Genomic DNA, 115343 nt, shown 5'->3' with positions numbered 1-115343 from the left:
TAATAAGTTTCTCAACGGAAAAAGGAGAAGTGGAGATACATCTACCGATCTTGCCGCCCCTTCAGGAGGCGATTGATGCAACACCACATGGTGTCAGCTACATCGGCAAAGAAGACCAAACGCCATACACGAAGGAATCGTTCGGGAATTGGTTTAGGGAGTGCTGCGTTGCAGCTGGAGTACCCGGTCGTGCTCATGGAATGAGAAAAGCCGCTGCAACACTTGCAGCAGAAAACGGAGCTACCGATTCTCAGCTAAAAGCGATCTTTGGCTGGACAACAGATGATATGCCGTCGCTCTATACGCGCAAAGCTAATCGCAAAAAAATGGCAGAGGAAGCCATCAAAACATTGCAACGAAACCCCTAACACCTAACTTGTTAGGGGTTTTTGAGGTAATTTTCTAAGCAATATCAAGATGTTAGAAAAGAGTGGCGATCCCTGCAGGATTCGAACCTGCGACCGTCGGCTTAGAAGGCCGGTGCTCTATCCAGCTGAGCTAAGGGACCGCTTTTGCAAGGGCGAGTGGATCGCCCGTTGCGTGGGATGTTTCATAAGGCCGTTAGAGAATAATCTCAATGCTGAAACTTAATGTGTCCACGGAGATAATCTGTCAAAACGGAAATTATCTGAATAGGATGCGCGGCGGTGCTTGCGTTTGCTCTCTTCATCAACACGGTATGCAACATTGTTGCGTGTTGCGTAGGCAACCGCTTCTTCCTTGGTCGGGAACTTCAGCTTTACCTGCTGCTTCATATCACCTGATGACGTATAGCCCATCAGCGGATCAATGGATTTTGGGGACTGTGGATCGAACTCCAGCACCCAGTTGTTGGTTTTGGCTGTTCCGGACTGCATTGCAGTTTTGGCTGGATTGTAAATGCGAGCTACCATGTAACCTCTCTTTTTCGCATTGGATTCGGAAACACACTCTCCAACGCGATATACCAGTTTTCCTGTTTCTTCTCCAATTATGCCATTGGTGTCAATGCACTTGGTCAAGCTATACCGATTTCTCTTAGTAAATAGCTATAGATGCACTCATTGCGGCCTTAAGTGCAATAATTGCGCTAGCCGGTGCAATAATTGCGGTTTTATTTCCAGTATTACCGGACTTGACGTTGGGCGATTTTTAATTAAGAAATTGCGAAGCTTTCGTGATATTTCTGTGACTAGTTACTTCTCCAAAGTTTATAGGTAATTTTAACTTGAAATATACCGGAGACAAAACTAGTTTGCGCGCGAACTGAGCGTTCACTGGAAATAAAAGCGCTTGAAGGTAACTTTAATACACAAAGTTCCTCGAGTGCTTTTCTGGTGCCCGCTCATTTGAGGGCAACACTGCCACATTCAATGATGTGCGCTCGCCCGCCTTTGTCCTGTGATGAAGGGTGGGTGCAAAATTGTAGTCAGGCGTTATGCTTGCTGCCAGGTGCATGAGAAACTACGCGAAGAAGACGCGGCGAAAAAAGTATACAGCATGTCTAACCTTAGAAAAAAGCCTACTCTAGACAAAGACTTAGATAAGTTTTCCAGGCTAGAGCTGGCCGGCAACGCAATGGCACGTCCATTGGTTGCTCCTGCGGTCGCATTTGTTTTTCTAATGTTCGCTATGGCGATGGCTGGTTTTTATGTCTCTGACCATCCAAACGCTATTATTATTGTTGCTGCTGCAGGTATTGGTGCCTATCTGGCGATCAATATCGGTGCAAATGATGTAGCCAACAATGTGGGCCCATCTGTTGGCTCAAAGGCTCTTACCATTGGCGGCGCCTTGCTGCTTGCTGCCATTTTTGAGAGCGCTGGCGCTTTGATTGCCGGTGGCGACGTCGTGAAGACCGTCTCCAAGGGCATTATCGACGCAACGCAAGTGACAGATTACACAGACTTTGTGAAGCTGATGCTCGCGGCGCTGATCTCTGCGGCTGTCTGGCTGAACCTTGCAACATGGATCGGCGCTCCCGTCTCCACCACCCACTCTATCGTTGGTGGTGTGATGGGCGGCGGTATTGCTGCTGCTGGCTTTGGCTCTGTCAGCTGGGGTACTATGTCCGGCATTGCTGCAAGCTGGGTCATCTCCCCGGTTCTTGGCGGTATTATTGCGGCCTTGTTCCTGGCCTTCATCAAATCCTTCATTATCTACCAGCAAGACAAGATTGCTGCTGCCCGTCGCTGGGTGCCGCTGCTGATCGCGATTATGGCGGCTGCGTTTGCTACTTATCTAGCAATGAAAGGCCTGAAGAAGATCGTAAAGATCGACATTGAGGTTGCTCTGCTGCTTGGCGCAATTGCCTTTGTTGCTGCACTGGCTATTTGTCGTCCGTTAATCCGCAAGCAGTCTGAAGGTATGGAAAACCGGAACCAATCCCTGCGTATCCTGTTCCGCTGGCCTTTGATTTTCTCCGCAGCACTTCTTTCCTTCGCCCACGGTGCGAACGATGTTGCGAATGCGATTGGTCCTCTTGCTGCGATCGTGCACACCGTTCAGGAAGGTGGCATTGCGAAAGCTGTGACAATTCCTCTCTGGGTTATGCTGATCGGTGCGTTTGGTATTTCTTTCGGTCTGATGCTGTTTGGTCCTAAACTGATCCGCATGGTCGGCGAAAAGATCACCAAGCTGAACCCGATGCGCGCTTATTGTGTCTCCCTATCTGCTGCGATAACAGTGATCTTTGCTAGCTGGCTGGGACTTCCGGTGAGCTCTACTCACATTGCAGTTGGCGCAATCTTCGGCGTTGGCTTCTTCCGTGAGTGGTACACAATGAAGTCCAAACGCCGTATTGCTTTCGTGAAAGAAAGCACCGGGATGGAAAGCTATAAGCAAAACACTGTGAAAGAAGACGAAAAGCGCCGCATGCTGGTGCGTCGCTCGCACTTCATGACCATCATTGCGGCTTGGGTAATTACGGTTCCGTTGGCCGCAATCCTGTCAGCCGCTCTGTTCTACGTGCTGGATCTCTTCGTGTTCTAAGTAGGTTTCACAGCTGTACGATTTAAGAAGCCCGGAGGCCCTCGCCTTCGGGCTTTTTCTATGTGCGCATTGGCTGTAGTTTTATTGTAAGGATTGCAGCTTCTCAGTAGAGCATTTTAAAGGGGCCGTAGAGCGCTAGCTTGCACTTAGGGTGACCTATTGTCGAGACTGAATGAGGAGCGCTGCCAGCAACCTTCCCTGCCCGTTTTAATCAAAGAGCGGTGCTGCTGAATGAGACGTGTGACAGTAGATGCAAATGGAGCGCTACTTTGTGCAGATTTGAGGGCACAAAAGCATAAAAGGCAGCGATGCTGACTACTTAAATTATGAAATTTAGGGGAAGAAGAAGGGAAGATGGTCGGAGCAGCAGGATTCGAACCTGCGACCCTCTGGTCCCAAACCAGATGCGCTACCAGGCTGCGCTATGCTCCGAACTAATCTTCGGGTCGATAGATGGTCGGAGCAGCAGGATTCGAACCTGCGACCCTCTGGTCCCAAACCAGATGCGCTACCAGGCTGCGCTATGCTCCGATCTATCTTCGTGTTGATGAATGGTCGGAGCAGCAGGATTCGAACCTGCGACCCTCTGGTCCCAAACCAGATGCGCTACCAGGCTGCGCTATGCTCCGATCTCATCAACGTGACGCCCCGCGGCGTCTTGTTGAGGCAGGTATATAGGCAGAGTTTTAAAGCTTGGCAAGCGTGTTTTATAGTTTTTCCCAAATCATGCGAGAAAATTTCAAAAACTGCATCCTGCTGTTGAAAAGACTGAAATTTCAGAGGCTTAAACAATGTGCGTGAAGACTGTGAAAATTTTAGCTTTTCTGCGACATGCAGGCAAAAAAAGAGGGTGAGCGCAAAAGGCTCACCCCAAGTACATTCCAGAGACCCGCAATCGGGGTCTACAATCGCCAAACAGAGGTCAATAACAAAACTTGAATATTGAACTCATGTTTTAAATCGCAGAAACAACCTGAGTGGTCAAGTCATATTTTAAAAGAAAATCAGAAGAGAGTGGATTAGTTGCTTGAAGCAATCACGTGGCCGCGCTTAACCAGCCATGCATCTGCCCATTCAGCAGAATTGCGACGCTCTTTTTCTGAGGCGAGAGAAAATGCCTTCTCGTGGAGAGAGACGATCCATGCATCATTATCACCGCCAACCACTTGCCGGCGTGCCAGGGTCATCCATTTGAGGCCTGTCATGCGTGCGGTTGTCAGTTCTTCTGTAAAGTACAGCAGTTCACCAAATTTGGCCTGCGCTCCGACATGGCCTTTTACGGCTGCGAGCTTCAACCAGCGGGCAGCCAGACGGCGATCATAATCTGGCAGCTTATCGTTGAGATACATGATGCCGAGATTGTACTGCGCATCCGCATCGCCAAAGTAGGAGGCAGCGTAAGTGAACACCTCACGTGCTTTGTGCGTGTTCTGTTTAACCGGGCTGTCGCCAATACCTGTCAGGAAGTAGCGACCCAGTTCAACAAGAGCGCTTGCGACAAATGGGGCTGAACGTGCTTTGGGGCCATCGGAAGAGTATTCGCGCACGACCTGGGAAAAATACTGGAACGCCTGAAGATCATCTTCCGGCACACCGTCTCCTTCCGCGTACATCCTGCCGAGCTTCCAGGCTGCCATAGCCTGTCCGTTTTCAGCAGCGTAGCGAAGTGGAGAGAGTGCCTTGTCTTTTTCACCGGAGTAGTAAGCGCGGGCCCCTTCCCTCAAGGCTTGCTGAGGAGTGACATTTGCCATCTGATTGACGGCAGCCATTGCACTTGCGCTTTTGTTGGTATCCAGAGCATATGCACTGTTGAGTGCGAGAAGAGTAAGAACCGAGGCGCAGCTCAAGCTTGTTACAAGACGCGTCAACGCATTGTGGTGCGTTCCCATTTCATCTTTAAACAGAGCTTTTATCAAAGTGCCTCACTTGACCACTGCCTACTTGTCAGTGGTTCTGACTTCTTATCTTTTCATACCGTCGTTGCGTGATCAGGCTATGAAAGGAAAAAATGTCAATTTTGTTTCCAAAGGTGACATACCTTCAAATTGTCACAAATGATCTTACAAATGCCTAGCTTTCTATCTGATTGACAAAAATCCTACACAGTTCGACCATCTCTCAAACATGGACAAGGCAAACTATCCAATTTGCTATTCATGAACCAGTGTCAGTTTCCACCATTCGGGTCAGCGCAAAATGCTGTTGCATGCTCGCAACAATCTGCAGCAGATGACGTAACTGCCGTGTGTATGTCCGGTGTAAAGTTTTGATCACAGGCCTTGGGGCAATCACAAATGCCATTTGTATTTTCGCCGCGAATGGCGCATATGGCATCAGATGCCCGCTTTTGGTGGGGTTCGGCACATTCAGGTAAGCGAAAAGGCGTATGTCTGGCGCTTACCCACAAGGAACAAGAGTAGAACTCCGGCAGATCTTTGCCCTTTTCTCTCAGTCCTGCAAGACTGCCGTTTGATTCGAGACTATTTAAGCGCAAGACCAAAGAGGTACGATGAGCACGCCTGATGATCTGTTTGCAGATGTTACCAAAAGCATGGATGAGCTGACATCCTCTTCTGGCAGCACTGAGAAGAAACAAGCACCAGCCGCAAGCGCACCGACCTCACCTGCAAAGCCATCATCCGCAGGCAGGGCCGCTTCTGTCGGCGCTGAGGGTGATTACACCGCAGCTGACATTGAAGTGCTTGAAGGCCTGGAGCCTGTGCGTCGCCGCCCGGGAATGTATATTGGCGGCACGGATGAAAAGGCGCTGCACCACCTGTTCGCTGAAGTGATTGACAACTCCATGGATGAGGCCGTTGCAGGCCACGCTAGCTGGATTGATGTCTCTCTGGGCGATGATGGCTACCTGACCATTACTGATAATGGCCGCGGTATCCCGATTGATCCGCATCCTAAATATAAAGACAAGTCCGCGCTGGAAGTCATTATGACGACCCTGCATGCCGGCGGTAAGTTTGACAGTAAAGTCTATGAGACCTCTGGTGGTCTTCATGGTGTGGGGATTTCCGTTGTCAACGCGCTTTCTGAGGAGCTGGTTGTTGAGGTTGCGCGTAACCGCAAGCTGTATCGCCAGACGTTCCGTCGTGGCCTTGCTGATGGCGGTCTTGAGCTGGTTGGTGATGTTCACAACCGCCGTGGCACCATGGTGCGGTTTAAGCCGGATGCGGAAATATTCGGCAAGACGCTCAAGTTTAAACCTGCCCGTTTGATGAAGATGGCGCGTTCCAAGGCCTACCTGTTTGGCGGTGTGGAGATTCGTTGGCGCTGTGCCAAGGCTCTTGCCGATGAAGCCAATGGAGTGCCTGAGACTGCGACTTTCCATTTCCCTGGCGGCCTGAAGGATTATCTGGAAGAGGCTCTTGGTAAAGAGCGCCGCGTTACTGACGAAGTTTTTGCAGGCCGGACACAGGCGACAGGTAAGCATGGCTCAGTTGAATGGGCTGTTGCCTGGTTTGCTGGCGACGGGTTTGTCAACTCTTACTGTAACACTGTTCCAACACCTGAAGGTGGGACGCATGAAACGGGCCTGCGCTACGCCCTGCTCCGCGGCCTGAAAGCCTATGGCGAGCTGATTGGCAACAAGAAGGCTTCCATTATTACGGGTGACGACGTTTTAACGTCAGCAGCTGGTATGCTTTCTGTGTTCGTGCGCGAGCCTGAGTTTGTTGGTCAGACAAAAGACAAGCTGGCCACGAATGAAGCAACTCGCATCGCTGAAAATGCTGTCCGCGATGCGTTTGACCACTGGCTGACCGCTTCTCCTAATCAGGCAAACAAACTGCTTGAGTGGGTGGTTGATCGTGCTGAAGAGCGCTTGAAGCGTCGCCAGGAGAAGGACGTCGCGCGTAAAACTGCAGTTCGTCGCCTTCGTCTGCCGGGCAAACTTGCAGATTGCTCAACAAGCAAATCTGATGGCACTGAACTGTTTATCGTGGAGGGTGATTCCGCGGGTGGCTCAGCAAAACAAGCTCGTAATCGTGCGACACAAGCTGTTCTGCCCTTGCGCGGCAAGATTCTGAACGTTGCGAACGCTGGTCGGGACAAGCTGGTCGCAAACCAGCTGCTGTCTGATCTCATTCAGGCTCTTGGGTGTGGGACGCGATCCAACTACGATGACAAAGATCTGCGCTATGAGCGTATTGTCATCATGACTGATGCGGACGTTGATGGGGCGCATATCGCAGCCCTTCTCATCACATTCTTCTACAAAGAGATGCCGGATCTGGTCAATAACGGTCACCTCTACCTTGCTGTTCCTCCGCTGTATCGGATCAGTCAGGGTGGTAAGACGCTTTATGCCCGGGATGACGAACATCGTGAGCAGCTTTTGAAAACCAGCTTCAAGAAGAATGGCAAGATCGAAATTGGCCGCTTTAAGGGGCTTGGTGAGATGTTGCCTGCTCAGCTGAAGGAAACCACCATGGATCCGAAACGTCGGACGCTGCTTAAAGTGGTTGTTGGCGAGGATGAAGTGAGTGAAACCCGCAATGCGGTTGAGCAGCTGATGGGCAATAAACCTGAGGCGCGCTTCAACTTTATTCAGGAACGAGCAGAGTTCGCGACTGATCTGGATATTTAAAAGACACTTAATTCTGAATAGTTGCTGAGTTTTGCGTAGGTTATAACTCGGCAACCTTGGCATAACTTGAAGGAATATATCGGTTATACCGCAGAATTTATTGACAACGCTGCTTAGAAATGTAGTGTTCCGCCAAACTGGTTGGAGAAACCTGTAACTCATACGGCTTCCAGCTTCTCTCCTCAATTATCGTAAAGAACATGAAATATGTCGTTTTCCACTCTCGGACTTAGTGAGAAAGTTCTCGCCGCTGTAGAAGCCTCTGGCTATACAGAACCGACTGCCATTCAGGCAGGCGCCATCCCTTACGTTCTCGAACGTAGAGATGTCCTCGGGATTGCTCAAACTGGAACCGGGAAAACGGCGAGCTTTACGCTGCCGATGATTACTCTTCTGGAAAAAGGCCGTGCGCGCGCCCGGATGCCAAGAACTCTTATTCTTGAGCCGACCCGTGAGCTTGCAGCGCAGGTAGAAGACAACTTCAATCGATATGGCGTCAATCACAAGCTGAACGTCGCACTGCTGATCGGCGGCGTTTCCTTTGCTGAGCAGGACCGCAAGCTTGAGCGTGGCGCTGATGTTCTGATCGCAACACCTGGCCGCCTGCTTGATCATTTCGAGCGCGGTAAGCTGCTACTGCAGGGCGTTGATATCCTCGTGATCGATGAAGCCGACCGCATGCTGGACATGGGCTTCATTCCAGACATCGAGCGCATCTGTAAGCTTATCCCGTTTACGCGTCAGACCCTATTCTTCTCAGCAACTATGCCGACTGAGATTCAGCGTTTGACTGACACGTTCTTGCAGAACCCTGCAAAGGTGGAAGTGGCGAAAGCTTCTACAACTGCGGATACTGTAACGCAGCGCATTGCGGCGGCTGATGCGGAAGACTACGAGAAGCGCGCGAAATTGCGCGAGCTGATCGAAGGTGCTGAAGATCTGCAGAATGCGATCGTGTTCTGTAACCGCAAACGCGATGTAGCTACCCTCTTCCGTTCGCTTGTGCGTCATGAGTTTTCTGTTGGTGCACTTCACGGTGACATGGACCAGCGCTCTCGCATGACCATGCTGGACAACTTCAAAAAGGGTCACATCAAGGTTCTGGTGGCCAGTGATGTTGCTGCACGTGGTCTTGACATTCCAACCGTGAGCCACGTCTTTAACTTTGATCTTCCTATTCATGCAGAAGATTACGTCCACCGTATTGGACGTACCGGGCGTGCGGGCCGTGAAGGTACTGCGATTTCCATTGTGACGGGCAAGGACCAGAAAGCATTGCAAGCGATTAACGACGTGATTGGTAAAGAGCTCGAGTGGGTCGGAGAGCCGGTTGATTTCTCCAAGCCTGCCGATGACAAAAAGTCTCGCCGCCGTTCTACCCGCACTCCAAAAGAAAAAAGCCGCTCACGCAAGCCTAAGGCTGAAGTTCAGGAAGCAGCAGTTCAGGAAACCGAATCTGTACCAGCTGGCCTTGAAGAGCAACCTGTGGTTCCAATGCACGCTGAGCGTCGTGCTGCTCCACCTCGTCCAAGAGGCGGTCGCCGCGCTAATCAACCTAAAGATGATGCGATTTTCCGTAATGCAAGCCACGTTCCGGCCTTCCTGCTGCGGGAAACTCGTTCCAAAGTTCAAAGCCGATAGCCCATTTTCCTGAGGTTAACCACTGGTTAGGTATATCCCATTAAATAAGCTAATGTTAAATTAGCTTATTAATTATGGGGTAGCCCTTTCCGTGACGCGGTGATGCAATCATGAGTCAAGAAGACGAGTTCAAGCGTACGATTGTTTATGCAGACAGTGCGCTCGATTACATCAAGACGAATAAGCTTCCAGCGTTTCCACGCAACTATGAGCTGTGGTATTCTTACGCTTCCGGGTTTAACCGGGCCCTGAACCGGACCATCAATAAGATTCTTGCCCGTGATGGCAAAATTTCTCCTGAAGAGACTCAGAAGATCTATAACCGCTTTTTGTCGCCGAACCGTTTGGGTGAGCGCATTGACGAAGTTGGCGACAAGATCTCCGAGGAAGTTCGGGAATTAATTTCTGCGCTTGATAAAGGAACACTCAAAACCACCGAATACGGTGAAGAGCTGGCCCGTACGTTGAGCGCTCTTGAGAACGTCAGTGATCGTTCTCAACTTTCCCAACTTGTCATTCATCTTGCAAAACTGACCACTGAGACCGCTGAGAGCAATCAAGAGCTTCGCGAACAGCTGGTTGATTCTCGCCGTCAGATCGGCGTCTTGCAGGAAGGATTGGAGGCGATCCGTTATGAATCGCTCACCGATGAACTGACCACACTGAACAACCGCAAGCATTTCGATCAGAGTCTTGTGCGTGCGGTTAAAGAGACTGAGGAGAGCCATGCTCCCCTCTCCTTGTTGATTTCAGATATCGACCACTTCAAGCAGTTCAATGACAACTACGGACACCAGACCGGCGACCAGGTTCTTCGACTTGTGGCGCTGGCGGTGAAGCAGAATGTCAAGAACAACGATATTGCGTGTCGTTATGGTGGTGAAGAGTTTGGCATCATTCTGCCAAGAACCACCATTGAAGATGCAAAGGTGATTGCGGAGAAGATCCGTAAGAACGTTGTGGCGAAAGAACTCGTGAAACGTTCCACCGGTGAGAACCTTGGTCGCATAACGATCTCTATTGGCATTTCAACTTTCCGGCCTGGCGACAGTGCAGAAAGCATGGTGTCTCGTGCGGACCTTGCGCTTTATGCTGCCAAGAAAGCAGGCCGCAACCTCGTGAAAGCTGAGGAAGAGAAGAAGATCCCCAGCGTGACACAGGTTGCTTAAGCAGCACTAATTTTTAAAATAGAAACGTATTCGAGACGGCAGATCGTATGATTGCCGTCTTTTTTTGTCGGCTATCCAAGGCCGAAGAGGCTTTCGCACTCTCCTTGGCTTGAGCAAGTTGGCGAATTGCCTTCGCAATCCATCGTGTCAGCTGGACTTCATCCTCGACAATATTCAGCGGAACCGAATAGAAGTTCGTCGGGAAATATTCTCCAAAACACTGATGAATGTAAGGCAGCTGGCCAGTCAGCAAAAAATCAGCCACGTTATTGGATCCCGCTTTGAGATAGAGTGACTTTTCGCGAACAAGGGCAAACATTTTGCCATTTGTATAGTATCCGTGACCACCAAACATGGGGCGGCAACGGATATTCTTCAGGAATACCGGGCGTTTATCAGATAGAAAGAATGAGGATAAAGACATAAGCAATCACCAAAAGATATAAATATATTGAAAGCTTGCAATATTCAGTCGAAGACCGACAAGATTATTGCTTGTTTCATCCACTCACAGAAATGTGATGTGTTCTTTTGAATGATTATAGCTCGAGGCCCATCTGCCAGAAATTGGCCTCAAGTCTAGTGGCCTCTCTAAATATTCTAGACAATTTGGCGTAGCGTGCCTCAGTCGCATAGAGTGCGCCGAGATCATCGATTTCCTTCACCGCATCAGCGGCGAGTTCCTGATACTCATCACTAGAGTATTCTTTGATCCATTCTGCATATGGATTGCTTGGATCTATTGCCCCATCTTGCTTTGCCAGCTCGGCACCGATTTCACCGTAACCAATAGCGCAAGGTGCGAGTGCGACTTTCAAGTCGAGCATATCGCCCTTCATTGCGGTGTCGAGAACATACCGGGTGTATGCAAGATTTGCTGGCTCTTCCGGAGTTGCGACAATCTCGTTTTCAGACAGCCCCCAACTTTCGCAAAGGCGGATGTGAAGGCCCATCTCTACTTCAAGGATGCCTTTTGCGGAGGAAAGACATTTTCGCATCTGAGCAAGGTCAGTGGACTTGTACATGCCAAGCGCATAAGCGCGGGCGAACTCAATCAGGAAGAGATAGTCTTGGACGAGGTACTTCTTAAACGCTGCAATTGGCAGAGTTCCATCGCCAAGGCCCTGGACAAATTCATGTTTGGTGTAGGAATGCCACGTCTCGAGATTATCGTTTTTCAATGAATTAAAAAGAGACACGGCATCCCACCTATTGCCGTAGCTGCTCAGGCTTGAGCGCTACTAGTTTTTCTGAGCGAACTTTGAAAGATCAGCTGGCAGCAGCTCTACGGATTCGCCGCAGCCGCACGCAGAGACTTCATTTGGATTTTTGAACGTAAAACCAGAGCGGAATTTTGTCGTTTCAAAACCCATTTCCGTTCCAAGCAGATAAAGCGTAGCTGCTGGATCAACAAAAACTTTTACGCCTTTATCTTCAACAACATCATCGCCCGACTTTGCTTCTGTCACCAGATCCAGTTCGTATTCCATGCCCGCACAGCCACCAGTTTTTATGGCGACACGCAAACCGAGTGGATCGGCATCACTTGCTTCAAGCAAAGTACGAATATAATCAGCTGCTTCGTCCGTCAGCGATAGTACCTGAAATCCTGAGGCCATTTTGCACCCTCCATGGGCACCTCAACACTGTCGAGGTGCCATACATTGTAAGCGCTATTCGAACCTTAGAAGAAGTTCAACGCAACGCGAGCTTCGTCAGACATGCGGCTTGGATCCCATGGAGGATCAAAGGTCATATCCACTTGCACGGTGCCAACGCCTGGTACAGAGCTTACTGCGTTTTCTACCCAAATTGGCATTTCGCCAGCAACCGGGCAGCCTGGAGCTGTCAAAGTCATGTCGATTTTGACAGCGCGGTCGTCCTCGATATCAACCTTGTAGATCAAGCCAAGCTCGTAGATATCGACCGGAATTTCCGGATCGAATACGGTTTTCATCGCAGCAATGATATCGCCGGTCAAACGCTCCAGCTCTTCCGCAGGGATTGCGGAGCTCTGGTTGATTTCCGGAGTTGTCAAAGGTCCGTCAGAGAACTCGCTTGTTTGTGTGTTGTCTGTCATAGGTCCTAACCAAACATCATCTGCGCTTTACGCAAGGCTTCTACCAGGCGATCGACTTCATCATGGGTGTTGTACAGGCCAAAACTTGCACGGCATGTACTGGTCACGCCGTAACGCGCCAGCAAAGGTTGCGCGCAATGCGTACCGGCCCGAACTGCAACGCCCGCTCTGTCAATCACCATCGAGATATCGTGGGCGTGAACCCCTTCAATCTCAAAGGAGAAGATCGATCCCTTATCCTTGGCATTGCCAAAGATCTTCAGGGAATTGACTTCCTTTAAGCGCTGCTCTGCATAATCACGTAGGGACGCTTCATGCAATGCGATATTTTCGCGTCCCAGACTCTCCATATAGTCAAGGGCGGCCCCTAATCCAATAGCCTGAACGATTGGCGGGGTACCAGCCTCGAAACGATGCGGAGCTTCAGCATAGGTGACAAGACACTCGGTCACGTCCTTGATCATCTCACCACCGCCCTGGAATGGACGCATCTTGTTGAGAATCTCTTTCTTGCCGTAGAGCACGCCGATGCCGCTTGGACCGTAGAGCTTATGCCCGGTGATCGCATAGAAGTCACAGCCAATATCCTGAACGTCGACAGGCATGTGCACTGCACTTTGCGAGCCGTCAATCAGGACTTTTGCACCACGTTCGTGTGCAAGACGCGTGACTTCCTTCACTGGAACCACAGTTCCGGTGACGTTGGACATATGTGTCATCGCGACGATTTTGGTGCGATCTGTCAGGAGTTTTTCAAACTCATCCAGCAGAAACGTACCATCTTCCGCAATGGGTGCCCATTTGATGACAGCGCCTTTGCGTTCCCGCAGGAAGTTCCAAGGCACGATGTTGGAATGGTGTTCCATGATGGAGATGATGATCTCATCGCCTTCCTGGATGTCATCTTCCAATCCATAGGACACCAGATTGATTGCTTCAGTCGTCGACTTTGTAAAAACAATTTCGTCAACGCTTGGAGCATTCAGGAAACGGCGCACGGTTTCGCGTGCCGCCTCAAAGTTTTCGGTGGCTGTGTTCGACAGGTAGTGTAAGCCACGATGCACATTGGCATATTCCTGGGTGTAGGCTTTGGTGATTGCATCAATCACCGCCGTCGGCTTTTGGGCTGACGCACCATTATCCAGGTAGACCAACGGCTTGCCATAGACCTCCGTTGAAAGGATCGGAAAATCTTTCCGAACCTTATCAACGTCGTATGGAGCTGTGAAAGCCGTGTTGTCGACCTTGGTCATTCGCTCACCATATCATCGGCATGAAGCCAACTGCGTGTCATTGCTTCCAGCAATTCTACACACTGTTCCTCTTCAAATTCCTCAATAGCTTCTGAAAGGAATGCGAGAACGAGGATTTTGCGTGCCTGAGCTTCTGGAATACCGCGTGCCATGAGGTAGAACAGCAGGTCTTCATCAATGTCGCCGGTGGTGGATCCGTGGGCGCACTGAACGTCGTCCGCAAAGATTTCCAGCTCAGGTTTGGCATTGATTTCAGCGGTATCGCTCAACAGAAGCGTTTTGATCATCATCTGACCATCAGTCTTCTGAGCAGCTTGTTCCACAATGATCTTGCCCTGGAAAACTGCGCGGGCTTTGTCGTCGACGACAGAGCGGTAGTATTCGCGGCTTTCACATCCTGGAACGGCATGCTTCACAAACAGTGTGATATCAGCATGTTGGTTGTCTTTGAGCAGAGATGTTCCGCGCAGGCCAGCATGGGTGCCCTCGCCCTTGAACTCAAGGAAGAGCTGGGCACGAGAGAGCGATGCGCCTTCATTGTAGATGAAGTGCTGGAAATTGGTTTCCGCACCCAGCTCAATGCTAAGCGTCTCGATATGCTGCGCTTTTGCGCTTTCCACCTGCAGCTTCAGCCAGTGCACATCTGCTTTATCACCAACCTTGACCTCTGTGAGGGCGTTGGACTGGTAAGCAGCGTCGGCATCGCCTTCAAAGCTCTCGATAATGAGCGCCTTTGCGCCCGAACCGATCTCAACCGTGGTGCCTGCATAGGAGCTGACCTGGGAACCGTCGGTGTAACGAACGATTTCAATCGGCAGCTCAATCTTTGCATTTGCATCGATCTTGATGCTGATGCCGCCCTGAACCAGAGCCTGATTGAGGTGCGCCATGGCATCATCGGTGCCGAGCTGTGCTGCCAGGAAGCCGTTGGTCTGAGCGATGCTCAAGCCTGCAACATCCTGATCTGAAGACAGTTCTGGCGCGTAGCGACCGTTGACGATGGCAATGCGATGGGTCTTCAGGTCACCAGCACCCTTCAAAGCCTCAGCTTTGGGAGCGGTTTTTGAAGCCAATGCAAATGCATCGTTCATTTTGGTGCGCAGGTCTGTGTAGTGCCACTCTTCAACGCGGCGATGTGGGATACCTTTCGCTTTGAAAGCATCCCACGCCTGTTTGCGTTGATTTGCGTTTTCCTGCGTTGTTTGCGCGAAAATTGCGTCGAACTGAGCGTTCAGGCTCTGCTCTGCTTTTGTCTCTTTGATATTTGCCGGAGCATTCATCGGTTACCCTCCAGCTCAAGCAGCTTCTTCGCCGACGTAATCAGCGTAACCGTTTTTCTCCAGTTCAAGAGCAAGCTCTTTACCACCGGTTTTCACGATCTTACCTTTGGACAGAACGTGCACGACGTCCGGTACAATGTGGTCCAGCAGACGCTGGTAGTGCGTGATCACGATCATGGAGCGCTCAGGGGAGCGAAGCTGGTTGACGCCTTCAGAAACAACGCGCAGTGCATCGATGTCCAGACCTGAATCTGTTTCATCCAAAACGCACAGAGTTGGTTCCAGCAGAGACATCTGCAGAATCTCAGCGCGCTTCTTTTCACCGCCGGAGAAACCAACGTTGAGTGGACGCTTGAGCATGTCTGGCGTCACTTTCAGCTCTTTGGATTTCTCACGTACAAGCTTCATGAAGTCAGGGGTGGAGATTTCATCTTCACCGCGTGCTTTGCGCTGTGCATTCAACGCAGTCTTCAGGAAGGTCATGGTTGCAACACCCGGAATTTCGATCGGGTACTGGAACGCAAGGAACATGCCGGCAGCTGCGCGCTCATCGGCGCCAAGCTCAGCCCAGTCAACGCCATTGTAGGAGATGGAGCCCTCGGTGATCTCGTAATCGTCTTTGCCTGCCAATACATATGACAGGGTGGACTTACCAGACCCGTTTGGTCCCATGATCGCGTGGACTTCGCCCGGGCGAACGGTCAGGTCGATGCCGCGAAGGATTTTGTTGCCATCAACTTCGGCGTGCAGGTTTTTGATCTCAAGCATCTATCGTTCTCGTCTTTTCAATTCTTCAATAGGTACGAGGCAAACACGGTGGTCCGCGTTTTAGCCCACACTTCCTTCAAGGCTGATCGAAATCAGTTTTTGTGCCTCAACTGCGAATTCCATCGGCAGTTGCTGGATTACGTCCCGGACAAAACCATTCACGATCAATGCGACAGCTTCTTCCTCATCAAGGCCACGGGCCTGACAGTAGAACATCTGATCGTCAGAGATCTTGGAGGTTGTTGCCTCATGCTCGAACACCGCTGAGGAGTTCTTGCTTTCGATGTAAGGGACGGTGTGGGCACCGCACTTATCGCCAATGAGAAGCGAGTCACACTGGGTGAAGTTACGTGCGTTAGATGCCTTGCGATGCGCGGAAACCTGCCCGCGATAGGTGTTTTGAGAGACACCTGCGGAGATACCCTTGGAGATAATCCGGCTGGCTGTGTTTTTGCCCAGATGGATCATCTTGGTGCCGCTGTCGATCTGCTGATGACCATTAGAGATCGCAATGGAGTAGAACTCACCCTGTGAGTTATCTCCGCGCAGAATGCAGCTTGGGTATTTCCAAGTGATGGCAGAACCGGTTTCGACCTGTGTCCAAGAGATTTTGGAGTTCTTTTCGCGGCAGTCGCCACGCTTGGTCACGAAGTTGTAGATACCGCCTTTGCCTTCAGAGTCGCCTGGGTACCAGTTCTGAACGGTAGAGTACTTGATCTGTGCATCTTCCAGAGCAACAAGCTCAACCACAGCAGCGTGCAGCTGGTTTTCATCGCGCTGAGGGGCAGTACACCCTTCCAGATAAGACACATAAGAGCCTTTATCTGCGATGATCAGCGTACGCTCAAACTGGCCTGTGTTCGGCTCGTTGATACGGAAGTAGGTGGACAGTTCCATTGGGCAACGTACGCCTGGCGGAATGTACACAAACGACCCATCAGAGAACACAGCTGAGTTCAATGTTGCGTAGAAGTTGTCGGAGACCGGAACAACAGAACCGAGGTACTTTTGAACCAGCTCTGGATGCTCACGAATTGCTTCGGAGATCGGGCAGAAAATAACGCCTGCCTTGGCCAGTTCTTCCTTAAAGGTTGTTGCTACTGAAACACTATCGAAAACGGCATCAACTGCGACGCGGTTTTCTGGTGCAACACCTGCCAAGATTTCCTGCTCGGACAATGGAATGCCCAGCTTCTTGTAGGTTTCCAGAATCTCTGGATCCACCTCGTCAAGAGACTTGGGTCCCTCACGTTTTTTAGGTGCTGCATAATAATGAAGGTCTTCGAAGTCGATCTTCGGGTAATCAACTCGCGCCCATGTTGGCTCTTCCATCGTCTTCCAACGACGGAACGCTTCCAAGCGCCAATTGAGCATCCATTCCGGTTCGTCTTTTTTAGCCGAAATGTATGCAACGATATCTTCATTGAGCCCTTTGGGAGCAAGCTCACTTTCGATATCGGTTACGAAGCCATATTTATACTGATCAACATCAATTGCTTTGACCTGATCAATTGTTTCCTGGACTGCCGCCATGCTTTGTCTCCATACGCGGTTCAAAGCCGCATTGGGTACGATTATTGGACCCGTTTGCCCTTACTTAACAGATGCTCTGTCGCAACACAGTACATCCCTATTTATACGAGGGTTTGTCCTCGTTTATTTTTATATACGGCATTCACCCCTTCTATGTGGGCTTCATTCGTTTATAAATTTTCGTCCAAGCGCTTAAAAAACGCTCAACATCTTCATGGGTTGTCGCCCAACCGAGACTGACCCGGATTGCGCCACGCGCCAATGATTCCGATACTCCCATTGCAAGAAGCACATGGGATGCGCCTACTTTGCCGGATGAACAAGCAGACCCAGATGAAACAGCGACACCAAACAAGTCAAAGTTGATCAGTGCGGTTTCAGCTGAAATCCCTTCAACTGCGAAACACGTCGTGTTGCCAAGACGCGCGACATCTTTACCGAAGATAATCGCATCTGAAGAGAGTTCATTCAGTCTCTCTTCCATATGGTCTCGCAGGCGCGAAATCCTAGCATGTTCATCAGGATTAGTTGATTGCGCTGCCGCAACCGCAAATCCTGCAATGCCTGCCGTATTCTCTGTTCCCGCTCTTCTCCACGATTCTTGTCCGCCACCCGTCAGCAGTGGAATGGGGCGAAAATCGCCTTTCCCGAGGATAAGAGCACCAACCCCTTGCGGACCTCCGATTTTATGGGAGGAGATCGACATGGAGTTGCAGCCAATCATGGCCATTGAAAGTGGTTCTTTCCCTGCCATCTGGACTGCATCCACATGGTAGAGATGACCTAAATCTTCTGTGAGAACGCCGATTTCCTGCAGGGGCTGCAAAACACCGGTCTCACTATTGGCAGCCATAACAGATACCAACGCGGTTTCATCTTCTCCCAGCTTCTCAAGCAGTCTGCGCAGTTCACTCACTACCACGCGCCCGTCTTCATCAACGGGAATGCTTTGAACATTTTGGGCTGCAAACCGACCACCAGCTATAATGGATGGGTGTTCGATTGCGCTCACAAAAACCTGGGTCAGAATATAGGGCTCGCCATTTTTTAGCCAAGTGGGCGATAATGCTGTGACGTTTGCCTCTGACGCTCCACTCGTAAAAATGATATTCGCCGGGTTGCCATCTACCAGATCTGCAATTTTGTGCCTTGCATCTTCGATGATGGATCGGGCGCGCCGACCGCTGCTGTGAATAGAGGACGCATTGCCAGCTGCTTTGTAGGCTTCCTGAAGAGCTAAAAGAGATTCTTCCCTCAGCGGAGCGCTGGCGTTATAGTCTAAATATGTCAGTTCGCGGTTTGTTGTCATAGTTTAACACAGAAAATGGGGTTCTTTAGTGCCCTAATTGGGTCTCTATGGAAATGGAAACCTTGATATTTTCCACGGTGCTTACGATAAGGGGTAAAGAGTTCCCTTTGAGTTCGTTGAGGTCTATAACGTGCGTGCGCCGAGTTGGATATACCTTTCTCCAATAGAGGCCGATTTTCAGTGTAGCCCTTGAGGTTCATCGTAGAATAATTCTAAACTGGTTCTAATAAACTTGCGTCTCGCAGTCAAGTTTAATCGACAATGATCCGGTATACCAAAAAGCCGGCAGACAGTTGCTGCCGACTAAAACAAGAGGATTTTGCAGTATATGCCTGAGGTGATCTTCAATGGCCCTGCAGGGCGGCTAGAAGGCCGTTTCCATCCAGCAAAAAAACGTAATGCTCCGATTGCACTGGTTCTTCATTTGCACCCGCAGTTTGGCGGCACGATGAACAACCAGATTATCTATCAGACCTATTACATGTTTGCGAAACGCGGCTTCGCAGTTTTGCGTTTCAACTTCCGCGGCGTGGGTCGTTCCCAGGGTCAGTTCGACCATGGTCAAGGTGAGCTTTCAGATGCTGCTGCGGCGTTGGACTGGGTACAAACCATCCATCCGGATGCACGTGCTTGCTGGATTGCGGGCTTCTCATTTGGTGCATGGATTGGCATGCAGCTCTTGATGCGTCGTCCTGAAGTTGAGGGCTTTATCTCTATCGCCCCACCAGCCAACTTGCATGACTTCTCCTTCCTTGCCCCCTGCCCGTCTTCTGGCCTGATCATTCATGGTGAGCAGGACAAAGTGGTTCCACAGAAGGATGTTCAGGCTCTGGTTGATAAGCTGAAAACCCAAAAGGGTATCATTATCGACCATCAGGAAATGCCAGGTGCAAACCACTTCTTTGAAAACCATGTAGATGGTCTGATTGGGAACTGTGCCGGCTATCTCGATCGCCGTCTCGGCCTGATCGGAGAAGACGCTGGTTAATCAGCGATGCTTTACGCATTAAAAAAGCCCGGTCGATTGACCGGGCTTTTTTCGTAACTCGTGTCTGGCTTATTCGCCAGGTGTCCAAGCGTGGTAGTCTCCAGTCACTTCCGGACGTTTTTCCGGGGTCAGGATGGATCCTTTTGGACGATATGCATTTGGTGTGCCTGTCAGGTTTGGAGAGTGAGCGATTTCCCACTCACGCGCGACATAACCACTCTCTGTTGGCGGAGTGTCTGTGCGGTAATGCATCCAACCGTGCCAACCGGCAGGGATCTGGGAGGCTTCAGCAAGGTTTTTATAAATCACCCAACGACGCTTGCCGCCGCGCTCTTTATAATACTTGTTACCAAAGTCATCGGTCCCGACGAACTCACCCTTTCTCCATGTGAAGAAGCGAGTGCCCCACGTGTCACTGTTCCACCATGTGAAGAACGTAAGCAGAAGGTGTTTCATGTGTCTGGCCTTTCCAGATCGGTGGCTTTGTAAATTTTCCCGGAATATGACGAGTGTTTGGGTGCCTGTCCAGTCTTAGAGTACCGTAGTTTCAACTATTCACCGGAAGTCGCTTTAAATATCCTAGGGTCAGTTATTATTTTCACAATTCCGATGACTATTTTGCACGTTACTTCTTGGTACGGCGCGACAAGTACGGGTTTTGACTGAACTTGTCTGCTGGTGAAATATTTCCAACTTCCAGATCCTTGAGTGAGAGAGGCTCATTCTCATCTCTTTTCGTCGATCTGCGTGGTCTTGGTGCCATTTCAGATTCGGGTGATGGTGCGTTCTCGTCCTTCTGGTATTCGCGCGCTTTGTTGAGCGCCGCGAACTTGGCCTGATTCTGTTCCAGCCGCTTTGCCGTACCATCAATAATGAAACCACCGTCGTTGTTGCGAACGAACTGACGGCGATCCTTGCTGATTGATTCTAGCGATTTCTTCAAAACAGAGGATGAAATCGGCGTGACCAGCAGATGATGGGCCCCTGCTTCCAAGGCGCGCGTCACCAAAGCACGGGTGCCATAGGCCGTAATAAAGACGAGCGGAACATTGATGAGCTCGGGGATTCGGCCTGAACGCATAAGCTTTAAGAGCTGGAAACCGCTGACGGGTTTCATCTCCCAACCGGATAACACCAGATCTGGTGGGTCCGAGATGAGCATTGGTAATGCATCTTTGGGACTGTCATAGACACGCACGCGCCCAAGCTTCAGGGTGCCTAAGATACCCCTTAGGATTGCTTGGGTGGGTTTTGACTGTTCCACAAGAACCACATCTAACTGAGAAATGTCCTTGCCGAAGGAGGTGTGATGCATATCTGCTCGCTAATTTAACCTAACCAGATACCGAAGGTAATTGAGAAACTATATATGATCTCTCCATACAACTACTGCGTAAAATTGCGTGGGGTACACAGACTTTTTTACCCGTGAAATTTTCTGATCCACTGAATAATTTTTCCTAAAAATATCCCCCAGAAAAAATGAGCTTGAATTTGCATTTTCGCTTGGCTTTGCGGAAATGGCGGGGTTCTGCTGCCTGTGCCCGATTTGGAACACACCAGAGCCTCCCCACAATCCACACAGATTACAATATTTGGTGTTCCGATCCCTCTTATGCACACAACCAGTGGACAGATCGCGCTTGACGATGCTTTCCGATTCAATCTAATTTGAGGTCGAAATCAAGACGTGTTCAGGATAGTGCGGCCTCGGCCGGGAGTTCACCACATTTAAGTAGCTTCGAGTGCTAGGAGTTGGATTAACATTCACTTCCAGCGGTCGCTTTTTTTTGCCAATTGCAGCCTAAATATTGTGTTAATATATTATCAGCACACTAGATATTGTGATAGCATCGAATTGCGTGCCACTTTACCTGCGTTTACTAGGATAAATGCCAGTTAGCGGATTAATCAAAACCGGCGGCGGACTTTTGGTTGAAATCTTAGCTATCGGCACTCTTAAAACCGAGATGCACCGCGGTGACCGTCACCGGGTGCGATAAGGGGCTAAACATGAGAATTGAGCGGCGATATACTGCGGAAGGACAATCCCCCTACGCAGATATTGAGTTTTGCAACGCAACGAGCGAGATCCGTAACCCAGACGGTTCCGTTGTGTTTCGCTTGGAGAACATTCAGGTTCCTAAGCAATTCTCTCAGGTTGCCTCTGATATTCTGGCACAGAAATACTTCCGCAAAGCTGGCGTTCCGGCCAAGCTGAAAGCGGTAGAAGAAAACACCGTTCCATCCTGGCTATGGCGCAAAGCTCCAGACGACAAAGCTCTTTCCAAGATGGCGAAAGACAAGCGCTTTGGGTCTGAGATCGACAGCCGTCAGGTGTTTGATCGTCTGGCTGGTACATGGACGTACTGGGGCTGGAAAGGCGGATACTTCGACAGCGAAGCTGATGCGCAGGCGTTTTATGACGAACTGCGGTACATGCTCGCGACCCAGAAGGTTGCTCCGAACTCCCCGCAGTGGTTCAACACCGGCCTGCACTGGGCGTATGGCATTGATGGCCCAAGCCAGGGTCACCATTACGTAGACTTTGAAACTGGCGAGCTGACCCGCTCTGCGACTGCTTATGAGCATCCGCAGCCGCACGCTTGCTTCATTCAGTCTGTTGACGATGATCTGGTGAATGAAAACGGCATCATGGACCTGTGGGTTCGTGAAGCACGTCTGTTCAAATACGGCTCTGGCACCGGCACCAACTTCTCCTCTCTGCGCGCAAGCGGCGAGCGTCTGGCAGGCGGTGGTAAGTCCTCTGGCCTCATGAGCTTCCTGAAGATTGGTGACCGTGCAGCTGGTGCAATCAAGTCCGGCGGCACAACACGCCGTGCAGCTAAGATGGTTGTGGTTGATATCGACCATCCGGATATCGAAGAATTCGTGACCTGGAAGGTGCATGAAGAACAGAAGGTTGCGGCCATCGTAACCGGTTCCAAAGTGTGTCAGAAGCATCTTCAGGCTGTGATGAAAGCTTCCGTCAACTGCGAAGGCAGCGGCGACGATTGCTTTGATCCTAAAAAGAACCCTGCCCTGAAGCGCGAAATGCGCGCTGCCAAGAAAGCAATGGTTCCTGATAACTACATTCAGCGTGTGGTTCAGTTTGCACGTCAGGGCTACAAGACCATTGAATTCCCGATCTACAACACTGACTGGGATTCTGAAGCTTATCTGACTGTTTCCGGTCAGAACTCCAACAACTCTGTTCGTGTAACTGACGGCTTCCTGAAAGCTGTCGCTGCAGATGGAGACTGGGATCTGATTGGCCGTATTGACGGTGGCACCCAGAAGACCATCAAAGCAGCTGAGCTTTGGGAACAGATTGGTTACGCGGCCTGGGCGTCTGCTGATCCGGGCCTGCAGTACCACACCACCATCAATGAATGGCACACCTGCCCGCAGGGCGGCGAGATCCGCGCATCCAACCCATGTTCTGAGTACATGTTCCTGGATGACACCGCGTGTAACCTGGCCTCTTTAAACCTGCTGCAATTCCGCAAGGAAGACCAGCAGTTCGACTTTGACAAGTTTGAGCATGCGACGCGCCTCTGGCAGATCGTGCTTGAGATCTCCGTCATGATGGCGCAGTTCCCATCCAAGCAGATTGCAAAACTGTCCTACGAATACCGCACCACTGGTCTGGGCTATGCCAACATTGGCGGCCTGCTGATGATCTCCGGTATTGCTTATGACAGTGATGAAGGCCGTGCGCTTTGTGGTGCGATCACCGCGATCATGACCGGTGTTTGTTACGCTACATCTGCTGAGATGGCTGGTGAGCTTGGCACTTTCCCTCGCTATGAGGAAAACGCCAAGGACATGCTGCGCGTGATCCGCAACCATCGCCGTGCTGCCCACAGCGAGAGCAAGGGTTATGAGAACCTCAGCACCCTGCCCGTTCCTCTGGATGCTTCCAACTGCCCACAGGCTGAGCTTGTTGAGCGTGCCCGTCTTGCATGGGACAAAGCTCTGGAGCTTGGAGAGGCACACGGTTACCGCAACGCCCAGACCACTGTGATTGCACCAACCGGCACCATTGGTCTGGTTATGGATTGTGACACAACCGGTATTGAGCCTGACTTTGCGCTGGTGAAGTTCAAGAAGCTCGCGGGTGGCGGTTACTTCAAGATCATCAACCGTGCTGTTCCTGAAGCGCTGCGTACGCTTGGATACTCAGAAGCTGAAATTGCCGAAATCGAAGCTTATGCGGTTGGTCATGGTTCTATCTCTCAGTCCCCTGCGATCAACAGTGCCAGCCTGACAGCCAAAGGCTTTGATGATGCTGCGCTTGAGAAACTAGCCGGAGCACTTGGGTCTGCGTTCGACATCAAGTTTGTCTTCAACCGCTGGACCCTTGGTGATGAGCTGCTGACCAGTAAGCTTGGCGTTTCTGCAGAGCAGCTGGAAGACATGGACTTTGACCTTCTGAGCCACATGGGCTTCAGCAAGGCAGAGATTGAAGCTGCGAACACCCATGTGTGTGGTGCTATGACTTTGGAAGGTGCACCGCACCTGAAAGAAGAGCATTACCCGGTATTTGACTGTGCGAACCCTTGTGGCCGCATTGGTGAGCGCTTCCTGTCCGTTGACAGTCACATCAAGATGATGGCCGCTGCGCAGCCTTTTATCTCCGGTGCGATTTCCAAGACCATCAACATGGCAAACACTGCCAGTGTTGAGGACTGTAAAGAAGCTTACATGCTCTCCTGGAAGCTGGGTCTGAAAGCAAACGCTCTTTATCGTGATGGCTCCAAGCTGTCTCAGCCGCTGAACGCTCAGCTGCTGGAAGATGAAGACGATGATGCAGAAGACACAGTTGATGACATCCTTGCACAGCCACAGGCAGCTCGCGCTGAAGCTGTTGCAGAGCGTGTTGTTGAACGGATCATCGAGCGTACTGTTCGCAACCGTGAAAAGCTGCCTAACCGCCGCAAAGGTTACACTCAGAAAGCTTCCGTTGGCGGCCACAAAGTGTACCTGACAACCGGTGAATATCAGGATGGCCGTATCGGCGAAATCTTCATCGACATGCACAAAGAAGGCGCTGCCTTCCGCTCATTGATGAACAACTTCGCGATTGCGATCTCTCTTGGTCTGCAATACGGCGTTCCGCTTGAGGAATATGTTGACGCGTTCACGTTCACCCGATTTGAGCCTGCTGGCATGGTGATGGGCAATGACGCAATCAAGAATGCGACATCCATTCTTGACTACATCTTCCGTGAGCTGGCCGTGTCCTATCTCGGTCGTAACGATCTGGCACACGTGCCACCGGAAGCATTGGACAGCACGACGTCTACCTCCCGTTCTTCAGCTGAAGGACAGGATGAAGAGAGCAGCCCTGCGATTGTTTCTCACGGCCTTGTTCGCGGTCAGACCGAAAAGTTCCGTCTGGTCCCAGGTGGCGATCCAGCTGTTCAGCTGGCCGGTGCGATCACAGCTCAGTCTGATGCGATTGCAACAGCCTTCCAGCGCGGTGGTGAAGCGACGGCAACAGCAAGCGTTGGTACTGCAACACCAGCAGCTGCACAGCCATCTGTCGCCAGTCAGGTCGCTCAGGCCCGCATGAAGGGGTATGAGGGTGAAAGCTGCGCAGAATGCGGCAACTTCACCATGGTCCGCAACGGCACCTGCCTAAAATGCGACACCTGCGGCTCCACCAGCGGCTGCAGCTGATTACTGATCAAAAGCTTATAAAAACAGGCCCCAAAGCTCTGCTTTGGGGCCTGTTTTCGTTTGTGGTTAATGAGCGCTTGCTAAGGTCTACTCCAACTGGAGCTTACGTGCCGATAAAAGGCAATTCTTCTTATACACAAATACTGATTTTGGTTGCTTAACCTGAGCTATTCGTATGCAGAAGGACATATAGTTTACACTTCATCTCATATTAATTGCTGTTCACGGACTTCCTGCTCGTTAGCGATTTATTATCTTGACGGAGAACCAACCGCCAAAATGTGTCTCTACGGAAATATCAAACATCAGCATACTGCCTTTACTAATTTCTGATCTCATAGAGAGAATATAAGCCTGAAGTTCTAAAGCCAAGCGTTGACTGAACAGGAGATCCCATGCCTGACTCTCATGCCCCGATGAAAGCTTCTGATCGTCTTGTAGCTGCACTGGAAGCGGAAGGTGTTGAATACGTCTTTGCTGTTCCTGGTGAGGAAAACCTTGACGTTCTTGAATCCCTTCGTACCTCAACAATTGAACTGGTGTTGAACCGACATGAGCAAGGTGCGGCCTTTATGGCTGCCACTTATGGGCGTTTGACTGGCAAAGCGGGCGTCTGCATGGCGACGCTTGGACCGGGCGCGACCAACTTTGCGACCCCGGCGGCCTATGCTTTTCTGGGCGGCATGCCTTTGATCATGATCACCGGGCAAAAGCCGATCAAAAAGTCCAAGCAAGGGCAATTTCAGATCATCGACATTGTCAGTCTGTTTGAGCCGATCTGTAAGATGTCCAAGGCGATTGTCCATGGCAATACCATCCCTGCCCTGATCCGTGAGGCTTTCCGGGTGGCAGAAGAGGAGCGCCCCGGCGCGGTCTTGCTGGAGCTGCCTGAAGATATTGCTGTTGAAGAAACTGATGAAGCTGTCTTGCACCCTCATCCCCGTTACTACGCGGTCGCAGATGATACGGTGCTGAATGAAGCAGCTGAGATGATCCGCAACGCAAAAATGCCGTTGCTGTTGCTTGGAGCTGGAGCAAACCGTAAGGACGCTCATTCCATACTCAAGGCTTTCGCCGAAAAGACCCAGATTCCGTTTTTCAACACTCAGATGGGCAAAGGCGTCATTGATGAGCGCTCAGACCTGTTTCTTGGTACTGCTGCGCTCTCTGATGGAGACTACTTGCACTGCGCAATTGCACGGGCTGATCTGATCATCAATGTGGGTCACGACGTTGTCGAAAAACCGCCGTTCTTCATGGAACATGGCGGCACCAAAGTGATCCATATGAACTACAAGGCTGCGCAGGTTGATCAGGTGTACTTCCCTCAGGTTGAGGTGGTAGGAGATCTTGCCCGCTCCGTTGCACGGCTTGGCGATATCCTGGACGGTCCGCTGGACTTTGATCGCAGTTATTTCCAACGCATCAAAAAAGAGACAGACCTGCACACCTCTGAAGGTGGTGATGTTTCGCGTTTTCCGGTTATCCCACAACGGGTGGTCGCTGATACACGCAGGGTGATGGGCGATTTCGATATTATTGCGCTCGACAACGGGATCTACAAGATCTGGTACGCCCGCAACTACAAGGCTCATCAACCCAATACGGTGCTTTTAGACAACGCATTGGCGACAATGGGCGCTGGCCTGCCTTCGGCTATGATGGCAGCCAAGCTTTATCCAGACCGCCGTGTTATGGCGATCTGCGGTGATGGCGGTTTCATGATGAACAGTCAGGAGCTGGAAACGGCTGTTCGGTTGAAGCTCAATTTGGTGGTCACTGTTTTGGATGATCGCTCTTACGGTATGATCCGCTGGAAGCAGGCTCATGCAGGGTTTGAAGACTGGGGATTGCAGTTTGGCAACCCTAACTTTGTCGAGTATGCAAACAGTTATGGTGCTACTGGCCACAGGATTACCCGCACAGAAGATCTGCTGCCGACCTTTGAAGCGGCCTTTACTGCTGGCGGGGTCCATCTGGTTGATATTCCCGTTGATTACAGCGAAAACCAGCGGGTCTTGATTGACGAGCTTGCAGCCAAGGTGTGCCTGATATGAGCAAGACACTAGATGTCGTCAATCCGTACAGCCTGAAATGCATCGGCAGTGTCGAGACCAGTGAATGGGAGCGGGTCGACGCATTTCTGGAGACTGCACACAATCTCTTTCGTCAACGTGATGAGTGGCTTCCTGCCTTTCAACGAATAGCCATCTTAAAGAAAACAGCTCAGCTCATGGAGGCTCGCATTGACGAGTTGGCGTTCCAGATCGCCAACGAAGGTGGCAAACCACTGGTTGATGCCCGTGTGGAAGTGATGCGCGCCATTGATGGTGTGGAACTTTGCGTACACGAGGTTGGCCAAATGACTGGCCGTGAAATTCCGATGGATTTGACAGAGGCTGGATCAGGTCGCATCGCGTTTACCCAGCGCGAGCCGATCGGCGTGGTCGTTGCTGCGAGCGCTTTCAACCACCCGCTCAACCTGATTGTGCATCAGGTGGCACCGGCGGTGGCCACGGGCTGTCCGGTTATCATCAAACCAGCTCCCGATACACCACTGTCCTGCCTGGCTTTTGTAGGCATGTTACATGAAGCAGGATTGCCAGCGGACTGGTGCCGTGCCGTTGTTTGTAATAACGAAGTGGCTGAGCAAATGATCACTGATCAGCGGGTTGGATTCTTCTCGTTTATCGGTTCTGCACGTGTTGGCTGGATGCTTCGCTCAAAGCTGACACCAGGTGCGCGCTGCGCTTTGGAACATGGTGGAGCAGCGCCCGTAATTGTCAGCGAAGATGCCCATATCGACGACATGATCCCTCTTTTAACCAAGGGGGGCTTTTATCACTCTGGTCAGGTGTGTGTTTCTGTCCAACGTGTATTTGCTCCTCCCTCTAAAGCGCAAGAGATCGCGCAAAAGCTGGCAGAGGCTGCCAAACTGCTGAAAGTGGGTGATGCTACTGATGCGACAACGAATTGCGGTCCTCTGATCCGGCCTGGTGAGGTGGACCGGGTTGAGGAATGGGTGAATGAGGCTATCGATGGAGGTGCCAATTTGCTGGCAGGCGGAAAACGCCTGGGCCCGACAACCTATGCCCCCACCGTGTTGCTGAATCCACCCGCCAATGTCCGCGTTTCGCAACAGGAAATTTTTGGTCCGGTGATTTGCGTCTACAGCATTGATAGTATTGCGGATGCTATCGAGACTGCAAACAGCCTACCCTTTGCGTTCCAGGCCGCTGTTTTCACTCAAAGCTTAGAGACAGCCTTCCAAGCCGTCCGGCGTCTCGATGCCACTGCCGTCATGGTCAACGACCATACCGCCTTTCGTGTGGATTGGATGCCCTTTGCTGGTCGTCGCCAGTCTGGCTACAACACCGGGGGTATCGGCTACACCATGCACGACATGACACAAGACAAAATGGCAGTCATCCGACTTTGATGTTCCCTACAGAGTTGAACTAAGCATTTCAAAGCCCAGTCGCGATCAGATATCTCGTTTTATGCTGTTTTGAGCCGGGCTCTCAGGCGAAACAGTTGAGTTTGACAGCGCTGCTCTACAGCTCAGCACGAGCACTCTTAACTTAAATCTACAAGCCTTTGAAATTAAAAAAGAATACGTACTTTCAGGTGCGACATAAAAGCTATTGCCACTTGGTGAAGGCAGGAGTAAATGCTCGGCCCCAGCTTTGGTCATTCGAAGCATATATATTTGTTTTGCTTAGAACCATCCTGAGTTGGACACATTGTTTTAAGAGGCCGTCTACACAACTGAGATAGCTTTGCTTTGAAAAATGCAGTCCTCGTCACTCGTGCGCCCTTTTTTTGCATTTTTCGGCGCTTGTTGAAGCACGTGATGAGAATAAAGCACAAGTTTAATCCTCCTGTTTTTATCAGCTCCATATCGCTGATTTTTCTGCTCCTAATTACAGCAGTCATCTGGCCGGAAGGCTCTCAGAGGTTTTACAGCAACATTCAGGATTGGATCGAAACTAATACTGGTTGGCTCTATATTCTGGCAGTTGCGATTTTTCTGCTGTTCATCCTTTTCATCATGGTGAGCCGGTTTGGTGATATCAAACTGGGACCTGACCATGCTGAGCCCGATTACGCCTACAAAAGCTGGTTCGCCATGCTGTTTTCAGCAGGTATGGGCATTGGACTGGTTTTCTTCGGTGTCGCAGAGCCGATCATGCATTTCATGTCTCCACCCGACATGGAAGGGCAAACCATTGAGGCTGCTCGTGAGGCAATGAAGATCACCATGTTCCACTGGGGTCTGCATGCCTGGGCAATCTATGGTGTGGTGGCCCTCTCATTGGCGTATTTCACCTACCGCCACCAATTGCCTTTGTTGCCGCGGTCCGCGCTCTATCCTCTGTTTGGAGAGAAGATCTACGGTCCGATCGGCCATGCGGTTGATACATTTGCGGTATTAGGCACTTTGTTCGGTGTATCCACCTCGCTTGGTTATGGTGCTTTTCAGGTGAATGCTGGCCTGAACTATCTGTTTGACGTCCCTGTTTCGACAACCTCACAAATCATTCTGATCGTACTCATCTCCAGCATGGCAACGGCTTCGGTTTTTTCCGGCCTTGATCGAGGTGTGAAGCGTCTTTCTGAAACAAACCTCATTCTGGCTGTTTGCATTATGGTGCTGGTCCTGATTGTTGGGCCAACCGTGACATTGCTGCAGACTGTTGTGCAAAATGCAGGCGCATATATGGGGGACCTGATCCATAAGACCTTCAACCTTTACGCCTATGACCGAAAAGATGACTGGCTGGGCGGTTGGACTCTGCTTTATTGGGGCTGGTGGATCTCGTGGTCACCTTTTGTAGGCACCTTTATCGCACGCGTTTCCCGTGGTCGTTCCATCCGTGAATTCCTCGTTGGTCTGCTGTTTGTGCCAACAGGGTTCAGCCTGATCTGGTTCACGATCTTTGGGAACACAGGTATTGATCTGATCCTCAATGGAGGGGCAGATAGCCTTGCTGAAGCCGTTTCTACTGATGTGTCTCTGGCTCTCTTCAAGTTCTTTGAGTACATGCCATTTTCATCTGTACTCTCCATGCTGGGCGTTGTGTTGGTGGTGGTTTTCTTTGTAACCTCCTCCGACTCCGGGTCTTTGGTTATTGACAGTTTGACCTCTGGCGGCGACATCAACTCCCCTGTCTGGCAGCGTGTATTTTGGGCTGTTCTACAGGGCGTTGTTGCGATTGTGTTGTTATCGGCAGGTGGGCTGGGAGCTTTACAAACTGCGACGATTGCCAGTGCGCTCCCCTTCCTCATTGTTATGCTGCTGATGTGCTTTGGCCTTTACAAAGCCTTGCAGGATGATGCTTTGCGCACCAAAAACCTGCAAATGCACCACACCACAGTGCAGTACACAAAAAGCACCGTGGATTGGAGGCAGCGCATCGGAACATTGACTGAAAACGCGACCTTAAAAGACGCACGACATTTTATGGGTACTATTGGCAAGCCTGCTCTGGAAAAGGTGCAGGCGGAATTTGAGACACGCGGTTTCAAAGCCACACTGACCGGTACCAAGAACTATCGATTGACCATCGAACAGTCTGAAGAAACGGTCTTTGTGTATGGCCTGCGAAAACGGTACTTCACAACCGCTTTGGCAATTGGCCCGGGTCACCTCATTGACGAAGATGAAAATGAGGACGAGACCGAAGAGGAAGGCACCAACTACTACCGCGTCGAGGTGTTCCTTGCCCAAGGCGGCCAGGAGTACGACGTACTCGGCTATACCGAGGAACAGTTGATAGCCGACGTCGTCACACAATACGAACGCTTCATGCAGTATCTGCACTTGTCACAATCCGAGTTGCTTTGATCCCATTGCAGAAGAGTTGCAGAACCTGCTCTTGAAGGGTGTTAGAGGGGAAACTCGCACGTTGACAAAGTTGGACATAAATTGAAGTTAAACACGCGCACTCAATTCTTCATCGCAGCACGCGAGGAAGATAGCATCTTGGAATACTTGATATCGAAGGTGCTTTTGAGGCATCGAAAAGTGTTCAATCGTGCTGGTTTATGTTCTCTTCCAGATATAGTCCATTGCCATGAGTTCGCCGAACATCCACCCACCTATCAAGTGATGGGTGGGCGGATGACTTTTCCTTTTTCGTTGATGACTTGGACGCTGGCCCATTGTTCTACGGAGAATAAGGCTTTCCACTTTTCTTCTATGCGAGCACGGTTTACGTTTGCTTGCGAGAAGTTTGCGTTGGTGAGGTCGGCGTCGTCGAAGACACTGTCAGTTAACAGGCAATAGCTCAGGTCGGGGCCGTGTGCGCTTGATTTCCCAATCAGACCACTACTGTTCTTCATACCCCGGAAATATGCTCCGGTTAGATCCAGCTGAATGCTTCTGTCTTTCTTTCTGAGCAGCCTTTTCAGTTCAGACACCTTTTGGACTGAAGCAATCAACTCCCCGCGGGCACGAGCATGTTCTTTGCCGGCCATCAAATTTGAGCGTTGTGCAGAGCTTGTGCTGCGAATGTGAGCGGCCAGAAGTTGCAGGACGTCCTGAAAGTGTTCATTTGGATTAGACTTTGCGATTTCTGAAAGGATCACAACACCGGCTTCACGCAAAGCGCCATTCCCGGATTCAAGGAGTTCTGCGGCTTTGGTGAACTGCCCCAAAACGTAGTTTCGCCGTGTTGCCTTAACTGCTGCGAAAGCTGAACTGGCGATGTATGCGAGCAATAAAAACGCTGGAATTGCGACAAAAACAGTGAAGAGTGCACTCAGACCAGCTGCAACATTGTAAAATACCGATGTTTGCTCAATTGGGGTGTAAGGCACGCCTTTGGGGATGGGTAACTGACTTCTAAACGTTTCAATCTTACCACCCGCAAGTACGACAAGGTTGCGCACCATGGAATACTCATCAGGAATGAGATTGAGATAGTCGCAAATCAAATAGGCTGGAATTGTCAGAAACCCGAGGGTTACCAGTATCACAGCAATACGGAAACTATGCTTCATTGGAAAAATGCCTGTCTCAAAAAATCAAATTCCTACCAGTGACACGCCTTGCGAAGAGGCGGTAGCATGTCCTGAAGGTTTGCCAAGTCGAATAGGTAGGCACGCGAGCCATCATCTGACACAACATCAAGCTGCACCCGATCTACGTTGGCCCAACGATTAATGTGTGCGATGCTGGTCAATCCACGCGGGCTGATAAGAATGCGTTTGCTTTCCGCGCTCTGCCAGACATCGTTGTCGACACGCTGATCGCGCAGCATAACGCGGATTGGAACCCGGCGTTTAACGTGTGGCTCATTAAGCACCAAGGCAACTGTTGTGATGTCTTCAACACAGGATAGCAGCAAGATCGCAGGCTTTTCCTCGATACCAGCATCAACAGACTGCACAGCTTTCATACTGAGGTAGACATTGGTTTCACCTGGCTGAATGACCGGTTGCTGTCCTTGTTCAGTTTGCAGTGCCTGTGCCTTCTCAGGGATTGCCCCATCACGTTGCTCCAGTGGTTGAGCAGGCATGCTCTCTTCCTGGATCTCATCCCACCTGAATATCGCGGGATGTCCGACAGCCCCAAAGCGAAACTGCCAGGTTAAATCCCCTGAAGATCGCACTCGCTCCATCGTTTTCGCCTGTCGCTCCAAGCGGCCTGCAGGTGCATTCACATTCTCAACGAATTCTGGATTGGGTTCTCCTGCAGATAAGACCTCAAGCGGGGTCTTAAGCAACTGGTCAAAGCACGACAAACGATTAACCCGGCCAATGGTGAGAGTGCATTTTTCAACCACCTGTTTTTCCAAGGTGATCGTTTCTGCATAAGAGGTCGATGATAGAGAAATACTGCTAGGAGCCGCTATCAGGCCGGCCAGCGCTGTTGCAAAAATCGGGTGAGCAAACCTGCTAGTTCTCATGGTCGAATTCCATCGTTGGACAATTGAATTTGCTGAGTTTGTTGGCAAGGGTACGTTTTGGTATTTGTAGGAAATCCGCCATTTTGCTCCGATCCCCTTTGAACTGGGAATACGCGCTCCGTATCAAGTCTAGCTCGAAGTTTGAGACAACCGTGCGAAGTCCTTTTTCTGCCAGTAACAGATCATCGTATCCGTTCTCACCTGCAAAAGAATTACTCTGAGGCCCGGACACAACAGCAGTATCGAGTTGCTCATTCATGGCTTGTTTGAGAATACTTCCTGAAATTTCGTCAGTGTCATAAGCGAGAAAGACGGCCTTGATCATGCAGTTCTGCAGCTCACGGACATTGCCTTTCAGCTCTGCGGTTTCCAGCAGGGAGACGGCTTCTTCACTCAGTGCTTTGGAGGTGTCTGCGTTACTAACAGCAATCTCCTGCAGGAAGTGGCGTGCGAGATGAACTCTATCACCTTCGCGGTTGCGCAATGGTGGTACGTCTATGGTGAGCTGCGTGATACGGTAGAAAAGATCGGCCCGGAACTTTCCGTTCTCAATCGCTTTTTTCAGGTCAACATGGGTGGCACAGATGAGGCGGAAATCGACAGGCTCGTCTTTACTTCCTCCCAGCGGTCGAAGCTTTTTCTCCTGAAGAATACGAAGCAGTTTGACCTGAAGATCAATCGAGAGATCACCAATCTCATCAAGGAACAATGTCCCGCCAGAAGCTCTTTTTACAAGACCGTCTCTGTTTTCAGTTGCCCCGGTGAAAGCACCCTTTTTATAGCCAAACAACTCGCTCTCAATAAGGTTCTCTGGCAGAGCTGCAATATTTTCTGCAATGAAAGGTCCATCAGAAAATTGTGAGAGCCGGTGTAAGGATCGCGCAACGACTTCCTTGCCTGTTCCCGTCTCCCCGTGCACCAAAACCGCGTACTTGTTTTGTGCGTATTGGGCGATTTTCTCTCTAACCTGGGTTATCTGCGGTGAGCGTCCCACGAGGTTATCTGAGAGCATGGAGTCGACCTGCCCTTTTTGGTGCTTCGACTTTTCAACCTGCGTTTCTTCGGTTTTCAGCAGGTTCTCCAGAGAGACAAGCAAAGGGGACAGGTGGAAATATGAGCGCCACAACACATGCAGCGTGTGGTGCTCCTCCTGAAGTCTTGGAGTACTACCCGCTGAAGCGAGCAGGAAAACGTAGACTTGATTGTATGCGTTATGACCTTCTGACGTTTCCAGCAGTATCCGATGGGCAACGAGAGAGCCATGACGACAGAACAGAGCTGAGCTCAGATCTTGTGTCTTCGCAGAAGATGGCGTCTTCCCAAAATAGAATGGCTCAGTCTGCAAGACATCCAGCTCACGGAAGCGCTCGGTGCCGACTTCATTGTCAAGCTGTGGAAGGCGGGCTACCGGTAGCCCGCCATCACATGCAAAAGGTATCAACTTACGACCAGTAATATCTGGCAAGTAAACAGCGATAGCTTGTGCTCTGGTTGACGCCAACACAGTCTTCAACATCATGGCGCGCAGTTCATTTTCTGACCTGCACGTCATCAATGTCATCAGAGCGTCTGTTGTAGAAGATGCCTCCATATCAATACTAATGCGCCTCTTCCAAAGCGAGGTCTTCGGCTGGTTCCTCGTCAGCATCTGCCTCGTAGGCCGCTGCGAAAGTGAAGCCGTCTTCACCTTCCGGGCTGTCAATGGCAATCGCGGAAATCTGTTCACCGCGATGGCCAGCTTCTAACAGCTCAATAGACAACGTAGGCAATAGCTGGCGTTGAATAACCTGATCGACAAGCCGGGCACCATTAGAGGCCACTCGGCACATTTGCGTTACACGCTCATAGGCCTCTTCACTAATGGAAAGCGCAACCTTCTGTGTGTCCTTCAAGAGCTGGATGAGATCAGCAAGACGCATTTGCACAATGTCTGCCAGTACTTCTTCAGATAGTGGCAGGTAAACCAATGGTTCCATCCGCGCGAGGAGTGCGGGTTTAAAGTGCTGCGCAAAGAGCGGTGTAAGAGATTTCAGCATCGAGCCATGGCTTGGAACCTGACCATCTTCGGCACTTGCAACCCAGTTCTCAATCTGGTCTGAACCAAGATTACTGGTCAGGAAAAACACTACATTGCGGCAATCGATGAGGCGCCCTTCCCCATCAGCAAGCTCTCCCTTATCAAATGCCTGATAGAACAAGTTCAGCACGTTCGGGTCGGCTTTTTCCACTTCATCAAGCAGCACGACAGAGTAAGGCTTCTTACGAATGGCCTCTGTCAGCACACCACCCTCTCCATAACCGACGTAACCGGGAGGTGAGCCGATCAACCGGGAAACCGTGTGACGCTCCTGGTACTCAGACATGTTGATGGTGGTAATGAACTCTTCGCCACCGAATAATCGGCGCGAGACCTCAAGGGCTGTCTCTGTTTTTCCGACGCCGGAAGGTCCAGCAAGGAAGAACACACCAAGCGGTTGGCCTTTCTTGTGAAGATCAAGCCGCGATGCGCGCAAGCGAGCTTCAATGGCATCAATGGCGTGGTCCTGACCTTTGATTGCTTTCTTCATAGTTTCAGCAAGGGTCAGTAGACGATGGTAATCATCCTGCACCATGGAGTTGATCGGAATACCTGTCCAATCGCTTATGATTGCAGCAATCTCTGAAGGTCCAACCTCTACCGAAATCAGCGGCTCTGCCCCAGCTTCTGCGATCAGCGCATTCTTGTGGCTTGCAAGATTTGCTCGGACTTCATCCAAGGCGTCTTCGTCGAGTGTTTCAGGTTGCTTCTGAAACAGATCTTCGCGGGCAAAAATGAAGTTTTCAGCTAAGGAAACCTGCGTTTCCAGACGTTGCGAAAGCTCCGCCTTACGTGCTTCAAGCTCATTCAACTGGTCTGCGATGGCTTTGAGACGCTCTAATTGCTCAGGCTCCAATGGGCCTGTGTGCTGGTCGCGCTCCAGGCCTTCTCTTTCCCAGCTCAAGGTTTGGAGGCTTTGCTCAACATCTTGTAGTTCGACAGGAGGCGTATTGGCCCCAGCTCGCACACGCGCACAGGCTGTATCCAGCACATCAATCGCTTTGTCTGGAAGCTGGCGGCCAGTGATGTAACGCGCTGCAAGGCGAACAGAAGCGCCAATCGCTTCTTCGGTGATGTAAACACCGTGCGCATCTTCGTAGGCTTTTTTGAGCCCACGCATGATGATGATCGCTTCATCAATGGTCGGTTCATCCAACTTCACCAATTGGAAGCGACGGGTCAGTGCAGGGTCTTTCTCAAAGTATTTTTTGTACTCAGACCATGTTGTTGCGGCAATTGTTTTCAGCTCGCCTCTGGCCAGAGCAGGCTTCAGCAGGTTCGCAGCATCAGAACCACCTTGATCACCACCGGCTCCAATCAGAGTGTGTGCTTCATCAATAAACAGGATAATCGGTTCAGGACTGGAGCGGACTTCGTCGATAACACCTTTCAGGCGCTTTTCAAATTCACCCTTCATAGATGCGCCAGCTTGCAGCGCTCCGATATCCAGCCCCCAAAGGGAGACGTTGGCGAAATCTGCTGGGACTTCACCATTCGCAATGCGCAGGGCAAGACCTTCGGCCAGTGCGGTTTTACCTACACCAGCTTCACCAACACAAATTGGGTTGTTCTTACGGCGGCGGCACAAGATTTCGATAATCTGGCGGATCTCATTATCGCGGCAGAAGATCGGATCAATCTTTCCATCTTTCGCCAGCTGAGTGAAGTTGGTGCCGTATTTTTGAAGGAAACCGTCTGCCCCCTCTCCTGCACCTGATGCAGCCCCCGGCATGGCACGATGATCTTTTTCGAAAGAGCCAGCCGTCAACGCTTCGAAATCGCGCAGCAAAACATCAGATGAGACGCGTTCGAGCAGCGGATAATAGTCCATCTGCATATAACGGCCACGCTCATTGAGCAGGGCAATGAGAACAGCACCAGAGCGGACGGTTTTCTCACCTTGCTCAACGGAGGCAATCAACCATGCATCCTGCAAGAGATCCTGAAGCAGCGGTGAGAACGTTGGCGTGCGATCAGCTTCAACTCTGCGATATCGGTTGAACGTTGCACGAAGGGCCTCGTTCAACTTGTCTGCATCCACATTCTGGCTTTGTACCAGTAATCTAATATCCACCGCAGGTTGTGAAATAAGAGAAATGAGGAAATGCTCAATTGTCACTTCCTGATGCGAGTTCGAAACGCAAAGGCTGGCAGCTTCTTCAATTGCCTGACGACAGCATGGGTTGAGACGCTCAATCAGCGCCTTGATTTCCAGTCGAGCCATACTCGATCTCCAAAATTAAAGCATTTCACGCAGCTGAGTGACGACCCCATCGGTGTATTGGTCTATCTGCCAATAAAACCCGGCGTAGGTCAGCGCGCATAAAATAAAAAGGCTAATCCAAACAAGAGAAACAGGTGTATGCCAATGAACGACATGCGCTTTCTCAATCACTTTGTTCTCTGATTGACCAAGTTCGAAATTCCCCTCACCCCGCTCCTGCCGGATGACGTGGTGAACATCACGCATGATTTCTTCGAGCTGCAGCTTGCCATTGTGCATCACTCGATACTTGCCTTCGAAACCAAGCCCGAGCAGCAAATACAGGAACTCAATCAACTCAATATAACGAACCGGATCCCTCATCAGACGGCTGAGAACTATAAAAAATTTCTCACCGCCCCAGGTTTCGCTATGAAACAATGCCAGCAAACTGCGCTCGGACCAGTCGGAATTCTGCCCCCAGGGAGAGCACATCACCGCCTCATCAATTGCAGAACACAGGCAATAGCGGTGCGCCAGAATGGTGGCACGATCAAATCCTTCGCGCTGAAGCTCCAGCTCAAGAGATTCAATCTCAGCCCGAACATCTTTGTGCAGGTAGTCTAGCTTGTTGTTCTCAGAGACTTCCGGAATGCGTGAGATCAAAGCAAGTAAGGACTGGCTTGCATCAATGATTTTATTGATGCTGTGCCCACGCATGGGGAAACTGATGTGCTGCACTGGCCTTGGAGAAACATCCTTTAAATTCTGAGGCACTGTTTCAGCACTTGCAATTGGCGCGTCTTCAACAACTTCAGGATCACCAGAGTCAAACAGATTTGCAACTTCACTCATCATGTCGTCCTTTCATTGCGGATAGCCCAGAACTGCAGCTGCAAATCAGCAAATTCACCCGCGATGTGGAAGGCAAAACCACTCGCGTTTTCAATGTATTGCCAACCTGCTGAGTTAGCATCCAGCTGGAAGTAGGAGAACCCTGCATGATATGGCAGTTGCCGTGGCGGAGAAGGAAGCCTTTGAAGCACGACCCCGGGCAAATGCAGATGGATCAACTCGCGAATTCGCTCAATAGACGACACCTTGGTTTGCGCCGGGAACGACTTTGCCAGTTCTTCCAGCTCCATACTGGCTTTCACTGCAACAACAAAAATTGCTGAGTTCAAAAGCGACCGATCACTGAGCGGTGACGTGATGATGCCGTACTTCTGCTTGTTCAGCGGCAGTGCGATTGCGTTTGCTTCAAAGATGGTCGATAGCGACTGGCGTAAAGAGCTAATCACTGGATCGAAGCAAATCTGCGGTTCTTCATGATGGTAGGCTGGCCACGTTGTTGGCATGCGTTGTTCATGCGTAAACGTTGCCAACTCTCCGGCCGCCCCAGAGAACATCTTATAGAGCTCTTTTGGGTGCACGCCTTTGAGGGAGGACATGTGCCGGAATTCCGGCCATAAACGGTTGATCGTTTGCAGCATCAGGAAGTCAGAAACATCCGAGACACCTCGCTGACCCGGTGTACCCATGCGGCTTGAAATGTGAGAGGCACGCTGGCGCAGCAGTCCTACGAGGTCGTCAAGGGTTTTACGCAGGCGGGGTTGAGCATCGATGGTTGAGGCCATTGGCAAAAACTCATCATCCAACACCACACTACCGTCTGAGTTTTTGTTCCGGATACGCGTTAGAGGTAGACACGTGAAGGCAGAACGGTCTTCGCGCTCCAACATCAATCGCAACCGATATTGAGCCACATCGACCAGAAACGCTTCAGAATCTGAACTGGTGTTGTTGCGCACATCCTGAGAGAACGCACGCATTCGAGTCGCATCCTGAGGGTTGAGCGGGTCTTCTACTTCGGGAACACCATTTGAGCGCAATGGCAAAGCCAGATATACCGTCTGCCCGACTACATTTTCACCGCTCACATCCAAAGGCGCAGGCGCCATTGTTTCGCCAGGTACATCAATCGTTGTACCGTCAGGGAAAATTCCCAGCGCATAGTCAACCAGCAACTTACCGTGCAGCAGGCTTTCCTTATTGATCTCCAACCGGCTTACCCCGTGCTGATAAGGATCAATCGCCTCGCTGCGAGAGCGGATAAGATGTTCTAAATATCGTTGTTGCTGCTGAAAATGGTGGGGCTTCAAAAACAGGCCATCCCGCCAAATTACATGGTTTCGCAGTGACATAATCTAAATAAACCTATTTGCTCTCAAACCTACCGATGAAGGTTCGTGATAATTTTTTTTCTGCTGATGACAGCAAGCAGCTTGTAAGTTTCTCCCTTGGGCTTGACCTGCTCAACGACGCGCCAATCGACTTTCTCAGGCTTCGCGTAGCCGCCCACAAGGCCAATGAAGACCGTGTCTTCATCCAACTCAAGCTCACTCACGACCTTGGATTCACCGGGCATGACCTGAACCTCCTTCACATCAATGAAGGTGGTTCCAAGAGCGTTCTCGTAGTCTTCGGTTGCCTCTTCAAAAGAGGACTGCAGCAACTTGCCATCGTCACCCAGTTGGAAGACCCAAACATCAATCGGCACGCTCTCGCCCAGATCATTCTTGTTCGATCCTGGTTCTGAGAAGATGGTCACATCAATCAGTGTCGGCTGGTCCTTAGGCTCTCCAACCGGAATGCCTGGATCCATGACAACCTTGAAAACCTTCTCAGGAATTTTCTGTGCTTCGCATGCACTCAACGCCAGCAGAGCAGCTAGTGCAAAGGCAAGATGAGAGCTCTTTCGCAGGAGCGCGTTTAGTGTCCAACCCCAGTTCATCGTATGCCTACCGCCTCATTCTTCCCAAAGCTGGACACCCTCAAATCTTCGCTAGCCATCAAACGTCACTCAGCTGCATACAGTTGCTGGCTCCGCATTTCACGATCATAGACTTGCCGGAAGACCTCCCAGAACATGCGTGTCAGCCCGCGCTGACGACCGGACCGCATTTCATGGTAGTAGTGCTCGTACATCTGCCAATTCCAGCCATCCAGGTCACCTGTACGAGGCGCATGCCCCTTGTAGCGCGCAAATCGCTTCTTCAGATTTTCTGGAGAAAGGCCCAGGAGAACCGCTTCCAAAGCTTCATCAGCAGCAACACGGCTCGCTTTCTCATGCAGCTCGATCTGCATCAAACTTTCTTCAATGGCAGACGGTGCGTTTAAATGAACTGGGCTCTGAACAAGCAGAAGGTCCTCAATCGCTTGTTCAGGGCTTTGAGCCAGCCGGATCGGATTGTCTTCCACCGGGTGCAGGTGAGTGTCGTTCATTGACGAACGATCTTCCCACTGCTGCGTATGAATGGCCATCAACCCAGCAATTGCCGTTTTCAAGGCTGCGCCAACATCCTGAGTAATGCGGTTCGCCTCAGGCAAACTCATATCGCCAGCTGGCAGTCCCAATGCTGTCAGAAGAGGTCGCAGCACCACATGATCTACCATGCCCTCTTCTCCGGATTCAGAAAGAGCAACGGAACCATGCCAACTTTCGGTCTCCTGAATATCGCTGACCAACATTTCTTGCCCGCCCGAGTTCGTCAGAGACTCAAGATAGCTGTCCATATCCGGATCAACCGGCTCTGTACCTGTATTGGTCATTGTATGGTTTCCTTTTGCTTGGGGCATGATCATCAAACGGTGATGTGCTTGAGGATCATCCACACCCAGTGCCTTACCGCTGTTTTCAGGCTGTAGCCCCAGAGTGCTCAATAAGTCCTCGTCCAACTCTTGTTGGTCGGGCTTGCTGTCATGATTTAATTGAGAGAGCGGATCTTGATTGCCTGGCAGGCCTTCATCATCCTGCTGGTCAAGAACCTCTACAGGATCGCATGCAAGGGCACCTGCCCGCTGATTGCCTGCAAAGAAATCCTCACTCAGGTCGCTCTCTAACCGGTCCGCGAGGATGTATTCGATGTTATCTTGTGTGTGCTCGTCTTCATCCTGCAAGCGTCCAGACACAATTGTGTCTATGGCTGCAAACCGGCCAGCCCATTGCTCGCTTTGGTCTTCCAGCTCGCTGCCTTCCGCAACCACATACGTGGTCAACTTGAACGCCCCGACCTTCCAGATATCACCGTCAGAGACACGGAACCGTTGACCTGTTGGGATCGGCCGATTGGAGCCATTTACGATAATGCCTTCATCACTCACGGCTTCCGCACAATAAACACCGTCTTGAAAAAACACGCGTACATGTTCGCGAGAAACAGAGCTGCGCCGATCCAACAGTTGCCAATGACATTGCTCACCAGAACCAATGTTTCCGCCTGCCTTGTCAAATGTCGCAGTGGCTTTACTGCCGTTCTCAAGCGTGGAGGTGTTGTTGATGACCAGGACCAGTTTCATACTACCCTCCTACAACCGCGCGGAGATCAGGACTTCGCGCGAGCGTCCATCACCCTTGTCAAGAAAGGTTGACCACCCCAGTCGTCCTTCGTACTCGTCAGTAAGCATGACCGGAGAGGCCTGATTTTCTGCCAGTTCCAACTTGATGTCGTAGGCATGTTGATCACGCAGCATGAACTCCACCAGATCCCTAAGGGCCTTGTAATCTCGCCCGTGAGGAAGGAAATCCTGAAAACGTTCAAAGCTCAAATTCTTGATGAAGATATTGAATTTGCTCGAGATATCCGAGACACTATCGCCAATTATCGTGTCTTCACCCAGCAACATGTTGTGCTGCCCCAGTTCCGAGCGTTGCCCTTCGGGGATATCAACCCTTCGCTGAACCCACTCCTCCACTTCCACTTCTTTGTGAAAAAAGGAGTGAGATACGACACTTGCGATCGCGGCAGGTGACCGATTGCGAGACGCCAGAACTCCGGCGAACGTGAGCAAGCGCGCCCAGTTGATAGGTGATTTGTGGCGAGACTCCTGATCTGACAATCCAAAAACACAAAACACCCATTGAGAGAATGGGTCCAACGCACCCGGCTCGTAACGCACATAGAAGCGGTACTTGCGCATGGAGCGGTGTAAGAGGCCGACCAGGCGGTTATGGAAGAAGTCAAAGAACCCCTTCATCAAGGAGCCTTGTGCATCGTATTTGGCTATGACCTCTTGATAATAAGAGGGTAATGGCGAGCTTGACCCGTGCAGGCCGAGAAACGTCACTTCCATATTGAAATCAACATAATCGACCGGTTCGACCTCACCCTGTTGATTATCTTGCCTTTCAATGCTGGCAATGTCAGAAAGCGGAAAGCCAAGCGAATGCATGACGCTGAAGTTGATCTTCTCATCTTTCGGCAAAAGATGCGTACCAACTTCAGTGCGCTCATCATAACAACGCTGGATCAGCTCAACAGCTTGGAAGAATGACCAGCTGCGAGCGTTAAACTGTAGGTCGCCTCTTAGATCAGAGGTTGTCGCCCAATTTTCGCTGGCCATTGATAGACTTCATTATTTTGTGTTCCATTCACGATGAGTTCGTGGAACGAATTGACACTTGAATAGAGAGAAAAGAATTCTGCGAGCACACTGCAGAACAAGAACATCTCGCCCTCGCTCTGGAACGCGTCTTCGCTGAGAGACATGACAGTTTTCAAACCTCGAACGGCCTGCCCTCGAAATAACTTGTCGACCGGTTTCGTCTCGATGGAAATGATGCCATCAATACGCTGCTTACTGACACGCTCGTCCTGCCGGTTCAGGCGAGCCTGAAAATCGTAGGTCGCAATCACGGTCTTCAGAGCTTCTTTTTCAAGCAATGAAACGTAATTAAGAGAAAGATTGGAGATCAGGTTCCAGTAAAGCGATCCATCCAGCGGTGGATAGACTGGTGCACTGGGCTGGCTCAGGTTCTTAAATGTCACGAAGCTCGGCGTTTCACCTGTTGGCTCACGCACATCACCTGCGCCCAACTCCATGGCATGTTCGGGATGGAAGCACTTCAGATCAGCAGAGAGAACTTCATGTTCCGGGATAGCGCGCTCATTATCGTGGCGCACGAATGAAACCAGATGCTCCATACCGCGCTTACCCAACGCTTCGCGAAGTCTCAAACGATAATAAATCTGGGTTAGACCATCCGCACGCTCAACCTCGTGATGGAAAGATTCAAAGGAGGGATACTCACGCAGATGCGAACCACTTGTTGGATCCTTCGCAGCACGCCAACTCATGATCCGATCGATAGAGAAAATGTCTATGGCGCCGCGACCATTTGCTGTCGGCCGGATTGGATACCGCATCTGACTATGGTCGATTTTCATCGGCTCAGCATCATAATCAAACAAATTCACTGCTGGAACGCAATAGAGACGGAACGTTCCCGGACGCACTTTCACATCAGGTGGCAAAGGCCTTGAGAAAGTGAACTCTAATGAGAAATCTGTTTCTTCACGATTGCGGAAGAACGGCTCTAATCCGTCAATATCATAGCATTGGAATTTTGCAGGAAAGACAAAGTATTCTTGCAAGAGCCGGTAGCCCTCATAAGCAGAATTCTCATTAGGCAGCAACGCTTCAGAGCCGCCGAAACCACCTGGCTGCAGTGCTGAAACTGGAAGTTTGTAACGGCTAACACCGTCTTCATTGTCCCCATCAGCACGAAAGCAAACCATGACGTCTTTCAGGTATCGGCCCATCCACAAATAAAGCATCTGGGCGGCGACTTCATCGCCAGCAATCCATAGACGTAGGTCATTAAAACTCAGCCGGGACAGAGGCAGGCCCGACAATGTCTGGAACTGCAATGTCAGAACAGTGCTTTCGCGAGAACGCTGAACATCCTGATCGACAATATCGAGCGGATAGACCGTTACATCTGCTGTTGTCTGAAAGGGGCAGACAATACCATCCACTGGGCGAGACAAGATCTGCGAGCCCGACGGCAATACCTGACGCTCTGTTATCGCTTTTTCGACGGGGACCATCTGCATAAGTGTGGTTGATGGAAACGCCCTTAGGAAATTAGGAATAAGCAGCTGCACGAGTGAATGGGTAAGCTCTGGAAGCTCATCATCCAGCTTTTCGCGCAGTTTTGACGTTAAAAACGCAAAGCCCTCCAGCAGCCGTTCCACGTCTGGATCCGTGGAGGCATCAGACAAATATTTCGACAACCGCGGATTGCGTTCGGAAAAAAGCCGACCGCTCTCTCGCAGATAAGTCAATTCGTCTTGAAAGTATGAAGCTTTCACAGCTGGTTGCCTGCTTGACTAAACAATATGAGCGACATGCCCATCTTTCATAAGAATATCGATTTGCACCTGCTCCCCCTGGCTTAAGGCTGGCATGAGCAGAGTTGCCTTGAACCGCAGTTCTAATGGGCGGTCAGGGTCACGAACGAAATGGACGGACCGCACCTGAACGCGCGGTTCATATTTTTCAATGCATTGGCGGATAGAGGCCGCAATATGTTGCGTAAGGTCGTTTGTCGCCACGCTGGACAAGTTGAAATCAACCAGTCCTAAATCTGGTGTGGCAGCAGAAGCCCCTGCTCTCGCATTCAACAGCTTGGCTAGATGACGCTTGATAGAGTTTACTTTTGCTTCCAACAGATCGATGTTCTGAGGAGGAGAGATCTCCTCCTCATCAGCAATCAAACGCTCGAACAAACTGCCACGCGCTGTACGAAGCCTGCTGTCCCAAACAACGGGTTCATCGCGCTTTCTCATAGGCAGCCCTTAGCTATCCTTGTCCAGCTTACCAACGAGCGACAACTCAAAATTCGCTCCCATGTATTTGAAGTGCGGACGCACTTTCAAAGACACCTGGTACCAACCCGGATCACCTTCTACATCAGAGACGATAACCTCTGCTGCACGCAGTGGACGACGTGAACGTACATCTTGAGGTGGGTTTTCTTGATCAGCTACATACTGCCGGAGCCAGGTATTAAGCTCACGCTCCAGATCTTCACGCTCTTTCCATGACCCGATTTGTTCGCGCTGCAGCACTTTAATGTAGTGAGCAAGGCGGTTGACGATCATCATGTAAGGAAGCTGAGTGCCAAGCTTATAGTTGGTCTCCGCTTCTTTACCTTCCTTGGTGTTCTGGAAGATCTTTGGCTTCTGAGCAGAGTTTGCGGAGAAGAACGCCGCATTATCAGAGCCTTTGCGCATCGTCAGTGAAATAAAACCTTCTTCGGCAAGCTCAAATTCACGGCGATCTGTAACCAGAACTTCCGTCGGAATTTTTTCTTCGAGCTGACCAAAGGCCTCAAACACATGTACCGGCAAGTCGTGAACAGCACCACCTGATTGCGGACCAATGATATTTGGACACCAGCGATACTTGGCAAAACTCTCTGTCAGGCGGGTTGCCATCAAGAATGAAGTGTTACCCCACAGATAGCTCTCATGCTCTTCTGTCACGTTCTCATTATAGACAAACGCATCCACCGGATTTTCTTCCGCATCATATGGCATGCGAAGCAAAAAGCGTGGACATGTCAGGCCAACGTAACGGGAGTCTTCACTCTGACGGAAGCCCATCCATTTGCGGAAACGCGGCCCTTCATAGATGGAGAACAGATCTTTCTGCGCAGGCAGATCCACGTACTCATCAACGTCGAACATTTTCGGACCAGCTGCCGCAATAAACGGAGCATGGGCCATTGCACCAACGGAGGCAGTAAACTGAAGCAGCTTTACATCGCGGGCACCAGGACCAAAGTCATAGTTGGCAATCATTGCGCCTACAGGCTCGCCACCAAACTGGCCATAGCCACTGGAGTAGACGTGTTTGTAAAGGCCAGATTGTACGACTTCCGGGCTGGTTTCAAAATCTTCCAGCAACTTGTCTTTAGAGACAGAAAGCACATCAATCTTGATGTTCTCACGGAAATCTGTCCGGTCAACCAGCAGTTTCAGGCCGCGCCATGCAGACTCGAGTTCCTGAAATTTTTCATCATGCAGAACTTCATCAAGCTGCGCTGATACTTTCAAGTCCAGCTCTGCAATCATACGGTCAACCAATACGCGGTTGATCCGTTGGTCAACTTCCTGGCTCGCAAGGAGGTCAGAAATAAACGCTTCAACGCCTTTACGCGCTATGGAATAGCTTTCTTCGTCTTCAGGGCGAATGCGGGTCTCTTCCATGATCTGGTCAAGAAGAGAAATCGCGGCCCCCGAACCGGCAACATCTGGCTGGCCGGTAGAAGCTGATACATCTACCATGTCATCACATCCATGTTTTTACTTTGAAATGTACTTGCGGATCAAAACGAACGAGCTCCGCAGTTGTTTATAAAATCTATTGATAATGACGTAGTGTCAGCTGTTCTCTTCCTGAGACGAAACCACTGCATCCAACTCTGAAAGAAGCTTCTCACGCTGCTCTTTATCTTGTAGCAGCTGCTCTAGTCGGTTGCGGAACGCAGGAATATTTCCAAGCGGCCCTTTAAGAGCAACAAGAGCCTCACGCAGATCGATTAGCTTTTTAAGCTCAGGAATTTGCTTCACGATAGAATCTGGCTCGAAGTCTTTTAGTCCTTCAAACTTCAGATTGACCGCAAGCTGTGCGTCTTCTTCCTCAACAAGCGTATTTTTGACCGTTAGCTCACGCTCCAGCCCCGCTTCTTTCATCACCGATGCGAAGGTATTTTTATCAACTGAGAGCAATTCGCGCTCTTCAAGAGGCGTATCGTCTTCTTTGCCGTTGTAATCACCCAACATGACAAGACGCAACGGCAGTTCGACTTCTTCCTGTTGGTCACCAGTTGCAGGAACATAGCGAATGTTAATCCGCTCTTTGGGTGCAACAGAACCTTCCTTGCCAGCCATTAGCCTTCCCCACTCTTCTTAATAAAACTGAAAACATCTTAGAAACTACCTAAGATTGTACTTAAATTGAAAATTGAAAACTTTAGCGTCAATTCGACTCTAAATTTCCCTTAGGCCTATCGGAAAGAAAAACAGACGACAACCCAAAAGTAAAACTTCCGTTATTAGACTTTAGTAATATTGATTAGCAAAGTAAATATTTCGAGAAAAAAGATAATATTGCCCGAAAATGCGATTCGACCTGATTAATACAAACCAGAGAAACGTAATGATAATTAGAGCTCTCTCAATAATCAAAATTATACTATTATCGATTATTAAATTAACTACATCATATATATTTATAAGCTCGATATTTCTAATTTTACTCGTTTTAAGTGTATTTTTCTTCAGGGATTTTGTGTTCTCCTTCGCAGGCTCAAGCGAAAGAAAATTAATCTACAGCGCCCTTGCAATGGCAGTGTTTTCCATAATTTGGGGTGCTAGTAACTTAATTTATGTAAGCATAAAGAAGAAGAAAGTTGATTTAAGTAAAAATAAAGATAAAAGAGAAAAGCCTAAAACACCTGATCTATCCTATCTGAATGAGTTCGAGCGTGGCTTCAACCAAGCCCTGCAAACCATCAGCAGAAACTGGGCAGGCAAGGGTTCTCGCAGAAATGGAAAGAATCTTTACGCACTACCCTGGTTTGTGGTTTTGGGATCTCCAAGTTCGGGTAAGACATCCCTTATTGTTGAATCGAATTTAAAGTTTCCACTTGCACATCTTTTCTCTCAGGAAGACGCCAAGCATGTGCAACCGACAAAAGACGTTGATTGTTGGGTAACCGACGAGGCGGTTCTGTTTGATGTTGCTGGCCAGTTTGTTGAACATGTAAACGGAAAGCAATCTGACACTCATGAAACACATTACGCAGGTTTATGGCGCCGCTTTCTCAAACTCCTGCGTGACAACCGACCACGCAGACCTATCAACGGCGTTGTCTTATGTCTCGATCTATCAGAGCTTATTTCGCTCTCCTCTCAGGAGCGAAACACGAAAGCAGCACTTATTCATGCTCGCCTGAGCGAAATGACAGAAGTGCTGGGCACGCGCTACACCGTCCATGTCGTACTTACCAAGTTCGACCTCATCGATGGTTTCCATGAGTTCATTGGATGTCTGCCCACTGCAGAAAGAGCAAAGCCATTTGGCTTTACATTCGACCTTCATAGTGGTCGAGATCAAGACAAGTGGTTAGACGAGTTTAATGCAGCTTTTGCCAAATTGCTGGAAAACCTCAATCATACCACTGTCGATCGTATCTCAGATATTCGTTCAGCACACAAACGTCGCCAACTCTATCTGTTCACCCGTGAGATGGCTGGCTTAAGTACAATTTTGGGTGGCTTCCTCGGCAAAGCCCTGCATCAAGACAAGTTTTCAACCGCCCCTCATATTCGGGGCATCTTCTTCTCATCAGCCCGGCAGGAGGCCATTCCGACAAATCCTGTTTTGCAGGCAACTTCACAAAAGTACGAAATAGCGCCGCCAATCCTGCCCATTCACAGTGGCCCATCCAAGCAGTACTTCTCTTCGGCCCTCTTTGATCAGGTGGTCTTCAAAGAAGCTGGGCTTGCTGGCGACAATATCAAGATTGAACGCGCGAAGCGTTTCGCACTCATCGGCTCAGGCCTAGCGGCTTCATTGTTGTATCTCGGCTTTTTCAGCGCTTACTGGATGGGCTACGAAAGCAACCGCGCACGGGCAGATCAGGTCGTTGATATCACTGAGAGCTTTGAAGAGCTGCTCCAGCAAGGACCAGCACAAAACTCTAACGCGTCCGGGCAAAATTATATTCGCTCTCTTGGGGCCCTTACATCGGCAAGCGACATTTTTGGCAACTACCGCAGCAGAAACTGGCTTATGTCTCAGCTTGAGCTCTACCAGGGACACAAAATAGGCCCGGAAGTTGAGAAAGCATATGTCGACATGCTCGCACGCTACTTTCTCCCGGAAGTGGCAGCGTACGTACGAGATGAGATCGCAAAACTTGGAGAAAATGAGACCGGTAGAGACAGCAATGAACGCCTTGAAGCTTTGCGCGTCTATCTCATGTTGGGAGACGCATCACGACGAAATGAGCTGCTGGTCAAAGCCTGGATGGAACAGAAATGGCAAGAGCAGTTTGAAGGTGATCTAAAACTGCAAAAAGCTCTTCGTGATCATCTGGTCTTTGCCATTGAGACTGCAGGGCTAGAAGCCGCACTCGACAAAGATCTGGTGGAAACCTCCCAAAGAGACTTAAGAGAAGTTCCGAGAGACCTCCGCCTTTACCGCAATATAGAACAGGTCAGCGACAGACAGCTTGCCTCATCAGTTAATTTCCGAAATGATATCGGACCTGCTTACAACATCGTTTTTGATGGCACCAGGAGCAGCAGCGGAAACGATCAGCCGATTGGGGTGAAAGAGTTTTTCACAAAAGACGCTTATCTGGGCTATTTCGTAAAAATGAATGACGGCCTTTCTGTCGTCGCTGTTGAAGATGCATGGGTCGCAGATGAGCGCGATACGGTTGAGTATTCTCAAGCCGACCTAAAAGAGTTCCGGCGCAAGATCGTGTCCCGCTATGCGACCAACTACATCTCCAGTTGGAACACCGCGCTGAACCGTTTGAAAATTACTGATTTCAGAAATCTGGATCATGCGGTTGATATTCTTGAAACCCTGACTGGCCCAGATCGACCGCTGAACCGGCTCATCAATCGCGTCAAAAGTGAAACTGAGATCTATGAAGGCAAGCTTATCAAGCTGAATGCCGAACAGGCCGTGGACTCTGACCTTCCCTTCGATATCTACCGCGAGCAAGGACTGCGTGTCCGTCGGGCATTTTCCAATCTGAACGGCTTGGTTGAAGCGGAGGAAGGCGAAAAAGCCTATCTGGAAGATCTGGATGCTGCACTCAACACACTCTACGAATACCTCAAAGACATCCGACAAGCAGGGGAGCGCTCTGGCGAGGTGGCCCTTGCACGCGCGAAGGCTAGGATTGACCTGCAGGGAGAGGACCCGATCTATACTCTCAAACGTATAGGTGTTGATCTGCCAAGTCCATTGAACCGCTTCTTCGCAAAATTAGCGGACCAAAGCTGGAAGGTTCTGCTGCAGGAAGCCAAGAAGGAACTACAGCGAAGCTGGAATGAAGAGATTTATGCGGATTATAATCTGAACTACGCTCAGCTCTATCCATTCAACAAACAAGCTGAGCAAGAAATACCACTTGAAGAGTTTGAGAGCTTTTTCGGTCCCGGCGGCAAAATCGAAACGTTCTATAAGAAAAACCTCATTGTATTTGTTGATGAAGCAACGGGCGAACCCAAAACCATTGATGGTCGCCACTTGGCCATCGAAAAAGATTTTCAGGACAACCTGAAGATCATTCTGGATCTGCGCAGAAGCTACTTTAACTCCGAAGGGCTCATTGGCGTTGAGTACAACATTCAGCCTGTGGCTCTTGCAGCCAAATTGCGTCGTGCCGTGATGAATATTGAAGGGCAGATCATTTCCTATTCACATGGACCAAGGCGTCCAATCCGCGTGATTTGGCCTAACGTCCTTACGAATGAGGCAGAGAGCAGCCTTTCAGTCTTCCCTGCAGGAAGAGGTCGTCCGCATACAGTTACGTTCAAAGGGCCTTGGTCTGGTTTCCGACTGCTGGACTTCGCGACAACCAAGGGCTTTGACAGCAATGGTGCACTGATCGAATTTAGTTTCGACGGTCAAAAAGCAACTTATTCACTGCTTCACAAAGGTGCTAGTTCGCTCGCGCGCAAGCAACCATTGTCCGGTCTTATCCTACCAGCAAAGATGTAACTCGTATGACCGCATCAGAAACAAAATCAGAAGAGGCAGCTCCGGCTGCTTCTTCTCTTTTCGTAACATCCTATGACGACCTTGCCAAAGCGGTCCTTTCCCCCATTTCAGATAGGTTTGAAGACGACATTGAAGATCATCCAGACTTTGACGCCGTTAGTGATGAGTTGATGAAACGCGGCACCCTCTCTCACGGCTCGATCGACTGGAGTCTGGTAGAGCGGGAAGCGCTGCAACTGCTGCAAAACACTCAAAAAAGCCTGGCAGTTTTGGAAGCTGTGCTGCTTGCCCGAATGACGCGGAAAACACGCGGGGCTTTGACCAGTTGCATCCGAGGCCTTGATGCCTGCTTAACAATGCCAAGAGCGGACCTCTGTCCAAAAGAAGATCGAAGATTTGATCTCATCCTACGCCGTATTTGCGGTTTGTTCAGCATGGATGCGTTACCCGGCAAGCCCGGCACAGAAGCTGAAAAACTGGATGAAAGCCTTGCTCGCCTGACCAAAAACGAACTCTTGCTTGAGCACGGCCTTGTAAAAGATTTTCGTGTGCTTCAGGAGAGACTTGAGCTTGAAAAGAAGCAGACGGAGAAAGAGAAAACGCAGACTGCTGCAGGTTCCTCTGCATCAGGAGATGGAGCAAAAACGGGGAGTATCGGTTCCGCAACTCCGATGGATGCACGTTCCTTTAAACGCACCACCGCGGAGATATGCACACTCATCTTTCAGGAAGATCCATCCCTTCCCTTTATCTACCAGCTGCGCCGCCATGCGTGCTGGCAAGAGATAACAGGTGCGCCTCAGATAACATCTGAGTCCCGAACTATTATTCCTGCCGTATCGATAGATACCTGCGATAAGTATCGCGAAGCGCTCAAGCAAAGCAATGCAGATATAGCAATCATTCACCAGTTAGAAACAACGCTTTTTTCCATGCCATTTTGGATTGAAGGCCAGTTCATTTCAGCTCAATTGGCTCTCAAAGCCGATCACATACAAGTCGCTAATGCCATCACAGAGAGCACCCAGGCGTTCATAGGCCGGCTCCCGGAACTTCGCGAACTGTCCTTCAACGATGGCACCCCCTTCATAGAAGGAGAAACGGCGGAATGGTTAAGCTCAAAGCCTGCGCACGCAGACATGCCTGCACAGGCAGATAAACAGCAGGAAAGCAAAGGTCTCACAGACTTTGTTGGCAATCCAAGATTAGCCTCAAAATGGAACGGAGAGTACAAATCACAACGCTCCCCCCGCCAAAAGGCCTTCATGGAACTTGCTATGCTGGAAGATCTCGCAGGCTCCGGCTTCTCCGCCCTCGTCTCCGACCAAACACTGCGCCTACAAACATCCGTCGAAGAAACATCCATAACTGACTGGGACCCCGAATTCTTCAAGAGAGCCGCTGCCCTTACGCGCAAGAGCCGAAAATGATGAACAATTGAGGCTTGCACTCTTAAGCCTACCCACCTCCAATAAAAATACATTTTCATCACACCTCTGTGAGCTATGCCTATCGGCACAATCACCTATTGCAACGTGTTCTAATGTTTTGCGCAGACATAAGGCCGTGGACGGCGGCAAGACATAGGGCGGAAAACTATGGTTGGTACGAGCGAAGTATCGAAACTCGTCACGGAAGTGAGTGACTTATTCGTTGATGCATCCGTGTTTGCGGATCCGGCACGTGACAGTTGGTTGTTTCAATTCACGTCAGGTTTGGACGTGATTGCGACGCTGGAAGAAGACAGGCATGCCCTCGCCATCAGTGCGGAGTTGGGCGGATTACCAGAAGAGAACCGGGTTGTTCTGCTGGAGTATTTTTTAAAGGTCAATCAGTCTTGGGCGGGCACCGGTAGCCTGCGGTTTGCAATGCTGGCAGATACAGACAAGACCATCACCCTCCTCTGGGATATTCCGATGAATGGGTTGGCTCGCCACGACCTTTTTTCTGCCCTTTCTGAGTTCGCAGAACGTGCGCAGGGTTGGGTTGGGCTTTTGAAATCTGGCGTTCTCCTTACACAGGAGCTCGCAACAGAAATTCCCCAAAACTCCCTTAAAATCTGATCCCCATAAGAACGAGGGCTTCCCCGATGACCATCCCGCAAGCGACTTCTACGGCGCCAACAATTGCACCTGCCAACATCCCACCACAGGCTGACACAACAAGCAGTCCGGCGCCGAGTTCTCCTCACCCGGCGTTGCAATCGCATCAACAAAAAGCCGTTGAAACGCAGTCCGCTGTCAAAGATCAACTCGCAACGACGCAAGGAAACGCTGATGCTGACAAATCATTATATGATCTGATTTGTGTAGGGCGAGGTACATCAGCAGCTGCCTACCTCACCAGCCTGAAACGGTGTGATTGCTCTATTGTTGCGGACAGCACGAAGAACAACGTGCTTGTGGTTGGCAAAAATGATCCATGGGCTGGTGCACGAGGCTATGAAAAAGGCCATTACACTCAGTGCATCAACCAAGCACAGCAGCTGGTGAACCCTGGTGATGAACCAATTGCATCCTCTTGCCTGGACCCGGTTGACAGACAGGAATGGTCTCAGCTTAATGCACAACGCATCGATCAGGTCTCTGGTGGGAACATCCTAGATGCTGAAGTCCGTCAGATTAGCCGAGACAGCGAGACTGGTCTTTATAAGGTGCAGACTGATGCAGATAGCGAGCCGCTTCTGGCCAAGAAGGTCATCCTTGCCACAGGCGCCGGCATTGAACGCTCAGACTACGAGTACCACCATGTCCCGCCGGAAGTGGCTGATTTCAGAAAATCTGGTCACCCCAATGCTGCCAACTGTCTGGATCTGGATCAGTTCCAGCGTAACGAAGCAGGCACACGAGACCTGACCGGGCGTGTTGTAGCGGTGATGGGCCCGAATGCGGGTACAGATGCGATTATGGAGCTTTCCACACGCGGCGTTGATAAGGAAAACATCTTCTGGATGATGCAGCCCCATCAAAAGCCCGGCGTGGCACTGACATGGGATGTGCGCTCTGTTGGTATTGAGGCCACCTTTACGGCACAGGAGGCGGGTAATGACCGTTCTGATGGCGGCACTGTGTTCCGTTATCAGCAGATCAACAAAGTCTCTGCTGGTGAAAATCGCCCCTTGACCATCAGCACAGATGGTGGAGACTTTGAAGCAGACTATCTGGTCTATGCAGTCGGTCAGCGCGGTGGCGGAACCAGCAGAACCGAAGTGGTTGAGGGCGCAGCTAAGAAAGTCCCGATCCTTGAAAGAGAACTGGCCTCACAGTTGCAGCCAGTCTACGACGTCAACCAGCGTTTCAGTGACCTTTCTTCCGGTGGGGCCTGGCAGCACGTGGTGGGTCTGGAAGTTGCAGGTACGACCAAGACTGAAGGTCTGGAAGTGGTCGGTGCTGCTGCGATGCAGTCCAGCCGTGGGATCCAACACAATTACCTTGACGCAGATTACAGCTCACAGCTTGAAGCTGTCCTTGAGAACAATCCTGAGTTCCGTTCTTTGGCTGCAGAACATTTCCCGGCTCTGTTGGATGCAAAGTCATTTGAACAGCTTCTGAAGCCCGATTCCGGTTTGAAAAAACCGGGCGAATATCAGGACCAGAAGGCAGCACTGTTAAGCGCACTTAAAGCAAACGACGCTGAGCAATCTCTGAGTGACGTTAATGAGCTGCTGCATACCTTTGATTTGCGGGCCAAAGCGGCAAACGACCTGGGTGGTACGGCTAAACCAATCCGCGTGTCAGACCTGCTGGCGCAAGGCTTGAGCCGCACACAACCCGCGACTGTTGCAGACCCACGCCTGATTGGTGGAGCACAGCTGAACATTGCGGCACAGACTGAAAGCTTCAAACCACAGCAGATCACGACACCGGGTGGCATCAACTTCAACGAAGATCAGCAGACCATTGCCCTTTACGTGGCCCAAAACTATCCGGATATTCCTGCGGACAAAGCCAACGAGTTCGTCGCCAACGTGATCGCGCAACGCACAGATGGCAACCACTTACGTGGCTTCACACCAGAAGAACGCGCGCAGTTTGAAACTGAGTTGCAGGCGCTTTCTGAATAACGCCTGAGTTCATCAAACCGCTGATTGCTCGGTCACAGTCTGTTTGATGCAGACGTGACCGCACGATGCAGCATGTTCATTTCAATCAAGTCAGGACTAAGATGAGTACCTTTCGTGAGCAAAAGGCTCATCAGTCCTGCAAGTTCTGAGAAGAAACCAGGATGCCAGTCACACTTGCAACATCAACGCCGCAGGTACAAGCAAACCTACAGCATACGGTGAGCTCAAGCTCTACCGATAAGAGCATAAAGCTGCCAGACTATCAGGAACGGCGCCTGAATGATGTCGGAATCACAGTCAAATATAATGCAGAACTCTCAAGTCAGAAAGTAGAGAGCTCTTTAAAGGCTGTATCGATACATCGTGTGGTCAACAATGAAGTTGCTGTCACAACCAACGCTCTTCATAACATCATCCCACCGGGGAGTGATGTGGTTATCAATCGAAGTGCCCCTCACATTACACCGGCTTCTCCTTCACAAACGGTCGCGGGCACTCACCAGAGTATCTTGGAGACGAAAACATCATTGTCTTCACTGCCCGATAGCGCCTTTTCTGTCATAGAAGGGACATGGCATGATGCAAACACAGTCAGCATCGCGGCGCCCGGAAACGTGTTTGGAGCATCTGGATGTCTGTCCTGTGCAGATGTCTTACTGGAAATTCCGATGATAACGGAGTTATCGCCTGCATTTGAAGATGTAACACAAGCCTTTGGCGTGAAAGTCTTTGATAAAGGCGAAACCGTACCAGTGAAGTTCGACAAATGTGATCTCAACGTCGTTGAATATCAAATTACACCAGCAAACCACCAATACTCTCTCGAAGAAGCCAATGGGTTTTTCGTCGAAAGACATGAGTTCCCTCATATCTTTATGGCTTCGTCAGATCAGGATGAGATCGTTATTACCGTGGGCAAGCAAATCAAAGACGACCAGTTTGCACTGGCCAATATTAAAGTTCCGGATGGCAAAGCTATTATGCTTCCGGGTGGGACCATTCACACAGACAGTTTGTCACGAGGAAACATCGTAATCATGCTCACTGAATGTGTGGGGGCGGATACGGTCCTCATGCACGACAAGGACAGCCAACCGATCACGTTGCGGGTAGACAGCTCAGAACGCATCGGTCTCGCTGAATGGCATCTATAAAAAGACTGCAATGCCATTTGACTGGAGGATTTCTTTCAAATGGCATTTCCCTATGCACTTGTTCTCCTGAACTTAAAAATCAGGCGCGTAGAACAGACTTTTTGATAGTGAACTACTATTTCACAGCCAAATCAACATAAGCGATCTCTCTGATCGATTTGATCCTTTACCATTTAAATTGCAGTCTCAAATTTTCTGCACTCAGAACTGAGAATTTTTGGCTTTTCTAACCTGTGCTACAGCTACCACTTGTTTTTTGCTGCGTCAGGGAAGTTGGAAAATGATCAATTTCGATGCTCTCAGAGACTCCAATACTCGTACAACTCCTTTCCAGTATCTGGTGGGGGAAAATGTACTGACCAAGAAGCAAGCTGCTGATGTTCGTCGTGATTATCCGGATATCAAACAGACTGGGTATCTTCCGTTGTCTAAACTTGAATCGACTGGCGCATTCAAGCAACTTGTAGATGATCTTTATAAACCGGAACTGGCTGAAATTCTTTCGGAAAAACTCAGTTTGGATCTTATGGACAAGCCACGGATGATCACTGTGCGTCGCTTGTCCAAACACGGTGATGGCCGTATTCACAACGATTCCAAATCCAAGATCTGCACCATGCTCATCTATCTCAATGAAGACTGGGATGACGCCGCTGGCGGTGCCATTCGTGCCCTTAATGGAGACACTGACATGGACGACTATGCGGAGGAAGTCTCTCCACTCGCTGGGAACGTGTTCGCATTCAAACGCTCAGAAACAAGCTGGCATGGCCATCCTTCGTTCAAAGGCGAACGCTATGTGGTGCAAGTAACGTTTCTCATCTCTGAAGAGGAATTAGCACGGAAAGAGAAACGCGGCGGATTCCAAACTAAGCTTAAACGCTTGTTGCGGATCAATTAGGCAAGCAGAATGCAACGCCCAGAGTTGTTGGCATCAGTCGCTTGATATGGGAGCTTCTTTCGTTCTAGCGGCGGAGTCCTTTGCAGCTTTGTAATAAACCGGATGCTTTTTCACTAGCTCAATCTGCGATAACGATTTTTGCTTGCCAGATTTTTGCGGCTTGGTGGAATTCTGTTGCGGGTTCTTTCTCGCTTACTAGCACATCAATAAGCGTTGGGTCACATACAGTGATGGGTGCTGATCTGGTGAATTTTCTGGTATCAGCTGCCACAATCTTACATTTCGCATGCTTCATAACTGTGCGGGAAATCTGGGCTTCTTCCAGGTCGAACAGCATTAGCCCTTTGCTGGCGTTGATCGCCGCTGCTGACAGAATGGCGTAATCTGTTTCAAAGTTATCAAAGAAGCTCGTAACGGTTGCCCCGAATGCTCCGCCATCATGAGCCCGGAGTTCACCTCCCGCCATAAAAACCCGATTGTCGTTTCGCGTAGCAAGCTTGTAAGCAACTGCGACCGAGTTCGTTACAACCATCAGGCGCTTATGGTCTTGCAACGCTTCGGCAATAAAAGCTGTTGTACTTCCCACATCAAGAAACAGAGAACTACCGTCTTCAATCATACTGGCGACAGTTGCTGCAATTTTCCGTTTTGCCTCCGGACATTCCTGCATCCGCGCATGAAAACTGCTCTCTTGGTCCTCTTCAGCGAATAGGCGAACACCACCATGGACTTTCTCAAGCAGACCTTCTTTCGCGAGGGGTTTGATGTTCCTTCGAATGGTCTCTTCAGATAGTTTCAGCTTCGTGGCAAGTGTGACGATTCGGCTTGTGCCACCTGCTGTTTTTATTGCGTTCAGGATTTCACGTTGTGTCTGATTGTTGATGTTTTCCATTCAATCTAATCCGTATTAATCCTGCATAGACATGGCTTAAGCTCTCCAATCTAAAACATAAAACACCTCATAAAGCCACAATTTCACACACCTTGAATCGGTATTAGTAGATTTTATTGTGTCATTATGTTGATTTATACAAATACCCCAACGTAAGATAAGTTGTCGTTGCTGGAGTTGATTGGGGTCGGGTTCAAATTCTTGCAGCGGATGGATGAATTGGATCATCTGCGGGAGGGGACCAAATGAAATACTCAGTAATTCCATCAATTGCTTTGGTTATGACTTGGGGAGTTAGCTCAGCAATTGCTGAAGTTGAGTCACTAGATCCAATCAAAATCACCACTCATGACTGGTCCGGTCAAATCATCACAACCACCATTATGGGTGAGGTTCTCAAGCAAGCTGGTTACAACATCGAGTATGTTCAAGCGGATTACATCGCTCAATTTGCGGGCCTAAAGACTGGTGATCTGCACATTGCAATGGAGATCTGGGAGACAACTGGCCGGGAAGCAATGGATGAAGCCATTGAGACTGGAAATGTTGTCAGTCTTGGTGAAAGTGGCATGATTGCCATCGAGGAATGGTGGTACCCCTCTTATATGGAAGAGGTTTGTCCCGGTTTGCCAAACTGGGAAGCGCTCAAGGACTGTGCAGATGTATTTGCCACTGCAGAAACGGCTCCCTTGGGACGGTATCTTGGCGGTCCGGTGACATGGGGCGGCTTTGATGAAGAGCGTGTTGAGGCACTTGAACTTGACTATGAAGTTGTCCATGCCGGCACAGATGCAGCTTTGTTTGCAGAACTGGAATCGGCATATCAACGAAAAGCGCCAATTATTTTATGGCTTTATGAGCCTCACTGGGCACCAGCCAAATATGAGGGCAAATTTATCGAATTTCCGCCCTACTCTGCTGCTTGCTATCAAGATGCAACAATCGGTGTAAATCCATCTGCGGCTTATGATTGTGGCAAACCCACTGGCCCCATCTGGAAAGTTGCCTGGGCAGGTTTGAGTCAAAAATGGCCTGGTGCTGCTCAAGCGATTTCTAACTTCAATGTCAGCAATACCGAGATGAGCGCTATGATCTCCAAAGTCGATCTGGAGGGGCAGTCAGTCAAAGGTGTTGTTGAAGAGTGGCTGTCTGCCAACAAAAACCGTTGGGTTAGCTGGATAAAGTAGAGCGTTCAAGATGAGCAGGTTCAGATCGAGGGTCTGTTCCTTCTTGTCTTTGCAAGCTCAGTTTTATGTCCAATATCAGCGTTTTACGGAGATGTTTCATGGACCAGCCAGTGCTTTTGGATTGTAAAGGCCTCTGGAAGATCTATGGGGCAAACGCAGGCACATTTTTGCAAAGTCGAGACAGTTCTCCAGACACCTCAGCTTTAGAGCGGGCAAATCTGACGGGTGCGGTTCGTGACGCAAACCTTCAGATTATGAAAGGTGAGATCTTTGTTATTATGGGCCTGTCTGGCTCCGGAAAGTCCACACTGGTACGCTGTCTGTCTCGCCTCATAGAAGCAACTGCCGGTTCAATCCACTTTGAAGGCCAAGACCTTCTGGCAATGTCTGAACGAGAGTTGATCGACGTCCGACGTAAAAAGATGGGCATGGTGTTCCAGCAATTTGCGCTGCTCCCGCATCTAACTGTTTTACAAAATGTTGCATTTCCCTTGGATGTTCAAGGCGTTCACCGACCAGATCGCGAAGCACGTGCCTATGAGATGATTGAGCTTGTTGGTCTTAATGGGCGTGAAACGGCTTATCCGAGAGAGCTTTCAGGTGGGCAACAGCAGCGTGTTGGCATTGCGCGGTCATTGGTTGGCGATCCGCATCTGTGGTTTCTGGATGAACCCTTTTCAGCGCTTGATCCTCTCATTCGCAGAGAAATGCAGAATGAGTTCCTGCGGCTTCAAAACAAACTCCATAAGACGATCCTCTTCATCACGCACGATTTTGAAGAGGCCATTCGGCTGGCTGATCGGATTGCCGTGATGAAAGACGGAGAAATTGTTCAGATCGCGACACCAGAGCAACTGGTGAGCAATCCCGCGACTGACTATGTCGAGGAATTTACACACCATATTCCCAGAACCAAAGTCATTCAGCTTGAAACGATTATGAAGGCGGGCTGTCCTGCCGGGGCATATGCAGGCGATTTAAGCTATAGCATGAAGGTTGCAGATGTTGTTTCTGAGGTTGGGAAAACCAGTCGTGCATTTCGGGTGTTGGACGATGACGGTGTACCTGTTGGTACTATCGATCGTGACAAGATTGTCAGCGTAATGCTTGGGCAGGAGTTGGTGGAATGAACTTCCATCTCCGTGACAGCTTGCGCAACCCTCATTCCTTTTGGCTTTTGCTTTTCGCTTCAACCTGGCTTCTCTCAAACTATTCCTTTCCACTTTACAAGGCACTCGATGCCCGCTGGATCATTAAGTTTCCAAGTGCCTGGCAATGGCAACTGGATGAACGGATCAGCACTTTCATGGCTTGGCTTGTGGAAGATGCGGGATTTGGTCTCTTCACTTTTCGCCAGTTGACGCGGTTTCTTTCGGCAATAATTGAAGCGCCATACAACACAATGCGTGCTTTTCTTGCGGATGGGTTTCATTCTGGTCTCGGTCAACAAGCCGTTGAGATCTTCCCTTCCATGAGCTGGATCGCTGTGACCTTTCTTATGATCTTATTGGCAGTGAAAGCAGGTGGCTGGAGACTTGCAGCTTTGGTGGGTGGCTGTTTCCTCTATCTGGTTGTTTTCGGTCAATGGCAAAGTGCGATGGTGACTTTGGCGTCCATTGCTATTGCAGTCCCTTTCGGTGTGCTTAGTGGATTGATGCTGGGCATTCTGGCTTATCGTTCAGAGCGCTTTGAGCGGCTCCTGCGCCCATTGCTTGATTTAATGCAGACAGTCCCGATCTTTGCTTACCTTGTGCCGATCTTGTTTCTGTTCGGGTTTGGGCCGGTCTCTGCATTAGTGGCCACGATTATCTATGCCATGCCTCCCATGGTCCGCGTGGTGCTTGTTGCATTACAATCGGTACCTGAGCCGCTGCATGAAGCCGGACGCATGGCGGGTTGTACGTCGCGCCAGATGATGTGGAAGGTGTTGCTGCCCTCTGCTCTGCCAACCTTAATGGTGGGTGTTAATCAGGTCATCATGCTCTCGCTGAACATGGTGATCATCGCCTCCATCATTGGCGCTGGTGGGCTGGGGTACGATGTTTTGGCTGCACTGCGTCGTTTAGACATTGGGGGAGGCATTGAAGCTGGCTTGGCAATTGTCGTGATTGCGATTGCGCTGGACCGGCTAAGTCAGGCTTTTTCGCTGAATGTTCACTCGCAGACCCAAGGTTCATCTGTAACTCAGATGACGCCTCTGATGTACGCTGTCATTGCATTGGTACTCACGGTTTTACTAGCGCTTCTTGGGAAGGTGTTCCCTGCAATTCAAAGTTATCCTGAGGCCATGGTTCTCACCACTGGCTCTTTCTGGGATGAGGCCATCAAGTGGATCAACATCAATTTCTTTGAGGTTTTTGAAGCAATCAAGACGGCGTTGCTGACCTACCTTCTTCTTCCAATAAAACGTTTCTTCGTAGGCATTCCCTGGGCTTGGGGCATCATAGCGCTCGGGCTTATTGGGTGGCGCGTTGGCGGGTGGCGACTAGGTTTTTTATGCGCCACATTAGCAGGTTTTGTTGCTGCCAATGGATTGTGGCGGGATGCAATGATCACCGTCTACCTCTGCGGTGTTTCAGTTCTAATAGCAGCGGTGATTGGGATGCCGCTCGGCGTGTGGGCCGGACAATCTGAGCGGGCAGACAGAGTCCTCAGCACTCTGGTTGACACTCTGCAGACGCTCCCAAGTTTTGTCTATCTGATCCCTGTCGTCATGCTTTTCCGCGTTGGTGAGTTTTCCGCCATGGTTGCTATCGTGCTTTATGCAATGGCTCCTGCTCTACGCTACGCCGCCCATGGGATCCGTGAGATTAGTCCGCAAGTGATTGAGGCTGGCAAGGTATCTGGATGTACACGCTGGCAGTTGCTCTGGCGTATAAAGCTTCCTTTGGCTGTTCCCTCATTGCTGTTGGGGTTGAACCAAACGATTATGCTGGCTTTGTCCATGCTGGTGATCACTGCTCTCGTTGGCACGCGGGATCTGGGTCAGGAAGTTTACATTGCACTCACGAAAGCAAATACAGGCCAAGGCATTGTCGCAGGCTTGGCCGTAGCCTTTATTGCAATCATCGCGGATCGGATTTTGTCCGCGCTTGCGAAATCCTCTCGAGCAAGATTGGGGTTGGCAACATGAGCGTAACACTGACAAAGGAATTAGCCGTCACAAGAGCCCTTGAACTACCATTTTGGAAGAAACCAACGAATGCCGAAATTCTGGGCGGTGGCATTACGAACTTCAATGTGAAGATCACTGATGAAGGACGCACTTATGTGGTGCGCCTTGGAGAAGACATCGTAGAACATGGGGTTATGCGGTTCAATGAACTCTCAGCTTGCCGGGCTGCCCATGCCGCAGGCGTTGCTCCTGCTGTCCGTTACTTCCGAAAAGGTGTGCTGGTTCAGGATTACGTTGACGCTGAACCATTGAGCGAAGCCAATATCCAAGATCCGCAAAGGCTACGCTCTATCGCCGGTGTCCTGACCAAAGTTCACAGAGAAGCAACGCAACTGATACGTGGCCCTGTCCTCGCTTTTTGGGTCTTTCACATCCTGCGCGATTATGTCGAAACACTTCGCCTTATGGACTCGGATCATCTGCCGAGCCTCAATGCGTTGATGGCCAAGGCTGAAAAGCTTGAGCGTGCGGTTGGGAAGGTGCAGTTGGTTCTTTGCCATAACGATCTTCTTCCAGCGAACATCTTAAATGAGAACGAGCGGCTTTGGCTGGTGGACTGGGAATACGCTGGCCTGAATTCTCCCCTGTTCGATCTTGGAGGCTTGGCAACAAATGCCAGTCTATCTGAAGGCCTGCAACAGATACTGCTCGAAACATACTTTGACGCACCCATCTCCGATGCACTTTGGGCCCAATACAGTGCCATGAAATGCGCATCCTTACTGCGCGAGAGTATGTGGAGCATGGTGTCTGAGCAGACATCCAAAATACAGTTCGATTACGCCAGCTATACCAGAGAAAACTTGCTCCGGTTTGAGCATGCATATGCTGATTTGCAGTTGAAGTGAGGTTGAGATGAAAGAATTGCCAAAAACGGCGAAGGCTGTGATCGTAGGTGGCGGCATTGTCGGGTGCTCGACCGCTTACCACCTTGCAAAACTGGGCTGGGATGTTGTTTTGCTTGAGCGGAAAAAACTGACGTCCGGCACGACTTTTCATGCTGCCGGGCTGGTTGGGCAATTGCGTTCAAATGCCAATATCACTCAACTCCTTGGGTATTCCGTTGATCTTTATAAGCGCCTTGAAGAGGAGACCGGACAGGCAACTGGTTGGAAGATGAATGGCGGCCTTCGCCTTGCCTGTAATCATGAGAGATGGACTGAGGTGCAACGTCAGGCCACGACTGCGCATTCCTTTGGTTTAGATATGCAGCTTCTGACACCTAAAGAAGCTCAGGATCTCTGGCCTTTGATGCAAGTCGATGATGTTATTGGCGCGGCTTATCTGCCAAGTGACGGCCAGGCAAATCCTTCGGATATAACATTGTCTCTTGCCAAGGGGGCTCGCTTGGCAGGGGCACAGATTTTTGAAGACACGAAAGTGCTGCGTGTTGATGTCGACAAAGGGGTAATCAGAGGCGTTGAAACCAGCCGAGGCCGGATTGACTGCGCTGTTGTCGTTGCCTGCTGCGGGCAATGGACGCGAGACTTTGCAAAGCATGTTGGTGTGAATGTGCCTTTGGTACCAATGCAGCATCAGTACATGGTCACCGAGCCGATACCTGGCGTGCCCAGAGATTTGCCAACGCTTCGAGATCCGGACCGACTGACCTATTACAAGGAGGAGGTCGGCGGCCTTGTTATGGGCGGATATGAAGCCAATCCCCTTTCCTGGGCCGAGGATGGCATTCCAAAAGACTTCCACTACACTTTGCTCGACAGCGACTTTGGGCACTTCGAACCATTGATGGAGCTTTCTCTTGGCCGGGTTCCGGCTTTGGAGACTGCAGGTATCAAAGAACTCATCAACGGACCAGAAAGCTTTACACCGGATGGCAATTTCATCATGGGTGAAGCTCCTGAACTCAAAAACTTTTACGTCAATGCGGGCTTTAATGCGTTTGGCATTGCCGCTGGCGGTGGCGCTGGAATGGCACTGGCAGAATGGATCGCAAAAGGCGAACCACCCTTTGATCTGTGGCCTGTCGACATTCGTCGTTTTGGACGTCCGCACTTTGATAGTGACTGGATACGTACACGGACAAAAGAAGCCTATGCCAAACACTACACAATGGCTTGGCCGAGTGAGGAGCATGAAAGCGGCCGTCCCTGCCGCAAATCACCGCTCTATGAGTTTTTGAAAGCAGATGGCGCGGTGTTTGGCGAAAAACTGGGATGGGAACGCGCCAACTGGTATGCAGATACTCAAAATGGAGAAGCTCAAAAAGACATCTATACGTTTGCAAGGCCCAATTGGCACGAACCTGTTGGCCGCGAACATAACGCAGCCCGCTCCTCTGCGGTGCTCTTCGACCAGACGTCCTTTGCGAAATTTACACTCAAGGGACCTGATGCAGTCGATGCGCTCAGCTGGATCGCGGCGAATGACGTAGATAAGCCGATCGGCTCACTGATCTACACGCAGATGCTCAACGATCATGGCGGTATTGAATGCGATCTTACCTGCGTGCGAATGGCAGAAGATGAGTATTACATTGTCACGGGAACAGGTTTTGCTACTCATGATTTCGATTGGATTTCCCGCAATATTCCAGAGGGCATGAATGTTCAGCTGGTAGATGTCACTTCGGCTTATGCTGTCCTTTCACTTATGGGTCCCAACTCTCGCGAGATCTTGAAACGTGTAACCCGTGATGACGTGAGTAATGATCATTTTCGGTTTGGCCAAGCTCACAAAATCGGCATTGCAGGCTGTCCTGTTCATGCGCTTCGAGTGACCTATGTTGGGGAGCTGGGCTGGGAACTGCATTTGCCGGTTGAGTATGCGACAACCGTCTATGCTGCGCTTCATGAAGCAGGACAGGAGTTTGGGCTGCGTAACGCTGGATACAGAGCTATTGAAACGCTGCGTTTGGAGAAAGGGTACAGGGCCTGGGGAAGCGACATAGGTCCCGATCATACCCCAGAAGAAGCTGGCCTTGGCTGGGCAGTGAAACTGAAGAGGAACATAGCCTTCAAAGGCCGTGGTGCCATTGAAGAACAACGAACACACGGTGTCAAAAAGATGCTGGCGACCTTTGTAACTGATGGCGACATCATATTGTCAGGCCGAGAAACGATTTATCGCGACGGTGTAAGGGTCGGCTGGCTATCATCCGGCGGTTTTGGTCATACCTTGCAAAAATCCATTGGCTTGGGCTATGTCCGCAATACCGATGGTGTCGATCGTGAGTTTGTTCTTGGTGGTAAATATGAGCTGGAAGTTGCAACAGAACGTGTGCCCTGTGACGTGCACTTAACGCCTTTGTATGATCCAAAGATGATACGCGTGAAAGCGTGATCCGGCTTCGGCTCTAACGATTATGCAAGGTTCTAATAGCGAGCTTCACAATAATACTGGTTTACAGAGAAACGTGGAGCTGACAAAACTTGGAGATAGGTTCAAACTGCATACTTCATTGAGGCCATGATTTACATCTTCATCATTTTTGGGGCTGCATTCGGATTGATTGCTGTTCCTCTAGGGTTTTTTATCGGCCTTCAGGTTTCGCCAATACTTGCGAATATTCTTCTGTTCCCCTTCATTACGGCCAGCTGGCTGCTGGATGTGCCTCTTGGAGAAATGTCCGGCCTGCTGCGCATCTGCCTCACAGTGCTGTCTTCAATTATCTGGGCAGGATTGTTTGGCTTTGTTGGTACACTGCTCAAGAAGAAGCCTTCTTAAGCGGTTAAGGAATTACGATATGCGCTTGCGGTCATGCCGGTGTGTTTCTGGAAGACCTTGTTAAAGTGGGATGCGTCAAAGAAGCCGGACCGTATGGCAACATCTGTGATGGTTGCCTCTGTTTCTCCCAGTAAGCGTTTGGCTTCTTCTACTCGTATATGACTGAGTGCTTCGGCTGGGGATTTACCAAGGTCAGACTTAAATTTCATTTCAAGGCTGCGCCGTCCAACGCCCAGCATCTTACAAAGCTGCTCTATGCTGCGCAGATTTTCCGTTTCCTGCTGCATCATCAACACTGCCCTTTGGATCAGATTATCTTTGGCTTTTAGTGACGTTGGCAGGAACGGCTGGGCTTTGCTGTCATCCTGAGCTTCATCCACCATCAGAATATGAAGGCTCTTGCGTGCTTGCCGCAGGCCGACATGACGCTCAACCAGATGGGCTGCAACATGCACTGCACTGGTTCCCCCTGAACAGGAAATACGGTCCCGGTCCACTACAAAAATGCGATCAGAGACTGGCTCCAATCCATCAAATTGCTCAAGGAAGTCCGTCCGGTGAAACCAGCTCACACAGCATTTATAACCGTTCATCAAACCGGCACGGTGCAGAATAAAACTACCAGTACACAAGCCGATCAAGGGCACGCCCTTCGACACAGCAGATTTCAGATAGTGCACATAGCGAAGATCAAGGCGTTCAATGTGGTCGATCAGCCCTCCAACAACCACCAGATAATCAAAATGAGCTGGATCGATCAAATTGGTATCAGGATGGATGCGCACGCCGCAACTGGCGCGGATGGGCTCCATATCAGGCGCGATGACGCTCCAGCTGCATAGAATTGGCCTGCTGCTGTCTCCTTCATCGGCAGAAAGGCGCAGGACATCAATAAAGCTGGCGAAGGCCGACAATGTGAACCGGTTGGCCAGAATGAAGCCAACATTGAGCGCTGGTCGGGGCTGCCGCTTGGTCCGTGTTGTGTTCTCCACCTGCACCTCCTGCGCAAAAATACCTCATAATATTCGCAAGGGTACCATACACAATTTTACATAGCGGGCAATCTCTCTTGAATTCCAAGGAGGTAGCCTTGTCAAAATTTTCCGCAATGTCGCTCCTGAAAGGAGCGCTCTCAGGCTATAAAAACGTTGAGCCTCAATGGCCTGACGCTGAGCTGAAAAGCGAATATGACGTCATCATCGTAGGTGCCGGTGGGCATGGCCTTGGGGCCGCCTACTATCTGGCAAAAGAACATGGCATCACCAATGTGGCGGTGATTGACAAGGGATGGCTTGGCGGCGGCAACACTGGCCGGAACACGACCATCATTCGCTCGAACTACCTTTATGATGAAAGTGCGCGCCTTTATGACCATGCCGTAGATCTATGGGATGGGCTTAGTCAGGACCTGAACTACAACGTCATGTTCTCGCAGCGCGGTGTGATGATGTTGGCGCACAATGTTCATGATGTGCAGAGCTTCAAGCGTCACATACACTCCAATCGTTTGAACGGCGTTGATAATGTCTGGCTCACTCCTGAACAGGCCAAAGAAAAGTGCCCGCCCCTCAACATCGCGGCCAACGCACGTTATCCGGTGATGGGAGCCGCGTTTCAGCAACGTGGCGGGACGGGCACGGCATGACGCGGTGGCTTGGGGGTATGCACGCGCTGCTGCGGCAAGAGGCGTTGATATTATTCAGAACTGTCCAGTTCTTTCTATCGAACGAGGAGCAGACGGGTCCGTTACAGGCCTTCAAACTGCACGTGGTTTTGTAAAGGCTAAAAAGATAGCGGTTTCTGCAGCTGGCGGAACCTCTGTGGTGATGGATACTGCCGGTGTGCAACTTCCTCTTGAAAGCTATCCTCTTCAGGCGCTTGTGTCTGAACCTGTTAAGCCGATCTTTCCTCAAGTGGTGATGTCCAACAGTGTACACGCTTATATCAGCCAGTCTGACAAGGGCGAGCTGGTGATTGGTTCTGGAACAGATCAGTATGTTTCTTACTCTCAACGCGGTGGCTTGCCGTTGATTGAGCATACGCTTGCTGCAATCTGCGAAGTGTTCCCGATTTTCCGCCGTATGCGCATGCTGCGCAAATGGGGCGGTGTGGTTGATGTGACGCCTGACCGTTCTCCGATCCTTGGAAAGACCCCTGTGCAAGGCCTCTACCTCAATTGTGGTTGGGGTACGGGCGGCTTCAAGGCAACGCCGGGCTCTGCGCATGTTTTTGCGCACACAATTGCAAAAGATGAACCTCACCCTATCAATGCGCCGTTTACGCTCTCGCGTTTTGAAACAGGTCGTTTGATTGATGAAGCAGCAGCTGCTGCCGTGGCGCACTAAGGAGGCAGCCTGATGCTCTTAATCCACTGTCCTTATTGCAAGGAAAAGTTGCCTGAGTTGGAATTTGAATATGCCGGGCAAGCGCATATCGCACGCCCGGAAAATCCAGCTGAGCAAACAGATGCTGAATGGCGCGACTATCTGTTCATTCGCTCCAATGTACGCGGAGATCATGCCGAGCAATGGCGACACTCACATGGTTGTGGGCGTTATTTCAACGCTCTGCGGAACACTGTGAGCGACAAATTCATCGCCACCTATGAGATTGGACAGGCCTGCCCGACTAGCCACGCAGAAGGTGAAGAGAACAATGAACAACTGGAGAGTTGACGGCAAAGGCCGCATCAATCGCGACAAGCGTGTTCGCTTCACTTTTGATGGCGTTTCCTACCAAGGATATGAAGGCGATACGGTTGCCTCTGCCCTGCTTGCCAACGGCGTTCATCTGATGGGACGTTCGTTTAAGTATCACCGTCCGCGTGGTCCTGTGACAGCCGGATCAGAAGAGCCAAACGCGTTGATTGGAACGTCCCGCTCTGGTGCAGGTCGCTTTGAACCAAACACCCGCGCTACTGTTCAGGAGCTTTACGAAGGGCTGACCACTGTTAGCCAGAACAAGTGGCCAAGCCTGAACTTTGATGTGGGAGCGGTGAACGACAAGCTCCACAAGCTGTTTGCAGCCGGGTTCTACTACAAGACATTCATGTGGCCAAAGAGCTTCTGGGACAAGGTTTATGAGCCTGTTATCCGCGCGTCTGCCGGATTGGGCGTCTCCCCAACCGAACCGGATGCTGACACCTATGCCTCGCGCTATCTGCATACGGAACTGCTGATTGTTGGTGCTGGTCCTGCAGGGCTTGCAGCTGCTTTAACGGCAGCTCGCAATGGAACGGATGTAGTCCTCGTCGATGAGAACCGGGAGCATGGAGGTTCCCTGCTTTCGGAGGCTCCATCTGCCATTGATGGAAAGAGCACCGAGAGCTGGCTTGCGGCAGTTATTGCTGAGCTTGAAGCCTGCGACAACGTTCGTATCATGACCCGTGCGACTGCCATTGGCTATTACCACGAGAACATGGTGGGCGTTGCTGAAAAGCTCACAGATCACATGGAATACCCGCCTGCAAATGCTCCACGAGAACGAATGTGGCGTATTCGGGCGCAAGAGGTCATTCTTGCTCAAGGTGCACTTGAGCGCCCGTTGGTGTTTGATGGCAATGATCGCCCCGGTGTGATGATGGCAGGTGCGGCGCAGACCTATCTCAACCGCTATGGCGTTAAGGTTGGCAATGCTGCTGTTGTGGTTACTTCCCACGATTCAGCCTGGTACGCCGCTTTTGACCTTGCTGATGCGGGTGTGAAAATCCCAGCGATTGTTGATGTGCGCACCACTGTGAATGACTACTTGCAATCGGAGGCCCAAAAACGCGGCATAGCGGCGAAGGTGGGCCACAGTGTAACGTCAGTAAGCGGGACAAAGCGCGTCTCCAGCGTGAAAGTCGGCAGGATTTCTGGCGATCAGCACGTTACAGACATCATTTCCATCCCTTGCGATGCAGTTTTGATGAGTGGTGGGTGGACCCCGTCCCTTCACTTATTCTCTCACACCAAAGGCAGTTTGCATTGGGATGAAGAGAATGAAGTCTTCTTGCCTGGTGAGCGGACCGAACGGTGCCATATCGCTGGTGGTGGGCGTGGGTTATGGAGCCAGCAGGCCGCTTTTGATGATGGTGTGCATGCAGCTCAGCAAGCTTTGACTTCATTGGGACAGAATGCACCAGGTCTTTCCGTTGATGTTGATGGGGATCGAGCAGGCTCTGGTATTGTTATGGAAGAGCTGCCAAGCAACGATGACAAGCTGGCGCGCCGGGCTTTTGTTGATTTTCAGAACGATGTGACAGCCAAAGATATTCGCCTCGCTGTGCGCGAAGGTATGCTCTCCATTGAGCACGTAAAACGCTTTACGACCAATGGCATGGCGACCGATCAGGGCAAGATGTCAAACATGAACGGTTTGAAGATCGCTGCTAATGAACTTGGGCGCCCTACTCCCAAGGTTGGCCTGACTACATTCCGTCCGCCTTATACACCCACGACATTTGGAACGTTTGCAGGCTATCACAAGGATGAGCTGTTTGAAGTAACGCGCAAGACCAACATTGATAGTTGGGCGGAAGAGAACGGTGCTGTGTTTGAGCCGGTCTCCTTGTGGCGCCGTGCGTGGTATTACCCCAGGGCTGGTGAAGATATGCACGCGGCGGTGACGCGGGAATGCAGAGAGACGCGCGCTTCTGTCGGCATGTTTGATGCCTCTACTCTCGGCAAGATTGAAGTTGTCGGGCCGGATGCTGCCGAGTTCATGAACCGGATGTATACCAATCCATGGACAAAGCTGGCATCTGGTCGGTGTCGCTATGGTCTGCTTCTGGGTGAAGATGGTTTCATTCGGGATGATGGTGTTATCGGGCGGATCAGTGAAGACCGCTTCCATGTGACGACAACAACTGGTGGTGCAGCGCGTGTTTTGACCATGATGGAGCACTTTTTACAGACCGAATGGCCTGATCTGGATGTCTGGCTCACATCTACGACCGAGCAATGGTCAACCATTGCGCTGAATGGACCAAATGCTCGTAAGGTGCTGGAACCATTTGTAAAAGGTACAGATCTTTCTGCTGAAGCCTTCCCGCATATGGCGCTTCGTGAGTGCACTGTGGGTGGTTTTGAAGCGCGTCTCTTCCGCGTCAGCTTTACTGGTGAACTGGGTTTTGAAGTGAACGTTGCATCTGAGCATGGGCGCACGCTTTGGGAGATGCTTTCTCAGGAAGGCAAGAAGTACGACATGTGTGTCTATGGCACTGAAACTATGCATGTTTTGCGGGCAGAAAAAGGCTTTATCATTGTTGGGCAGGACACCGATGGCACTGTTACGCCAGCGGATGCAGGTCTGACCTGGGCCATTGGCAAGAAGAAGCCAGACTTTGTCGGCAAGCGTTCCTTGACGCGGCCTGATATGTTGTTGCCAAACCGAAAGCAACTGGTTGGTCTTTTGACGGAAGATCCAAATGTTGTGCTGGAGGAAGGCGCGCAGATTGTTGAGAGCGGTGACACTGCTATCCCTGCTAAGATGTTGGGGCATGTGACGTCTTCGTACTGGAGTGAAGCACTGGGGCGTTCCATTGCTATGGCTTTGATTGAAGGTGGTTTTGAGCGGAATGGCACCTCAATAGATATTCCAATGCCAGGTCAAACCCATCGTGCAACTGTCAGCGGGACCGTGTTTTACGATCCTGATGGCGACCGGATTAAGATGTAAGGGAGTGGCACACATGGCTTTCAATAGTACAGTCGAAACACTGCCAGCAATGGGCCGTTTTAGTTTGCGTTGTAAGCGCGAAAACACCGTTGCTATGTCAAAAGCACTCGGTTTTGAGCTGCCCTCATCCATCAGCGAGACTGGTCAGTCAGGCGACTTGTTCGCCCTAAAATTGGGGCCGGATGAGTGGATGCTGACCTGTCCAATGGAGGCGCGTTCAGAAATCGAGCAATCATTGGCTGCGATCTATCCGGACGCTGTTCATAGTCTGACAGACATTTCCAGTCGGGAAGTTAGTATCCGAATTTCAGGTCCTGAAGCTGAGGAGCTGCTCTCTACGTCCTGTCCACGAAACCTTGCGGAGCTGAAGAATGGTCGTGGGGTGCGGACTATTTTTGATAGTGTGCAGGTGATCCTGACACGAGAAGAGCAAAACCAGTTTCGGCTGGATGTTTGGCGATCGTTTGTGCCCCATGTGATGGGGCTGCTGACGGTAGCTGTTGCGGAGTTTGAATGCGGCCTTTAGGGCCGCATTTTTCTTGAGCGCATTTATCCTGCTTCTCTTCAAATTTATTTGAGCTTTTGCTCACGCCTCCTGCGGATCAGCCCGACGTTTTCGTCAGATGCCTAAGCATTTTCTGCAGCATTTCTGCCCAGAATCTCTGTCATTCAACCTATCAATTCACCGTGTGGTTGAGGCTGTCTTGAATTTGCAGCGGGAGCAACGTAGAGGCGTCGCATTTTTACTGTCAATGTGCCTCAAACTTCCTGCCTCCATGAGATTAATTCGAACTAGATTTCCTGATTACTCTCGAGTTTCACGGACCTGACGCAAAGAAACTGCCCATGAAATTTTAGAGAACTGTCACACTGTAAGAGGGAGGCTTAAAGTGTATCAGTCAGCATTTTCCAATGCTTGTGCGAAACACAGGCCTTGCCGACAATCGACGAACTCCTGGCTCGTCTGTGCTGAGCCAGCTTCAGTTCATTCTACCGGTTTTGATCATGTGTGGCTGAATTCAAGTCATGCCTCTTTGGTGTTCTCTGAATTCTCTTTAACAAACTACGCTAAGCCTCTTTACAAGCGCGCTAATTCCAAATCACTTCATACTGAAGTGATTGACGTTCTATCGACTTGTTCTTCACGATCAGGCCAGACACCTGATCATCTCAGCAACCTGCACCGGTCAACTTCCCAGGCATCATTTTAAGCCGAGGTATCTGAACATGAGCGTTCCGTCTTACATTCAAGATCTTATAGCTCACCGCGAAAAGGGCAAAAGCCTCAACGCCCCCTTCTATAGTGCTCCCGACATTCTTGATCTGGACATGGAGGTCTTCTTTCGCAAACACTGGATTTTCGTAGCTGTCGAACCTCAGCTTCCGGAACCGGGCGATTGCATTACCGTTGAAATCGGCAAGACATCCGTCCTGCTTTTGCGCGGCGATGACATGTACATCCGCGGCTTTCATAACATCTGCCGGCATCGTGGTGCGAAGCTCATTGATGAGCCTGAGGCCACAATCGGCAACATTGTTTGCCGCTATCATGGGTGGACATATAACGAGGATGGCGAACTCATTCTGGCCGAGCATATGGGCAAGGACTTTGACAAGACCTGTCATGGTCTGAAGACCGTTCATGTGCGCTCAATTGCAGGTCTCATCTTCATTTGCCTTGCGGAGAACCCTCCGGAAGACATTGAAGAGATGGCGCAGATCATGGAGACCTATATTGCGCCTCATGATATTGCCAACTGTAAGGTGGCCTACACGGCTGATCTGATTGAAGAAGGCAATTGGAAGCTGACGCTTGAGAACAACCGTGAGTGTTATCACTGCGAAGGCACTCATCCGCAGCTCACCGTTCCACTCTCCGAGTTTGGTTTTGGCTTTTCGCCTGATGAAATGGATGAGCGGCGCACGGCTGACGTCAACAAGTATCTTTCTTTGCTTGAGAGCGAGCATAAGCGCTGGGAGGCCGCCGGCCTACCTTCTGCCGAGGTGGACAAGTTGGCCAACGCCACCAGCTTCCGTTGCATTCGCCTGCCTTTGATGGGCGAAGGCGAGTCCCATACTCTGGACACCAAGATCGCCAGCAAGAAGCTGCTTGGAAACTTCAAGGACGCCAAGCTTGGTGGCTTGAGCTTCTGGCATAATCCCAACTCCTGGCACCATTTCATGAGTGATCACATCGTGACCTTTGCTGCTTTCCCGTTGTCGCCGGACCGTACGCTGGTGCGGACCACGTGGCTGGTGCACAAGGATGCGATTGAGGGAGAAGATTACAACCTCGACAATCTGAAGCAGGTCTGGATGATGACCAACCAGCAGGATGCGGATCTGGTGCGGTTGGCACAGCTTGGCAGTGAAGACCCTGCTTATGAGCAAGGCCCATACTCGGAATACACAGAGCCTCATGTGGAAGCACTTTGTGACTGGTATATTGAACGCCACAAAGCGCACATACCTGCCGGTGATGTTGAAATGGCGGACGCATGACTCAGAACGTAACTTTTGATGATCTGAAGACCGTCACGGACTACGATGAAGAACACTTCACCGAAGCGACCCGGATCCCCATGTGGGATCCGGAGGTGGATGATGTTCTGGTCTGCCGACAAGTGCGGCAGGAAACGCATGATGTGAAGACGTTCCTGTTTTCTGCGCGTGAACCTCGAGTTTTCAGGTTCTATCCCGGCCAGCACATGACCTTCGAGCTTCCGGTCGAAGGCATGATCATGCGCAGTTACACAATTTCCGCTTCTGCTGCGCGGCCCTATCGTGTTGAGATCACGGTCAAACGGGTGCCGGGTGGTCCGGGCTCCAACTGGCTTTTGGACAACATGCTGCCGGGCAAGGAAGTGAATGTCTCTGGCCCTGCTGGTGAGTTCACCACGGATGCCACGCAGGAAGAGAAGCTGTTATTCATTTCAGCAGGCAGTGGCATCACCCCCATGATGTCAATGACCCGTACGGCCTGTGATCTTGCCGAGCCGACAGATCTGCATTTTATTCATGCTGCACGCACACCTGCGGATATCATCTTTAGACATGAACTGGAGTTGCTGGCTGCACAAAACCCTGCCTTCAAGCTCTCATTTACTTGCAGCACGACATCTGGATACAACAGCTGGAGCGGGTTTGAGGGTCGTTTGAGCCTTCAGATGCTATCACTTATGTCGCCAGACTTTAAAGACAGGAAGATCCTATGTTGCGGCCCTGCCCGTTTCATGGAAGGCGTGCAAAACATGCTGCAGGAAGCAGGCTTCGACATGGCTAATTACCATGAAGAAAGCTTTGACTTTGGGGCTGAGACAGCTGGTACCTTTGAGGATCAGATTTCTGCGCCGGAAATCAGCGACCAAACCTATCGGGTCACCTTCACCAAGACCGGACACGTGGTTGAGTGTGGGCCGGGCATGACAATCCTTTCTGCTGCGCGTGAAGCTGGCATTTTACCGATGGCATCCTGCCAACGCGGTATTTGTGGTACATGCAAATCTCAACTGGTTTCGGGTGAAACCGACATGCAACATGGCGGAGGCATTCGAAAACGAGAAATTGATCAGGGTAAAATCCTGATTTGCTGCACAACACCTTTGTCAGACATTGAAGTGGACCTTTAGTGTTTGGCACTCCCCCATCCATTGATAAGTGACAATAAAAAAGTGTATCTAAATCAATAAGAACGATAAGAAGGGTCCAGCCCAAGGATCTCTCCTGACCACAAGATAGACGGTCCAACACAGGAGAAGCTTCATGACTGATTTACGCAATTCCGACCGGCCTCCGGCGGATATTATGAATAGTCCATCGGACGACATGGCAGACTCGGATTACAGTCTTGGCCAAGATAACATTGAAGGAAAATTTGGACCCATTGGGTTTGACATTCACAATCCAGTATTCGCTATTTCAGCTTTAGCTGTCGTTGCATTTGTTGCCTACACCTTACTTTTGCCAGAGCAAGCAAACTCCGTTTTCAGCACGCTCTTTTCTACTGTCACGAAGAGCTTTGACTGGTTCTTTATTGGCGCTGCCGACATTTTTGTTATCCTCTGCCTTGTAATCGTGGTGAGCCCTTACGGCAAAGTGCGCCTTGGTGGCAAGGAAGCTACGCCGGACTTCAGCTATCTGAGCTGGTTCTCCATGCTGTTTGCAGCTGGTATGGGCATCGGATTGATGTTCTACGGTGTTTCTGAACCGATCAGCCACTTTGCCTCCTCATTGGGTGGCACAACTGTTGGTGCTGATGGCGTGCGAACCGATTGGGCGCCGCTTGGTGCAGCTGCCACACAGGAAGAAGCGATCCGTCTGGGTATGGCTGCCTCTATCTTCCACTGGGGTCTACACCCATGGGCGATTTATGCTGTTGTTGGATTGAGCCTGGCGTTCTTCAGCTACAACAGAGGCTTGCCGCTGACAATCCGCTCTGCTTTTTATCCGATTTTCGGCGAACGTGTTTGGGGTTGGCCGGGACATATCATCGATATTCTTGCCGTTTTCGCAACCCTGTTTGGTCTCGCAACCTCTCTTGGTCTGGGCGCTGTTCAGGCGAACTCCGGCCTCAACAAGCTGTTTGGCATGCCAATTGACAGCACATGGCAGGTCATACTGATTGCTGCAATCACTGCGATTGCGCTTGTCTCCGTTGTGCGCGGTCTTGAAGCGGGTGTGAAGCTGCTTTCCGAAATCAACATGGGACTGGCTGCTCTGCTGGTGCTCTTTGTTGTTATTGCGGGTCCGGGCCTGATCTTGCTGCCAGATGCTCTGAACTTCCTCGGCGCTTATTTGCAGTATCTTCCTGCACTTTCCAGCCCGGTTGGTCGTGAAGATGTCAACTTCATGCAGGGTTGGACATCCTTCTACTGGGCTTGGTGGATTTCCTGGTCACCTTTCGTGGGCATGTTCATCGCCCGTGTCAGCCGTGGTCGTACTGTTCGTGAGTTCCTGATTAGCGTTCTGCTCATTCCATCATTGGTATGCGTGCTTTGGATGTCCATCTTTGGTGGTGCTGCGATCAACCAGATTGTCAATGATGGCTACACTGCTGTTCAGCAAGCTGCGCTGCCAGTTCAGCTGTTCACAATGCTGGAAGCTATGCCATGGGCAACAATCACAAGCTTTGTCGGTATCGTGCTTGTGATCGTCTTCTTTGTCACCTCTTCCGATTCCGGTTCTTTGGTGATTGATACGATTGCTGCAGGCGGCAAAGTGGATGCGCCGGTTCCTCAGCGTGTGTTCTGGTGTCTGTTTGAAGGCTTGATTGCGATCGTGCTGCTGCTTTCTGCAGGCGGACTGAAGTCTTTGCAGTCCATGGTGATCTCCACCGGACTGCCTTTCACAATCGTCTTGCTTATCATGTGTGTTGCAATTTGGAGAGGACTTGCAAGCGAGCCGCGCTAGGTTATCGCGATAACTTAGCCTCTTAACTTTCAATGCCGCCGCAACCTTTCAGGTTCGGCGGCATTTTTTTAGGCGACTTTCTCTTCTGTCACAGAGACGCGTCGTAAGACCTGCGGCGTACAACTGTACCGGCGGCGGAACATGCGGCTGAGGTGGGATGAATCGCAAAAACCACAATCAACCGCAATTTGTGCAACAGATTTTTGGCTTTTCTCGATCAAGTGGCGCGCCAAATCCAACCGAATATTGAGGAAAGCAACCTGTGGCGATGTTTCCAAAGACAGGCGGAAGTAACGTTCTATCTGGCGCTTGCTCTTGCCCATGCGCTGCGCAATTTCCTGAATGGAGATCGGCGTGTCAATGTTTTGCTGCATGATGTGCAGAGCGCGCTGTACAATGGGGTTTTGAGTTTTCAGATCAAGCGGGATGCCGGGTTGAGGCTTTTCGGCCTGATGGGCATCATCAATGATCATGATGTGCAGGCTTTTATTGGCATGTGCGCGGCCTACATGTTTGTCCACCAGATAGGCGGCAAGATGGGCGGAACTTACACCACCTGCGCAAGTGAGACGGTCACGATCAACGACGAAGATCTGGTCGGTGACCGGATCAAGGCCATCAAACTGCTCTTTAAAATCAGAGTGGCTGAACCAACTGACGCAGCTTTTGTAGCCGTCCAGCAGTCCGGACCGATGAAGCAAAAACGCACCGGTACACACGCCCACAAGGGGAATTCCGGCGGCGGCAGCTTCTTTCAGGAAGTTTTGATAGGCCGGGCTGAACTCCGTACTCTCATCAATGAGACCGCCCACAACAACGATGTAGTTGAAACGTCGCGGATCTCCTAGTCGCTCTTTGGGGTGAACTGAGACGGCGCTGCTGGATGGGATTGGGTCCATGGTGTCTGACAGGACGGTCCAATTGCACAGGATCGGGCGACTTCGGTCCCCCTCATCTGCCGCGAGGCGCAGGACATCAACGAAGTTGGCAAATGCGCAAAGGGTGAAGCGTTTGGCGAGAATGAACCCAACAGAAAGACGGGTCTTTTCCTGCTTGGAAACTGGTTTACGCAAAGCGTTGGTCGGATGCGATAGTGCCTGTGTCATACGAGATGCTTCTCTTTATATTCAGGCCGACAAACTGCAATGATTACATTGCCTGTCTGCGGGCCTGAGCCCATCCAATCCAGGTCAGTTTTAGCGTGTCTTCAGCGGCATATTTTTCCAGTTGGTCTGACCATGCTGGCCTGCGTCTTTCTCGAATTTCGTCATCATGCCCAGTCTCCTAACCTGCGTTAGGAGGCCGGATTTATGGGCTTTGGCGACCACGCTTAAGCCCATGCAGTATTTATACTTAATTTGAGTCAGCTTGGCTACGCATTCCATCTGCACTCGCATAAAAATTGATCAGACGTGATGTGTTGATGGATGCTCAATCAAATGTCGTAGGGGTAATCCCTATCTGACGCAAATCTCCTATTTATGAGCGTAAAACCTCTCCAAATTGATAGTTTGAAGACGCGAAGAGTTCAGCGAAACGCTTTGTTTCATTTGAGATTTTGATTGGGAGAGACCTGTTTAGTGAGTGATACATCCTTCATCCTTCGCTTCACCTGTGTGGATCAGCCGGGCATTGTCTCGACAGTGACGTCAGCTCTGGCTGCTCGCGGTGCAAATATTGTTGAGGCGAACCAGTTTTGTGATCGCAAGACAAACCAGTTCTTCCTGCGGGTTGCCGTGCGTGTGCCTGAGCACATCGACAAAGCAGCGCTTGAGCTGGCCCTGTCACCCGCCGTTGACCGGTTTAAAATGCGGCTGAAGGTGGAAGATTTCTCACGTCGTCCCAAGGTCATCATCATGGTCTCCAGATTTGACCATGCGCTGCTGCATCTGCTTTACCAGATCAAAGTGGGTTGGCTTGATGCTGATGTTGTCGCCATTGTGTCCAACCACGCGGACAGCCAAGGCGTTGCGGACCACGAGGGGATCCCGTTTTATCACTGGCCTATCACCAAGGCGAACAAGCTTGAGCAGGAAGCCAAGCTGAGTGATCTTATTGAAAAAACGAATGCGGAACTGGTTATCCTTGCGCGCTACATGCAGGTGCTGAGCGATGAGATGTCCAGCAAGTTCTTTGGCATGATCATCAACATCCACCATTCGTTCCTGCCAAGCTTCAAAGGGGCAAAGCCTTATCATCAGGCTCATGATCGCGGAGTGAAGCTGATTGGAGCGACCGCTCACTATGTGACACCGGATCTGGATGAAGGTCCGATCATCGAGCAGGAAACTGAACGGGTGACGCATGGCATGACGGCGGAAGACTTTGTGGCTGCAGGCCGGGATATTGAATCCCGCGTTCTTGCACGAGCCGTCAAATTTCATCTGGAGGGCCGCGTCATGCTGAACAACAACAGCACAGTGGTCTTTACCTCCTAGCGGCCACTTCCCCAAACCCAACACGGCTCTGTCAACGCACCGAGAATTCATAGAAGTAAAGGATCGAAAACATGTCCGCATTTCCTAACAAAGCGAAAGTTGTGATTGTTGGCGCTGGCGGCATTGTTGGAGCTTCCGTCATCCATCATCTCATTGAAAATGGCTGGGACGATATTGTCGGCATCGACAAATCCGGCATTCCGACAGACATCGGATCGACAGCTCACGCTTCTGATTTCTGTTATGCCACCAGCCACGATCTTTTGACCTGCTGGACCACCATGTACTCCATGGATTTTTACGAGAAGATGGGTCATTACGCCCGTATCGGTGGGTTGGAAGTTGCGCGTGTGGGTGATGATGAGCGCATGGGCGAGCTCAAGCGCCGGGTGGATTCAAGCAAAGCCTTTGGCACCAATGTGAGCATCATCAGTGCTGCTGAAGCCAAAGAGAAATTCCCGCTTTTGGAAGAAGATCAGATCCAGGGAGCCTTGTGGGATCCTGATGCCGGTCTTGTTGTTCCGCGCTCTCAAACTGTTGCTGGCAAGCTTATTGATCTGGGTGAAGCGACCGGGAAGCTCAAGATCTTTGCCAACACATCGGCGCTGGAGCTCATCACAGATAATGGCCGTATCACGGGGGTGAAGACAGAGCGCGGGACCATCCATGCTGACCATGTTGTGGTGTGTGCTGGCCTTTGGGGGCGCCTTATTGCGGAGATGGCTGGCGAAGATTTGCCTGTCATGCCAGTGGACCATCCCCTCACTTTCTTCGGCCCTTACAATGAGTTTGAAGGCACTGGCGCTGAGATCGGCATGCCTTTGCTGCGGGATCAGGGCAACTCTGCCTATATGCGTGATACGGGTGATCCGAAGAGTACCGAGGGCGGGCAGATTGAATGGGGCTACTATTACGAGGAAAATCCTCGCCTTGTGCATCCGCGTGACATTTTGGAAAAAGAGCAGGCTCGTCTGTCTCCCTCCCAGCGAGATCTGGTGCTTGAGGATGTGATTGAGCCGCTGGAAAAGGCGATGGAGCTGACGCCGGTTCTGGCTGAGCTCGGATTCAATGAAAGCCATTCCTTCAACGGGCTTTTACAAGCCTCTGTTGACGGTGGTCCATCCATGGGAGAAAGCCGGAAGTTGCGCGGGCTTTGGTATGCTGTCGGCATCTGGATTAAAGACGGTCCTGGCATGGGCAAGCTGATTGCTGACTGGATGACCTATGGCAAAACCCATGTGGACCATAACTCGGTGGACTTTTCCCGCTTCAACGAGTTCCAGCTCAAGGAGCAGTACATCCATGACCGGTGCTGGGAGACTGCGAAGAAGATCTACAATCCACCTGTTCATCCCCGCGAACCTTTCGCCAATGCCCGTGGTATCCGTCGTTCACCGTTTTATGAGCGGGAAGTTGAGCTTGGGGGCTACTTCATGGAGCTTGGAGGCTGGGAACGTGCCCATGGCTATGCCGCCAATGAGCACTTGCTAAACAAGCATGGCAACCGTGTGCCTGAGCGTGAGAACGAATGGGACAAGCGCCATTTCTGGCGTGTTTCCAATGCTGAACATCTGGAGATGAGTGAGGATTGCGGCATCATCAATCTCTCCCATTTTCACATGACTGACATTTCGGGTCCAGATCACGTTAACCTGATGGAATGGCTGTGCGCAGCCAAAATTGGCGGTGACAAGAATATTGGCAAAGGCATTTACACGCATATGCTGGATGATGATGGCCATGTGCGGGCCGATTTCACGGTGTTTCGTATGGAAGACCTGTGCCGACTGGTGAATGGAGCAGATGCTGGACCGCGTGATCTTGTCTATATGCAGCGTGTTGCAGATGATAATGGCTGGAATGTCTCCATCACAGATGTGAGTGAGGATTACACGACCATTGGTATCTGGGGGCCAAACGCTCGTGAAAACCTGCAGAAGGTCGTTGAGGACCCTGACGCACTTACATCTGAAAACTTCCCGTTTGCGGCTATTCGCGAGATCACCATTGCTGGCAAAACCGTCTCTGCTTTCCGCATCTCTTATGTGGGTGAGCAAGGGTGGGAGCTGCATATGCGCTATGAAGACGGTTTGGCTGTCTGGGATGCTTTGCGCGAGATCGGCGTGATTGCGGTGGGTGTCGAGACCTATGCAAACTCGCGGCGACTGGAGAAGTCATTACGCTTGCAAAATGCAGACCTGCACACGCAGTACAATCTTTTTGAAGCCGATCTCTCCCGGCCAAAGGTGAAAGCCGCAGACTTTCGCGGCAAAGACAAGCATGTGGAGTACCGCGCCCGTGAGGCTCAACCTGCCATGTTGTGTACGCTGGTGATGACCGACAATACCGATAAAGACGGCGTTGCGCGGTACCCCGTTGGCAACCTGCCTATTATGCATCCGGACACAGGCGAGACGCTCATGGATGAACTGGGACGGCGGTCTTATACAACATCCATTGCTTATGGACCGAGCATCGGCAAAAACATCGCCCTCGCCTATCTGCCGCAGGAATACTGCGAGGAAGGGCGACAGCTGGAGGTGTCCTACTTCGATGAAATCTATCCGGTTGAAGTCGCCGGAGTGGGATATGCGCCGCTCTACGACCCGGAAAACCTGAAGCCTCGAAGCTAAATTGTGCGTTGAGCACGCAAAGATTTGAAGAAATGCAATGGCCCCGGATCTGATTAAGATCCGAGGCCATTTTCTTGTCGTGCACAGTGTTAACTCGCGCCGCGATGGGCGTCGTTTCTATCGGCTTTAAGCAGTTTCAGTTTCTGGTGTGCTTACCGCGGCTTTCTTGTTGTGAAAGATGAAGCCGATGAAGTTCAAAAGAAGCTGGGCTGCAAGAATTTGCGTGGATTCAGATGGGTCATAGGCAGGAGCTACTTCCACAAGGTCCATGCCAACCACGTCACCGCGCTTGCTGAGGCCCTGCAGAATTTCAAGCACGTCGTAATACTGGAAGCCACCGTGACTTGGGGTACCCGTACCGGATGCGATGGACGGGCAGAAGGCGTCGATATCGACTGTCACATAGTAACGCGCGCCTGCCGGAATGCGTTCCAGTACAGCTTCTGCTCCCAGCTCGCGCACCTGACGGACCGACAGGATGTCAGAGCCTCTTGCGCGGGCATCGTCATACCCTTCCTTAGCGGTGGAGGATACATTGCGAATACCCAGCTGGGTCATTCCTGAGACATACTCTTTCTCAATCGCACGGCGCATAGGATTGCCGTGGCCTTCCGTCACGCCATGGCGTTCATCAACGAAATCAAGGTGTGCGTCGATCTGGATTACATGGATCGGGCCTTTTTCAGCACAATCTTCTTCGAAAGCACGGATGCATGGGATGTTGATTGAATGGTCACCGCCAATCACCACAGGCAGAGCACCTGCATCGAGGATTTTCTTGACCCCAAACTCGATGTTCGCATGGCTTTCAATGGTCTTGGTGTGGATGATGTCCGCGTCTCCAATATCAACGATACGGACATCGCTGCTGAGATAGGTGGCGTCATCTTCATGATCGTACGCACCGGCATGGCCGAATGAAAACAGCGTGGACGCTTCGCGCACGGAACGTGGTCCAAAACGTGCGCCTGAGCGCCATTGTGCGCCAAAGTCAAACGGTGCACCCAGAACCGCTACATCCGCATCAATTTGATCCCAATCCGACACATACTCTTTTTTTCCAAAAGTCGAGATTCCAACGAATGGTAGGTTGAGGCGCCCGGATTTATAGCCGTGATCAGACATATTTCTTCTCCGTTAGTTCATTATCTGTAGGCGAGTTCTGGCAAGAACAACGCAATTTGTGGGAATGCCATCACAAGCCCTGTTGTCAGCAGCAAGATCAGCAAGAATGGGGGAACTCCGCGGACAACATCCACAAATGGTCGGCGGAAAACAGCAATTGCCGTGAACAGATTGCATCCGAATGGCGGCGTGGCGGCTCCAATGGCAACCTGCAGGGTGATGAGTACTCCAACCAGCACCGGATCAAGACCCGTCGATTTGATCAGTGGGGCAAAGATTGGCACCAAAATCAAAATTACCACGATGGAGTCGACAAACATGCAGCCGATGAAGAACGCCAAAATGATCGCCGTCAGCGTCATTATCGGTCCAGCTTCATTCAGCCCGAGCGAACTGATGATTGTCTGAGGCACCTGTGCGAAGGATAGGGTCCAGGAGAAGGCCGCGCCCGCTGCGATCAGGATGAACACCACCGAGGTGATGGCCCCCGTTGACAGAGCAATATCTGGCAGATCACGCAGACGGATGGATCTGAAGATCAAGGCTTCCAGAACAACGGCGTACAGCACACAGATGGCCGCAGCTTCTGTTGGTGAAAAGACACCGCCATAAATTCCACCGACGATGATCAATGGGAAGCCCATGGGCCAGAGTGCGCGCCTTACCGCATCAAACCGCTCTCCCCAGTCAGACCTTTCCAGTACGGGGATGTCGTGTCTGTACGCATGCCACATGCAATAGGCAGAAAAGAACACCACGATGATGAGGCCCGGAACGATGCCAGCGATGAAAAGCTGCGAGATCGATGTGCCGGACACAACACCATAGATGATCATGCCGATAGATGGCGGAATGAGATAAGCCAGATCAGCCGCGTTGACGATCAACCCAATGGTGAAGCTATCTGAATAGCCTGACTTCAACATACGTGGCCGCATCGCACCGCCAACCGCAACAACGGTTGCTTGCGTAGAGCCACAAACCGCCCCGAACAGTGCGCAGGCACTGGTTACCGAGATGGCCAGCCCGCCCTTGATGTGCCCCATAAAGCGCATCACCACATCAATCAGACGATCAGCAGAGTGCCCGCGTGTGATGATATCAGCGGCAAGGATGAACATTGGGACTGCGACCAAGGCAGAGGGTTTGACCCCACCTATCATCTGCTGGACCAGTATCTGCGGACTAAAGTTTGGGAAGTAGATCAGGAACCCGATAAAGGCTGCCGAGATCAACGGCATTTTCATTGGGAATCCGAACAGCAGCAGAACGACCATGACCGTTAGCATGAGCTCTGTCATTTTGCGGTCTCCTCTTCCTTCTCAACGAAGCGCGCAACTGCGGCGGCCGTTTCCGGATCCTCATAACTGTCGACCTCCAGATAGGAGACGTAGATTTCCTCTTCCGACAGATCGAGGTTTCGCAAAGCTGTTAAGAGATATTGGAGGGTTGCTAAGCCCAACCCGATAACCACCCAGATGTAAGTTAGATAAAGCGGCACCTGCAGCGCAGGCGTAACCCGGCCCCGACTGGCAACTTTCGCCACATATTCAACGGCATACCAGGTCAGCGTCGCCATCATGGTTGCGGTTGTTATGGTGATCAAAATCATCAGGATCTTGCGAAGCTTCTGAGGCAGAGCATCATAGATGGCCGACATGCGGATATGGATGCCCTTTCGTGTGGCGTAACCCAGCCCCATGAAGGTGATGATAACGATCAGAAACTCATTGAGCTCTTCGGAGAAATAGATCGACTGGTGAAAGACATAGCGCCCGAACACATTTGCGATGGTGTTGACGGCCATGGCGATAACGCCCCAACTGAGGATGAAGACCTCAATCTTGCTAATCACACCGTCAACTTTCCCGAGGAGCTTAAAGGGGACAGAACGGGGTTCCATCTTTACCCTCCTCCAGTGTACCCACACCCCACCTTCAGAGATGAGATGTGGGACTTCCTATTATTGATGAGTTGATGCAATCTCAGTTTTCAGGGCCTTCAACAGCTCTTCGCCGCGAGATCCGGCAGCGTCTACATAGGCACTGGCCGTTGCTTCACTGCGAGCGCGGAAGACGTTGCGTTCTTCTTCTGAGAGGACCACCAGATTGATTTCAGGCTTGTTCGTCTTAATGGTGTCGAGACGTTTCTGGTTGAAGTCAGAGACCACACCATCAATGAAACCTGACATTCCAGCCATTGTTTCTTTAACAAGCTTTTGACGGTCTGGAGAGAGTGTGTCGAACCAGTCAGTTCCGGCAACAACGGTGGTGACGAGTTCCTGCTCGCCAGCCCAGATCAGGTAATCCGTAACCTCATAGAACTTCATCTCTTCGATGGTTGGAACAGGGTTTACCTGACCGTCTACCGCACCAAGCTGCAGAGCGCCAAAAACCTCACCAAATGGCAGCGGTGTTGGGCTCGCACCCATGTTCTTGTAGGTCTCCAATAAAATCGGAGAGACCATAACGCGCATTTTGAAGTTGGAGAAGTCATCCGGATTGCGGATTTCTTTGTTGGTGGTCCAGACCTGAGGTCCTTCTGAATACATGGTCAGGACTTCCAGGCCACGCCTGCGGAAATCCTCATTCAGATCACCGTAAATGGTCTCAGAGTTGTTCAGAATGTTTGAGACTGCTTTGGCATCAGATGGAAAGAGATATGGCAGCAGAAAAATCTGACTTTCCGGGACGATGGTGCCCAGATTACCGATGGATACGTTGGTGAACTGGATGAGGCCATCCGTCGCCTGCTCTACCGTATCCGTTGGTGTGCCAAGCGTTCCCATCGGGTAGATCGTGATGGTCACGTCCCCATCGGTCTTGGTTTCAATACGCTTCTTAAACTCCTGTGCATAGGCATCCATGATGGAGCCTGGAATTTCCTCGATGGCGAATTTCCAGTCTTCTGCATAAGCGCTTAGCGGGACTGTGCCCAGAACCATTGCAGCTGTTAGTGTCTTTAGCGATTTAAGAATTGAGTTCATTTCATCCTCCCACAGAACTAGTTCCCAATCTTCCTCGCCGCTAGCACACTAGATGTTGAACCTAGAAAAAATATCAAATAAGTTATGTTTACATGAAATATATCAATGTAATTAAATTATCTGAGAACAGGAAGATCATTAGATGAAACTTCTCCGAAACAATCTGCTCGAAGCATTTTGTGCTGTCGTGGAATGTGGCGGTTTTTCTGAGGCGCAGTTCAGGCTGGGTATATCTCAATCGGCGATCAGCTGCCGCATCCGGGATCTGGAACTTGCGCTTGGATATCGCGTCTGTGAGCGCGGTCGCAGTGGTTTCCAACTCACTGAACGCGGTAAGATCGCCTATGAGAAAGCGTGCGAAATTATCCGCCTTGTTGAGGATTTCGACGCTGAACTGCTTGAGTTGCGTGGGACGATTACCGGACAGCTGCGCATTGGCATTGTCGACACGGTGATCAGCCTTCCGGGGTTTCCGCTAGTCCCTGCGTTGCAGCGGTTTTTCTCAAAGGAGAACGACGTCAATCTGGAGCTGGTTGTTGCCTCTCCGAATGACTTGAAAGAAGGGCTGATTACGGGAAGTCTGCATATCGCGATCGCACCGTTTAAACGAAAGCGCGATGAGCTTGAATACATCAAAGTCTGCAGCGAAAATCACTATATGTACTGCGGTCAGGCGCATGACTTGTTTGCATGTGAAACCGATGAAATCTCGCCGGACATCCTGAACAATCATGCCGTTTGTCAGCGTTCCTACGACATGATCGTTGCACGGGATGCCAAGGCCCCAGAGCCCAAAGCGATTGTCACGAATATGGAAGCAGCCGCGGCTCTCATTTTGAGTGGGAAGTTCCTCGGTGTCCTCCCCGATCACTACGCCACCCAATGGGTCAACACCGGCGAAATGCGCCTTCTGGAACATCCAGATCTGACCTGGACATCAGAGTTTTACATCGCCTCACGCAAATCCCAAGCGCACAGACAAGCGGTCGAGTGGTTCATCAAGGCCTTGCTGCATGGATTGTAGGCGTTAGCAGTCAAACACTGGACAGCAGGATGCTTGTTTCGCTGTTCATGACGCCTTCGATAAGGCGGACTTCACGCAGGACGCGGTCGAATTCTGAGAGGTTTTCGACGCGGATGTCTGTGACCAGATCCCATTTACCGCTGGTGGTGTGAAGGACTTGCAGTTCAGGCAGACCGCGCAGTTTGCGGATGACCTGGGTGGTGTTGCGTCCCATCACTTCGATCATCATGACAGCTCTGATCTCGCCGCTGTCATAATCTTCACGCACTCGTGCCGTAAAACCAAGCAGAGCCCCTGTTTCCAGCAGTCGGTCCATGCGTGTTTGTACTGTTGCGCGCGAAACGCCCATAATCTGTGAAAGTTTGGAGACTGGAGCACGGCCATCCAAACGCAGAAGGCTGATTAATTGCCGGTCGAGTTCATCATAAATATGTTTCGCCGTATGGTTTTGCTTCATAAGTGCTCTCAACCCATAAGTTTAGCAATAATATAAAATTAACCTAGCAATCTGTCAAAAACTATCTCTCATACTTAGCAAGATTGATATGTTTTTTGCAATTTGCACAGTTGATACTAGGGAAACTGTAATTACTTGAGGAAAGCTCATGTCAGCCCCTGCCCCGTCAGAACTCGCGTTCGTTCCATTTGTCAGTGTCGACAATATGATGAAGCTGGTCCATCACATTGGCATTGAAAAAATGCTCTCGGGCATCGCCGACTACGTCGAAGAAGATTTTCGTCGTTGGGAGCTGTTTGACAAGACACCCCGGGTGGCTTCCCACTCCAAAGAAGGTGTTATCGAGCTGATGCCGACCTCGGATGGCGAGACATATGGCTTCAAATACGTCAACGGGCATCCAAAGAACACTAAGGAAGGCCTGCAGACTGTTACTGCGTTTGGTCTTCTGGCAGATGTGTATACCGGTTACCCTGTCCTTGTGACTGAAATGACCGTGCTGACAGCGCTTCGCACAGCAGCGACCTCAGCAGTGGTGGCAAAATACCTTGCTCCTAAAGATGCTCATACCATGGCGATGATCGGCAACGGTGCACAGTCAGAGTTTCAGGCTTTGGCGATGAAGGAAATCTGCGGGATCAAAACCCTGCGGCTTTACGATGTTGATCCCAAAGCGACCGAAAAACTCATGCGCAATCTGGAAGGTCGCGGTTTGACCTTGCAGTCCTGCAAAAGCGCAGAAGAAGCGGCTCTTGGCGCACAGATCATCACCACCTGCACCGCCGACAAGCAGAATGCCACCGTGCTTTCCGACAATATGGTTGGAACTGGCGTACATATCAACGCAATTGGTGGCGACTGTCCAGGCAAAACTGAGCTTGCCAGTGGCATCCTGACCCGCTCTGATGTTTTCGTGGAGTATCCACCTCAGACGCGCATCGAAGGCGAAATTCAGCAGATGCCTGAAGATTTCCCTGTTACTGAGATCTGGAAAGTGATCACGGGTCAGGCAGAGGGCCGCAAAGACGAGCGTCAGATCACGCTGTTTGACGGTGTAGGCTTTGCAACTGAAGACTTCTCCGCCCTTCGCTACGTTCGTGACCAACTTAAGGGCACTGGCTTGTACCATGACCTAGATATGCTGGCCGATCCTGATGATCCGCGTGACCTGTTCGGTATGGTGATGCGAGCAGAACCGGAAAGCGGAGACGCTGCATGAACCGTACATCCGTTCAAGCGCCCGGCGCCGTCGTCATGGTTCGCCCGCACCACTTTTCAGTGAATGCGGAGACTGCTGCTGACAACGCTTTTCAGGCTGAGATCACAACAGATTCAGAGCACGCCAAGCAGGCTTATGATGAGCATACTGCAATGGTGGAGCAGCTTGAATCTCACGGTGTGCGCGTTCATGTGTTTGAGGGAGATACCCCGGGACTTCCAGATTGTGTTTTCCCGAACAACTGGTTCTCCACCCATGCTGGCGGACACGTTGCGATTTTTCCGATGAAGGCAGAAAATCGCCGTTTGGAGCGTCGTCACGACATCCTTGAAATGCTGAAGTCCGATTACCGTGTTCAGGATGTCATCGACTATTCCGGCCTTGAGCAGGATGGGCTTTATCTTGAGGGAACTGGCGCAATGGTGCTCGATCATATTGATCGTGTTGCCTATGCGGTGGAGAGCGACAGAACCAACCCAATCGCGCTGGAACGCTTTTGCACGCACTTCAACTTTGAACCGATGGTGTTTGCAGCTGAAGACGATAAGGGCACGTCGATCTATCATACCAACGTGCTGATGTGTGTTGGAACCAACTTTGCGCTGATCGGTACAGACATGATCACAGATACGGCACGGCGCTCAGAAGTTGTGGCACGCCTTGAAGCTACTGGTCGGGATGTGATTGAGCTGAGCAATGCTCAAATCTCAGGCTTTGCAGGAAATGCAATTGAGCTGATGGGCAAGGATGGCCCCCTGCTCGCACTTTCGCAAACTGCCTATGATATTCTGACAGAAGAGCAACGCGACAGGATCTCAGCGACCGCGACATTGGTGCCGCTTGCTATCCCAACGCTTGAGCTGGCTGGCGGTTCTGTGCGCTGCACAATTGCAGGTCTTCATCTGTCCCCACGCAACTAATTCTCGCAAAACGAGATACGCCCACCAGAGACCCTCCGGCGGGCGTATTTATATCCGTTGTAGAGATTATCTGAAGTCAGATGATCAACGTTTCTTTCTTCGAGACATCCTGAGTGTGTTTTACGACGCGCGGATTGCGTTGACCCCAATCTGTATAAAGATCAGCCATGATGGTGCCTGAGGATGCCTCTGCCATTTGAGTTGTGATTTCAGCAGATTGCTGGCTGCCAAACACAACCACTTCCTCTCCCAATGCAACGCCCGTGAGATCTGACACATCCACGACAATGGTGTTCATGGAAATTTTCCCCAGAACTGGCTGTTTTCTGCCCTGAACAAGCACACTGCTTAGTCCTGCAAAGCGTCGCAGATATCCGTTGGCGTATCCCAATGATACTGTCGCAAGCCGCTTGTCTTCATTCAGCACCGTCGCACGGTCATAACCAATCGTGCTGCCAGCGGGGAATTCTCCAAGGCTTATTATTCTCGCCTTTAATGTCATGGTGGTCTTAAAGCCAAGCTCTGGCTTTACAATGCCGTACATCACCGCACCACAGCGCATCATGCCTGTGTAAGGGTTGCATGAGGAGACGAGTGTCAGCGTGCTACCGGCATGCACCAGCAAGTTCTCACGCCGCAGAGACGTATTGGTGACAACCCAATCCACATCCTTATGATAGCGCGCGATGCTTGCCTCAAGTTCCTCAGGTAAATTAGAGGGAAAATGAGTACTCACGCCTATGATGTGCGGTCCCAGCAAATCTACGATACGTTGGCATACCTCTTTGCCTTTTAGGGAGGAAAGCTCCAAGCCATCACGCGACATTCCCCCTGCATTTAACGAGAGATGATAGTTTGCAGGGGTGCTGCCATTCCTGCGGACACTGGCAAGTTCCAATGCGCCCTCAAGACTGCCCACTTGCTCCTGAACCTGAAAAGGCAAAGCAGCTTCAGCCTCATCGCGCGTTGTTGCCCGCAACCGGAGCAAATTTCCTTTGTAACCGGTGTCGCGAACAGCCTGCGCCTCTGCGTTTGACGTGATGCCGACGTAACGTACGTTGTTGCGCTGAATGATTGGCATGACGTTCGCGATACCGTGTCCATAGGCGTCTGCTTTGACAACTGCACAGAACTTGGTTTTGTCGGGCAAAAGCCCGAGCGCAATCTTTAAATTCGCTTCAATTTGGGTGCACGAAATCTCGCACCAAGATGAATACATTGGTGTTGCCATCTTCATATATGCCGATGTGAAAGTAACAGTAGAGAGCTGCCTCAGCTCATTAGAGTGAGCTGAGGCTAAACTCTGATCAGCCGAACACCAGTTCTGGCAACCAAAGCGCAACCTGCGGAATAAAGGTCGTGATTACCAGCGTTGGCAACCATGCGAATGCAATCATTATCAGCGTCGGCTTCATCATCTTGTTGACCGGAGCGTCCGTCACACGAGCCCCAAGATAAAGCAATGGTGCTGTTGGAGGCGTGATGTTTGCCATGCCCAGATTGACACCAAGCACCGCTGCAAAGTGAACCGGTTCCATGCCAACACTTTGCACGATTGGCAGCAAGAGCGGAGCAGACAACAGCAAGCCGGAGATATCATCCATCAGCATGCCAATGAGGATCATAACCAGATTGACCATCAGCAAGATGATGATCGGGTTATCAGAAACTGAGTAAATCAGATCCTTTGCCATTGCCGGAATGTTCTCAAACACCAGAAACTGGCTGACAATGAGCACCATAAGCACCATCATCATGACAACACCGATGGTTGTGCCGGCATAGCGCAGCGTTGGGAAAAAGTTCTCTCTATCAAGACCGCGATAGATAAAGAAGCCGATCGGAATTGCGTAGATTACAGCGACACCAGCAGCTTCTGTTGGTGTCATAACACCACCATAGATGCCACCAAGAATGATCACAGGCATCAAGAGCGCAGGCATGGCTTTGAAGCTTCTGGTGCGCAGCTCAAACGTGAACTTGCCGCCCACACGTTCGGTCTTCAGGTCCTTTACATTCCGTAGCATCACGAAGTTCACGATGCAGAGGAATCCGATGAGGATGACCCCTGGAATAACGGTTGCCAGGAAGCACTTGAGTACGGATTGCTGTGTGGTCCAGGCATAGAGAATTTGTGAGGAGCTTGGCGGAATAAGCAGGCCCAATGGACTAGCGCTCACGATTAGCGCCGCTGCCATGCCTTCTGGATAGTTGGCTTTGCGCAGATGCGGCATCATAATGGAGCCGATGCAGGTCAGTGTTGCTGCAGCAGAACCAGAGATGGCTCCAAAGATACCACTTGCAACAACCGCAGCGGCACTCAGCCCACCACGGACGTTGCCCACCATTAATTCGGCAAGAGACACCAAGGGCGCCGCGATGCGGCCTCGCTCCATGATTGCCCCTGCCAGGATGAACAATGGGATTGCAAGCAGGACCAGTGAGCTCACCTTCCAGTGCCCTGTTGGCATAAAGCCGCTGACGTCGTGCCCGCCAAAGAGCGCGATGAATAGCAGAACAGCGCCAAAGGACATCGGGACGCTGACGCCAATCACCAGCATGAGACAGATAAGAATAAGGCTTCCCAGAATAATCATAGTGCTGGCTCTTTTGTTTTTGTTGTCTCTGGCATGACCGGTGGAAGCGACACATCATCTTGCTGTTGCACATTTGGTTGTGCCGCAGATTTGGCTGGGCCGGTTTTGACGAGCACGATCAGATGCAGCAGGCTGTAGAAGGCCATGGTTGCGAAGCCGACCAGCATGGCAAGGCGTGGGACAAAGAACGGAATTCGAAGGGCAATTGTTGCCCGCCACCGGGGATAGCTGTCGATCTCATCAATGATCATGAGTGCGGACCAGTAAACCAGTGCCATCGCTATGATGAACTCAATCGAGCCGATAACGACGGCCCGTACATGTGCTTTGCGTGGATCCTTGATCACATAGGTCAGCAAGTCTGCATTCACATGAGAGCCATCGTAGGTTCCCATTGCAGCGCCTGCGAAATACATCCAGAAACAGATAATCAGCAGCCATTCTTCATAGGCAAACAGGTCTGAGCCAAATCCATAGCGAAAGATCACCACGAGGAAGAACGTGCCAGCCATGATGATGCAGCCGATGGCAAGCAACCAGGATTTGATCGTTACCAGACGGTCGACAAATCGAGACCAGCCTGGTGAGAGGTGTTGTGAGAGTTCAGACATGAATGCTCATAGTTCTGGCTTAACTTCAGGAAAAGGAACGGGCAGCATAAGACCACCCGTTCGCATAGGTATCTTTGTGCTTATTTATCTGCCATCAGAGCATCGATGGTGTCTTTGCCAACGATTTCAGATATTTGTGGCCATACGTCCGCACGCACTTTCTCAGCGATAGCAGCACGGTCCTCATCAGATATTGTCACAACCTGATAACCGCTTTCCTGAAGCTTTGTGACGTATTGTGCCTCGTTGTTTCGGCCCCAGGCGGCATAATCACGTGCGGCTTTGTCAAAAGCTGACTGAACAGCTGACTGCTGCTCTTGGGAGAGTTTGTCCCACGTGCGGCTGGAGGCGTAGTAGGTGGTGTTTTCGACTACAGCGTTGTAGGGGATGAAAGCCTTGCCAACATCAGAGGTTGCAAATGCGCTGTAAGCCAGCTGCGCTGTACAGCAGATCGCTCCATCAACCGTACCCGCCTGAATGGCAGGAAAGACTTCGCCCCAGTTCATTGTGGTGGCTTTAAACCCAATTGATTCAACTGTCGCTTTGATGACCTGAGAGCTCCAGACACGAATGTTCATGCCTTTGTCGCCTGTGTTGCCTGCATTATCAGGCACATCATTTGCTACAACACCGATAAACCCTTCTGGTGCGTTGGCCAGAAGCTTAAGACCCAAGCCGTCAAGACGCTCAGCAAAGATTTTATTGAAGGCAGAGCCCTTGTTCAGATAGACTTTTTCGGCTTCATCCCAGCTGCTCACAAGGTATGGCAGAGAGTTGATTTCCAGAACCGGATCACTGTGCGCATACACCACAGAATGCACCAGATCTACGTTTCCACGTGCAGCAGCTTCAAACAGTTCTTCGCCCGCACCGAGCTGGCCTGCCGGGAACACGGTTACTTTCAAATCAACATTGGCAGCTTCAATATCAGTCTTGATTTGCTCCAGCAGTGTGTTGCCGTAGTGCTCAACTGGCACAACACCGGCAAGCTTCAAGGTGGTTGCAGCAGAAACGCCGCTTGTCAGGCCGATTGTCAGCGCAGTTGCAACTGCTAATTTTGTGAAATTGGTCAAGTGTCTCTCCTCCGGAAAATCGTTTTTTGCGTATGCCGAGTGCTGGTTGTGTGCGCTACCCCTTTTTGCTGCAACTAACAACCTACGCATAAATTCATAGGACCAAGAGTAGACGCATTAGGCAAGTTCATATATTTAATGTAGATATAAATTTGAGTAATGTCATATGAATCGAACCTCTCTTGAACGCTTCTGTCGAAACCTCGATTGGAACTTGCTTTATACCTTTCTCATCATTGTTGAAGAGAAAGGGGTTACCAAAGCAGCAAAGCGACTTTTGCTGACACAACCAGCCATTACCAATGCCTTGAAACGGTTGGAAAATCAGTTTGATTGCATGCTGATAGACCGTAATGCAGGTGAGTTCTCACTGACCAAAGCCGGGCAGCTTCTCTATGAGGAATGTCTTGAGATTTACAGCGGTGTGTCGCGCATTGCAGCAGTCCTGAAGGACGTGCGCGAGGACGTGACCGGACACGTTTCCATCGCAACTGCAACCCATGCGGAGTCGCCTGTGATTGATGCAGCTTTTGTCCGTTTTCACAGGACGCACCCAAAGGCGACGCTCTCAATCAAGGTTGCAACAAGTGGTGATGTGGTGACACAGGTGAAGCGTAAAACGGCGTCTTGCGGAATAGGCCTAACCACGGCTCGTCAACCTGGCCTGACCTATGAGGTTATCTACCGTGAGAGATTTGCGCTTTATTGTGGTCGCCTCAGCCCGCTGTTTGGGCGTGATGATATTCGCAAGGAAGAGCTCGCCCACGAGCCCTATGTGACTTTTCCCACTGATGAACCCGGCGGAGAAATGAGTGAGTTTGCCATGGCGCGCAACAAGCTGGGCATTGAGCATTCCCCTGTTGGCCGGTCCTATCATTTGGAAGAGTTGCGCCGATTGATCGAGATTGGCGTCGGTGTCGGGCCATTTCCGGTCCATGTGGCCCGGCCTTACGTCGAAGCGAAGCGCTTATGGCGCATTACCGACTTTGCAGACCTGCCGGTCTACGACATTGCACTCATTACGAACTCGAAGACCCGACACAATGCAGCGGAGGCAGCGTTTATTGAAATCTTGCGGGATGAAATCAAAAAAGTGCCTCTGGAAGACAGAAGTTACCTGAACTAGGCCTGACCACTGAGGGGGCAAACGAATGTCCCATCTCTGGCAGAGATGGGACTACAAGCTCGTCGGTGAGCTTTAATCAGCAAGACCCAAAAGCTGATCAATGATCGTAACGAACAGGTCTGCTCCGATCGGGATCAGCTCATCCGGGAAGTCATAGTCAGGATTGTGGAGCTGAGGCTGCGCTTCTCCAGAGCCCAAAAAGAACATGGCAGACTTTGCGCCATCCAATCCAAATCGGCCAAAATCTTCTGACCACCGCATCGGATAATCCAGTTCCTTCAATGGGGTGCCGATCCGCTTCGCTGCCTGAATAATCTGGTCACGGCTTTCTGGGTGATTGACACAAGCAAGGAAAATATCATGCCATGTGATGGCAACATCCAGATCAGGAGTTGCCTGCGTTACAGCTTCTTGTGCCCGGTCAATCATATCTTCCATCAATGCATCACTGATGGACCGCAATGTGACACGCAGCTCTCCAAACCCGGGTGCAATCCCAAACGTTGGCTCCCCTAAACGGGCATGTGTTAGTGTGCTGAGTGTGAATTGATCATTCATTTCCCCGCCGACACCCAGCTTCGCGAGCTGCTCCATCAACACAGAGATTGCCGAGGCCGGAGAGAAACCATCTTCCGGTGCAGCTGCATGAGAACTCTTTCCGCGCAGGTTGATCTGCATTCCGCGAGATGCGCAATTGGCATACTCCCGGCAGATGCTGACTTCTCCCATGGGGCGTCCCGGTAAGTTATGCAGTGAGAAGGCGAAATCGGGTCGGAACTCTGCGAAGTTCGGATCTTCAATCACAGCCGCCGCCCCTGCTCCAGTCTCTTCAGCTGGCTGGAACATCAACACGACACGCCCTTGCTTCGGGCGTCGTGCGGACAGCAAATGTGCTACGCCAAGAACCATCGTCATGTGCCCGTCATGCCCACACAGGTGGCCACGGTCCGGGATTTGTGAGCGATAAGGAACCTCAGAGATCTCCTCAATCGGCAACCCATCCAGCTCACACCGGATCATCACAGTTGGCCCATCTGCAGCGCCACGATACTCAGCAATCACCCCAAAACCGCCAAGCCCGGAAACAATATGATCAGCCCCAATCCGCTCGAGTTGCCCGACAATAAAGCGACCAGTTTGCTCTTCTTCACCAGAAGCTTCCGGCGCTTTATGCAGTGTTTGCCGAACATCTGTCAGATGACCAATTTGTTCAGCAGTCAATTTGAACTGGATCGTGTCCAAAATATAAGTCTCCACACTTGTAGTCAGATGCGCGCACAAAACCAGACTAAGCATCCCGGCCCGCTCAGATCAATCGGCAGGCCGCTTTTTCCAACGCAATCAAAAACTTGAAGGATTAGCCAACCAGGTTGGAAGGCATCTGTAACAGTTTGCGATGTGAACGCGAACGCGGGTCCAAGTTCTTACAGGCCCTTTGCCCTCTTCTCTCGCCAAAATCGCAAGCGCGTAAGCTCATGGCAAATACAAATGAATTATATCGGTATTCGGTGCTGTTATGGCGTGCTTATTGAAGGCCTATTTTTTGTCAGACCAACCATCTCGGATAGATCTGTGTCGCTCTTCACAAGGCTGTTTTAAACTTCGGGATGCCATTGTGATACGGTCAGTTTCCATTTATCTGTCAGTCGCTTGACGACAAAAGATAAGTACCAACCGTATTTATGTAGTTAGGCACACTCAGAATTGAGCCATTTTATAAGGCACCCAAAAATCTGCCAGTTCACTTGTGTAGAGCCAATAGAACTGCGTCAGAAACAGATAGGCGCAAATAAGAGCTGCTGCAGTGAAACGCAAAGCGTATCCGCGTATTTGAGAGATGATTATTGGGTAGAACAGAATTTGGACTGGGAGGAAGTATTTTCCGATCCTATCAACGATTACAGCTGAGGGAAGCATCGGCAATAGTAGAAGTGAAAATACGGCAATCCATGCCATCAAGTTCATAACCTTGTCGAACTTTTGGGGAAGTTTCACGTTTTTTCTGATAAGTAGGAAACCAGCCGCAGGCAAAGCGTTAAATAGTAACCTTATCAGCGCGCCTCGAGATCCGGCAGACGTTTCAACATAACGCAAAACGTAGACACCGATACGATCTGCCAACAAGAACTCCACTAGGAGCGCACAGATGGCCAATATCGCTGGATATAGCAAGATTCGATTTTTTTGCGCGAGTACGAGCCAAAATATCAGGCACATAATCGCGGTTCGATGAAATAATGCTCCCATCAAAATGCAGACTACGAATGTCCACACACGATCTCGCGCCAGAAATGCAAGTCCAATCAATATGAATCCGAGCGCAGTGGTTTGACGCACGTGATCCATTGCCATGATCGTCACGATGTGCGGCATCGCAACTGCAACTGCTACCCAAGGATAAGGCGTTAGAGCAGCGAACATTACTAGTCCAACAACCAGAACTACTGCGCAAAAGAAAAAGACACCAGTGATGCCCAACCCCATCTGATGGGAGAGCCAATTCAAAAAACCGTAACCGGCATCTGTAAAGGCCATTGCTTGCATAAAAGGTAGTTCAGTTATCAATTTGAAGATGTAGTTGTACTGTATCCAGTCTTTTCCAACCTCAAAACGAAAACCTATAAAAACGCTCAAGGCAATCGCAAAGGACGCCAGCAAAGCCCAGCTTACGACAGATGTGCGTCTGTCAAAAACGGACAACATACTACCTGAATACACAACCCCACTTATGATGACGTATGGCCACATAGGTCTTATGCCTTTCGCTTTTGCATTCCGGCTGTCTGGTCAGCAGTAAAGCTGACTTTCCTGATTTGCCTTCCCAACTGAGCATCTCCTTCTGCTGGAGAAAAACGCTCAGCGCCATTTCCAGGGAAGAACGTCATCTCACCGAGTTTGAGACCTGCTGGCATGAAATAGAAATCGACGCGGACAAATCCGAAGCCTTTTGACAGCTGACGTGCTGCCTCAAGGGCATGATCAAGTAAGGCTGGCTTGCGCATTGGGATCGGATTGCGCTCATAGCACATTGAGTAAGGGAGAAGCTGCCAACTCGTATCATACAGTTGGCGCGTGTGATGGGTGTACCGGCCATGATCGACCTGAACAGCAAAAGGCTCCCCATCTGCACAAAAGAACTTGAAGTCCTTAGGTGGGTTGCCTGTTTCATCACGTAGTAAAGGCTCTACGATAATCCGTTTGCTAAGTCCTTTGTAGTTAGGTTCACGGCTGCGCTTGTAATAATCCTCTGAGAACCAACTACGGAAAATCTCCAAGTCTTCCATAGAGAAGGCTCGACCGTTCTGGGCAGTCCTGATTAAAGCTTCACCACTGCCATGGGTGGACTTGGCAATAAGCTCACCTTCGAAATGAAACGCTTCAATATCCCAAGTATTTTTAAATACGCCGAGCGTTGGTACAATCAAATGCTCCATACCAATCTCAGCGAGCCATTTTTTGACTTCGGCCTTGTCGGTCACCCGACTTGCGAGTGCAAGATCCCCCCGAAAATCCCATTTTTGTGCAAGGATATGCTCGTTAAAACTGCGTGGTTTCCGCGGGTTCGGGAAATATCCCAAGCGTTTCCGTGCGTTTAAGACAGAAAGTGCGTTATCCCAGAAATGTCCGGTTGGAAGGAAGTTTTGTAGCTTCATGAGCTGTCACTCCTGGTCACGAGGTGAGAGTGTTAGATAAGAAAGTCGCCACACTCCGCAAGCTAACCAGCGAAGGCCCAGTGACCATGAAAGAATGGCTGCAGAGGATGCAATCGCTGCACCGTTGATGCCCAGGTACGGGATCAACGTCACGTTTGCAGCAACGGAGAAAACACCCGATGCAAAGAAGATCCATGCTGTGCGCTTCTGGTGTCCTTGCATATAAAGCGCTTGCATAGTTGCTCCGTTTGCGGCCACAGCCAGATTAGCAGCGCAAAGGATGAGCATCACCGGATAGGCTGCCAGATATTCTGGCCCTGCTAACAAGGTGATAATTTCGTCTCCCCAGACTGCGAGTGCCACGAGAGCAAACAGGCCAAAGGCGATTGAGAAGAGAACACTTTTGCGAAGGTATCCTGAGATTTTCGAGGGAGCTGCCGATCTGTCTGCTGTCGCAAGATAGGGCGCGTAAAGATGACCAATGGCTTGCACGCCGAATGTGACAAGCACTGATGCCTGAGCGGCGATGCGGTAGATTCCAGCTTCTTTTTCTCCGGCAAGCACACCCAGAAGTATCGTGTCGATCTGCCGATTGAAGATCAGAAGTCCAGTCACAATTGCAAAGGGAGCGACGAGGTGTAGCCATTCACGGCCACCCATACGGTCTTCTTTTGGGACCGGTAGCAGGTTGCCAAGATATGGGCGGGAAAGTACCAGGCTCACTACTGTGATCGCGATTGCGGCTGCGATGTAGACTGCAACAGCAAACCTCCAGCCTTGTGCCTGCATTTGCTCTGTCAATAAAAATGCAGTTGCCAGGACGAGCAGTGGCACAAGTACGGTTCCGACAAGGATTGCTGCATTAGGCCGGAAGCAGCCGCGCAGAACCCCCTCCATCAAGCCTGTGAGGCACAGGAACGGCAGAGCTAGAGAGAAGAGTGCTACACTTACAACAAAGGCATTGATGTTTTCACTTAGTGCAACAGCTGTCCAAAGGCACACCATTGGCACGCCTGCATAAAGAAGCGACAAGCGCAGTCCTGTTGCCAGGAGAGGTCCTGCCTGCTCTGCTCCGCTGCGTTCTCGGGCAATGGCCACGTGCTTGGTGATCAACGTGGATGCACCGTTTTTAATCGGGATTGCCAGCAACATTATTGTTGCGAGCCCGAACGCAAAGACACCAAAAGCTGAAGGTCCAAGTATTCGTGCCAGATAAATTGTCATGGCAGCACCTGCCAAGGCCTCAGTGCCTTTGAGGGCCAGCACCTTGATGCCAGCCTGATGTCTGAGCAGGCGAGCGATCATAGCAGTGGTTCCTTTTCAGAACACCTGAACCGTCTTGGCTTAGGAGCCAGTCGCATGGTTTTCATTTTGGTTTGCACGGGCTTAGAAATATCTCTCTGGAATACGGATGCTATCACCAGGGCGCAGATATAGACGTGCACCTGTCAGGTTCACCGGCACTTCATAATTGCTGCCAACAGGCCGAATGAAGATGTTTGATGTATTCGCGCGATAAGAATATCCACCAGCAACAGCAATGGCGTCCTGAAGGGTCAGTCCGTTCTTATAGGAGTACTCTCCTGGCCGTGCGACTTCTCCCTGAATGAAGAACGGGCGTGAGCTTATAACTTCCAGGCTCACGCGCGGTTCTTTCAAATAGCCGTCTTTGAGTGCAGTGATGATGCGGGATTCCAGCTCTTTTACGCTGCTGTTGCCAGCTGGAATATCACCGATGAGAGGTAGATCGAGTTTCCCCTGATCATCGACAACAAACTCACCTGAAAGATCAGGCTCTCCAAACACCATGACACGCAGTTTGTCACTTGGACCAAGCCGATACACCTCAGGCTGTGAAAAGACACGGCCAGATGCCATCTGGCTTTGCGTGTTGTGTTCTGCGAACTCGCCCGAAGCGCAGCCCTGCAGAAGGCCAAGGATAATGAGACCTGTTAAGCCATTGAGCAGTTTTTGCTTCACACCAATTCCCTTTTCTTCTGTCTCAACTCTCTTTCATCCTGCGGCTGGCGTGGTTGCGAACCAATGCCGGATAAGAAAGAGTAAACCGATGATTTTACGTACCAAAGTTGATCTGGTATGGACTTTAAAGGCCTTCTGAAACGCTTACAGTACTGAGGTTTTGACCTAGGCCGTTGCCTGCAAAATAGAGGTGTAGTGGTCAACTACTATTCTCTCATCAAAGGTCTGTTCAGCCTTTTTGCGTGAGGCTTGACCCATCTCATTTATTTCGGTCTCACTCATCATAAGAAACTGCCGCATTGCAGTTTCAATTGATTGCGTGCTTCTTGGCTCACAGAGGAAGCCATTCTGGCCTTCGTCAACCACGTCCTTGCATCCGGGAATGGTCGTTGTGATGATGGGACGGCCCATAGCAGCGGCTTCAAGCAGCGATCTTGGTGTGCCTTCCCGGTAGTAGGAAGGAAGCACAACACAATCCGCGTCAGCGACAACCGGACGAACATCTTTTACTGAGCCCAGGTATTCAACGACCCCATCGGCTGTCAGTCTTTTCATATCGTCTTCACTTAATGCACCGGCCTTTCCGGAGCCTGACGGACCCAATAAGACGAAGCGGGCATCCGGAAAGTTGGGAGACAGAGAACGAGCTGCCTCGACAAACTCCATAACCCCCTTCTCGCGCAACATCCGCGCGACGAGTGTAAAAGTTCGGCGATGACTGGTGCCCGGAAGAGCCGTTGAATGGAAATTTGTAAGATCAACGCCTGACCCAGGCAAAAGGCAGGCTTGATCTTTTGAAATCAGGCCTGTTTTGATAAAGAAGGCAAGATCCTCAGGGTTTTGAAGGAAAACCCGTGGGCATCTGCGAAATGCAGATCGATAGAGCCCTTTGATCAGACGGGCGAACAGATCATCACGGTCAAAGACACTGCCCATTCCTGTAATGTTCGGGATAAACGGAATACCGAGCAAGCGCGCAGACAGAGCTCCGTAAATGTTGGGCTTAATTGTAAAGCCCAGTGCAGCATCGGGTCGATACTGTCGTGTAATGCCGAAAATCCGCAGGAGCAGCTTTAGTTCAGCGACAACAGAGGTTCCAGTGGCATCCATGGGGAGTTCTATGTATGTCACACCCATTTTCTTAAAATCTGGCGTGTAGTCATCGCGAGGGGCCGCTGCAATCAGCTCATGCCCTTCTCGCAGTAACTGCTCAATCAAAGTACGCCGGAAGTTGATTAGTTTAAAGCTGCTGTTGGCAACAAGAAGTATTCTCATTTGTCTTGTTCAATCAAGTAAACTAGGTATAACAACAAACCCACCTGCACTTACTGCTGCCCCCTCAGAGTGATTGAGCAACCCAAATACAAGTTGATTTCTGATCCATGCTGGCCTGCACTGCAGAGCCTGAGCACGATTGCTGTAAGTTTAAATTTTTACTGAACATTCCCAGTGAACACTTGACACCCAAAGCAACCTAGGACGTAAATATTTTACAAGAAGCGATTAAGTCAATTCAATAAAATGATTTTGTGAAGTATTGTGAGGATTACGCAAATTGAAATCTAACTTAATAAATTACCATTACCATTTCATTCTAATTATACTAAATTATCTACTATAACACAGCGTTTTTCTCTTAACATATCTCACGAATATTCTGAAAAACTGAGAGGATAGATTGAATTTTTCAAAACCAGTAGTCGTGCATGGGCAATCTAATTCCCATATTATTGAAGCGCAAAAACGTATGTTTTCCGCCAAAAAATACGTAGGATACAACTGGGCGGCATTTTATGGGAATTTTATGAAACATACTTCAATGCCGTTAAAGTATATATTAGTTAAAATTCTCGAATAATCGCAGATTAAAATAGCTAAACTATTATATGTATATTTATAAATTAAGTTATGTGACAATCTATATTTATCATATTGACTTTATTACTTGGAATCAAATACCTACCCCAATTGAAATCAGAATAGCATTGGTAAGAATTCTACGAAAACTCCAACTAATGCGATGCGTAGATCTGGTTTTCTGTTGCGTCATTCAGCAGGTGGTTGAGCTTTGCAGGGGATATAAGCAAAGCAAGACTGACATGCTGTATCGCAAACAGTTCGTGAGGTAGCTCTTCTGAGGGTGTTGGGGGCTTGCTCAAATTGAGACCATGACGGGATGAAGTATTTCTTTCCGTGAGCGACAGTAGTTAGAAGTGCACCATGATTAGAATATTCGATGTAGTCTTTAGTTTTGCTATCTTGCTGATTGTATCACCCATCATGATCTTAGTAGCTATCTTGGTACGCACCAGACTGGGCAGCCCAATCATTTTCAAGCAAGATCGTGCCGGACTAAATGGCGAAGTCTTCCAAATTTACAAGTTCCGGAGCATGACCGAGGAACGTGATGCATCTGGCAAACTTCTTCCGGACGATCAGCGACTAACTTTATTCGGTCGTATCTTGCGTGCAACAAGCATTGATGAGCTTCCAGGTTTCCTGAATGTTTTGAAGGGCGAAATGTCTGTTGTTGGGCCTCGTCCTCAACATGCTGGCTTTTTGAAGCACTATTCGAAGCGTCAAATGATGCGTCATTTTGTGAAACCAGGCATTACTGGCTGGGCACAGATCAACGGACGCAACAGCATCGATTGGGATTCCAGATTCGAGCTGGATGTCTGGTACGTCGAGAACAAGAGTTTTTGGCTCGATATGAAAATCATCTTTATGACCATGATCATCGTTCTGCGTAGAGAAGGCATTAGCGCTGCCGGGCACGCAACCATGCCAGAATTTCAGGGCAGCCAACTTTCAGTGTCGCAGAAGGACTGAACTTTGCGAGTGAAAAGAGTGGGTTATGTTCCGCTCTTTTCCTCGGTGGTGAGGTCAAAATCGTTCAAGCAACGCCCAGAACATGCAGGCGCACAGAACGTCACTTTCATCTCATTAGACACGACATAAACGCATCGAGCTAGCACGAGCCTCTCTCGTCAGTCTGGGCCCGTCACAGAACAAAAAAATGAGTTCCAATCAAATGTATAGCGTAAAGATATATCTGCTTTCCTTGGTGCTTACATGAATGGCGTGAAGTTCACTCTTGCAGCCTGCATGGCCGTCTCAGCTGTTGATGCTGCGACGGCTTCAGATCTTTCCAGCGCTCTCTTGCAAAACGGGGGCGGATATAGCCTGCGCTCTCACCCGGGATACAATGCTCAAGGTATTCGGCATGCAAACTGGGTTTTCATGCCATCCCTGTCCTCCGGGCTCTCTTTCGACAGCAATCTTTATAAAACGAGAGATCATCAAGAAAGCAGCATGGTGGGCGTCTTTGCTCCAGCGCTTGCGATCAACTCAGAGATGTCACGTCATCGCATTCACTTCGGCTTGTCTGGGCAACGTAAGCAGGTATTTTCCAATTCAGATGCCTCCACGTTGTCAGGACGCGCTTCAGCTGGAGCACAACTTGAGGTCCTTAAAGATTTTGCGTTGGACCTCGGCACAAGCATTGAATCTAGACAGTATGGTTTGGGTGATGCAGATGGCTCTTCAGACGCGAAACACGGCGTAAGGCGTGATGCTTACTCCGCCTCCGCCCGGGTTTCAAAGGTCTTCAATCGCCTGAGGTTCATTGGTGGCGGCTCTGTAAATCATTACAACTACCATGACGTTGAGGCCAAAGATGACGGCACCATTGATCAAGACGCACGCGATGGCATACGATATAATCTGCTAGGCAAAATCAATTATGCCTTTTCGCCGGGGTTCAGCGCTTTTGTTAGCACGGAATTTGATGCTCGCGACTGGAAGGCGACCGGTGCAGAAAATCGGGACTCAAATGGCTTTGAGTTTCTGACGGGACTGGAGCTGGATAAGCGCGGCAACCTGCACGGCGCTGCTGGTATCGGGTATCTCAGACAGGATTATGAGCTGGGCAGCCGCGGAGACATTTCAACTTATTCTTTCAATGTTGATGTTCAATGGATGCCCTCTCCGCTCCTGGTCGTAAACTTCGACGGGCGCCAAGCGGTGGAAGAGAGCTCACTTGACGGATATGTCAGCAAACTCACCTCAACCGCTAAAGTTTCAATGAATTACGAACTCCGACGGAACTTTGTCATTTCACCAATTTTCTCTTTCAAACGCGAGGACTTCGCAGGCACCAGCCGCCGCGACGATACACTGCGTGCGAGACTGGAAACAAAACATCTCATCAACCGCAACCTGAAGTTCGGTGCCTACTATGACTTTGAGAGGCTCAAGTCTACTGAAGCTGCAAGCAGCTACAGCCGGCATCTGATAGGGATCAACGCAAGAGTAGAGTATTGAGATCCATGCAAAATTCCCTAGCATCGAATGCCACACCAGAAGACACAATCAATCTTCGACTGGTTTTTCAGTATTTGCGCAACTATTGGTCGCTGATCCTCGGTGTCACAGGCATTGTCACCATCCTTGGCGTCACTCTTGCGTTTTTTGCTGCGCCTAAATACACGGCCGTGACTTCTGTTTATATCGAGACGCGCGCAGAAAATGTCGTTGATGTGAAAGCAATTCTCAGCGGGTTTGGCTCTGATAACAAACTTTTACAAAGTCAGATTGAAATCATCGGATCAAATGGGGTTGCAAAGCGCGTTATCAATGATCACGATCTGGAAAACTCACCAGAGTTTCGGCAAGTTCCTTCTTATCTGGCAAAATTGTTTGCAAAAATTACTGGGGAACCTCCTGCAACAACCAGTCTTGAGCAGCGGGTTCTCGACGGACTTCATGTTACTTTGAACCGTAATACAACTGTTGTTGACCTCTCCTATCAGGCAGGTACTCCAGAGATGGCAGCTCAGTTGGCAGATGGGTTTGCTGAAGCATATCTGGCTGACAAGCTTGCCACCAAATTTGATTCAATTCGCCAGGCAAGCGAGTGGTTGAGCATCCGGTTGGCCGAACTTGGCGTTAAGGTCCGCAGCTCTGAGCAAGCTGTTGAACAGTTCCGGAATGAGTTCAATCTGCAACTCGCAGGTAGCGGAACTATCAACGAAAAACAAATTGCGACGCTTAACCAGCAACTCGTGTTTGCGCGCACTAAAACAGCAGAATCTCAGGCAAGAGTAGATCAGATTGAGAAAGTGCTTGTTCGCGGTGGCTCTACGTCTTCTTTTGCCGACGCAGCCCAATCAGCTGTGATTACCCAGCTGCGCGCTAAAGCTTCTGAAGTGGAACGTAAGGAAGCAGCTCTTACAGTAAAATACAGCCACAAACACCCGGCTGTGGTGAGTGTTCGCTCGCAGTTGACTGATCTTCGGGCCCAAATCGAGAAAGAACTACAGCGCATTGTGGACACAGCACAAAATGAGCTGGCCGTCGCACAACGACGTGAGGCTTCCATCGCAGGCAGCCTTGAAGAACTGCGTGATGTCACCAACACAGAAAACCATGCTCAGGTGTATTTGCGTGAGTTGGTACGAGAGGCGGCAGCAAACAGAACTCTCTATGAATCCTTCCTTGCTCGTTTGAAAGAAACTCAAGAATTTGAGAAAATGAACTCTGTCAGCAGCCGTATATTGAGTCCTGCAGAGATTCCAAACAACGCAAGCTTTCCTAACAAGAAGTTGTTCCTTCTTGTCTCTGCAGTTCTGGGTTTGATCATAGGCACCGCACTTGCTCTTCTCATTGAGCAGTTCGACAACACGCTGAAATCAAAAGAGGATGTTGAAAAGCGGATTGGCCTCCCCCTCTTCTCTCAGGTGCCTTTGATTGATGGCTGTGCACCTACCTCGAAACTGAAATCATTCCTTGGATTTTTTGCGAGTAAACATGCAAGTTCCGCACGAGGTGTTAAAAACAACGATGCATTAAATAATGTGATCACCCAGTTTGCATCGGCAAACCCACTGAGCCATTACGCGGAATCCATTCGCGAATTGCGATCACGGGTCAAATTCTCGCGTCTGGACAACCCGATCAAGACACTGCTGATTACCTCGGCAATTCCAGGAGAAGGTAAATCCACCATTTCACGCAATCTGGCTCACTACACTGCGAAGGCTGGAGAGCGGGTGCTGTTTATTGATGCCGATATGCGTCGTCAGATCTCGGCAGATGCGTCGGGAGATCTGAATGAAAAGAGCCTTGCAGATGTCCTGACAGGAAAAGTGACCTTTGCTGAGGCTACCAAACATGAAGAAGGCTCAAACCTTTATTATTTGCCTGCTCCAAGTCACAGAGAACTCTGGGAGACAGCCGAACTGCTCTCTTCCAAAGCAATGAAAACACTGCTGGATGGTGCAAGTAAGTCTTTTGATCTGGTTATCATCGATAGTCCGCCAACATTGCCACTGATTGATAGCCGTGTGCTCTCTCATGTCGTCGACGCAACCGTGCTGGTTGCCTCATGGAACCATACGGACGGCGGTTTAGTTGAGCAGGCAAAAGACCTCCTGGATCAAACTCCAGGAAAGACACTCGGGGTCATTTTGAACAATTTCGATGTGAGCAAAGCCAAACTCAACAAACACCAGGCGTCTTATGGATATGGCTATTATAAGTAATCGATTAGCCAGGATAGCCAAGTAAGTTCCACCCTCCATGGTCTAGCAGGACTGATCATGGAGGGTACTCTCAACTCTCCAGAAACACTGCGATATCGCTTCAAGCCCGCCCATTTTCCTGTGCCACGATTTATCAGTGCGTTACTATGCAATCTCTTGCTACTCTGACCTGCTACACATTGCATCCCGGTTTATTTGTGATGTAGGAAGCTGAATGCTCGGCTCTTATGATCAGGGGATGCACCTTGTCTGAACAAATCGAAAATGCGGCCAGAAAACTGGCTGATCTCTTTGACACTTCCAGTCCTCTGTTTCCAACGGTCAGTGGGTCACCTAAAGCTTTTGCGAATGGCTTAGAGGATGCGCAAAAACGTATGGAAGAGCGTTTTACTGCGTTATGCGAACTGGCTGCATTGCTGGATCGCGAGACTGAAAAGAGTGAAGTGGCGCAGGGAGCCGCGATTGATCTGTTCCAGTGCTCCGGCTTTTTCTATCTGGCATTGATGCAATACTCCGAAAACTTGCCAAATTCGCTGCTGATGGCGGGCTATGACATTTCGGTTGGCCGCATGCCTCCGGTTGTCTCAAAGGCACTCAAGCACGTTTCCTTTACGATGAAGAGTGCTATTGCGGAGGACATCACCTTCATGTGCCCTCACCTTTCTAACCTCACCGAGAAGGATGAGTTTGAAGGACGAGCACAAGTGATTTTGGATAAAGTACTGGCGCAAGCCATTGCCCGCACCGCTCATGCGGTCTCTTCACTGGAAGAAAACGAAAAACTCGACGGTTATGAGATCACTGAGGAAGACAATGCCCTGCGTGCGCGTTGTCAGACCTGTACCGAGTTGCTTGCTAAACTCGTCAAACATTCTGCTAACCCACGTGAGCATGCAGAACGCGTTAATGCGTTTCAGGCGTTCCTTGGTAACGCCTAAACGAGCCTGATTGATCAAGCCATGGGATCCTTCCGTATCCCGTGGCTGCCTTGGCATCTCTACCAGGTTTTGCTTCTCAAATGACACCTGATGAGAACGTCATCTAGTTTTCGACAGTTAGAGTGGCATCGCATATGGCGTCCTCTACCGCCCAAAGGCGGTCTTGCCCCCATATACCGGTGGCTCCAACTCGAAAGCTGGGCACGCCCCAAAGCCCGAGTTCTGTAAGTTCCTTGCGGTTTTGCTCTGTTCTTGCACGCCAATCTTCATTGTCGACGACCAGACGTGCCTGCTGCCAATCCAGACCGGCATCTGCGAGGATGCGTGACAAGCCTTTATCTGTGCTTGCATCAACACCTTTCGCCCATACACCGGTCATAAAGGCACTGCAAAACTCTCTAAGCCTGCCATTCTTCTCAGCAAACTCGAGCAGTGAGTAGCCTCGCTCGATTGCTGTTCCCAGTGGGTCGCAAATCCGGCCAAATGGAATAGCATGCATTTTGGCTTCACGCGCGGCATCAGCCAAAATGTACTTCCGCTTCATAGGCGGAACTGGCAAGCCACGCATGACCATGGGCAAAACGGGCCGAATGTTCAGCTTTACCCCCTGTCGATCAGCCAGAGTGCATGTGCGGTCAAACGCCAGGTACGAGTATGGACTCCGGAACGACAGGAAAAAATCGACCTCCAGATGCGTTGGCGATGTATGAGCTGGTCGGCTTTGCCTTGCCGCTGGCGCCAACTTAGGAGCGGAAGGCCCAAGTCCAAGTTCATGCAGGCGATCCTGGAGATAGTGTAGCCGGTCGATGCCCCAATACCATTCATCGCCATAATAAAAGGTCGCGCCGAGATAGTGCCCGTATTTTGCGAGGAGCGCATCACCGCAGGTTTTGGCTTGATCAACCTTGTCGCCCTCCACTGAAGATTGGAGTTTTTCTCCAGACCACAATTTAGTGCTTATTTCCAGCAGCCTACTAACACACGCATCGTTGGAGAGTTCCTCTGCCATTAACGATTCAGCTTGACTGATTTGGGCTTCATCTGGAGCTTCAAAAGGCCTGCCTGTCAGGCCGTAATGTTTGGCAAGGAAGGCCGCATCCACTCGAGCATATGCTTCCAACGCTGACCTTTCTGGTACGGCCCAATCAGGCGGGCCGGAGATCAGATGGATCTTCAGGGTGACTGCATAGTGCTGCTGAAAGTCGCCGAGCATTTGAAGTGTTAGGTGAGCGTATGGATCTGCGGCATGATGAAAATAGTGTACTTCATGCGCCTCACCTCGTCGGCTTCGTTGTTTTTCGTAGGAGGCCCGTTTTCGCTGCACTCTGGTTTCACTTGTAATGTATTCTGCAATTCTCGACTTTATTGCTGAGTGAAACGACATAGAGACGGCTCCTCCATCCAAGAGTGAGGGGCAACGTTAACCTGCTATTTCTTTTGCTGCAACGAGGCGTTTGATTGATGTCTGCAAACCTAGCGGACGTTCAATGACGCATATTCGTAATACGTAAGCTACAAAAAGGCGCCTTATCCCTGTCAAATTTCACGGGTTGTCGGATAAACTTTTCTCAGAATACGCTTCAAACGTCCATATTGTGAGAATCTCATGCAGGAACGTTTGATACAGCTGCTGGAATCTGTTGCTGGAGCCGCCAAGCCGGTCAGTGCGAACGATCTTGCGCAGATGACCAAACTTCCCAGAGCAACGATCTATCGGAATCTGTCGTCTCTGCTTAACTGCGGCTTTCTGGATGAGGTTGAGGACGGCAAACGATATGTTCTGGGTATCCGGTTTATCAAAATTGCCCTCACAGGAAAATCAGAGTCACATGTGATCAAAGCTGTCTCTGCTATGATCCACCGGCTGGTGATTGAACTTGGTGAGACGGCTTTTTTGGCACGGTATCGTGGTGGCCGTGTGGACCTTATCCATGTTGAGCCTCCCAATGATCCATCCATATCTTATATTTACCCCGGCCTCGGGACCCGGCCTGTTCATGCTTGCTCCTCCGCCAAAGCCATTGCTGCTTTCATATTGCCCGAACTGCGAGATGAACTGCTGCGAACCGAACGCGTGCAATTTACGCAAGCCACTCTCATTGACAGTTCTGATATCGCTTCTGAGCTGGAGAACGTGCGGCGCGATGGCTTTGCGCTTTGTGATGGCGAGATTGATGACGGTGTCACCAGCATTGCCGTGCCCATTATGGTTGACCGACTTGGAGCACTCTTCAGCATGGGTGTTGTCGGTCCCCAAAACCGCATAAAGCCGCGACTTCACACGCATATTTTGCCAGTTCTCAAAGAAGAAAACATACGCGCTGCAGCTGCCATTCAGCACTGCTCAATTGTTGATGCCGAGAGAGCAAATTTGGAGGCTCTTTCCGGCGAGTTGGAGGCAACTCGAAATACTCATTAATTAATTTCTATGGGAGGATCTTATGAATAGAAGAGAATTTGGTACACTGGTTGTTGCTGCTGCAGCGGCTGCCGGACCGTTTAGAGCTTTTGCTGATGAAACCTGTCAGTCACCTTATATGCCCAAGATTACAGGTCAGGAAGAATTCGTTTATGTCTGGACTCTCGGCGTTGAGGGAATGGGTGACGAGCAAGATAAGCTTGTTACCATTGATCTGCGGCCAGACTCGCCCATGCGCGGTCAGGTGATCAACAGTCTTTCTGTCGGCGGACGGAATGAAGCACATCATGGTGGCTTTTCAGCAGATCGTCGCTATTTCTGGACTGGTGGTCTGGATACCAATCGCATCTTCATCTTCGACGTACATAGCGATCCATCAAAACCTTCCCTCCACAAAACTATTGAGACCTTTGTCAAGGATTCGGGGGGCGTTGTCGGGCCACACACATTCTTTGCCCTTCCCGGCAGCATGATGATCACCGGGCTTTCCAATGATGATGATCACGGGGGGCGTACGGCACTGGTTGAATACAACGATGCCGGCGATTACGTGGCGACTTATTGGATGCCAACCGCTAGTGACATGCAGGGTGCCGTTGCTGTGGGGGATGCTGTTGCGGACGGTTATGGTTATGACATTCGCGCACTCATTCGCAAGAACATCATGTTGACCTCCTCCTTTACTGGCTGGTCAAACTACATGATGGATTTTGGGCAGATGCTGCAAGATGCCGACGCGATGAAGCGGTTTGGCAATACGATCGTTCAATGGGATCTGCATACTCGTCAGCCGCGTAAGGTCTTCAACGTGCCGGGCGCTCCGCTGGAGATCCGCTTCCCATGGGGCCCGAATGCGAACTATGCATTCTCTACGACCGCTCTCACCTCCAAACTCTGGCTGATTTATGAGGACGACAGTGGGGAATGGCAGGCCAAAGATGTAGCGGATATTGGAAACCCTGCGGACATTCCGCTTCCCGTCGATATCTCCATAGCTGCTGATGATCAGACACTGTGGGTCAATAGCTTCATGGATGGCAAGACGCGGCTCTTTGATATTTCCGATCCGCATAACCCCTCTCAAATTTATGAGAAAACCATCGACCGTCAGGTCAACATGGTCAGCCAGAGCTGGGATGGGAAACGGGTCTACTTCAGCTCTTCCTTGCTGGCAAACTGGGACAAAAAGGGTGACGACGATGTGCAATATCTGCGTGCATACACCTGGGATGGGAAAGAGCTGATCGAGGACTTTGATATCGATTTTTACAAGCTCGGCCTTGGCCGTGCGCACATCATGCGTTTTGGCAGTTCTGAGCTGTACACCAGCTAGATCAAACTCGTTTTGGGGCAGCACGCGTGTTGCCCCATGCTTTTCCAACTCATTAGGTCTGATGCATGCGTGTATTGAAAAAGCTCCTGGTCTTCAGTGGTGTTGCAGCAACACTTCCAGCACTCTGGTATACCTTAATGGCCGGACAAGCTGCTCCCACTCGCCCATTTTCAGATGCCTTTACCCCTCATGAAGAGTTTCAGTTTGATCCTCCCAAGCCGGGTTCTTACACACTGAACAGGTTTAAGACAGCTCCAGATGGGCAGGTTTTGGATGTAAATGGAAAGACACATTCACTTGCAGCGCTGACCAGAGGCAAGATCAATCTGGTGAGCTTTGTCTATCTGATGTGCGGCGATGAGAATGGGTGTCCTATCGCCATGTCGACGCTCTTTGAAATTCACGATGCCAGCGAGAAGCTGCCCGGACTACGAGAAGACGTTCAGCTGATCACGATCAGCTTTGATCCTGCCCGCGATACGGTCGAGGCCATCAACTCCTTTGCATACCCCCTTCAAATCGACGCGAATGCCGATCAGAAGCTGAAATGGCACGTGCTTACAAGTTCAGGCATGACAGATCTGCAGCCTATTCTGGATGGCTTTGGCCAAGTCATTGACCAGTCAAACGATCAGGAGGTCATCAATCATCTTTTACGGATGTATCTGGTTGATCGCGAAGGCGTTGTACGTAACGTCTATGGGCTTGGAACCATCGACCCGAGGCTCCTGATCACTGATGTGGAGACACTTTTACTGGAAGAAAGCAGGTCATAATGCGCCAGTGGTTTCTTACATGTCTGATTGGCAGTCTCTTGTGTTGGACAGATGGCGCACATGCACAATCGCATTGCATAGCAGACCCGGAAAACTGGTCTGTAGTGGCTTTGAAGCGGAGCCTTTCTACCCCGCTTGGACTTCCGCCCGTCCCGCATCCACATGACAACCCACCTAGTATTGCGAAGATTGAGCTGGGCCGGAAGTTGTTTTTCGATCGGCGTTTGTCAATCAACCACACCATGTCTTGCGCCATGTGCCATGTTCCAGAGCAAGGGTTCACCAATTGGGAGCTGAGCACAGCCATCGGCGTTGAAGGGCGCAGTCTTAAGCGAAACTCGCCAAGCATTTTGAATGTTGGATACCTGGATGTGCTGTTTCATGATGGCCGGGATCATGTATTGGAGACACAGTTTATCGGTCCGTTAACCGCACGAAATGAAATGGCAAATCCGTCTGCGGGACGTGTTGTTGCTCTTTTGAGGGAGCTTGCGGACTATGCGCAGATGTTCGAGGATACCTTTGAGGCTCAGGCGTCTCTCGACAGGATTGGGATGGCCCTTGGCGCATATCAAAGAACAATCCTTGCGGGGAACAGTCCCTTTGATCAATGGTACTTTGGTGGTGATGAAACTGCAGTCAGTGCCGATGTGAGGCGTGGTTTTCAGGTATTTAACGGCAAAGCGGGCTGCAGTGATTGCCATCTGATCGAAGATGATCACGCTCTCTTTACGGATGAGCTTTTCCATGACACCGGATATGGTCAGATGCGTGAAGAGAAGCGCCAAAATCCCCCGACAAGCATTCCTGTGCAAGTTGCCCCCGGAGTGGTGCATCAGATGGAATTTTCAAAAATCCGATCTGTTAGCGCTGAACGCGAAGCTGATCTAGGGCGCTATGAGGTAACAGAGGACCCAGTTGACAGATGGAGATTTCGTACGCCTTCACTGCGCAACCTCACAGTAACGCCACCTTATATGCACGACGGCCATCTCAGTTCGATTTCGCAGGTTATTGAGTTCTACGACCAAGGCGGATCACAACTGAGTGGTCAAGACCCACGCATCCGCCCGCTTGGTCTCACAGGAGCTGAAAAACAAGACCTCGAAGCCTTTCTGCAAAGCCTGACCTCTCCTGATCTCGACTGCCTGATAAGCGAAGCAAGAGTGTTACCGCCGGATAGTCACTAAGGCAGTAACCTAGGTTGATCCACTCAGACTTGCAGTGCGTGTTGTTATCCGGACTAGAATGCTCCTCATCGCTCGCAAACGCATTTTACTTCTTGCGCTTCAGAAGATTCTTCAGTTTTGCGCGTCTGCTGGTGTGGCTGTTCAGGATTTTTTCCAGGTTGCCGACTTTTTCGCGCAGGGTGTCCATTTCGTATTTGACTTTGCGGATGTTTTTGTCGTTGAGCAAGCGTGCAACCTGATAAACAGATGCGCTTGCTTCGTTGCGGACCTTATCAAACTCAGTCTGAGCCTTCGCTTCGCTAATCGTGTTGCGTTTCAGATTGAGCAGGATGAGTTTTTGGCCAATTTCATCGATCTCTTTTTCATAGCCCGGCGCAAGTTGCGAGGTTGCGAGACCTACGCGGTGCGCATCATGTAGAGTGTCTAAGGCAACCTTGAGGTATTCGATGCTTTCATCGCCGTCGTCTAATCTGGCATTCGCGAGGTGATCTTTTGCGGCGGCGGCGTGCTCTTCGGCTTTCTGGAGGATCATCCCGTAATACTCTGCTTCTGATGCATCCAGCAGGTCTTTAACATTTACCTTGGCAGTTTCCAGAAGCTGGTCAGTGGACGCGATTGCATCTTGAAGGTTGGCTTTTTGCTCTTCATCATCAGCTGGGCCGAAGCTGTCCTCACGTTCCAACTCCAGCTCTTCTGATGGCTTGAGTGTTTCTTCAGGTTGATCCTCTGATTTAGATTGCACCGAACCAGACCTGCGCTTAGGACCTTTCGTTCCCTGCTTGTCGAGAAGTTCCTCCATTTTATCAAGGTAGTACTGGAGTGTATTTAACGCTGCCTGAGCACGTCTGATCTCACCTTTGAGGAGAAAGTCTTTTGCTTCAAAGGCCGTTCGGATACCGATGGAATGATACTTGCCGTAGTTTGCTGCGTCATCAGCATTTTGGATCGTGTTGCTCAGTTTATTAAGATCAGCAAGGTCTGTTGTTACATCCTCAACTTCCTGTTCCAGCTCAGGAATTTTGTCTGCAATGGCTACGCCGGAATCGTGTCTTGATTGCAGAGCTTCATTAACAACGCGCAGAGCAAATAGCTCAAACTCGGCCTTCTCGAAG

At 50.5% G+C, this 115343-nt stretch carries 88 protein-coding genes, 4 tRNA genes and 1 pseudogene (2 of these 93 only partly in view); 43 read left to right on the top strand and 50 right to left on the bottom strand.

All coding sequences use genetic code 11. The features are described from left to right. On the top strand, window positions 1–368 hold the final stretch of the coding sequence (locus PsAD5_RS10395) for a tyrosine-type recombinase/integrase (RefSeq protein ID WP_084405933.1). Its footprint begins 655 nt before the window's first position; only the last 368 of its 1023 coding nucleotides appear in the window; its start codon lies off the left edge, out of view; its stop codon occupies window positions 366–368. Between the two features lie 63 nt (window positions 369–431). On the opposite strand, the gene PsAD5_RS10390 is transcribed toward PsAD5_RS10395, so the two are convergent. Both PsAD5_RS10390 and PsAD5_RS10385 read right to left on the bottom strand, forming a co-directional pair. Continuing rightward, window positions 432–508: transfer RNA gene (locus tag PsAD5_RS10390), tRNA-Arg, on the bottom strand. Between the two features lie 79 nt (window positions 509–587). Beyond that, window positions 588–893 carry an ETC complex I subunit gene (locus PsAD5_RS10385; protein ID WP_057465385.1) on the bottom strand — a complete coding sequence of 102 codons (306 nt, stop codon included), beginning with the start codon at window positions 891–893 and terminating at the stop codon, window positions 588–590. A 586-nt stretch (window positions 894–1479) separates the two neighbouring features. On the opposite strand from PsAD5_RS10385, the gene PsAD5_RS10380 reads away from it, so the two are divergent. Then, window positions 1480–2970, top strand: a complete 1491-nt coding sequence (locus PsAD5_RS10380) for an inorganic phosphate transporter (RefSeq protein ID WP_193775952.1) — start codon at window positions 1480–1482, stop codon at window positions 2968–2970. 355 nt (window positions 2971–3325) lie between these two features. On the opposite strand, the gene PsAD5_RS10375 is transcribed toward PsAD5_RS10380, so the two are convergent. The 4 genes from PsAD5_RS10375 to PsAD5_RS10360 all read right to left on the bottom strand — a co-directional run bounded on the left by PsAD5_RS10375 (window position 3326) and on the right by PsAD5_RS10360 (window position 4886). Next, a tRNA-Pro gene (locus PsAD5_RS10375) sits at window positions 3326–3402 on the bottom strand. A gap of 22 nt (window positions 3403–3424) precedes the next feature. Continuing rightward, window positions 3425–3501 (bottom strand) — tRNA-Pro (locus PsAD5_RS10370). A gap of 21 nt (window positions 3502–3522) precedes the next feature. Next, a tRNA-Pro gene (locus PsAD5_RS10365) sits at window positions 3523–3599 on the bottom strand. A 390-nt stretch (window positions 3600–3989) separates the two neighbouring features. Beyond that, window positions 3990–4886 carry a tetratricopeptide repeat protein gene (locus tag PsAD5_RS10360; protein WP_208988567.1) on the bottom strand — a complete coding sequence of 299 codons (897 nt, stop codon included), beginning with the start codon at window positions 4884–4886 and terminating at the stop codon, window positions 3990–3992. A gap of 593 nt (window positions 4887–5479) precedes the next feature. Here PsAD5_RS10360 and parE point away from each other — a divergent pair. The 3 genes from parE to PsAD5_RS10345 all read left to right on the top strand — a co-directional run bounded on the left by parE (window position 5480) and on the right by PsAD5_RS10345 (window position 10380). After that, window positions 5480–7570 carry a DNA topoisomerase IV subunit B gene (gene parE / locus PsAD5_RS10355; RefSeq protein WP_057465155.1) on the top strand — a complete coding sequence of 697 codons (2091 nt, stop codon included), beginning with the start codon at window positions 5480–5482 and terminating at the stop codon, window positions 7568–7570. Window positions 7571–7777: 207 nt separating this feature from the next. Then, complete coding sequence (locus PsAD5_RS10350) at window positions 7778–9211, top strand: DEAD/DEAH box helicase (RefSeq protein WP_057465156.1); 1434 nt, start codon at window positions 7778–7780, stop codon at window positions 9209–9211. A gap of 110 nt (window positions 9212–9321) precedes the next feature. Further along, on the top strand, window positions 9322–10380 hold the full coding sequence (locus PsAD5_RS10345; RefSeq protein ID WP_063288643.1) for a GGDEF domain-containing protein: 1059 nt from the start codon (window positions 9322–9324) through the stop codon (window positions 10378–10380). A 13-nt stretch (window positions 10381–10393) separates the two neighbouring features. Here the strand turns inward: PsAD5_RS10345 and PsAD5_RS10340 are convergent, their stop codons facing one another. The 9 genes from PsAD5_RS10340 to PsAD5_RS10300 all read right to left on the bottom strand — a co-directional run bounded on the left by PsAD5_RS10340 (window position 10394) and on the right by PsAD5_RS10300 (window position 18603). After that, window positions 10394–10804: a TfoX/Sxy family protein gene (locus tag PsAD5_RS10340; RefSeq protein WP_084404432.1), complete on the bottom strand. Its 411-nt coding sequence runs from the start codon at window positions 10802–10804 to the stop codon at window positions 10394–10396. A gap of 115 nt (window positions 10805–10919) precedes the next feature. Then, window positions 10920–11579 carry a thiaminase II gene (gene tenA, locus PsAD5_RS10335; protein ID WP_063292040.1) on the bottom strand — a complete coding sequence of 220 codons (660 nt, stop codon included), beginning with the start codon at window positions 11577–11579 and terminating at the stop codon, window positions 10920–10922. A gap of 42 nt (window positions 11580–11621) precedes the next feature. After that, complete coding sequence (locus tag PsAD5_RS10330; RefSeq protein WP_057465160.1) at window positions 11622–11999, bottom strand: HesB/IscA family protein; 378 nt, start codon at window positions 11997–11999, stop codon at window positions 11622–11624. Window positions 12000–12064: 65 nt separating this feature from the next. Continuing rightward, window positions 12065–12460: an SUF system Fe-S cluster assembly protein gene (locus PsAD5_RS10325; protein ID WP_063288640.1), complete on the bottom strand. Its 396-nt coding sequence runs from the start codon at window positions 12458–12460 to the stop codon at window positions 12065–12067. A 5-nt stretch (window positions 12461–12465) separates the two neighbouring features. Continuing rightward, on the bottom strand, window positions 12466–13713 hold the full coding sequence (locus PsAD5_RS10320; protein WP_063292039.1) for a cysteine desulfurase: 1248 nt from the start codon (window positions 13711–13713) through the stop codon (window positions 12466–12468). Continuing rightward, the gene (gene sufD / locus PsAD5_RS10315; RefSeq protein WP_063292038.1) at window positions 13710–14993 is read right to left on the bottom strand and encodes a Fe-S cluster assembly protein SufD; all 1284 of its coding nucleotides are present in this window, start codon (window positions 14991–14993) and stop codon (window positions 13710–13712) included. Before sufD ends, PsAD5_RS10320 begins: the two co-directional genes overlap by 4 nt. Before the next feature lie 15 nt (window positions 14994–15008). Next, complete coding sequence (gene sufC, locus PsAD5_RS10310) at window positions 15009–15761, bottom strand: Fe-S cluster assembly ATPase SufC (protein ID WP_057465164.1); 753 nt, start codon at window positions 15759–15761, stop codon at window positions 15009–15011. Between the two features lie 60 nt (window positions 15762–15821). Continuing rightward, a complete protein-coding gene (gene sufB, locus PsAD5_RS10305) occupies window positions 15822–17294 on the bottom strand; it encodes a Fe-S cluster assembly protein SufB (protein ID WP_057465165.1) in 1473 nt (490 codons plus the stop codon). A gap of 151 nt (window positions 17295–17445) precedes the next feature. Beyond that, the gene (locus tag PsAD5_RS10300) at window positions 17446–18603 is read right to left on the bottom strand and encodes a cysteine desulfurase family protein (protein WP_063292037.1); all 1158 of its coding nucleotides are present in this window, start codon (window positions 18601–18603) and stop codon (window positions 17446–17448) included. Between the two features lie 328 nt (window positions 18604–18931). Here PsAD5_RS10300 and PsAD5_RS10295 point away from each other — a divergent pair, with 328 nt between their 5' ends. Continuing rightward, window positions 18932–19591: an alpha/beta hydrolase gene (locus PsAD5_RS10295; RefSeq protein WP_057465167.1), complete on the top strand. Its 660-nt coding sequence runs from the start codon at window positions 18932–18934 to the stop codon at window positions 19589–19591. Between the two features lie 69 nt (window positions 19592–19660). On the opposite strand, the gene PsAD5_RS10290 is transcribed toward PsAD5_RS10295, so the two are convergent. Both PsAD5_RS10290 and PsAD5_RS10285 read right to left on the bottom strand, forming a co-directional pair. Beyond that, complete coding sequence (locus PsAD5_RS10290; RefSeq protein WP_057465168.1) at window positions 19661–20047, bottom strand: NADH:ubiquinone oxidoreductase subunit NDUFA12; 387 nt, start codon at window positions 20045–20047, stop codon at window positions 19661–19663. Window positions 20048–20216: 169 nt separating this feature from the next. Continuing rightward, the gene (locus PsAD5_RS10285; protein ID WP_063292036.1) at window positions 20217–20906 is read right to left on the bottom strand and encodes a response regulator; all 690 of its coding nucleotides are present in this window, start codon (window positions 20904–20906) and stop codon (window positions 20217–20219) included. A gap of 698 nt (window positions 20907–21604) precedes the next feature. Between PsAD5_RS10285 and PsAD5_RS10280 the strand changes: the two genes are divergently transcribed. The 4 genes from PsAD5_RS10280 to PsAD5_RS10265 all read left to right on the top strand — a co-directional run bounded on the left by PsAD5_RS10280 (window position 21605) and on the right by PsAD5_RS10265 (window position 31124). Beyond that, window positions 21605–25276, top strand: coding sequence for a vitamin B12-dependent ribonucleotide reductase (locus PsAD5_RS10280; RefSeq protein ID WP_063292035.1), 3672 nt, complete (start codon window positions 21605–21607; stop codon window positions 25274–25276). 395 nt (window positions 25277–25671) lie between these two features. Further along, window positions 25672–27333, top strand: a complete 1662-nt coding sequence (locus PsAD5_RS10275) for an acetolactate synthase large subunit (protein ID WP_063292034.1) — start codon at window positions 25672–25674, stop codon at window positions 27331–27333. Then, the gene (locus tag PsAD5_RS10270; protein ID WP_063292033.1) at window positions 27330–28715 is read left to right on the top strand and encodes an aldehyde dehydrogenase family protein; all 1386 of its coding nucleotides are present in this window, start codon (window positions 27330–27332) and stop codon (window positions 28713–28715) included. Before PsAD5_RS10275 ends, PsAD5_RS10270 begins: the two co-directional genes overlap by 4 nt. Window positions 28716–29129: 414 nt before the next feature. Beyond that, window positions 29130–31124 (top strand): BCCT family transporter, encoded by a 1995-nt coding sequence (locus PsAD5_RS10265; protein WP_063292032.1) that lies wholly within the window; start codon window positions 29130–29132, stop codon window positions 31122–31124. 257 nt (window positions 31125–31381) lie between these two features. Here the strand turns inward: PsAD5_RS10265 and PsAD5_RS10260 are convergent, their stop codons facing one another. The 13 genes from PsAD5_RS10260 to tssB all read right to left on the bottom strand — a co-directional run bounded on the left by PsAD5_RS10260 (window position 31382) and on the right by tssB (window position 47209). Further along, on the bottom strand, window positions 31382–32281 hold the full coding sequence (locus tag PsAD5_RS10260; protein WP_063292031.1) for a pentapeptide repeat-containing protein: 900 nt from the start codon (window positions 32279–32281) through the stop codon (window positions 31382–31384). A 32-nt stretch (window positions 32282–32313) separates the two neighbouring features. Next, window positions 32314–33189: a type VI secretion system-associated protein TagO gene (locus PsAD5_RS10255; RefSeq protein WP_084405932.1), complete on the bottom strand. Its 876-nt coding sequence runs from the start codon at window positions 33187–33189 to the stop codon at window positions 32314–32316. Further along, window positions 33179–34750: a sigma-54 interaction domain-containing protein gene (locus tag PsAD5_RS10250; RefSeq protein ID WP_063292125.1), complete on the bottom strand. Its 1572-nt coding sequence runs from the start codon at window positions 34748–34750 to the stop codon at window positions 33179–33181. Before PsAD5_RS10250 ends, PsAD5_RS10255 begins: the two co-directional genes overlap by 11 nt. A 37-nt stretch (window positions 34751–34787) precedes the next feature. Next, a complete protein-coding gene (gene tssH, locus PsAD5_RS10245; RefSeq protein WP_063292030.1) occupies window positions 34788–37490 on the bottom strand; it encodes a type VI secretion system ATPase TssH in 2703 nt (900 codons plus the stop codon). Between the two features lie 15 nt (window positions 37491–37505). Continuing rightward, window positions 37506–38324 (bottom strand): type IVB secretion system protein IcmH/DotU, encoded by an 819-nt coding sequence (gene icmH, locus PsAD5_RS10240; protein ID WP_208980635.1) that lies wholly within the window; start codon window positions 38322–38324, stop codon window positions 37506–37508. Next, window positions 38324–39673 carry a type VI secretion system baseplate subunit TssK gene (gene tssK / locus PsAD5_RS10235; RefSeq protein ID WP_082830588.1) on the bottom strand — a complete coding sequence of 450 codons (1350 nt, stop codon included), beginning with the start codon at window positions 39671–39673 and terminating at the stop codon, window positions 38324–38326. Before tssK ends, icmH begins: the two co-directional genes overlap by 1 nt. 29 nt (window positions 39674–39702) lie before the next feature. Beyond that, a complete protein-coding gene (tssJ, locus tag PsAD5_RS10230; protein WP_063289819.1) occupies window positions 39703–40263 on the bottom strand; it encodes a type VI secretion system lipoprotein TssJ in 561 nt (186 codons plus the stop codon). Between the two features lie 65 nt (window positions 40264–40328). Continuing rightward, window positions 40329–41828: a type VI secretion system-associated FHA domain protein TagH gene (gene tagH, locus PsAD5_RS10225; protein WP_063292029.1), complete on the bottom strand. Its 1500-nt coding sequence runs from the start codon at window positions 41826–41828 to the stop codon at window positions 40329–40331. 9 nt (window positions 41829–41837) lie between these two features. Next, on the bottom strand, window positions 41838–42872 hold the full coding sequence (gene tssG, locus PsAD5_RS10220) for a type VI secretion system baseplate subunit TssG (protein ID WP_063292028.1): 1035 nt from the start codon (window positions 42870–42872) through the stop codon (window positions 41838–41840). Further along, window positions 42836–44623: a type VI secretion system baseplate subunit TssF gene (gene tssF / locus PsAD5_RS10215; protein WP_063292027.1), complete on the bottom strand. Its 1788-nt coding sequence runs from the start codon at window positions 44621–44623 to the stop codon at window positions 42836–42838. Before tssF ends, tssG begins: the two co-directional genes overlap by 37 nt. A gap of 18 nt (window positions 44624–44641) precedes the next feature. After that, on the bottom strand, window positions 44642–45100 hold the full coding sequence (gene tssE / locus PsAD5_RS10210; RefSeq protein ID WP_208980636.1) for a type VI secretion system baseplate subunit TssE: 459 nt from the start codon (window positions 45098–45100) through the stop codon (window positions 44642–44644). Between the two features lie 9 nt (window positions 45101–45109). Next, complete coding sequence (tssC, locus tag PsAD5_RS10205; protein ID WP_063289815.1) at window positions 45110–46603, bottom strand: type VI secretion system contractile sheath large subunit; 1494 nt, start codon at window positions 46601–46603, stop codon at window positions 45110–45112. 96 nt (window positions 46604–46699) lie between these two features. Beyond that, window positions 46700–47209 (bottom strand): type VI secretion system contractile sheath small subunit, encoded by a 510-nt coding sequence (gene tssB, locus PsAD5_RS10200; RefSeq protein WP_057462095.1) that lies wholly within the window; start codon window positions 47207–47209, stop codon window positions 46700–46702. 229 nt (window positions 47210–47438) lie between these two features. Between tssB and tssM the strand changes: the two genes are divergently transcribed. The 6 genes from tssM to PsAD5_RS10170 all read left to right on the top strand — a co-directional run bounded on the left by tssM (window position 47439) and on the right by PsAD5_RS10170 (window position 57183). Further along, window positions 47439–51065, top strand: a complete 3627-nt coding sequence (gene tssM / locus PsAD5_RS10195) for a type VI secretion system membrane subunit TssM (RefSeq protein WP_342585844.1) — start codon at window positions 47439–47441, stop codon at window positions 51063–51065. Between the two features lie 5 nt (window positions 51066–51070). Continuing rightward, on the top strand, window positions 51071–52495 hold the full coding sequence (locus PsAD5_RS10190; RefSeq protein ID WP_063292026.1) for a TssA family type VI secretion system protein: 1425 nt from the start codon (window positions 51071–51073) through the stop codon (window positions 52493–52495). A gap of 168 nt (window positions 52496–52663) precedes the next feature. Further along, a complete protein-coding gene (locus PsAD5_RS10185) occupies window positions 52664–53128 on the top strand; it encodes a type III secretion system chaperone (RefSeq protein WP_063292025.1) in 465 nt (154 codons plus the stop codon). 26 nt (window positions 53129–53154) lie between these two features. Continuing rightward, a complete protein-coding gene (locus PsAD5_RS10180; RefSeq protein ID WP_063292024.1) occupies window positions 53155–55128 on the top strand; it encodes a hypothetical protein in 1974 nt (657 codons plus the stop codon). Between the two features lie 161 nt (window positions 55129–55289). Then, window positions 55290–56282, top strand: coding sequence for a hypothetical protein (locus PsAD5_RS10175; protein WP_063292023.1), 993 nt, complete (start codon window positions 55290–55292; stop codon window positions 56280–56282). Between the two features lie 280 nt (window positions 56283–56562). Further along, complete coding sequence (locus PsAD5_RS10170; RefSeq protein WP_208981872.1) at window positions 56563–57183, top strand: 2OG-Fe(II) oxygenase; 621 nt, start codon at window positions 56563–56565, stop codon at window positions 57181–57183. Window positions 57184–57301: 118 nt separating this feature from the next. Here PsAD5_RS10170 and PsAD5_RS10165 read toward each other — a convergent pair whose 3' ends face one another. Further along, complete coding sequence (locus tag PsAD5_RS10165) at window positions 57302–58075, bottom strand: DeoR/GlpR family DNA-binding transcription regulator (RefSeq protein WP_063292022.1); 774 nt, start codon at window positions 58073–58075, stop codon at window positions 57302–57304. A 245-nt stretch (window positions 58076–58320) separates the two neighbouring features. Here PsAD5_RS10165 and PsAD5_RS10160 point away from each other — a divergent pair, with 245 nt between their 5' ends. The 6 genes from PsAD5_RS10160 to PsAD5_RS10135 all read left to right on the top strand — a co-directional run bounded on the left by PsAD5_RS10160 (window position 58321) and on the right by PsAD5_RS10135 (window position 66121). After that, on the top strand, window positions 58321–59262 hold the full coding sequence (locus tag PsAD5_RS10160; RefSeq protein WP_063292021.1) for an ABC transporter substrate-binding protein: 942 nt from the start codon (window positions 58321–58323) through the stop codon (window positions 59260–59262). A 98-nt stretch (window positions 59263–59360) separates the two neighbouring features. Then, window positions 59361–60392: a quaternary amine ABC transporter ATP-binding protein gene (locus PsAD5_RS10155; RefSeq protein WP_063292020.1), complete on the top strand. Its 1032-nt coding sequence runs from the start codon at window positions 59361–59363 to the stop codon at window positions 60390–60392. Beyond that, window positions 60389–62395 carry an ABC transporter permease gene (locus tag PsAD5_RS10150; protein ID WP_063292019.1) on the top strand — a complete coding sequence of 669 codons (2007 nt, stop codon included), beginning with the start codon at window positions 60389–60391 and terminating at the stop codon, window positions 62393–62395. Before PsAD5_RS10155 ends, PsAD5_RS10150 begins: the two co-directional genes overlap by 4 nt. Next, entirely contained in the window at window positions 62392–63285 is an 894-nt protein-coding gene (locus tag PsAD5_RS10145) for a phosphotransferase (protein ID WP_063292018.1), read from the top strand. The genes PsAD5_RS10150 and PsAD5_RS10145 overlap by 4 nt, the downstream gene beginning before the upstream one ends. A gap of 7 nt (window positions 63286–63292) precedes the next feature. Further along, entirely contained in the window at window positions 63293–65737 is a 2445-nt protein-coding gene (locus PsAD5_RS10140; protein WP_063292017.1) for a GcvT family protein, read from the top strand. 126 nt (window positions 65738–65863) lie between these two features. Further along, window positions 65864–66121, top strand: coding sequence for a hypothetical protein (locus tag PsAD5_RS10135; protein WP_057465187.1), 258 nt, complete (start codon window positions 65864–65866; stop codon window positions 66119–66121). Here the strand turns inward: PsAD5_RS10135 and PsAD5_RS10130 are convergent. Further along, window positions 66118–67113 (bottom strand): GlxA family transcriptional regulator, encoded by a 996-nt coding sequence (locus PsAD5_RS10130; RefSeq protein WP_152986821.1) that lies wholly within the window; start codon window positions 67111–67113, stop codon window positions 66118–66120. The two genes, PsAD5_RS10135 and PsAD5_RS10130, sit on opposite strands and share 4 nt — an antisense overlap. A 98-nt stretch (window positions 67114–67211) precedes the next feature. Between PsAD5_RS10130 and PsAD5_RS10125 the strand changes: the two are divergent. The 7 genes and pseudogenes from PsAD5_RS10125 to PsAD5_RS10095 all read left to right on the top strand — a co-directional run bounded on the left by PsAD5_RS10125 (window position 67212) and on the right by PsAD5_RS10095 (window position 77188). After that, window positions 67212–68466 (top strand): annotated as a pseudogene (locus tag PsAD5_RS10125) (sarcosine oxidase subunit beta family protein). Window positions 68467–68478: 12 nt separating this feature from the next. Continuing rightward, window positions 68479–68796 (top strand): sarcosine oxidase subunit delta, encoded by a 318-nt coding sequence (locus PsAD5_RS10120; RefSeq protein ID WP_057465189.1) that lies wholly within the window; start codon window positions 68479–68481, stop codon window positions 68794–68796. Beyond that, complete coding sequence (locus PsAD5_RS10115; RefSeq protein WP_063292016.1) at window positions 68777–71779, top strand: sarcosine oxidase subunit alpha; 3003 nt, start codon at window positions 68777–68779, stop codon at window positions 71777–71779. The genes PsAD5_RS10120 and PsAD5_RS10115 overlap by 20 nt, the downstream gene beginning before the upstream one ends. A gap of 13 nt (window positions 71780–71792) precedes the next feature. Beyond that, on the top strand, window positions 71793–72305 hold the full coding sequence (locus PsAD5_RS10110; RefSeq protein ID WP_063292015.1) for a sarcosine oxidase subunit gamma: 513 nt from the start codon (window positions 71793–71795) through the stop codon (window positions 72303–72305). 701 nt (window positions 72306–73006) lie between these two features. Then, window positions 73007–74281, top strand: coding sequence for an aromatic ring-hydroxylating oxygenase subunit alpha (locus tag PsAD5_RS10105; protein ID WP_063292014.1), 1275 nt, complete (start codon window positions 73007–73009; stop codon window positions 74279–74281). Further along, on the top strand, window positions 74278–75408 hold the full coding sequence (locus tag PsAD5_RS10100; protein ID WP_063288614.1) for a hybrid-cluster NAD(P)-dependent oxidoreductase: 1131 nt from the start codon (window positions 74278–74280) through the stop codon (window positions 75406–75408). Before PsAD5_RS10105 ends, PsAD5_RS10100 begins: the two co-directional genes overlap by 4 nt. 133 nt (window positions 75409–75541) lie before the next feature. Then, window positions 75542–77188 carry a BCCT family transporter gene (locus PsAD5_RS10095; RefSeq protein ID WP_063292013.1) on the top strand — a complete coding sequence of 549 codons (1647 nt, stop codon included), beginning with the start codon at window positions 75542–75544 and terminating at the stop codon, window positions 77186–77188. 68 nt (window positions 77189–77256) lie between these two features. Here PsAD5_RS10095 and PsAD5_RS10090 read toward each other — a convergent pair whose 3' ends face one another. Continuing rightward, the gene (locus PsAD5_RS10090; RefSeq protein ID WP_063288613.1) at window positions 77257–78294 is read right to left on the bottom strand and encodes a GlxA family transcriptional regulator; all 1038 of its coding nucleotides are present in this window, start codon (window positions 78292–78294) and stop codon (window positions 77257–77259) included. A 474-nt stretch (window positions 78295–78768) separates the two neighbouring features. Between PsAD5_RS10090 and purU the strand changes: the two genes are divergently transcribed. Together purU and PsAD5_RS10075 are read left to right on the top strand one after the other, a co-directional pair. After that, the gene (gene purU / locus PsAD5_RS10080; RefSeq protein ID WP_063292011.1) at window positions 78769–79626 is read left to right on the top strand and encodes a formyltetrahydrofolate deformylase; all 858 of its coding nucleotides are present in this window, start codon (window positions 78769–78771) and stop codon (window positions 79624–79626) included. A 71-nt stretch (window positions 79627–79697) separates the two neighbouring features. Next, window positions 79698–82259: a GcvT family protein gene (locus PsAD5_RS10075; protein WP_063292010.1), complete on the top strand. Its 2562-nt coding sequence runs from the start codon at window positions 79698–79700 to the stop codon at window positions 82257–82259. 126 nt (window positions 82260–82385) lie between these two features. Here PsAD5_RS10075 and speB read toward each other — a convergent pair whose 3' ends face one another. From speB to PsAD5_RS10055, 4 genes are read right to left on the bottom strand one after another with little or no spacing between them, the layout of a single operon-like run. Beyond that, a complete protein-coding gene (speB, locus tag PsAD5_RS10070; protein WP_063292009.1) occupies window positions 82386–83384 on the bottom strand; it encodes an agmatinase in 999 nt (332 codons plus the stop codon). A 20-nt stretch (window positions 83385–83404) separates the two neighbouring features. Then, entirely contained in the window at window positions 83405–84685 is a 1281-nt protein-coding gene (locus PsAD5_RS10065) for a TRAP transporter large permease (protein ID WP_063288608.1), read from the bottom strand. Next, window positions 84682–85287, bottom strand: coding sequence for a TRAP transporter small permease (locus tag PsAD5_RS10060; protein WP_063292008.1), 606 nt, complete (start codon window positions 85285–85287; stop codon window positions 84682–84684). The genes PsAD5_RS10065 and PsAD5_RS10060 overlap by 4 nt, the downstream gene beginning before the upstream one ends. A 60-nt stretch (window positions 85288–85347) precedes the next feature. Then, window positions 85348–86370 carry a TRAP transporter substrate-binding protein gene (locus PsAD5_RS10055; protein ID WP_057465200.1) on the bottom strand — a complete coding sequence of 341 codons (1023 nt, stop codon included), beginning with the start codon at window positions 86368–86370 and terminating at the stop codon, window positions 85348–85350. A 142-nt stretch (window positions 86371–86512) separates the two neighbouring features. On the opposite strand from PsAD5_RS10055, the gene PsAD5_RS10050 reads away from it, so the two are divergent. Next, on the top strand, window positions 86513–87394 hold the full coding sequence (locus tag PsAD5_RS10050) for a LysR family transcriptional regulator (RefSeq protein WP_057465201.1): 882 nt from the start codon (window positions 86513–86515) through the stop codon (window positions 87392–87394). Between the two features lie 10 nt (window positions 87395–87404). On the opposite strand, the gene PsAD5_RS10045 is transcribed toward PsAD5_RS10050, so the two are convergent. Then, window positions 87405–87851: an Lrp/AsnC family transcriptional regulator gene (locus PsAD5_RS10045; protein WP_057465180.1), complete on the bottom strand. Its 447-nt coding sequence runs from the start codon at window positions 87849–87851 to the stop codon at window positions 87405–87407. 148 nt (window positions 87852–87999) lie between these two features. Here PsAD5_RS10045 and PsAD5_RS10040 point away from each other — a divergent pair, with 148 nt between their 5' ends. Next, window positions 88000–89070: an ornithine cyclodeaminase gene (locus PsAD5_RS10040; protein WP_057465181.1), complete on the top strand. Its 1071-nt coding sequence runs from the start codon at window positions 88000–88002 to the stop codon at window positions 89068–89070. After that, window positions 89067–89990, top strand: coding sequence for a citrulline utilization hydrolase CtlX (ctlX, locus tag PsAD5_RS10035; protein ID WP_063292007.1), 924 nt, complete (start codon window positions 89067–89069; stop codon window positions 89988–89990). Before PsAD5_RS10040 ends, ctlX begins: the two co-directional genes overlap by 4 nt. A gap of 76 nt (window positions 89991–90066) precedes the next feature. Here the strand turns inward: ctlX and alr are convergent, their stop codons facing one another. From alr to dctP, 4 genes are all read right to left on the bottom strand, one after another. Next, window positions 90067–91209, bottom strand: a complete 1143-nt coding sequence (alr, locus tag PsAD5_RS10030; protein ID WP_208988565.1) for an alanine racemase — start codon at window positions 91207–91209, stop codon at window positions 90067–90069. A gap of 88 nt (window positions 91210–91297) precedes the next feature. Next, window positions 91298–92587: a TRAP transporter large permease gene (locus tag PsAD5_RS10025; protein WP_063292005.1), complete on the bottom strand. Its 1290-nt coding sequence runs from the start codon at window positions 92585–92587 to the stop codon at window positions 91298–91300. Further along, window positions 92584–93198 (bottom strand): TRAP transporter small permease, encoded by a 615-nt coding sequence (locus PsAD5_RS10020; protein ID WP_063292004.1) that lies wholly within the window; start codon window positions 93196–93198, stop codon window positions 92584–92586. Before PsAD5_RS10020 ends, PsAD5_RS10025 begins: the two co-directional genes overlap by 4 nt. Before the next feature lie 80 nt (window positions 93199–93278). Continuing rightward, window positions 93279–94271 (bottom strand): TRAP transporter substrate-binding protein DctP, encoded by a 993-nt coding sequence (gene dctP / locus PsAD5_RS10015; RefSeq protein WP_063288602.1) that lies wholly within the window; start codon window positions 94269–94271, stop codon window positions 93279–93281. Between the two features lie 166 nt (window positions 94272–94437). Between dctP and PsAD5_RS10010 the strand changes: the two genes are divergently transcribed. Continuing rightward, on the top strand, window positions 94438–95397 hold the full coding sequence (locus tag PsAD5_RS10010; protein ID WP_057465186.1) for a LysR family transcriptional regulator: 960 nt from the start codon (window positions 94438–94440) through the stop codon (window positions 95395–95397). Window positions 95398–95469: 72 nt separating this feature from the next. On the opposite strand, the gene PsAD5_RS10005 is transcribed toward PsAD5_RS10010, so the two are convergent. The 6 genes from PsAD5_RS10005 to PsAD5_RS09980 all read right to left on the bottom strand — a co-directional run bounded on the left by PsAD5_RS10005 (window position 95470) and on the right by PsAD5_RS09980 (window position 102305). Continuing rightward, complete coding sequence (locus tag PsAD5_RS10005) at window positions 95470–96639, bottom strand: amidohydrolase (RefSeq protein ID WP_244271754.1); 1170 nt, start codon at window positions 96637–96639, stop codon at window positions 95470–95472. Window positions 96640–97095: 456 nt separating this feature from the next. Beyond that, entirely contained in the window at window positions 97096–98100 is a 1005-nt protein-coding gene (locus PsAD5_RS10000; RefSeq protein ID WP_208987880.1) for an EpsG family protein, read from the bottom strand. 50 nt (window positions 98101–98150) lie between these two features. Beyond that, window positions 98151–99050 carry an ATP-grasp fold amidoligase family protein gene (locus PsAD5_RS09995; protein WP_063288600.1) on the bottom strand — a complete coding sequence of 300 codons (900 nt, stop codon included), beginning with the start codon at window positions 99048–99050 and terminating at the stop codon, window positions 98151–98153. A gap of 6 nt (window positions 99051–99056) precedes the next feature. Next, a complete protein-coding gene (locus tag PsAD5_RS09990; protein ID WP_063288599.1) occupies window positions 99057–100355 on the bottom strand; it encodes an oligosaccharide flippase family protein in 1299 nt (432 codons plus the stop codon). 81 nt (window positions 100356–100436) lie between these two features. Beyond that, the gene (locus tag PsAD5_RS09985) at window positions 100437–101030 is read right to left on the bottom strand and encodes a polysaccharide biosynthesis/export family protein (RefSeq protein ID WP_208987881.1); all 594 of its coding nucleotides are present in this window, start codon (window positions 101028–101030) and stop codon (window positions 100437–100439) included. A gap of 165 nt (window positions 101031–101195) precedes the next feature. After that, entirely contained in the window at window positions 101196–102305 is a 1110-nt protein-coding gene (locus tag PsAD5_RS09980; protein WP_084405931.1) for a glycosyltransferase family 4 protein, read from the bottom strand. Window positions 102306–103250: 945 nt separating this feature from the next. Here PsAD5_RS09980 and PsAD5_RS09975 point away from each other — a divergent pair. The 4 genes from PsAD5_RS09975 to PsAD5_RS09960 all read left to right on the top strand — a co-directional run bounded on the left by PsAD5_RS09975 (window position 103251) and on the right by PsAD5_RS09960 (window position 108513). After that, complete coding sequence (locus PsAD5_RS09975; RefSeq protein WP_063288597.1) at window positions 103251–103862, top strand: sugar transferase; 612 nt, start codon at window positions 103251–103253, stop codon at window positions 103860–103862. Window positions 103863–104105: 243 nt separating this feature from the next. Then, a complete protein-coding gene (locus PsAD5_RS09970; RefSeq protein ID WP_063292003.1) occupies window positions 104106–105356 on the top strand; it encodes an outer membrane beta-barrel protein in 1251 nt (416 codons plus the stop codon). Window positions 105357–105361: 5 nt separating this feature from the next. Beyond that, window positions 105362–107575 carry a GumC family protein gene (locus PsAD5_RS09965; protein ID WP_063292002.1) on the top strand — a complete coding sequence of 738 codons (2214 nt, stop codon included), beginning with the start codon at window positions 105362–105364 and terminating at the stop codon, window positions 107573–107575. A gap of 245 nt (window positions 107576–107820) precedes the next feature. After that, complete coding sequence (locus tag PsAD5_RS09960) at window positions 107821–108513, top strand: hypothetical protein (RefSeq protein WP_208988564.1); 693 nt, start codon at window positions 107821–107823, stop codon at window positions 108511–108513. 103 nt (window positions 108514–108616) lie between these two features. On the opposite strand, the gene PsAD5_RS09955 is transcribed toward PsAD5_RS09960, so the two are convergent. Further along, window positions 108617–109897 (bottom strand): 2-hydroxychromene-2-carboxylate isomerase, encoded by a 1281-nt coding sequence (locus PsAD5_RS09955; RefSeq protein WP_063292000.1) that lies wholly within the window; start codon window positions 109895–109897, stop codon window positions 108617–108619. Window positions 109898–110119: 222 nt separating this feature from the next. On the opposite strand from PsAD5_RS09955, the gene PsAD5_RS09950 reads away from it, so the two are divergent. From PsAD5_RS09950 to PsAD5_RS09935, 4 genes are all read left to right on the top strand, one after another. After that, window positions 110120–110932 carry an IclR family transcriptional regulator gene (locus PsAD5_RS09950; RefSeq protein WP_063291999.1) on the top strand — a complete coding sequence of 271 codons (813 nt, stop codon included), beginning with the start codon at window positions 110120–110122 and terminating at the stop codon, window positions 110930–110932. Window positions 110933–110954: 22 nt separating this feature from the next. Next, window positions 110955–112265 carry a selenium-binding protein SBP56-related protein gene (locus PsAD5_RS09945; protein WP_063291998.1) on the top strand — a complete coding sequence of 437 codons (1311 nt, stop codon included), beginning with the start codon at window positions 110955–110957 and terminating at the stop codon, window positions 112263–112265. A 65-nt stretch (window positions 112266–112330) separates the two neighbouring features. After that, window positions 112331–113041, top strand: a complete 711-nt coding sequence (locus tag PsAD5_RS09940; RefSeq protein ID WP_063291997.1) for an SCO family protein — start codon at window positions 112331–112333, stop codon at window positions 113039–113041. After that, on the top strand, window positions 113041–114231 hold the full coding sequence (locus tag PsAD5_RS09935; RefSeq protein WP_063291996.1) for a cytochrome c peroxidase: 1191 nt from the start codon (window positions 113041–113043) through the stop codon (window positions 114229–114231). The genes PsAD5_RS09940 and PsAD5_RS09935 overlap by 1 nt, the downstream gene beginning before the upstream one ends. An 85-nt stretch (window positions 114232–114316) precedes the next feature. Here the strand turns inward: PsAD5_RS09935 and PsAD5_RS09930 are convergent, their stop codons facing one another. After that, on the bottom strand, window positions 114317–115343 hold the final stretch of the coding sequence (locus tag PsAD5_RS09930; RefSeq protein ID WP_063291995.1) for a hypothetical protein. It continues 4157 nt past the right edge of the window; 1027 of the gene's 5184 nt are visible here — the last part of the coding sequence; the start codon falls outside the window, past its right edge — the gene reads right to left on this strand; the stop codon is at window positions 114317–114319.

This window comes from Pseudovibrio sp. Ad5 (genome assembly GCF_001623095.1).
Classification (GTDB): Bacteria; Pseudomonadota; Alphaproteobacteria; order Rhizobiales; family Stappiaceae; genus Pseudovibrio.
The sequence above is the reverse complement of the archived record's forward strand: the minus strand, read 5'-3'. Positions and strand labels throughout refer to the sequence as shown.

What these genes read in the sequence shown, in the direction of transcription:
- tssG (WP_063292028.1), bottom strand. Translation starts at nt 42,872, where the DNA reads ATGGCCAGCGAAAATTGGGCGACAACCTCTGATCTAAGAGGCGACCTA.
- PsAD5_RS10040 (WP_057465181.1), top strand. Translation starts at nt 88,000, where the DNA reads ATGTCAGCCCCTGCCCCGTCAGAACTCGCGTTCGTTCCATTTGTCAGT.
- PsAD5_RS09980 (WP_084405931.1), bottom strand. Translation starts at nt 102,305, where the DNA reads ATGAGAATACTTCTTGTTGCCAACAGCAGCTTTAAACTAATCAACTTC.
- PsAD5_RS10325 (WP_063288640.1), bottom strand. Translation starts at nt 12,460, where the DNA reads ATGACAGACAACACACAAACAAGCGAGTTCTCTGACGGACCTTTGACA.
- tssE (WP_208980636.1), bottom strand. Translation starts at nt 45,100, where the DNA reads ATGAGAAAGCGCGATGAACCCGTTGTTTGGGACAGCAGGCTTCGTACA.
- alr (WP_208988565.1), bottom strand. Translation starts at nt 91,209, where the DNA reads ATGTATTCATCTTGGTGCGAGATTTCGTGCACCCAAATTGAAGCGAAT.
- PsAD5_RS10175 (WP_063292023.1), top strand. Translation starts at nt 55,290, where the DNA reads ATGCCAGTCACACTTGCAACATCAACGCCGCAGGTACAAGCAAACCTA.
- PsAD5_RS10010 (WP_057465186.1), top strand. Translation starts at nt 94,438, where the DNA reads ATGAATCGAACCTCTCTTGAACGCTTCTGTCGAAACCTCGATTGGAAC.
- PsAD5_RS10100 (WP_063288614.1), top strand. Translation starts at nt 74,278, where the DNA reads ATGACTCAGAACGTAACTTTTGATGATCTGAAGACCGTCACGGACTAC.
- PsAD5_RS10185 (WP_063292025.1), top strand. Translation starts at nt 52,664, where the DNA reads ATGGTTGGTACGAGCGAAGTATCGAAACTCGTCACGGAAGTGAGTGAC.
- tssC (WP_063289815.1), bottom strand. Translation starts at nt 46,603, where the DNA reads ATGGTAGATGTATCAGCTTCTACCGGCCAGCCAGATGTTGCCGGTTCG.
- PsAD5_RS10025 (WP_063292005.1), bottom strand. Translation starts at nt 92,587, where the DNA reads ATGATTATTCTGGGAAGCCTTATTCTTATCTGTCTCATGCTGGTGATT.
- PsAD5_RS10145 (WP_063292018.1), top strand. Translation starts at nt 62,392, where the DNA reads ATGAGCGTAACACTGACAAAGGAATTAGCCGTCACAAGAGCCCTTGAA.
- ctlX (WP_063292007.1), top strand. Translation starts at nt 89,067, where the DNA reads ATGAACCGTACATCCGTTCAAGCGCCCGGCGCCGTCGTCATGGTTCGC.
- PsAD5_RS09950 (WP_063291999.1), top strand. Translation starts at nt 110,120, where the DNA reads ATGCAGGAACGTTTGATACAGCTGCTGGAATCTGTTGCTGGAGCCGCC.
- PsAD5_RS10180 (WP_063292024.1), top strand. Translation starts at nt 53,155, where the DNA reads ATGACCATCCCGCAAGCGACTTCTACGGCGCCAACAATTGCACCTGCC.
- PsAD5_RS09955 (WP_063292000.1), bottom strand. Translation starts at nt 109,897, where the DNA reads ATGTCGTTTCACTCAGCAATAAAGTCGAGAATTGCAGAATACATTACA.
- PsAD5_RS10350 (WP_057465156.1), top strand. Translation starts at nt 7,778, where the DNA reads ATGTCGTTTTCCACTCTCGGACTTAGTGAGAAAGTTCTCGCCGCTGTA.
- sufB (WP_057465165.1), bottom strand. Translation starts at nt 17,294, where the DNA reads ATGGCGGCAGTCCAGGAAACAATTGATCAGGTCAAAGCAATTGATGTT.
- PsAD5_RS09990 (WP_063288599.1), bottom strand. Translation starts at nt 100,355, where the DNA reads ATGATCGCTCGCCTGCTCAGACATCAGGCTGGCATCAAGGTGCTGGCC.
- PsAD5_RS10295 (WP_057465167.1), top strand. Translation starts at nt 18,932, where the DNA reads ATGCCTGAGGTGATCTTCAATGGCCCTGCAGGGCGGCTAGAAGGCCGT.
- PsAD5_RS10020 (WP_063292004.1), bottom strand. Translation starts at nt 93,198, where the DNA reads ATGTCTGAACTCTCACAACACCTCTCACCAGGCTGGTCTCGATTTGTC.
- PsAD5_RS10250 (WP_063292125.1), bottom strand. Translation starts at nt 34,750, where the DNA reads ATGACATTGATGACGTGCAGGTCAGAAAATGAACTGCGCGCCATGATG.
- PsAD5_RS10120 (WP_057465189.1), top strand. Translation starts at nt 68,479, where the DNA reads ATGCTCTTAATCCACTGTCCTTATTGCAAGGAAAAGTTGCCTGAGTTG.
- PsAD5_RS10160 (WP_063292021.1), top strand. Translation starts at nt 58,321, where the DNA reads ATGAAATACTCAGTAATTCCATCAATTGCTTTGGTTATGACTTGGGGA.
- PsAD5_RS10380 (WP_193775952.1), top strand. Translation starts at nt 1,480, where the DNA reads ATGTCTAACCTTAGAAAAAAGCCTACTCTAGACAAAGACTTAGATAAG.
- PsAD5_RS10115 (WP_063292016.1), top strand. Translation starts at nt 68,777, where the DNA reads ATGAACAACTGGAGAGTTGACGGCAAAGGCCGCATCAATCGCGACAAG.
- PsAD5_RS10165 (WP_063292022.1), bottom strand. Translation starts at nt 58,075, where the DNA reads ATGGAAAACATCAACAATCAGACACAACGTGAAATCCTGAACGCAATA.
- PsAD5_RS10320 (WP_063292039.1), bottom strand. Translation starts at nt 13,713, where the DNA reads ATGACCAAGGTCGACAACACGGCTTTCACAGCTCCATACGACGTTGAT.
- PsAD5_RS10055 (WP_057465200.1), bottom strand. Translation starts at nt 86,370, where the DNA reads ATGAACTCAATTCTTAAATCGCTAAAGACACTAACAGCTGCAATGGTT.
- PsAD5_RS10095 (WP_063292013.1), top strand. Translation starts at nt 75,542, where the DNA reads ATGACTGATTTACGCAATTCCGACCGGCCTCCGGCGGATATTATGAAT.
- PsAD5_RS10265 (WP_063292032.1), top strand. Translation starts at nt 29,130, where the DNA reads ATGAGAATAAAGCACAAGTTTAATCCTCCTGTTTTTATCAGCTCCATA.
- PsAD5_RS10255 (WP_084405932.1), bottom strand. Translation starts at nt 33,189, where the DNA reads ATGAGAACTAGCAGGTTTGCTCACCCGATTTTTGCAACAGCGCTGGCC.
- PsAD5_RS10190 (WP_063292026.1), top strand. Translation starts at nt 51,071, where the DNA reads ATGACCGCATCAGAAACAAAATCAGAAGAGGCAGCTCCGGCTGCTTCT.
- PsAD5_RS10135 (WP_057465187.1), top strand. Translation starts at nt 65,864, where the DNA reads ATGATTTACATCTTCATCATTTTTGGGGCTGCATTCGGATTGATTGCT.
- PsAD5_RS09970 (WP_063292003.1), top strand. Translation starts at nt 104,106, where the DNA reads ATGAATGGCGTGAAGTTCACTCTTGCAGCCTGCATGGCCGTCTCAGCT.
- PsAD5_RS10105 (WP_063292014.1), top strand. Translation starts at nt 73,007, where the DNA reads ATGAGCGTTCCGTCTTACATTCAAGATCTTATAGCTCACCGCGAAAAG.
- PsAD5_RS10275 (WP_063292034.1), top strand. Translation starts at nt 25,672, where the DNA reads ATGCCTGACTCTCATGCCCCGATGAAAGCTTCTGATCGTCTTGTAGCT.
- PsAD5_RS09940 (WP_063291997.1), top strand. Translation starts at nt 112,331, where the DNA reads ATGCGTGTATTGAAAAAGCTCCTGGTCTTCAGTGGTGTTGCAGCAACA.
- tssH (WP_063292030.1), bottom strand. Translation starts at nt 37,490, where the DNA reads ATGGCTCGACTGGAAATCAAGGCGCTGATTGAGCGTCTCAACCCATGC.
- PsAD5_RS10000 (WP_208987880.1), bottom strand. Translation starts at nt 98,100, where the DNA reads ATGTTGTCCGTTTTTGACAGACGCACATCTGTCGTAAGCTGGGCTTTG.
- PsAD5_RS10090 (WP_063288613.1), bottom strand. Translation starts at nt 78,294, where the DNA reads ATGACACAGGCACTATCGCATCCGACCAACGCTTTGCGTAAACCAGTT.
- PsAD5_RS10050 (WP_057465201.1), top strand. Translation starts at nt 86,513, where the DNA reads ATGAAACTTCTCCGAAACAATCTGCTCGAAGCATTTTGTGCTGTCGTG.
- PsAD5_RS10345 (WP_063288643.1), top strand. Translation starts at nt 9,322, where the DNA reads ATGAGTCAAGAAGACGAGTTCAAGCGTACGATTGTTTATGCAGACAGT.
- PsAD5_RS10060 (WP_063292008.1), bottom strand. Translation starts at nt 85,287, where the DNA reads ATGGAACCCCGTTCTGTCCCCTTTAAGCTCCTCGGGAAAGTTGACGGT.
- PsAD5_RS10045 (WP_057465180.1), bottom strand. Translation starts at nt 87,851, where the DNA reads ATGAAGCAAAACCATACGGCGAAACATATTTATGATGAACTCGACCGG.
- PsAD5_RS10155 (WP_063292020.1), top strand. Translation starts at nt 59,361, where the DNA reads ATGGACCAGCCAGTGCTTTTGGATTGTAAAGGCCTCTGGAAGATCTAT.
- PsAD5_RS10150 (WP_063292019.1), top strand. Translation starts at nt 60,389, where the DNA reads ATGAACTTCCATCTCCGTGACAGCTTGCGCAACCCTCATTCCTTTTGG.
- PsAD5_RS10065 (WP_063288608.1), bottom strand. Translation starts at nt 84,685, where the DNA reads ATGACAGAGCTCATGCTAACGGTCATGGTCGTTCTGCTGCTGTTCGGA.
- PsAD5_RS10110 (WP_063292015.1), top strand. Translation starts at nt 71,793, where the DNA reads ATGGCTTTCAATAGTACAGTCGAAACACTGCCAGCAATGGGCCGTTTT.
- PsAD5_RS10280 (WP_063292035.1), top strand. Translation starts at nt 21,605, where the DNA reads ATGAGAATTGAGCGGCGATATACTGCGGAAGGACAATCCCCCTACGCA.
- PsAD5_RS09995 (WP_063288600.1), bottom strand. Translation starts at nt 99,050, where the DNA reads ATGAAGCTACAAAACTTCCTTCCAACCGGACATTTCTGGGATAACGCA.
- PsAD5_RS10340 (WP_084404432.1), bottom strand. Translation starts at nt 10,804, where the DNA reads ATGTCTTTATCCTCATTCTTTCTATCTGATAAACGCCCGGTATTCCTG.
- PsAD5_RS10270 (WP_063292033.1), top strand. Translation starts at nt 27,330, where the DNA reads ATGAGCAAGACACTAGATGTCGTCAATCCGTACAGCCTGAAATGCATC.
- PsAD5_RS09975 (WP_063288597.1), top strand. Translation starts at nt 103,251, where the DNA reads ATGATTAGAATATTCGATGTAGTCTTTAGTTTTGCTATCTTGCTGATT.
- tssK (WP_082830588.1), bottom strand. Translation starts at nt 39,673, where the DNA reads ATGTCACTGCGAAACCATGTAATTTGGCGGGATGGCCTGTTTTTGAAG.
- tagH (WP_063292029.1), bottom strand. Translation starts at nt 41,828, where the DNA reads ATGAAACTGGTCCTGGTCATCAACAACACCTCCACGCTTGAGAACGGC.
- PsAD5_RS10330 (WP_057465160.1), bottom strand. Translation starts at nt 11,999, where the DNA reads ATGGCCTCAGGATTTCAGGTACTATCGCTGACGGACGAAGCAGCTGAT.
- speB (WP_063292009.1), bottom strand. Translation starts at nt 83,384, where the DNA reads ATGTCTGATCACGGCTATAAATCCGGGCGCCTCAACCTACCATTCGTT.
- PsAD5_RS10300 (WP_063292037.1), bottom strand. Translation starts at nt 18,603, where the DNA reads ATGACAACAAACCGCGAACTGACATATTTAGACTATAACGCCAGCGCT.
- PsAD5_RS09935 (WP_063291996.1), top strand. Translation starts at nt 113,041, where the DNA reads ATGCGCCAGTGGTTTCTTACATGTCTGATTGGCAGTCTCTTGTGTTGG.
- PsAD5_RS09945 (WP_063291998.1), top strand. Translation starts at nt 110,955, where the DNA reads ATGAATAGAAGAGAATTTGGTACACTGGTTGTTGCTGCTGCAGCGGCT.
- PsAD5_RS10140 (WP_063292017.1), top strand. Translation starts at nt 63,293, where the DNA reads ATGAAAGAATTGCCAAAAACGGCGAAGGCTGTGATCGTAGGTGGCGGC.
- PsAD5_RS10285 (WP_063292036.1), bottom strand. Translation starts at nt 20,906, where the DNA reads ATGCATCACACCTCCTTCGGCAAGGACATTTCTCAGTTAGATGTGGTT.
- parE (WP_057465155.1), top strand. Translation starts at nt 5,480, where the DNA reads ATGAGCACGCCTGATGATCTGTTTGCAGATGTTACCAAAAGCATGGAT.
- tssB (WP_057462095.1), bottom strand. Translation starts at nt 47,209, where the DNA reads ATGGCTGGCAAGGAAGGTTCTGTTGCACCCAAAGAGCGGATTAACATT.
- PsAD5_RS10075 (WP_063292010.1), top strand. Translation starts at nt 79,698, where the DNA reads ATGTCCGCATTTCCTAACAAAGCGAAAGTTGTGATTGTTGGCGCTGGC.
- sufD (WP_063292038.1), bottom strand. Translation starts at nt 14,993, where the DNA reads ATGAATGCTCCGGCAAATATCAAAGAGACAAAAGCAGAGCAGAGCCTG.
- PsAD5_RS10170 (WP_208981872.1), top strand. Translation starts at nt 56,563, where the DNA reads ATGATCAATTTCGATGCTCTCAGAGACTCCAATACTCGTACAACTCCT.
- tssM (WP_342585844.1), top strand. Translation starts at nt 47,439, where the DNA reads ATGCGATTCGACCTGATTAATACAAACCAGAGAAACGTAATGATAATT.
- PsAD5_RS09965 (WP_063292002.1), top strand. Translation starts at nt 105,362, where the DNA reads ATGCAAAATTCCCTAGCATCGAATGCCACACCAGAAGACACAATCAAT.
- icmH (WP_208980635.1), bottom strand. Translation starts at nt 38,324, where the DNA reads ATGAGTGAAGTTGCAAATCTGTTTGACTCTGGTGATCCTGAAGTTGTT.
- PsAD5_RS10385 (WP_057465385.1), bottom strand. Translation starts at nt 893, where the DNA reads ATGGTAGCTCGCATTTACAATCCAGCCAAAACTGCAATGCAGTCCGGA.
- PsAD5_RS10290 (WP_057465168.1), bottom strand. Translation starts at nt 20,047, where the DNA reads ATGAAACACCTTCTGCTTACGTTCTTCACATGGTGGAACAGTGACACG.
- PsAD5_RS10260 (WP_063292031.1), bottom strand. Translation starts at nt 32,281, where the DNA reads ATGAAGCATAGTTTCCGTATTGCTGTGATACTGGTAACCCTCGGGTTT.
- sufC (WP_057465164.1), bottom strand. Translation starts at nt 15,761, where the DNA reads ATGCTTGAGATCAAAAACCTGCACGCCGAAGTTGATGGCAACAAAATC.
- tssJ (WP_063289819.1), bottom strand. Translation starts at nt 40,263, where the DNA reads ATGAACTGGGGTTGGACACTAAACGCGCTCCTGCGAAAGAGCTCTCAT.